This is a genomic window from Pseudovibrio sp. Ad26 (assembly GCF_001623285.1).
Taxonomy (GTDB): Bacteria; Pseudomonadota; Alphaproteobacteria; order Rhizobiales; family Stappiaceae; genus Pseudovibrio; species Pseudovibrio ascidiaceicola.
In genome coordinates this window covers 1-115,343 of sequence record NZ_LMCE01000008.1, presented here as the reverse complement: position 1 = coordinate 115,343, position 115,343 = coordinate 1, and the positions used below count along the sequence as shown (strand labels likewise).

The 115,343-nt window shown below is 50.2% G+C and carries 97 protein-coding genes, 1 tRNA gene and 1 pseudogene (1 of these 99 running past the window's edge); 37 read left to right on the top strand and 62 right to left on the bottom strand.

Annotation, left to right across the window (positions count from 1 at the left end):
* On the top strand, positions 1-226 hold the end of the coding sequence (locus PsAD26_RS02080; protein WP_063309163.1) for a DUF1513 domain-containing protein. Its footprint begins 938 nt before the window's first position; the window shows 226 of its 1,164 coding nt (coding positions 939-1,164); its start codon lies off the left edge, out of view; it ends in the stop codon at positions 224-226.
* A 117-nt stretch (positions 227-343) separates the two neighbouring features.
* Here the strand turns inward: PsAD26_RS02080 and PsAD26_RS02075 are convergent, their stop codons facing one another.
* Positions 344-700 (bottom strand): ankyrin repeat domain-containing protein, encoded by a 357-nt coding sequence (locus PsAD26_RS02075; protein ID WP_153041439.1) that lies wholly within the window; start codon positions 698-700, stop codon positions 344-346.
* Positions 701-1,064: 364 nt separating this feature from the next.
* Here PsAD26_RS02075 and PsAD26_RS02070 point away from each other — a divergent pair.
* Positions 1,065-1,141, top strand: a tRNA-Arg gene (locus PsAD26_RS02070).
* A gap of 61 nt (positions 1,142-1,202) precedes the next feature.
* Here PsAD26_RS02070 and PsAD26_RS02065 read toward each other — a convergent pair.
* The 7 genes from PsAD26_RS02065 to PsAD26_RS29605 form a co-directional block, all read right to left on the bottom strand.
* Complete coding sequence (locus PsAD26_RS02065; RefSeq protein ID WP_208985461.1) at positions 1,203-2,072, bottom strand: N-formylglutamate amidohydrolase; 870 nt, start codon at positions 2,070-2,072, stop codon at positions 1,203-1,205.
* A gap of 29 nt (positions 2,073-2,101) precedes the next feature.
* Positions 2,102-3,106 (bottom strand): oligopeptide/dipeptide ABC transporter ATP-binding protein, encoded by a 1,005-nt coding sequence (locus PsAD26_RS02060; RefSeq protein ID WP_063300343.1) that lies wholly within the window; start codon positions 3,104-3,106, stop codon positions 2,102-2,104.
* Positions 3,103-4,089, bottom strand: a complete 987-nt coding sequence (locus PsAD26_RS02055) for an ABC transporter ATP-binding protein (protein WP_063309076.1) — start codon at positions 4,087-4,089, stop codon at positions 3,103-3,105. The genes PsAD26_RS02060 and PsAD26_RS02055 overlap by 4 nt, the downstream gene beginning before the upstream one ends.
* Before the next feature lie 7 nt (positions 4,090-4,096).
* The gene (locus tag PsAD26_RS02050; protein WP_063300345.1) at positions 4,097-5,017 is read right to left on the bottom strand and encodes an ABC transporter permease; all 921 of its coding nucleotides are present in this window, start codon (positions 5,015-5,017) and stop codon (positions 4,097-4,099) included.
* 10 nt (positions 5,018-5,027) lie between these two features.
* Positions 5,028-6,005, bottom strand: a complete 978-nt coding sequence (locus tag PsAD26_RS02045) for an ABC transporter permease (RefSeq protein ID WP_063300346.1) — start codon at positions 6,003-6,005, stop codon at positions 5,028-5,030.
* 115 nt (positions 6,006-6,120) lie between these two features.
* Positions 6,121-7,704: an ABC transporter substrate-binding protein gene (locus PsAD26_RS02040; protein ID WP_063309075.1), complete on the bottom strand. Its 1,584-nt coding sequence runs from the start codon at positions 7,702-7,704 to the stop codon at positions 6,121-6,123.
* A 45-nt stretch (positions 7,705-7,749) separates the two neighbouring features.
* Positions 7,750-7,896 carry a hypothetical protein gene (locus PsAD26_RS29605; RefSeq protein ID WP_193758237.1) on the bottom strand — a complete coding sequence of 49 codons (147 nt, stop codon included), beginning with the start codon at positions 7,894-7,896 and terminating at the stop codon, positions 7,750-7,752.
* A gap of 6 nt (positions 7,897-7,902) precedes the next feature.
* Between PsAD26_RS29605 and PsAD26_RS02035 the strand changes: the two genes are divergently transcribed.
* Both PsAD26_RS02035 and PsAD26_RS02030 read left to right on the top strand, forming a co-directional pair.
* A complete protein-coding gene (locus tag PsAD26_RS02035; protein ID WP_063300348.1) occupies positions 7,903-8,829 on the top strand; it encodes a LysR family transcriptional regulator in 927 nt (308 codons plus the stop codon).
* Between the two features lie 47 nt (positions 8,830-8,876).
* Entirely contained in the window at positions 8,877-9,839 is a 963-nt protein-coding gene (locus PsAD26_RS02030) for a M14 family metallopeptidase (RefSeq protein WP_063309074.1), read from the top strand.
* Between the two features lie 43 nt (positions 9,840-9,882).
* On the opposite strand, the gene PsAD26_RS02025 is transcribed toward PsAD26_RS02030, so the two are convergent.
* The 5 genes from PsAD26_RS02025 to PsAD26_RS02005 all read right to left on the bottom strand — a co-directional run bounded on the left by PsAD26_RS02025 (position 9,883) and on the right by PsAD26_RS02005 (position 15,416).
* Positions 9,883-11,001: a M48 family metallopeptidase gene (locus tag PsAD26_RS02025; protein ID WP_063309073.1), complete on the bottom strand. Its 1,119-nt coding sequence runs from the start codon at positions 10,999-11,001 to the stop codon at positions 9,883-9,885.
* 2 nt (positions 11,002-11,003) lie between these two features.
* Positions 11,004-12,164 (bottom strand): DUF898 family protein, encoded by a 1,161-nt coding sequence (locus PsAD26_RS02020; protein WP_063309072.1) that lies wholly within the window; start codon positions 12,162-12,164, stop codon positions 11,004-11,006.
* Positions 12,165-12,364: 200 nt separating this feature from the next.
* Positions 12,365-13,408 (bottom strand): choline ABC transporter ATP-binding protein, encoded by a 1,044-nt coding sequence (choV, locus tag PsAD26_RS02015; RefSeq protein WP_063300352.1) that lies wholly within the window; start codon positions 13,406-13,408, stop codon positions 12,365-12,367.
* Positions 13,405-14,253: a choline ABC transporter permease subunit gene (gene choW, locus PsAD26_RS02010; RefSeq protein WP_063300353.1), complete on the bottom strand. Its 849-nt coding sequence runs from the start codon at positions 14,251-14,253 to the stop codon at positions 13,405-13,407. Before choW ends, choV begins: the two co-directional genes overlap by 4 nt.
* A gap of 206 nt (positions 14,254-14,459) precedes the next feature.
* On the bottom strand, positions 14,460-15,416 hold the full coding sequence (locus tag PsAD26_RS02005; RefSeq protein WP_057463117.1) for a choline ABC transporter substrate-binding protein: 957 nt from the start codon (positions 15,414-15,416) through the stop codon (positions 14,460-14,462).
* A 272-nt stretch (positions 15,417-15,688) separates the two neighbouring features.
* Between PsAD26_RS02005 and betI the strand changes: the two genes are divergently transcribed.
* The 3 genes from betI to betB are packed head-to-tail and all read left to right on the top strand — an operon-like array spanning position 15,689 to position 19,488.
* Positions 15,689-16,291: a transcriptional regulator BetI gene (betI, locus tag PsAD26_RS02000; RefSeq protein ID WP_063306035.1), complete on the top strand. Its 603-nt coding sequence runs from the start codon at positions 15,689-15,691 to the stop codon at positions 16,289-16,291.
* 35 nt (positions 16,292-16,326) lie between these two features.
* Positions 16,327-17,976: a choline dehydrogenase gene (gene betA / locus PsAD26_RS01995; protein WP_063309071.1), complete on the top strand. Its 1,650-nt coding sequence runs from the start codon at positions 16,327-16,329 to the stop codon at positions 17,974-17,976.
* A gap of 48 nt (positions 17,977-18,024) precedes the next feature.
* Entirely contained in the window at positions 18,025-19,488 is a 1,464-nt protein-coding gene (gene betB / locus PsAD26_RS01990; RefSeq protein WP_193758238.1) for a betaine-aldehyde dehydrogenase, read from the top strand.
* A gap of 99 nt (positions 19,489-19,587) precedes the next feature.
* On the opposite strand, the gene PsAD26_RS01985 is transcribed toward betB, so the two are convergent.
* The 3 genes from PsAD26_RS01985 to PsAD26_RS01975 all read right to left on the bottom strand — a co-directional run bounded on the left by PsAD26_RS01985 (position 19,588) and on the right by PsAD26_RS01975 (position 26,346).
* On the bottom strand, positions 19,588-20,901 hold the full coding sequence (locus PsAD26_RS01985) for an HlyD family type I secretion periplasmic adaptor subunit (protein ID WP_063309069.1): 1,314 nt from the start codon (positions 20,899-20,901) through the stop codon (positions 19,588-19,590).
* Complete coding sequence (locus PsAD26_RS01980) at positions 20,901-22,655, bottom strand: type I secretion system permease/ATPase (protein ID WP_063309068.1); 1,755 nt, start codon at positions 22,653-22,655, stop codon at positions 20,901-20,903. The genes PsAD26_RS01985 and PsAD26_RS01980 overlap by 1 nt, the downstream gene beginning before the upstream one ends.
* Before the next feature lie 91 nt (positions 22,656-22,746).
* Positions 22,747-26,346 carry a hypothetical protein gene (locus PsAD26_RS01975; RefSeq protein WP_063309067.1) on the bottom strand — a complete coding sequence of 1,200 codons (3,600 nt, stop codon included), beginning with the start codon at positions 26,344-26,346 and terminating at the stop codon, positions 22,747-22,749.
* A 626-nt stretch (positions 26,347-26,972) separates the two neighbouring features.
* Between PsAD26_RS01975 and PsAD26_RS01970 the strand changes: the two genes are divergently transcribed.
* Positions 26,973-27,188: a hypothetical protein gene (locus PsAD26_RS01970; protein ID WP_063309066.1), complete on the top strand. Its 216-nt coding sequence runs from the start codon at positions 26,973-26,975 to the stop codon at positions 27,186-27,188.
* A 91-nt stretch (positions 27,189-27,279) separates the two neighbouring features.
* Here PsAD26_RS01970 and PsAD26_RS01965 read toward each other — a convergent pair whose 3' ends face one another.
* Genes PsAD26_RS01965 through PsAD26_RS01955 form a run of 3 tightly spaced genes read right to left on the bottom strand, consistent with a single transcriptional unit; the run spans position 27,280 to position 30,132 of the window.
* Positions 27,280-28,092 (bottom strand): heme ABC transporter ATP-binding protein, encoded by an 813-nt coding sequence (locus PsAD26_RS01965; RefSeq protein ID WP_063309065.1) that lies wholly within the window; start codon positions 28,090-28,092, stop codon positions 27,280-27,282.
* Positions 28,093-28,101: 9 nt separating this feature from the next.
* Positions 28,102-29,205 (bottom strand): iron ABC transporter permease, encoded by a 1,104-nt coding sequence (locus tag PsAD26_RS01960; RefSeq protein WP_063309064.1) that lies wholly within the window; start codon positions 29,203-29,205, stop codon positions 28,102-28,104.
* A gap of 12 nt (positions 29,206-29,217) precedes the next feature.
* A complete protein-coding gene (locus PsAD26_RS01955; protein WP_244278127.1) occupies positions 29,218-30,132 on the bottom strand; it encodes an ABC transporter substrate-binding protein in 915 nt (304 codons plus the stop codon).
* A gap of 412 nt (positions 30,133-30,544) precedes the next feature.
* On the opposite strand from PsAD26_RS01955, the gene PsAD26_RS01950 reads away from it, so the two are divergent.
* From PsAD26_RS01950 to PsAD26_RS01935, 4 genes are all read left to right on the top strand, one after another.
* Complete coding sequence (locus PsAD26_RS01950; RefSeq protein ID WP_057463125.1) at positions 30,545-30,868, top strand: antibiotic biosynthesis monooxygenase; 324 nt, start codon at positions 30,545-30,547, stop codon at positions 30,866-30,868.
* Positions 30,869-30,990: 122 nt separating this feature from the next.
* Positions 30,991-31,395 carry a MarR family transcriptional regulator gene (locus tag PsAD26_RS01945; protein WP_057463126.1) on the top strand — a complete coding sequence of 135 codons (405 nt, stop codon included), beginning with the start codon at positions 30,991-30,993 and terminating at the stop codon, positions 31,393-31,395.
* A 117-nt stretch (positions 31,396-31,512) separates the two neighbouring features.
* Entirely contained in the window at positions 31,513-31,950 is a 438-nt protein-coding gene (locus tag PsAD26_RS01940) for a PaaI family thioesterase (protein WP_063309063.1), read from the top strand.
* Between the two features lie 366 nt (positions 31,951-32,316).
* On the top strand, positions 32,317-33,033 hold the full coding sequence (locus tag PsAD26_RS01935; RefSeq protein WP_063309062.1) for a GntR family transcriptional regulator: 717 nt from the start codon (positions 32,317-32,319) through the stop codon (positions 33,031-33,033).
* A gap of 91 nt (positions 33,034-33,124) precedes the next feature.
* Here PsAD26_RS01935 and gyrB read toward each other — a convergent pair whose 3' ends face one another.
* From gyrB to mtnA, 11 genes are all read right to left on the bottom strand, one after another.
* Positions 33,125-35,578 carry a DNA topoisomerase (ATP-hydrolyzing) subunit B gene (gene gyrB / locus PsAD26_RS01930; protein WP_063286294.1) on the bottom strand — a complete coding sequence of 818 codons (2,454 nt, stop codon included), beginning with the start codon at positions 35,576-35,578 and terminating at the stop codon, positions 33,125-33,127.
* A 244-nt stretch (positions 35,579-35,822) separates the two neighbouring features.
* A complete protein-coding gene (locus tag PsAD26_RS01925; protein WP_063309061.1) occupies positions 35,823-36,446 on the bottom strand; it encodes a LysE family translocator in 624 nt (207 codons plus the stop codon).
* A gap of 89 nt (positions 36,447-36,535) precedes the next feature.
* Entirely contained in the window at positions 36,536-37,156 is a 621-nt protein-coding gene (locus PsAD26_RS01920) for a LysE family translocator (protein ID WP_063309060.1), read from the bottom strand.
* Between the two features lie 13 nt (positions 37,157-37,169).
* The gene (locus PsAD26_RS01915; RefSeq protein WP_063309059.1) at positions 37,170-37,802 is read right to left on the bottom strand and encodes a LysE family translocator; all 633 of its coding nucleotides are present in this window, start codon (positions 37,800-37,802) and stop codon (positions 37,170-37,172) included.
* Between the two features lie 167 nt (positions 37,803-37,969).
* Positions 37,970-39,100: a DNA replication/repair protein RecF gene (gene recF, locus PsAD26_RS01910; protein WP_063309058.1), complete on the bottom strand. Its 1,131-nt coding sequence runs from the start codon at positions 39,098-39,100 to the stop codon at positions 37,970-37,972.
* Positions 39,101-39,218: 118 nt separating this feature from the next.
* Positions 39,219-40,337, bottom strand: a complete 1,119-nt coding sequence (dnaN, locus tag PsAD26_RS01905) for a DNA polymerase III subunit beta (protein ID WP_063309160.1) — start codon at positions 40,335-40,337, stop codon at positions 39,219-39,221.
* 347 nt (positions 40,338-40,684) lie between these two features.
* A complete protein-coding gene (dnaA, locus tag PsAD26_RS01900) occupies positions 40,685-42,151 on the bottom strand; it encodes a chromosomal replication initiator protein DnaA (RefSeq protein WP_057463134.1) in 1,467 nt (488 codons plus the stop codon).
* A gap of 176 nt (positions 42,152-42,327) precedes the next feature.
* Complete coding sequence (locus PsAD26_RS01895) at positions 42,328-42,762, bottom strand: rhodanese-like domain-containing protein (protein WP_063309057.1); 435 nt, start codon at positions 42,760-42,762, stop codon at positions 42,328-42,330.
* A 679-nt stretch (positions 42,763-43,441) separates the two neighbouring features.
* Positions 43,442-43,708 (bottom strand): 30S ribosomal protein S20, encoded by a 267-nt coding sequence (gene rpsT, locus PsAD26_RS01890; RefSeq protein WP_063294711.1) that lies wholly within the window; start codon positions 43,706-43,708, stop codon positions 43,442-43,444.
* Positions 43,709-43,886: 178 nt separating this feature from the next.
* Complete coding sequence (locus tag PsAD26_RS01885; RefSeq protein ID WP_063309056.1) at positions 43,887-44,660, bottom strand: enoyl-CoA hydratase; 774 nt, start codon at positions 44,658-44,660, stop codon at positions 43,887-43,889.
* Positions 44,661-44,749: 89 nt separating this feature from the next.
* Positions 44,750-45,856 (bottom strand): S-methyl-5-thioribose-1-phosphate isomerase, encoded by a 1,107-nt coding sequence (gene mtnA / locus PsAD26_RS01880; protein ID WP_063309055.1) that lies wholly within the window; start codon positions 45,854-45,856, stop codon positions 44,750-44,752.
* A 237-nt stretch (positions 45,857-46,093) separates the two neighbouring features.
* Here mtnA and PsAD26_RS01875 point away from each other — a divergent pair, with 237 nt between their 5' ends.
* Both PsAD26_RS01875 and PsAD26_RS01870 read left to right on the top strand, forming a co-directional pair.
* Positions 46,094-46,948: a GNAT family N-acetyltransferase gene (locus PsAD26_RS01875; protein ID WP_063309054.1), complete on the top strand. Its 855-nt coding sequence runs from the start codon at positions 46,094-46,096 to the stop codon at positions 46,946-46,948.
* A gap of 77 nt (positions 46,949-47,025) precedes the next feature.
* Positions 47,026-47,673 carry an NUDIX hydrolase gene (locus PsAD26_RS01870; protein ID WP_206599983.1) on the top strand — a complete coding sequence of 216 codons (648 nt, stop codon included), beginning with the start codon at positions 47,026-47,028 and terminating at the stop codon, positions 47,671-47,673.
* 24 nt (positions 47,674-47,697) lie between these two features.
* Here the strand turns inward: PsAD26_RS01870 and PsAD26_RS01865 are convergent, their stop codons facing one another.
* Positions 47,698-48,336: an HAD-IA family hydrolase gene (locus tag PsAD26_RS01865; protein ID WP_063309053.1), complete on the bottom strand. Its 639-nt coding sequence runs from the start codon at positions 48,334-48,336 to the stop codon at positions 47,698-47,700.
* A gap of 185 nt (positions 48,337-48,521) precedes the next feature.
* Here PsAD26_RS01865 and PsAD26_RS01860 point away from each other — a divergent pair, with 185 nt between their 5' ends.
* Positions 48,522-49,370: a GNAT family N-acetyltransferase gene (locus PsAD26_RS01860; protein ID WP_063309052.1), complete on the top strand. Its 849-nt coding sequence runs from the start codon at positions 48,522-48,524 to the stop codon at positions 49,368-49,370.
* Positions 49,371-49,379: 9 nt separating this feature from the next.
* On the opposite strand, the gene PsAD26_RS01855 is transcribed toward PsAD26_RS01860, so the two are convergent.
* The gene (locus PsAD26_RS01855) at positions 49,380-50,303 is read right to left on the bottom strand and encodes a LysR substrate-binding domain-containing protein (protein ID WP_063300370.1); all 924 of its coding nucleotides are present in this window, start codon (positions 50,301-50,303) and stop codon (positions 49,380-49,382) included.
* 310 nt (positions 50,304-50,613) lie between these two features.
* On the opposite strand from PsAD26_RS01855, the gene PsAD26_RS01850 reads away from it, so the two are divergent.
* From PsAD26_RS01850 to PsAD26_RS01840, 3 genes are all read left to right on the top strand, one after another.
* Positions 50,614-52,152, top strand: coding sequence for an aldehyde dehydrogenase family protein (locus PsAD26_RS01850; RefSeq protein WP_063294350.1), 1,539 nt, complete (start codon positions 50,614-50,616; stop codon positions 52,150-52,152).
* 12 nt (positions 52,153-52,164) lie between these two features.
* Positions 52,165-53,364, top strand: a complete 1,200-nt coding sequence (locus tag PsAD26_RS01845) for an acyl-CoA dehydrogenase (protein ID WP_057463143.1) — start codon at positions 52,165-52,167, stop codon at positions 53,362-53,364.
* A 174-nt stretch (positions 53,365-53,538) separates the two neighbouring features.
* Entirely contained in the window at positions 53,539-54,723 is a 1,185-nt protein-coding gene (locus PsAD26_RS01840) for an FAD-binding oxidoreductase (RefSeq protein ID WP_063309051.1), read from the top strand.
* A gap of 10 nt (positions 54,724-54,733) precedes the next feature.
* Here PsAD26_RS01840 and PsAD26_RS01835 read toward each other — a convergent pair whose 3' ends face one another.
* Positions 54,734-55,684, bottom strand: coding sequence for a LysR family transcriptional regulator (locus PsAD26_RS01835; RefSeq protein WP_063309158.1), 951 nt, complete (start codon positions 55,682-55,684; stop codon positions 54,734-54,736).
* Positions 55,685-55,730: 46 nt separating this feature from the next.
* On the opposite strand from PsAD26_RS01835, the gene PsAD26_RS01830 reads away from it, so the two are divergent.
* The gene (locus PsAD26_RS01830) at positions 55,731-56,714 is read left to right on the top strand and encodes an aldo/keto reductase (RefSeq protein ID WP_063309050.1); all 984 of its coding nucleotides are present in this window, start codon (positions 55,731-55,733) and stop codon (positions 56,712-56,714) included.
* A 706-nt stretch (positions 56,715-57,420) separates the two neighbouring features.
* On the opposite strand, the gene pap is transcribed toward PsAD26_RS01830, so the two are convergent.
* Positions 57,421-58,914, bottom strand: a complete 1,494-nt coding sequence (pap, locus tag PsAD26_RS01825; RefSeq protein ID WP_057463258.1) for a polyphosphate:AMP phosphotransferase — start codon at positions 58,912-58,914, stop codon at positions 57,421-57,423.
* 324 nt (positions 58,915-59,238) lie between these two features.
* Here pap and PsAD26_RS01820 point away from each other — a divergent pair, with 324 nt between their 5' ends.
* The gene (locus PsAD26_RS01820; protein ID WP_057463147.1) at positions 59,239-61,242 is read left to right on the top strand and encodes a bifunctional DedA family/phosphatase PAP2 family protein; all 2,004 of its coding nucleotides are present in this window, start codon (positions 59,239-59,241) and stop codon (positions 61,240-61,242) included.
* Positions 61,243-61,253: 11 nt separating this feature from the next.
* Here PsAD26_RS01820 and PsAD26_RS01815 read toward each other — a convergent pair whose 3' ends face one another.
* On the bottom strand, positions 61,254-61,571 hold the full coding sequence (locus PsAD26_RS01815; RefSeq protein ID WP_057463148.1) for a metalloregulator ArsR/SmtB family transcription factor: 318 nt from the start codon (positions 61,569-61,571) through the stop codon (positions 61,254-61,256).
* A 438-nt stretch (positions 61,572-62,009) separates the two neighbouring features.
* Here PsAD26_RS01815 and PsAD26_RS01810 point away from each other — a divergent pair, with 438 nt between their 5' ends.
* The 4 genes from PsAD26_RS01810 to PsAD26_RS01795 all read left to right on the top strand — a co-directional run bounded on the left by PsAD26_RS01810 (position 62,010) and on the right by PsAD26_RS01795 (position 67,437).
* Positions 62,010-63,380: a DEAD/DEAH box helicase gene (locus tag PsAD26_RS01810; protein ID WP_063309049.1), complete on the top strand. Its 1,371-nt coding sequence runs from the start codon at positions 62,010-62,012 to the stop codon at positions 63,378-63,380.
* An 11-nt stretch (positions 63,381-63,391) separates the two neighbouring features.
* Positions 63,392-64,462 (top strand): hypothetical protein, encoded by a 1,071-nt coding sequence (locus PsAD26_RS01805; RefSeq protein WP_063309048.1) that lies wholly within the window; start codon positions 63,392-63,394, stop codon positions 64,460-64,462.
* Between the two features lie 75 nt (positions 64,463-64,537).
* On the top strand, positions 64,538-65,065 hold the full coding sequence (locus PsAD26_RS01800) for an MmcB family DNA repair protein (RefSeq protein ID WP_063309047.1): 528 nt from the start codon (positions 64,538-64,540) through the stop codon (positions 65,063-65,065).
* Positions 65,066-66,228: 1,163 nt separating this feature from the next.
* A complete protein-coding gene (locus tag PsAD26_RS01795) occupies positions 66,229-67,437 on the top strand; it encodes a hypothetical protein (protein WP_153041438.1) in 1,209 nt (402 codons plus the stop codon).
* Here the strand turns inward: PsAD26_RS01795 and PsAD26_RS01790 are convergent.
* From PsAD26_RS01790 to PsAD26_RS01750, 9 genes are all read right to left on the bottom strand, one after another.
* The gene (locus tag PsAD26_RS01790; RefSeq protein WP_063309045.1) at positions 67,432-68,133 is read right to left on the bottom strand and encodes a cytidyltransferase; all 702 of its coding nucleotides are present in this window, start codon (positions 68,131-68,133) and stop codon (positions 67,432-67,434) included. The two genes, PsAD26_RS01795 and PsAD26_RS01790, sit on opposite strands and share 6 nt — an antisense overlap.
* Before the next feature lie 3 nt (positions 68,134-68,136).
* The gene (locus PsAD26_RS01785) at positions 68,137-68,937 is read right to left on the bottom strand and encodes an inositol monophosphatase (RefSeq protein WP_063309044.1); all 801 of its coding nucleotides are present in this window, start codon (positions 68,935-68,937) and stop codon (positions 68,137-68,139) included.
* The gene (locus tag PsAD26_RS01780) at positions 68,937-69,674 is read right to left on the bottom strand and encodes a hypothetical protein (RefSeq protein ID WP_063309043.1); all 738 of its coding nucleotides are present in this window, start codon (positions 69,672-69,674) and stop codon (positions 68,937-68,939) included. The genes PsAD26_RS01785 and PsAD26_RS01780 overlap by 1 nt, the downstream gene beginning before the upstream one ends.
* A 71-nt stretch (positions 69,675-69,745) precedes the next feature.
* Positions 69,746-70,330, bottom strand: coding sequence for an SIS domain-containing protein (locus tag PsAD26_RS01775; protein ID WP_063309042.1), 585 nt, complete (start codon positions 70,328-70,330; stop codon positions 69,746-69,748).
* Positions 70,330-71,358: a Gfo/Idh/MocA family oxidoreductase gene (locus tag PsAD26_RS01770; RefSeq protein ID WP_063309041.1), complete on the bottom strand. Its 1,029-nt coding sequence runs from the start codon at positions 71,356-71,358 to the stop codon at positions 70,330-70,332. The genes PsAD26_RS01775 and PsAD26_RS01770 overlap by 1 nt, the downstream gene beginning before the upstream one ends.
* A complete protein-coding gene (locus tag PsAD26_RS01765) occupies positions 71,355-72,293 on the bottom strand; it encodes a phosphoglycerate dehydrogenase (protein ID WP_193758236.1) in 939 nt (312 codons plus the stop codon). The genes PsAD26_RS01770 and PsAD26_RS01765 overlap by 4 nt, the downstream gene beginning before the upstream one ends.
* A gap of 123 nt (positions 72,294-72,416) precedes the next feature.
* Positions 72,417-73,280, bottom strand: coding sequence for an FkbM family methyltransferase (locus tag PsAD26_RS01760; protein WP_193758235.1), 864 nt, complete (start codon positions 73,278-73,280; stop codon positions 72,417-72,419).
* Positions 73,281-73,291: 11 nt separating this feature from the next.
* Positions 73,292-75,475, bottom strand: coding sequence for a hypothetical protein (locus PsAD26_RS01755; RefSeq protein WP_063309038.1), 2,184 nt, complete (start codon positions 75,473-75,475; stop codon positions 73,292-73,294).
* A gap of 17 nt (positions 75,476-75,492) precedes the next feature.
* Positions 75,493-76,869: a hypothetical protein gene (locus tag PsAD26_RS01750; RefSeq protein ID WP_063309037.1), complete on the bottom strand. Its 1,377-nt coding sequence runs from the start codon at positions 76,867-76,869 to the stop codon at positions 75,493-75,495.
* Between the two features lie 191 nt (positions 76,870-77,060).
* Here PsAD26_RS01750 and PsAD26_RS01745 point away from each other — a divergent pair, with 191 nt between their 5' ends.
* The 3 genes and pseudogenes from PsAD26_RS01745 (at position 77,061) to PsAD26_RS01735 (ending at position 81,048) form a co-directional block, all read left to right on the top strand.
* The gene (locus tag PsAD26_RS01745; protein WP_193758234.1) at positions 77,061-78,134 is read left to right on the top strand and encodes a hypothetical protein; all 1,074 of its coding nucleotides are present in this window, start codon (positions 77,061-77,063) and stop codon (positions 78,132-78,134) included.
* Positions 78,135-78,894: 760 nt separating this feature from the next.
* Positions 78,895-79,149: pseudogene (locus PsAD26_RS01740) on the top strand (MmcB family DNA repair protein); the annotation flags it as partial.
* Positions 79,150-79,401: 252 nt separating this feature from the next.
* On the top strand, positions 79,402-81,048 hold the full coding sequence (locus PsAD26_RS01735) for a GMC family oxidoreductase N-terminal domain-containing protein (RefSeq protein WP_063309035.1): 1,647 nt from the start codon (positions 79,402-79,404) through the stop codon (positions 81,046-81,048).
* Positions 81,049-81,106: 58 nt separating this feature from the next.
* Here the strand turns inward: PsAD26_RS01735 and coaBC are convergent, their stop codons facing one another.
* The 3 genes from coaBC to PsAD26_RS01720 all read right to left on the bottom strand — a co-directional run bounded on the left by coaBC (position 81,107) and on the right by PsAD26_RS01720 (position 84,216).
* Positions 81,107-82,309: a bifunctional phosphopantothenoylcysteine decarboxylase/phosphopantothenate--cysteine ligase CoaBC gene (gene coaBC, locus PsAD26_RS01730; protein WP_063309034.1), complete on the bottom strand. Its 1,203-nt coding sequence runs from the start codon at positions 82,307-82,309 to the stop codon at positions 81,107-81,109.
* Between the two features lie 149 nt (positions 82,310-82,458).
* A complete protein-coding gene (locus tag PsAD26_RS01725) occupies positions 82,459-82,824 on the bottom strand; it encodes a hypothetical protein (protein ID WP_063309033.1) in 366 nt (121 codons plus the stop codon).
* A gap of 159 nt (positions 82,825-82,983) precedes the next feature.
* Complete coding sequence (locus PsAD26_RS01720) at positions 82,984-84,216, bottom strand: penicillin-binding protein activator (protein WP_063309157.1); 1,233 nt, start codon at positions 84,214-84,216, stop codon at positions 82,984-82,986.
* 357 nt (positions 84,217-84,573) lie between these two features.
* Between PsAD26_RS01720 and rsmI the strand changes: the two genes are divergently transcribed.
* The 7 genes from rsmI (at position 84,574) to PsAD26_RS01685 (ending at position 94,869) form a co-directional block, all read left to right on the top strand.
* On the top strand, positions 84,574-85,494 hold the full coding sequence (rsmI, locus tag PsAD26_RS01715) for a 16S rRNA (cytidine(1402)-2'-O)-methyltransferase (RefSeq protein WP_063309032.1): 921 nt from the start codon (positions 84,574-84,576) through the stop codon (positions 85,492-85,494).
* The gene (locus tag PsAD26_RS01710) at positions 85,460-85,867 is read left to right on the top strand and encodes a YraN family protein (RefSeq protein WP_108818555.1); all 408 of its coding nucleotides are present in this window, start codon (positions 85,460-85,462) and stop codon (positions 85,865-85,867) included. The genes rsmI and PsAD26_RS01710 overlap by 35 nt, the downstream gene beginning before the upstream one ends.
* 118 nt (positions 85,868-85,985) lie before the next feature.
* Positions 85,986-86,960: a glutathione synthase gene (gshB, locus tag PsAD26_RS01705; protein WP_084403535.1), complete on the top strand. Its 975-nt coding sequence runs from the start codon at positions 85,986-85,988 to the stop codon at positions 86,958-86,960.
* Positions 86,961-87,139: 179 nt separating this feature from the next.
* Positions 87,140-88,666 (top strand): YifB family Mg chelatase-like AAA ATPase, encoded by a 1,527-nt coding sequence (locus PsAD26_RS01700; protein ID WP_063309031.1) that lies wholly within the window; start codon positions 87,140-87,142, stop codon positions 88,664-88,666.
* Between the two features lie 67 nt (positions 88,667-88,733).
* Positions 88,734-90,968 carry a PAS domain-containing hybrid sensor histidine kinase/response regulator gene (locus tag PsAD26_RS01695; protein ID WP_208985458.1) on the top strand — a complete coding sequence of 745 codons (2,235 nt, stop codon included), beginning with the start codon at positions 88,734-88,736 and terminating at the stop codon, positions 90,966-90,968.
* A gap of 360 nt (positions 90,969-91,328) precedes the next feature.
* On the top strand, positions 91,329-92,171 hold the full coding sequence (locus PsAD26_RS01690) for a GNAT family N-acyltransferase (protein WP_153041441.1): 843 nt from the start codon (positions 91,329-91,331) through the stop codon (positions 92,169-92,171).
* Between the two features lie 295 nt (positions 92,172-92,466).
* Positions 92,467-94,869, top strand: a complete 2,403-nt coding sequence (locus tag PsAD26_RS01685; protein ID WP_244278125.1) for a PBP1A family penicillin-binding protein — start codon at positions 92,467-92,469, stop codon at positions 94,867-94,869.
* On the opposite strand, the gene PsAD26_RS01680 is transcribed toward PsAD26_RS01685, so the two are convergent.
* The 6 genes from PsAD26_RS01680 to rph all read right to left on the bottom strand — a co-directional run bounded on the left by PsAD26_RS01680 (position 94,870) and on the right by rph (position 100,807).
* Positions 94,870-95,613, bottom strand: a complete 744-nt coding sequence (locus PsAD26_RS01680; RefSeq protein WP_063309029.1) for a SprT family zinc-dependent metalloprotease — start codon at positions 95,611-95,613, stop codon at positions 94,870-94,872.
* Between the two features lie 176 nt (positions 95,614-95,789).
* Complete coding sequence (locus tag PsAD26_RS01675; RefSeq protein WP_063294363.1) at positions 95,790-96,203, bottom strand: DUF2852 domain-containing protein; 414 nt, start codon at positions 96,201-96,203, stop codon at positions 95,790-95,792.
* Positions 96,204-96,311: 108 nt separating this feature from the next.
* On the bottom strand, positions 96,312-97,871 hold the full coding sequence (gene phaZ, locus PsAD26_RS01670) for a polyhydroxyalkanoate depolymerase (protein WP_084403534.1): 1,560 nt from the start codon (positions 97,869-97,871) through the stop codon (positions 96,312-96,314).
* 333 nt (positions 97,872-98,204) lie between these two features.
* Complete coding sequence (gene hemW / locus PsAD26_RS01665; RefSeq protein ID WP_063309028.1) at positions 98,205-99,368, bottom strand: radical SAM family heme chaperone HemW; 1,164 nt, start codon at positions 99,366-99,368, stop codon at positions 98,205-98,207.
* A gap of 78 nt (positions 99,369-99,446) precedes the next feature.
* Positions 99,447-100,088 (bottom strand): RdgB/HAM1 family non-canonical purine NTP pyrophosphatase, encoded by a 642-nt coding sequence (rdgB, locus tag PsAD26_RS01660; RefSeq protein WP_063294690.1) that lies wholly within the window; start codon positions 100,086-100,088, stop codon positions 99,447-99,449.
* Positions 100,088-100,807 (bottom strand): ribonuclease PH, encoded by a 720-nt coding sequence (gene rph / locus PsAD26_RS01655; RefSeq protein WP_082596820.1) that lies wholly within the window; start codon positions 100,805-100,807, stop codon positions 100,088-100,090. Before rph ends, rdgB begins: the two co-directional genes overlap by 1 nt.
* Before the next feature lie 191 nt (positions 100,808-100,998).
* Here rph and hrcA point away from each other — a divergent pair, with 191 nt between their 5' ends.
* The gene (gene hrcA, locus PsAD26_RS01650; protein ID WP_063309027.1) at positions 100,999-102,084 is read left to right on the top strand and encodes a heat-inducible transcriptional repressor HrcA; all 1,086 of its coding nucleotides are present in this window, start codon (positions 100,999-101,001) and stop codon (positions 102,082-102,084) included.
* 91 nt (positions 102,085-102,175) lie between these two features.
* Positions 102,176-102,994, top strand: a complete 819-nt coding sequence (locus PsAD26_RS01645; RefSeq protein ID WP_063309153.1) for a molybdopterin-synthase adenylyltransferase MoeB — start codon at positions 102,176-102,178, stop codon at positions 102,992-102,994.
* 154 nt (positions 102,995-103,148) lie between these two features.
* Here PsAD26_RS01645 and PsAD26_RS01640 read toward each other — a convergent pair whose 3' ends face one another.
* The 5 genes from PsAD26_RS01640 to PsAD26_RS01620 all read right to left on the bottom strand — a co-directional run bounded on the left by PsAD26_RS01640 (position 103,149) and on the right by PsAD26_RS01620 (position 110,056).
* Positions 103,149-105,227, bottom strand: a complete 2,079-nt coding sequence (locus PsAD26_RS01640; protein WP_063309026.1) for a TonB-dependent receptor — start codon at positions 105,225-105,227, stop codon at positions 103,149-103,151.
* Between the two features lie 235 nt (positions 105,228-105,462).
* Complete coding sequence (gene aqpZ, locus PsAD26_RS01635) at positions 105,463-106,182, bottom strand: aquaporin Z (RefSeq protein ID WP_343228966.1); 720 nt, start codon at positions 106,180-106,182, stop codon at positions 105,463-105,465.
* Between the two features lie 147 nt (positions 106,183-106,329).
* Entirely contained in the window at positions 106,330-107,778 is a 1,449-nt protein-coding gene (locus PsAD26_RS01630) for an MFS transporter (protein WP_063309024.1), read from the bottom strand.
* 213 nt (positions 107,779-107,991) lie between these two features.
* The gene (gene wrbA, locus PsAD26_RS01625; RefSeq protein ID WP_063309023.1) at positions 107,992-108,588 is read right to left on the bottom strand and encodes an NAD(P)H:quinone oxidoreductase; all 597 of its coding nucleotides are present in this window, start codon (positions 108,586-108,588) and stop codon (positions 107,992-107,994) included.
* A gap of 139 nt (positions 108,589-108,727) precedes the next feature.
* Complete coding sequence (locus tag PsAD26_RS01620) at positions 108,728-110,056, bottom strand: NAD(P)/FAD-dependent oxidoreductase (RefSeq protein ID WP_063309022.1); 1,329 nt, start codon at positions 110,054-110,056, stop codon at positions 108,728-108,730.
* Between the two features lie 331 nt (positions 110,057-110,387).
* On the opposite strand from PsAD26_RS01620, the gene PsAD26_RS01615 reads away from it, so the two are divergent.
* Positions 110,388-112,196, top strand: coding sequence for a M2 family metallopeptidase (locus PsAD26_RS01615; RefSeq protein WP_206599982.1), 1,809 nt, complete (start codon positions 110,388-110,390; stop codon positions 112,194-112,196).
* Positions 112,197-112,406: 210 nt separating this feature from the next.
* On the opposite strand, the gene PsAD26_RS01610 is transcribed toward PsAD26_RS01615, so the two are convergent.
* The 4 genes from PsAD26_RS01610 to PsAD26_RS01595 all read right to left on the bottom strand — a co-directional run bounded on the left by PsAD26_RS01610 (position 112,407) and on the right by PsAD26_RS01595 (position 114,601).
* A complete protein-coding gene (locus PsAD26_RS01610) occupies positions 112,407-112,679 on the bottom strand; it encodes a hypothetical protein (protein ID WP_063300385.1) in 273 nt (90 codons plus the stop codon).
* Positions 112,680-112,994: 315 nt separating this feature from the next.
* The gene (locus PsAD26_RS01605) at positions 112,995-113,843 is read right to left on the bottom strand and encodes a hypothetical protein (RefSeq protein WP_063309021.1); all 849 of its coding nucleotides are present in this window, start codon (positions 113,841-113,843) and stop codon (positions 112,995-112,997) included.
* A 1-nt stretch (position 113,844) separates the two neighbouring features.
* Positions 113,845-114,144: a hypothetical protein gene (locus PsAD26_RS01600; RefSeq protein ID WP_063309020.1), complete on the bottom strand. Its 300-nt coding sequence runs from the start codon at positions 114,142-114,144 to the stop codon at positions 113,845-113,847.
* Position 114,145: 1 nt separating this feature from the next.
* Positions 114,146-114,601 carry a hypothetical protein gene (locus PsAD26_RS01595; protein WP_063309019.1) on the bottom strand — a complete coding sequence of 152 codons (456 nt, stop codon included), beginning with the start codon at positions 114,599-114,601 and terminating at the stop codon, positions 114,146-114,148.
* Between the last annotated feature and the right edge of the window lie 742 nt (positions 114,602-115,343).

Sequence of the window (115,343 nt, the reverse complement as noted above, 5' to 3'; positions counted from 1 at the left end):
AATCCTGTACTGGGATGTGGCGCAGCGGTCCTTCATCGGGTTCCACCAGGTTGCAGATGGCTGCGGTGTGGCTCCGCTGGACGAGGAAAGCTTTGCGATTACTGACGGAAACGGTGCCATCAGCTTTGGTGGAACCGAGGATGGTGTGGCCCAGATTATCAGCCAGAGCGCTGGCGTCAGCTGGGATAACCACCTGACACCACTGGGTATCCTAAAAAGCAGCTAGAAAACGTTTCATCTGATTGAATAGGATCAACCTTTGAATAATCGCCTCCCAACAACCTATACTCCACACGGTTGAGTATAGGTTGTTTTTTATAAAAAGGTCCACGTCTCCAGTAACTTACTGAGTGGCGCCATGCTTTTTAAGCAGGTCAACAATTTTCTGGTTTTTGTTGGCAGACGCGCGATGCAAAGCTGTGAGATTGTCTGCGTCGACCGCATTCACTTCGGCACCGTTTTCAAGCAGGTATGTCGCAATTTTCAAGTTACCGTTCATTGCGCTCAGATGAAGCAGCGTAAAGCTGTTACCGCTGTTATGAGCGGTTACAAGCGTGCGATCAGCTTCAATTGCTGTTTTTACAGCTGCAATATCACCGGACCAAACTTGGTCTGCAACAACATCAATATCACCAGCAAATGCTGAAACTGACATACCTGCAACAACAATTGAGGCTGCTGCAAGTAATTTAATATTCAAGTTAATCACTCTTTTAATTCTTCTCTTTATGTATCATAATGCGCAAAACAATGAAATAAGCTAATCACCCTCTATTTATACAGCATTTCTTATATTTTACTTTCGTAATTCGAATTCATCACAAGTACAATCTACTATTTAGATTATTTTACGTCTTTCCAACTTAATATATTTTAAAAATTACTTAAATTCCTAGATAATCAAATGAGCGTGTATGATAGATCAATCTGATGATGACGCTATTTATGGAGTTCCCCAAAGGACTTTCCACATTTAAGAGTGCTCTAAGAATTTGGCGCATTGCAGCACGGTCAAGGATCAGGTAAAGACTAAAAATCTCAAGGGCATCCTTGTCTGGCAATATGCACCCGTAGCTCAGTTGGATAGAGCGCTGCCCTCCGAAGGCAGAGGCCATAGGTTCGAATCCTATCGGGTGCACCATATTTTTCCATTATGATTGCCGCGCTATATCTCTTAGTTCCGCTCTACAAAGTTTGTTAAGTTAAACGGGCTGCTGGATTTTTTGTTTTGTGAACTCGGAAAGTCGGTTCACGAAGACTCCCAGGTCTTGTTGGAGATTGTTGAAGTTTGGGTACTTTTCGAGTGTTACTTCGCTCATGTAGAGGCCACGACTGACTTCGATCTGGAAGGAGTGCCAACCTTGTTGGGGGCGGCCTGTGTGAATGACCAGTTCTGCGCCTTTGTAGGGATCATTGATCTTCACCTCATAGCCAAGGTTCGTGAGGATTTCCCAAGCTGTGTAGATGTATTCGCGGTCGCAGGTGGTACCATCCCGATCACTGAGGGTGATGTCTGGCCGCTTCTCGCCTGCTCCAGTTTCGTGCATGACGGTGGAGACCGCCTGCATGCTGTGGCAGTCCAGGTGATAGGCCACACCGAAACGCGCATGGGCTTGTTCCATCAGGCGCGTGAGTGCGTCGTAGTAGGGTGTGTAATAGGCATCTATGCGGTTCCCGATCTCCGCAACGCTCAGTTCACGGTCATAAAGCGGACCGCTGGTGGGTGGGGCTTCTGTCCAGATGAGGCCTTTGCCGAGGTTACTGCGGAAATCGGGCTTTGCTGCTCGTGTCCAGCCTTTGATAGTGGCCGGATCAATGTTGTCTGCGCGGCGGTTTGGGTCGATGTAGATGCGAGGAAAGAGCGCCTCGAGGTAGGTTCCGCCAGTTTCAGCCGCCTTTTCAAAGAGTTCGTGGACGTATCTGTCCTCTGCACATTTGTAGCGGCTGGCGGGTACGCAAGGGCGGAAGTCCGCCGGGTAGATCTCTCCTGAATGAGGAGAGTCCACCACCAGCGGGTTGGTCAGTTCTGCGGGTCGATGGATGTTCAGCACGTTTTCGATGGATTGGGGCAATGTGTTTCTCTCAAATATTTTTGGTTTAACTAGGCATCATTGAGGTGACAGGCAGAGACATGACCGGGAGCAATTTCCCTCAGGGTTGGCTGCTGCTCTGTGCACCGTTTGGTGGCAAATGGACATCGCGGATGGAAATGACATCCGCTTGGTGGGGCCAGTGGTGACGGGATTTCGCCTTTGATCGGCTCATACACCTGCTTGCGGGCATCAATACGCGGGACTTCGCGCAGTAAGGCCTGTGTGTAGGGGTGGTTTGGTCTGGCAAATAACTCATCAGTTTTCGCGATCTCAACTACGCGGCCCAGATACATGATCACCACACGGTCGGAGAGGTGCTCCACCACGCCAAGGTCATGACTGATGAACAGATAGGTGAGGCCGAGTTGTGCCCGCAAGTCCATGAAAAGATTGATGACCTGCGCCTGAATGGACACATCAAGCGCTGCAATGGACTCATCACAGACAAGAAATTCCGGGTTAACTGCTAAAGCGCGGGCGATGCCGATACGTTGGCGCTGTCCGCCGGAGAATTGATGCGGATAACGGGTTTTGAAATCCGGATCCAAGCCGACGCGGAGAAGCATCTGGTCCACGTAGTCTGAGAGGTCTGCCTTTGAAACTAGGCCATGGACACGGGGCGCTTCGCCGATGATATCACTCACCCGTTTGCGTGGATTGAGGGAGGACATGGGGTCCTGAAAGATCATCTGCACCTTGAGCTGGGCGTTTCTGGCATCTGTTCCGGAAAGCTGTTTCACGTTATCTCCGTGGAACTGAACAGTGCCGTCGCTGGCCTCGTGAATGCCAGCCACCACGCGGCCCAGCGTGGATTTTCCGCAACCGCTTTCGCCCACAAGGCCAACCACCTCTCCCGGTGCGATGCTGAGCGAGACATCATCGACCGCGTGAACCACCTGCTCCTTAAGACTGGAACCGAAGAAACGAAGTGTTTTCTCAGCAAGGTCCAGCTTTTTGGTGAAGCGCTTGGAGACGCCTTGCAGCTCGATGACCGGAGTTTCCAGAAGCGTCATGCCATTTCCTCCTGCTTTACAGGATGGAAGCAACGGACTTGCCTTTCCTCTCCTAACTGCGTGATCTCTGGCGTGGCGACCAGACAATCACTCTGTTTTGCCGAGCAACGACTGGAAAAGGCGCAACCAGCGGGCAAGTTGAGCAAAGAGGGTGTCATGCCGGGGATCTGGTAGAGTTTGGCGCCGCGTTTGTTTCGGCTTGGGACAGATTCAATGAGGCCCTTGGTGTAGGGGTGCAGTGGTGCGTCCAGCACTTCATCAATGCTGCCCTGCTCCACAATCCGCCCAGCGTACATAACGGCGATCCTGTCTGCCAAACCGCTGATGACAGCCAGATCATGCGTGATCCAGATGAGGGACATGCCGGTCTCGGAACACAGTTTGCGGACCTCGTAGAGGATCTGTGCCTGAATGGTGACGTCCAGAGCTGTTGTTGGTTCATCTGCGATGATCAGATCCGGCTCGTGCAGCAATGCGATGGCAATGGCAACGCGTTGGCGCATGCCGCCTGAGAACTGGTGCGGGTAGGACGTGAGGCGTTCATCCGGTGAAGCGATGCCGACGCGGACGAGCGCTTCACGGCAGCGTTCTCTGGCCGCTTGTTTGGATATGTCCTCGTGGGCCTGAATGGCCTCAATCATCTGCGTGTCGATGCGCAGGACAGGGTTGAGGGTCATCATGGGGTCCTGAAAAATCATAGCGATCTTCTTGCCCCGCAGCTCGCGCCACTGTTTTTCGTCTTTTCTGGCCAGATCATCTCCATTGAGGAGGATCGAGCCACCAACCACCCTGCCTGGTTCATCCACCAGACCGATGAGCGAAAAACCCGTAACGGTTTTGCCAGAGCCACTTTCACCCACTAGGCCCAGGATTTCGCCGGGTTTGACTGAAAAACTGACATCATCAACGGCTTTGACAACACCTGCCTTGGTGAAGAAGTGGGTTTTGAGGTTTTTGACTGTGAGTGTGTTTGGCGTGTTCATATTATCCTCACTTCCTCAGGCGCGGGTTGAGGACATCACGCAGCTGATCGCCCACCAGATTGATGGCAACCACGGTGACAAGCAGGGCTATGCCGGGGAAGATTGAAATCCAGTATTTGCCGCTGATTACGTACTCAAAGCCATTAGCAATGAGCAGGCCGAGAGATGGTTCTGTTTGCGGCAGGCCAACACCGAGGAACGACAGGGTTGCTTCCAGCGCAATGGCGTGGGCGGTCTGAACCGTTCCCACCACAATGAGTGGTGGCAGGCAATTTGGCATGATGTGCAGGAAGAGCACGCGGGCATGACTGAGGCCAAGGCAAGTGACGGCTTCCACGTACTCCTTCCCACGTTCAACAAGGGCTGTCCCCCTCACCGTACGGGCGTAGTAGGCCCATTGCGCTACGACGAGGGCGAGGATGATTTTGTCGACGCCTTTGCCCATCAATGCCAGCAACATCAAAGCAACCAGAGAGGCTGGGAAGGAAAGCTGCAGGTCTACGATACGCATGATGAAGGTTTCTGTACGGCCTCCAACATAAGCTGCGATCAAACCGACGGACATGCCGATGATGAGTGCGATGATGCCGCTGGTGACACCAACAGAGAGCGAGATGCGCAGGCCGTAGAGGATTGCAGAGAAGAGGTCACGCCCTGCCCCATCTGTGCCAAGCCAGAAGGTGTACCCGTCAAAGCTTTGCTCTCCTGGCTCCATGCGTGCATCCAGCACGCTGACTTGGGCAAGGTCATAAGGGTTTTGCGGGGTGATCCATGGGGCAAACAGTGCGGCCATGATGATTGTGAACAGCAGGAGCGCAGCGACGACGGCAACTTTGCTCTCAACAAACTCTGAGAGGAAGCGGCTCATGGGAGTATCGCCAGAAAAGAGCTGCTTTCGTGGTGGTTTGAGGCTTGTTTCTATGGTCATGAGATGCCCCTTAGTTCGTCGCATCCTGAAGCCGCACGCGCGGGTCCAAAATGGAATAGAGGATGTCAACAATGAGGTTGATGACGACGAAGAGCACCACGATGATCATCAGGTAGGCCACGATGATCGGGCGATCGAGCTGCTGAATGGCATCAATGAGCAGCTTGCCCATGCCGGGCCAAGCAAAGATGGTTTCTGTAACTACCGAAAAAGCAATGAGAGAGCCGAATTCCAAGCCGAGGACTGTAACCACGGGGATCATGATGTTCTTGAACAGGTGCACCATAACAATACGGTTGGCAGACAGACCTTTGGCGCGAGCGAATTTGATGAAATCCATATGCATGACCTCCCGCACCCCTGCCCGTGTCAGGCGGATCACCAGTGAGATTTTCAGGAGTGCAAGATTAAGTGCCGGGAGAACGATGTGAGAGAAGCCATCTGCGGTGAGGAACGAGACCTGCATGCCGAGCACCGAGATGGTATCTCCACGCCCTGTGGCGGGCACCCAGTCGAGCATCACGGCAAAAAGCATGATCATCATGATGCCTACCCAGAATGTGGGTAGCGAAAAGCCCAGAATTGAGCCACTCATGATGAGGCGTGAGGAAATGGCGTTGGGACGCAGCCCTGCATAGAGGCCGAGCGGAATTCCGATGATTATGGCCATGAGGAGCGCCATGAAGGCGAGCTCCAGCGTGGCAGGCATACGCTCAACAATGAGCTTGAGCGCAGACTCACCAAAGATAAAGGAGGTGCCCAGATCTCCTTTAAAAGCATTGCTGACGAAGACCGTGTATTGCTGCCACACAGGCTTATCGAGGCCGAAGTCGCGGATGACGCGCTCAATCTCGGCCTGATCCGCATCCGGTGCGACCAGCATATCGATGGGGTCCCCCACCACATTCACGCCAAAGAACACAATGACGGACATAGCAATCATGACTATGCCACTTTGCATCAGGCGCCTGAGAACGAAGACAGACATGTCTTTAAATCTTTCGCAGGTAAAGCCAACCCATTGAAATAATTGAGATGTGTGTTGGCCTTAGAAAAGAAAAAGACCGGCATAAGCGCTATGCCGGTCTTTTGTTTGCGTGCGATTAATCAGCGGATACGCCCCAGGACAGGGTGTATTCATCCGTGCGAGGCAGGTACTCGAGGCCCTTGCGGGTTGCCCAAGTATTCACCTGATAGTGCAGCGGAATGATCGCCTGATCGTTGATGGCGATCTCGGTTGCTTTTGCGAGCAAGTCCTGACGCTTTTCATCATCGACAGTTGCCAGAGCTTCTTCAATCATGGCGTCTACTTCAGCATTGGAGTAGCGGCCACGGTTGGAAGAGCCGAAGCCCTGGCTCTTGTCGTAGGTATGGATGAGAGAACGCAGTGGCGACGATGCTTCGCCAGAACCAGCGCCCCACCCCACGAGAACCATTGAGAACTCGGGCGTGTTGTTTGGTCCACCACGAGATGCACGCTTGAAGTAGACAGACCGCGGCATGGTCTCCACATCGGTTTTGATGCCAACGCGGTTAAGCATCTGTGCGATAGCTTCCACGATCTTGGCATCGTTGATGTAACGGTCATTCGGGCCGTGGATGCGCAGTTCGAAGCCATCACCAACGCCAGCAGCAGCCAGCAGCGCTTTCGCGCCCTTTGCATCGTATTCGACCGGCTTCAGGTTTTCGCTGACACCAAAGAAGCCATCCGGCAGAAGCTGGCCTGCTTTAACAGCGACACCTTCCATCACACGTTCAACGATCAGATCACGACTGATGGCCTTGGAGATCGCTTCACGAACACGCTGATCCTTCAGCGGGTTTTTGATGGCCCCACCGCCCATGGCTTTCACGAACGGGCTGTCGTCACGGTCATGATCCAGATGCAAGTAGATGACGCGGTTGGATGGCCCCTGCCACAAGGAGACTTTGTCGTTGCTGCTTAGCACTTCAATGTCGGTTGTTGGGACGCCGTTGATTAAGTCAACATCACCAGCCAGCAAAGCGGCCACGCGGGATGGGCCGGATTTGATTGGCTTGAAGGTTACCTTGTCCCACTTTGGCTTGTCGCCCCAGTAATCCGGGTTTGCTTCCAGAACGATGCGGTCACCCGGCACGTACTCAGCATACTTGTATGGGCCTGAGCCAACCGTTGCCTTGCCGGAGTTGTACATCTCGGTTGTTGCATCAGTGCCCGCTTCTACAGAGATGATGCTGACGGTTGAAATGTCATTAGGAACAAGCGGATAAGGCTTTTCAGTCACGATATGGACTGTGTAGTCATCAATCTTTTTGACCGTTTTGCCTTTGGTGTAGGTGGCAAAACTGGATGGTGAGTTTGGCACATTTGGTGCGCGCTCAAATGAGAACACCACATCATCTGCATTGAACGGATTGCCATCATGGAACACCACGCCTTCACGCAGTTTCAGTTCCCATGTGGTGGCATTAATTGGCTTCCAGCTGGTTGCGAGGCCAGGCTGCAGCTGCTGTTTTTCGTTTTGGTGAATAAGGCGATCGAACATATGATAGGCGATCATATTGTTCGGGCCCAGATTATGGTAGTGCGGGTCGATCGCGCTTGGCTCTGACGACAAGCCGATCGTCAGATCTTCAGCAGACGCTATTCCACCCATAAGCAACATGGCACTTGCTGTTCCAGCAAACCATTTGTGCAGCTTAATCATTGCTGCTCCCCCCTCAAAATTTTCGTTCCCTCTGGCGATTAAAATTCATTCGCCCAGTAACAAACCCGCTGCTTCTTTATATGAGTGTGCTTCTGCCAAAACGGGCAAATCACCGGTAGAGCTTTGCGGTTGACTTAAACCGTAGTATGTGTTTTCAACATTGTCATTCAAAATTTTATAATCAAAACGCATAGAACTATGTCAGATACCCCTACACGTCCCCGTCTCAGCCTGCGCGAGTTTGAAGTTTTACGCGCTGTCATCAGCGTTCGCAAAACAACTGCCGCCGCTGCTCGCCTTGGTATTTCGCAACCAGCAGTGAGCCGCGCGATCAAGCATCTGGAGGAACGTCTCGGCAAAACGCTGTTTAATCGGGAGAGCGGTCGGCTTGTGCCAACCTCTGATGCTTTGGCTCTGAATGAGAAGCTTGAACCTGTTTTTGAGATGCTGGCGGGGATTGAGAACGAGACCTTCGTTTCTCAGCACAGCAGCAAGCCGCTGCGCCTTGCTGCGCCGCCAACGATCTCACACCGTTTTCTGCTTGGCGTGATGGCGGCGTTTATCAAGGCTTATCCAGGGCAAAAGGTTGAACTGGAGATTGGTACATCCTCTGACGTTCGCAATCATGTGGCCGAAGGGCATGCCGATCTGGGGATCACTGACGGGCTTTCCAAGCACGCTGGATTAACGCTGGAACCGCTGCGTTCTGCCATTGCGCATGCAGTTTTGCATCGAGACCATCCCCTTGCCAGCAAAGCGTTTATTGAGCCCGAGGACTTTGACGGGCAGGACTTCGTCGCCCTCACCCGCCGGTTTCCCGTGCGGGCGATTTTGGAGCGCATGTTTGCGGAACGGGGAATTCGGCCTAATATTGTTGCCGAATCTTCTACCGCCGTCTCCGTGAGTGAGCTGGTGCATGCAGGTGTTGGTGTTAGCGTCCTCAACCCGTTTCCTGTGGCGCGAAACCATCCAGAAACGCTGGTTTTTCTACCCTTTAAGCCGCGTATTTCCTACCTCAACGCCTTCATATTGCCTGCAACGACACCGAGCACTCCGATCGCCAGAAAATTCATTGAATTTACGCGCGCCTTTGAGATTGAGGACCCATATTCAACACCAGCTTAGATGCGTTTTGAGGCTGGTGTGACCTTTGCTTTTCAAGGACCATTGCCATGATTATTGAAAGTACAGCTTACCCTATCGAAATCGATTTCCCTGATATCCTGCCCTATAAAGTCGGCAATACCGGAGTGGACTGGATCACCACGTTTGATTCCGGCACAGCTGGCCCTCATGTAATGATATCTGCGCTTGTGCATGGCAATGAGCCGTGTGGTGCGGTTGCTCTGGATTGGTTGTTCAAGCAGGAAGTTCGCCCTGTTCAAGGCAAGCTGAGCTTCGCTTTTATGAACGTGGCGGCTTACAACTCATTTGATCGGAATGACCCAACTGCGTCGCGGTATCTGGATCAGGATTTCAATCGTGTCTGGCAAAACTGTTCGCTGAATGGCCCTGAAGTCACGCGTGAACTGGAACGCGCACGCGAGGTTCGCCCTGTTGTTGAAACCGTTGATTACTTGCTCGATCTGCACAGTATACAGCACAAAAATGCGCCGCTGATGCTGGCTGGAGACCAAGAAAAAGGCCGAGCTTTAGCCAAACAAGTGGCTGATCCTGAATGGATTATTTGCGACTCTGGCCATGCGGAAGGTAAACGACTGCGTGATTATGATGGGTTTGGCGAGCCGGCCAGTCCAAAGGCCGCTCTTTTGCTGGAAGCCGGGCAACATTGGGAAGCTGCAGCTGGGCCGCGGGCGATTGCAGCGTCTATCCGGTTCCTACGCGCAACAGAATGCGTGTCAGCTAATTTTGGCGAGGTATTTCTTGCTGAGCAGCCACCGCTGGTTCCGCAAAAGACGATAGAAATCGTGGCACCTGTTACGGTTCAGAATGAGAGTTTCCGTTTCAGCGAAGATTACCTCGGGATGGAGGTGATTGCCGAGAAAGGAACAGTGATCGCGATGGATGGTGACACGCCAGTTACAACACCACACGACAACTGCGTGCTCATTATGCCAAGTCGTCGCCTGCTGGTTGGCAAGACTGCCGTGAGATTGGGCAGGCTGTTGGATTAATGTCGTTTTATGGCTGGGAGTTTGGTTCCCAGCCACTCAACTCCTATGCGCTCAGCTCTGCTGTTTCAGAGCAGATGTTTTTCAAACTTTCCCACTGCCACTTGTTGAGGACCGGATTTTTTGGAGCTTCCGGATCAGCAATCTCGTTCAGCGTATCCACGCGCTCTTTCGTCGGTGGGTGGCTGGAGAGGAAGCCCAAAGCCTGTGAGATGGCATTTTCGTCGTGGTGCTCTTTCGAGATTTTCTCGAGGAAGCTGGCCAATCCGGTTGGGTCTACGCCTGCATTTTCCAGCATCTGGACCGCAAACAAGTCAGCTTCGCGCTCCATGTCTCTGGAATAAGAACTGTCGAGCATAGCTTCACCCACACTGGCGATGATGCTGCCGCCGGTGAAGTCTCCGATAAACATGGAAAAGACGATACCTGTGCCTGCTACATTGATGAGCTGCTGCATGGAGTGACGGTGTTTGACATGGCCAAGCTCATGCGCCAGCACTGCTGCCAGTTCATCAGGACTATCAACTACTTCCAACGTGTTGGAGAGAATTGTGATCCTGCCACCAGGAAGGGCGAAGGCGTTAGGTATCTTGCTTTCAACCACCGTCAGCACCGGATCAAACGGCAAATCCATGCCTTGTGTGAGGCGTTTTGCCATTTGCTCCAAAGCGGCCTGACCCGTTGATGCCTTGCAGATCTTCTCTTCACTCAAAGCCGGGATCAGTGTTTCTTCAACGTTCTTGCCAAGCTCTGCTTCCCATGACTTTGGCACGTTGTGAACCGCGTATTTTGAGAAGGCAGGCAGGAAAAAGATCAGAGCGACCGCGATTAGGGCAATGGATGCCAAACTGCCGAACACAATTTTCTTTGTGTTTTCACGCTTAGGAAGCCCTGCTACCAAACGAATTTTACGTTCAACGGATTTTGCAGTCTCTACATCCGTGATTTTGACGTAGGCGGTGCTGGTGGGCTTATTCACCTCCACGACCATAGCGGATGGAGATGTCCAGTCGCAGAGCAATTTCGCTGCAGACCATCGCGTATACTCCTGATCGCCCGCCAGATCTGTCAGGATCATCTCATCGTAGTCAAACCAGATCTGACAGTTGCGTACAGCGGTAGAAGTGCCGTCAAAAAACTCAGCGTTTCCAAGCAGTAGCTTCATGGTCAGATCACTTCAAATCCTGCATCAAGTGTATCAGCGAGCCCCATGCCGACTGCATTTTCCAAATCACCAGCAGCAATTGCATCCTTTACGCTGTGCGCGTTGATGACCACCATGCTGCTCATCTTCCACTCAAACAGCATAACTTGCAAAACCATCATATTCGCGAATAGCAGAACGCCATAATAAAGGGCAAAAACTGGCAGGAAAGCCAGACTGAAAAAGCCATTCTGCGGCTCTAGTTGAACTCCAACGGTTAGCGCTAACACAGTACCAATCGCACCTACAATTGAAACACCCACGCCGACGAGCACGCCATGAATAATGTAGGCTCCGTAGAACTTGGAAGCACCAATATAGCTCTCAAAGCCGACATCGCCGATCTTGGTTGAGTTGGTTTGAAGGCGAAAGATTCTCGCCATGGCAAGAGGCCAGAGAAGCATAGATAACAAAATTACGAGCGGTAGGAAGGCGAGGGCTTTACCTTGAGTATATACCGCCGCAATCAAGATAAATGCAGCGGGTAGTAGTGTGATTGCATAAACAGGTATCAGAGCATCAAAATAGTCCTTTGCGGTTGCTGAATAACTGAACCGCTGGTTCCCAAAGTAACTGACTTCAGTCAACATTCTGTCCAGCTTGGCCATGCGCCATGGTAAAGCAATACCCAGGGTAATGACTGATAAGATAGTCCAGAAAAGCCATGCGCCTACATAACGCCATGCAGAGCCTTGCATGTGGAAGCGAATGCCGCGCCAACTTGTGCGGGTCAGCAGGTATCGGCGGCGGCGGAACAGTGCGTAGGGTGTCAGCAGAAAACCAACAACAAACATGATACCGAAACCAACGATTGTTGCAATCGGCCCCATGAACTGGAGGCCGAAACCAAGCGCGTAGAATGGTATTAGGATCGCCAGAGCAATCAGGAAACCAATGAAAAGCTCTTTGCCCGTGCCATGGTAGCGAAGATGATCACCTTCGAGGTGGGTCGCGGACCAAAGAGATCTGCGCAGGCCCGTCATCGCCCAGAAGCGGTAAATACCCAGCGTGGCAACCGTTAGAGTGACCCATGCCATAATACGTCCGAAGAACGAACCGCCAGAAAAGAGGATATAACTCCGCTTTGGTGAACCCGGATTTCCCTGAGCAACTTCAATAGTCATGGCACGATCCAAAATTTTTAAATAAAAACGTCTTTCTCTGTAATTCCACTCGTCAAAATATGCAAACACTCGAAAGCTGAGTGAGCACTATTCTTCTAAAGCAACTCTTAGGCCGCGAATGCCTGAAGATTTCTTAGGTTAACGAAAACAGGCGCATCTTTGCAGATGCGCCTGTCTAGAATCGATGAATGTTCTTCGTCCTAAACGAAACAGTCCATGATTTCCTGTTCGCGAATGATGCCGACCGGACGGTCTCCGCGATAAACCGCGATTGGACCTGCGCTGTGGCGTTTCATTTCAATCACTTCGCGGATCATCTGCTTTGCTGTGCACTTTGGCATCTCTTCAACGCTCACGATCACATCAGCACTCATCTGCGAGAGATCAGTCATGATGTCTTCAGCATGCAGCACATTGAGCGGGTTCATGTGGGCGACGAAGGACTCAACATACTCATCCGCTGGTTTCTTCACAATTTCCTGCGGAGTACCGATCTGCACCACATGACCACCTTCCATGATGGCGATGCGGTTGCCGATTTTGGCAGCTTCGTCGAGATCATGGCTCACGAACACAATGGTTCTGTGCAATCTTTCCTGCAGTTCCAGCAGCTCATCCTGCAGACGGCTGCGAATGAGAGGATCGAGTGCAGAGAACGGCTCATCCATCAGCAGGATTGGAGCATCTGTTGCAAAGGCACGCGCCAGACCAACACGCTGCTGCATGCCACCGGAAAGCTCATGCACGTATTTGTCGCCCCAGCCGCCAAGACCAACAAGCTCCAGTTGCTCTTCGACACGTTCAAGGCGCTGGGTCTTAGGAATGCCGGAGAGTTCCAGGCCGAAGCCAACATTGTCTCGCACAGTGCGCCAAGGCAATAGGCCGAACTGCTGGAATACCATGGCAACACGTTCGCGGCGCAGTTTACGCAGGCGCGAGGTAGAGCAGGTGGTTGGGTTTACTTGTTCACCGTCGTCAGCAACGAGCACTTCACCACGGCAGACCTTGTTAAGGCCATTGATAGCGCGGAGCAGGGTGGATTTGCCCGAGCCGGACAGGCCCATGAGAACGAGAAGCTCTCCTTGCTGGATGTCGAAGGTCGCATTGGCAACACCAACCAGCTGGCCGGTTTGTTCCTGAATCTCAGCGCGGTCTTTGCCTGCATCAATCAGGGGCAGGGCAGCATCGGGCTGATCACCAAAGACGATGGACAGGTTTTTGAAGGAAACAACAGGATTGGTCATTTTTTACTGCCCTTTTCTTCTGAGCTCTTGAAGAAACGGTCAAGCACAATAGCAATCAGCACGATTGCAATACCAACCTCAAATCCTTTTGCGATATTCACTGTGTTCAACGCACGAAGTGTTGGAACACCAAGGCCGTCCGCGCCGACAAGGGCAGCGATCACAACCATGGACAGTGACAACATGATGGTTTGCGTCAAGCCAGCCATGATGTTTGGCAGCGCATATGGCAGCTCAATTTTAAAGAGCTTCTGCCAGTAAGTGGCGCCAAAGGCTTCACCGGCTTCGAGCAGGTGCAGCGGCGTGGAGGCAACACCAATCTGTGTCAGGCGGATTGAAGCAGGCAGGGCGAAAACGACGGTTGAGATCAGGCCCGGAACTACGCCAAGACCAAAAAGGATCAGCGCAGGGATCAGATAAACAAACGTAGGAATTGTCTGCATCAAGTCCAGCACAGGGCGTACCCATGAGAAGAACTTAGGGTGATGCGCGGAGTAAACGCCGACAGGAATACCAATCAACATACAGATAAAGGTGGAGCTGAGGATCAGCGCCAGCGTTTCTGTGGTTTCATCCCAATAGCCCTGATTGATGATGAGCAGCAGGCTCACCGCAACAAACGCTGAAAAGACGAAGGACCTTCTGACCACAAAGGCCAAAGCTGTGGCAATGACCACAATGCCGAGCGGGTGAGGGGCTTGTAGAACCCATAGTACACTGTCGATGAGCCATTCGATTGCAACGGAAATCGCATCGAAAAAGCCACTTGCATTGTCGGTGAGCCAGTCAACTCCCCACTTGGCCCATTTGCCGATGGGTAGTTTGTGCTCTGTTAGCCACTCCACGGGAAACCTCAGATTTTGTTATTGTGTGTCAACGCGTTAACGTCATTTCATTTGTAGGGCAGGATACAAAATTATTGGTACCGACAAGCAGCTTGCCCCAGTGCGCAATGGTTATTCCAGGTGCCGGAGTGTTCTGGAATAATGCGCTAAGAGGCGGACTGCGAGTGTATCGCATCCGCCTCTCAATTCATGCTCGGTAATGCCCCTTAGAGGCCGAATGCAGTCTTTGCAGCAGCAAGACCATCTTTACCGTCAAAAGTAGTTACGCCAGCAAGCCATTTATCAAGAGCCTCAGGGTTCTTCTTGATCCATGCTTTTGCTGCGTCTGTTGGCTCTTCACCGTCGTTCAGAATGCCGTTCATGATCTCGTTCTCCATCTGCAGGGAGAAGGTGAGGTTCTGAAGGAATTTGCCCATGTTCGCGCACTCAGCAGAGTAACCTGCGCGGGTGTTGGTCAGAACGTCAGCGCCGCCGAAGTTTGGACCGAAGAACTCGTCACCGCCGGTGAGGTACTTCAGCTCAAAATTGGAGTTCATTGGGTGCGGTGCCCAACCGAGGAAGACGATGTCTTGGTTCTTGCGGGTTTTACGCGCGACCTGGGACAGCATGCCAGCTTCAGATGATTCGACGAGGTCGAATTTGTCGAGACCGAACGCATTTTTCTCGATCATATCGAGGATCAGACGGTTACCGTCGTTGCCCGCTTCAATGCCGTAGATCTCGCCATCAAGGTCTCCAGAGAATTTTGCGATGTCCGCAAAGTCCTTCAAACCCTTGTCATAGGTATACTTAGGAACAGCCAAAGTATACTTGGCGCCAGTCAGGTTGGTTTGAACAGTATCAACGGTGCCAGCTTCACGATATTTCGCGATATCAGCTTCCATTGTCGGCATCCAATTGCCGAGGAATACATCAATATCGTTGTTTGCGAGAGACGCATAAGTGACTGGAACGGAAAGTACTTTTACGTCTGTTTCGTAACCGATCGCGTCCAGCACAGACGTCGCTGTGGCGGTGGTTGCGGTGATGTCTGTCCAGCCCACGTCGGAGAAGCGTACAGTTTTACAGGCTTCCGCTTCTGCAGCGAGAGCTGACCCAGTGATTAGTAATAGTACTGAAGCAGAAGTAGAAAGTTTCTTTATCAGGCCACTAGCAACACTCATGTAAATCTCCCCAATTTCGATATTTATTTAATAGAGCCGTAGAATTGTGTAGAAAACATGTCCCAAACACTATCAAGGTGACAATTAAATTTTCAAATTCCTTCGTTCACTAAAGCTAATAAACACCCGATGGACTAAAGGCAACCTCTCCGTCAGATATTAATTACGATAAATCTGAGTGCAATACTTTTCAAAAGCTCAGAAATGTTCTAAGAACTATTTTTATTGATTGAACGTTCAATAAAAATAATCTTGGAGTGAGTTCGGCGCAAATGCCTAAGGTCGGAATGGAAGAGGAACGCAAAACCTCGATAATTATGGCAACGATCAAAGCGATCCATGAAAAGGGATACGCAGCGACGACAATGGCAGATATTGCCAAGAATGCCGGCGTTTCGACGGGTCTGCCACATCACTACTTTGGCTCGAAGGCAGCTGTCTTCAACGCGACCATGAGCTTTTTGCTGACGGACTTGAGCAAGCAATCCCGCAAGCGCTTGCTCAAGACGAAAACCCCTATGGAGCGGATCGATGCGATCATCCATACCAACTTCAGCGATGAGCAGTTTCAGCCCTCCGTTATCTCGGCGTGGTTTGCGTTTTATGTGGTTGCACGAACGGAACCGGGAACACGCCGGTTGCTTCAGATCTACCACCGACGGCTGATCTCGAACCTCACTGCGGAATACCACCGCGTCACAGATCGTGAGACGGCGATTACAGCGGCAGAAGGTACAGCTGCGATGATTGACGGGCTCTGGCTGCAATGCGTACTGACGACAAACCGACCTGACGGGTCACCGGCAACAATGCTGGTTCAGGACTACGTGAAGAAATGTTTCGACAGCTTTGAAACGACAGAAACTACACAATAATAACTGGAATACGGCTTCAAGCCCAAGAGAATACAATGACTGCAGATTTCATTATTGTAGGCGCCGGCTCTGCTGGATGCGCCCTGGCAAACCGTCTTTCTGAAGATCCCCAAAACAAGGTGGTTTTGCTGGAGTTTGGTGGTACGGATATCGGTCCGTTTATCCAGATGCCCGCTGCCTTGTCCTATCCCATGAACATGTCCCGTTACGATTGGGGCTATGAGAGTGCGCCCGAGCCGCATCTGGATGGGCGTAAGCTTGCTTTGCCACGTGGTAAGGTGATTGGCGGCTCTTCCTCCATCAACGGCATGGTCTATGTGCGCGGCAATGCCTGCGACTTTGACAGCTGGGAGGAAATGGGAGCGAAAGGCTGGGGTTACCAAGACGTTTTGCCTTACTTCCAGCGCCTTGAGAACACCGAGGTCGACGGAGATTGGCGCGGAAAGTCCGGCCCGCTCTACGTCTCTCGCGGTACACGCTGGAGCCCACTTTACGATGCCTTTGTGCAGGCCGGTGAAGAGGCTGGTTACGCCAAAACTGACGACTACAACGGTTATCGTCAGGAAGGCTTTGGCGATATGGAGATGACGGTGCACAATGGCCGTCGCTGGTCCGCCTCCAACGCTTATCTCTGGCCCATCAAAGGCCGCGAGAATCTGGAGATCATCTCCGGCGCGCACGTTAATCGCATTCTCATGGAAGGCAAACGTGCTGTTGGCGTTGAGTATGTACGTGGCGGGCAGGTACACCAAGTCAAATGCTCCCGCGAAGTTGTCGTTTCTGCATCTTCCATCAACTCTCCAAAGCTTCTGATGCATTCCGGCATTGGTGATGCAGCTGCTCTGTCCGCTCTGGGCATTGATGTGATTGCAGACCGCAAGGGTGTTGGTGCGAACCTTCAGGATCATCTGGAACTCTATATTCAGCAGGCATGTACTCAGCCGATTACGCTCTACAAGCACTGGAATCTGATCTCCAAAGGCGTGATCGGAGCTCAGTGGCAGTTGGCGAAATCTGGTCTGGGCACCACCAACCACTTTGAGACCTGCGGCTTCATTCGCTCCAAAGCGGGCGTGATGTACCCTGACATTCAGTTCCACTTCCTGCCATTTGCGGTACGCTATGACGGACAGGCGGCAGCTGAAGGCCATGGCTATCAGGTTCATGTGGGCCCGATGCGCTCCAAGTCTCGCGGTGCGGTGACGCTGCAATCTGCGGACCCAATGGACAAGCCGAACGTGCTGTTCAACTACATGAGCCATGAAGACGATTGGGAAGATTTCCGCCAGTGCATTCGCCTGACACGCGAGCTCTTTGCTCAGCAGGCATTTGATCCGTTCCGCGGCAAGGAAATCCAGCCAGGCAAAGACGTTGAAAGCGACGATCAACTGAATGCTTTCATCAAAGAACATGTCGAGAGCGCATTCCATCCGTGTGGCACCTGTAAGATGGGTGACGCGAATGACGAAAGTGCTGTGGTTGACAGCGAATGTCGTGTGATTGGTGTTGACGGTTTGCGCGTTGCGGATAGCTCCATCTTCCCGCAGATTACGAACGGAAACCTCAATGCACCTTCCATCATGGTTGGTGAGAAGGCTGCAGACCATATTCTCGGAAAAGGTATGCTTCCTGCCAGTGATAAGCAGGCGTGGGTTCACCCGAACTGGCAGAACGAACAACGGTAAGTGTTGGATTAAGAAATGACGAAAACAGATAACCTGACAAATGCATCCCTGCGTGCGCAGCCTGGTGGCTCTCACTTTATTGGCGGCACTTACGTTGAAGACACGATGGGTGAGGAGATCCTCAGCCTTTACCCTGCAACACAGGAAGTGATTGCGCGGGTTCACTCAGCAACACCGGCAATCATCACCAAAGCTGTTGCATCCGCACGGACGGGCTTTGCGATCTGGCGTTCCATGGCACCTGCTGAGCGCTCCCGCGTTCTGCGTAAGGCTGCTGACCTGATGCGTGAGCGCAACCGTGAGCTTTCCGAGCTGGAAACGCTTGATACGGGTAAGCCGCTGCAGGAAACTCTGGTGGCTGACGCTGCTTCTGGTGCTGAAGCGCTGGAATATTTTGCAAGCGTTGCGGCTACCTCTAACGGCGAACACATCGATCTGGGTGGCTCTTATGCCTTGACCAAGCGCGAGCCACTGGGCATTTGCCTTGGCATTGGCGCTTGGAACTACCCAATCCAGATTGCTGCATGGAAAGCTGCTCCGGCGCTGGCTGCTGGTAATGCGATGATCTTCAAGCCATCTGAAGTGACTTGCCTTTCTGCGCTCAAGCTGGCCGAGATCTTCCGTGAAGCTGGCTTGCCGGATGGTGTGTTCAACGTGGTGCAGGCAAACCGTGAAGCAGCTGCTTCTCTGGTTTCCCATCCTGAAATTGCCAAGGTTTCCCTGACGGGTTCCGTGCCAACCGGTATGAAGGTTGCTGAGAAGGCAGCTTCTCAGCTGAAGCACATGAGCCTTGAGCTGGGCGGCAAATCTCCGGTGGTGATATTTGAAGACAGTGACATCGACAATGCCGTTGCTGCAGCGATGAACGCGAACTTCTATTCCACCGGTCAGATCTGCTCCAACGGCACACGCGTGTTCGTGCACTCTTCCATCAAGGATGAGTTCCTGAAGCGTCTGAAAGAGCGGACCGAGAAGATCCTTATTGGTGATCCGCTGAATGAAGACACTCAGCTTGGACCGCTTGTTTCTAAAGCTCAGCTTGAAAAAGTGATGGACTACATCGCGATTGGCCAGAGCGAGGGTGCTGTTCTTTATGCTGGTGGCGGTCGTCCGCAGGTGGCTGGCCTTGGTCGTGGACTGTTTGTTCAGCCAACCATCTTCACTGAAGTCAAAGACGACATGCGCATTGCTTGCGAAGAGATCTTTGGCCCTGTGATGTGTGTGCTGGACTTTGATGATGAAGCTGACGTGATCCGCCGCGCCAATAACACCGAGTTTGGTTTGGCTGCTGCAGTGTTCACCAAAGACATTCAGCGCGCTTATCGTGTGATTGATCAGTTGGAAGCTGGCACTTGCTGGATCAACAACTACAACCTGACCCCGGTCGAGATGCCATTTGGTGGCTTCAAGAACTCCGGCATTGGCCGTGAGAATGGTCAGTGGGCGCTGGATCAGTACTCTCAGGTCAAGAGCATCTATGTAGAGATGGGGGATGTTGAGGCTGGCTGGTAAGCTGCCTCAAGCATCTTTTTGAATGAGCAGAGTAGGGGCTTTTATTCGCGTATCTCTATCCGAAAACCAATTTCCAGTTTTCGGCGATACAAGGCGCCCCTATTCTCGCATTGCGTGGGCGATTTGATCGACCATTGGCTTCATGATGTATGAGATCACCGTGCGGTTTTCTGTCTGAATGAACGCCTCGACCGGCATACCCGGCACCAGATTTTTACCACCCAGTTTGTCCAGCTGATCTTCTGAGATTGTCAGTTCTGCCATATAGAAGCTGAGACCGGTTTTGGGGTCTTCCAAAAGATCAGGTGAGATCGTCTTCACCTGAGCTGTCAGCTCGGGTGTTGTGCGTTGATCAAAGCTTGGCAGGCGGATCGTTGCTTCCTGATTGGGCGTCAACTGATCCACATCGATTGGCTGTACCTGCGCTTCAATCACCAGAACGTCTTCACGTGGCACAACTTGCATCAACACCTCTCCGGGAGCGATAACACCGCCGATGGTGTGAATGGTCAGGTCATGCACTGTGCCTGACTGAGGTGATTTGATTTCCATGCGCATCAGCTGATCCTGTGCAGCAATCTTCTTTTCTTCAAGCTGGGCAACCTCTGCCCGGACTTGCTGAAGCTGTTCCAGTGTCTTTGTCAGCACATCTTCTTCGATCTGCATGATCTGAATATTGCGTTCTGCGATGGCTTCTTCTGTCTTAGCGACCTGAGCTATGAAGTCCCCATACTCACCCTGAAGCTTGGTTTTCTCGCGTTTGAGGGCTGTGACACGGGACTCTGTGACCAGTCTTTTGGCCAGCAGCTTGTTGAGGTCTTCCAATTCACCATCGATCAGGCTGATTTCAATTTCTTTGGCATCTCTTTGCTGAGACAGTCCATCTATCTGCTTTTTATACTGCTGAATCTGAGCACGCATCTGATCCTGTCGGCCACGCAGGTTCTTGGTCTTCGCGACCATCATCCGGCGTTGCCCTTCCTGAATGGTGTTCAGGACCTGTGAATGTGCATCATCTGTGGCTCGTGTTGAGAAGAGTATTTCTTCTTCTCCATCACGCTCAGCTATCAAACGGGCTTCCTGCGAGTAAAGATTGTCGAGCTGTTTGGTCACGACAGCAAGGTTGGCGCGGGTCACCGTGTCATCAAGGCGGAGCAGGGTGTCTCCCGCATCAACGGTATCCCCATCAGTCACCATGATGGAGCGGACAATTCCGCCTTCCATGTGCTGCACATTCTTGGTGTTGGTTTCAACGACAATAGTACCGGGCGCGATGATCGCGCCGCGGATTTCCATCAGGCCGCCCCAGAGGCCTACGCCTCCAACAAGGATAACAACCAGAAGACCAGCGCAGATCAGATGGAATCTAATGCTACCCTTGATCTGCTTGTCACTTTCAGAATGATTATACATTATGCTGCTCCTCGTTTGGCAGGAGCTTTAATTGCTGCTTTTTGCGGGACTTGCTGAGTTTGAACCGGGGTTACAAGTTGCTTCATAACCTCATCTCGCGGACCAAAAGCGGCTTGTCGACCATCATTGAGCACAAGCACCTTATTAACCGCTGCTATCGCACTTGGACGGTGAGCAATCACGATGACGATCTTACCCCGGCCCCGCATCAACTTGATCGCATGGGTAAGGCAGGCTTCGCCTTCAGAATCCAAGTTGGAGTTGGGCTCATCCAGAACGATGAGGAAAGGCTCACCATACATGGCACGGGCGAGGGCGATACGCTGGCGCTGACCACCAGATAAGGCATAGCCACCACTGCCGATAATCGTGTTGTAACCATCCGGCAAGCCTGTGATGAACTCATGGATACTGGCAATTTTCGCGGCTTCGATGACATCATCTGGATTTACATCTTCCTTGAAGCGGGAAATGTTTTCCGCAACCGTGCCGTCAAACAACTGAATGTCCTGAGGCAAGAAGCCAACAAACTCACCGATGCGCTCCGACGTCCACTGATCAAGCTCAGACCCATCAAACCGGATCGATCCTGTCAGAGCATTGGTGATGCCGACAATCGAGCGAGACAATGTCGATTTTCCAGAACCTGACTTGCCAATCACGCCAAGGCCTTCGCCTGCAGCAAGAGTAAACGAAATACCTTGCACAATTGGCTGGCGGATACCAACCGGACCACAAGCCACACCGTCCAGATCTATTTTCTGATGCGGAAGAGGCAGTTCCATCACTTGACCGGTGTCATCTTTGTTCTCAATCACCTTGCGTAGACGAGCAAGGCCTTGTCGAGCTGCCAAGAAGCCCTTCCATTGGGATACTGCCTGCTCAACAGGGGCCAGAGCACGGGAGGACATGATTGAAGACGCAATCATCACACCTGAGGTTACTTCTTGCTGGATAACCAGCCATGCGCCCATGCCAAGCATAGCGGACTGCAGGATAAAACGGAAAGTTTTGACCGCTGTAGCAAAAAAGGCTGCTCTGTCACCCGCTTTGCGTTGCTTAACCAAATAGGCATCATTGCCCTTGTGCCATCTGTTTTTCATTGTCTCCATCATGCCCATTGCCTGAATGACTTCGGCATTGGACCGACTGGCTTCAACAATGGCAGAGCGACGGTTCGTTTCGGAGGCAGCCTCACTTGAGGGTTTGCGAGAGGTGAACTCATTCACTCCAACAAGTGCACAAATGACCAAAGCACCACCGATTGCCAACATGCCAAGATAAGGATGGAAGAGGTACACGATACCGAAATAGAGCGGCATCCACGGCAAGTCGAAGATAGCAGCTGGGCCAGGGCCTGAAAGGAAACTGCGCACCTGATCCAGATCCTGAACCGGGCGCATCTTGGCACCTTTAGGGCCGAGAATAAGCGGTAGGCTTGTTGAGATTTCGTAGGAAACACCAGAGAGCTGGGCATCTACACGTTGCCCAAGACGTGACAAAACGCGACTGCGGAGCGTTTCCAGAATTCCATAGAAAATAAAAAGAACGCCAACAAGGGTCGCCAAAACGACGAGCGTTGGAACCGACCCACTCGCCAGCACACGGTCATAGACCTGCAGCATAAAAAGTGGTCCTGTCAGCATCAAAATATTCAACAGCATGCTGACGCCACCAATTCCAAGCAGTGCGGACCTTAGAGATCTGAATGCATTGGTGATTACAGATTCTGTCTGTCGTTGGCTGCCGGGCATAAGCTTTCTCCCAATTGCTTCGGGGATTAAAGCAAGAAACCCCCTCCCGGCATTTACCGGGAGGGAGCAGTTCTTTTGATTAGCTTGCCAATCAGATCAGGCTATCGTCCTGATTGATCGAATGCATCTGATCTACAACACCGCCATCTTCAGTTACGATGGTGTTGAAGTCGTCAGCTTCGAAATTCTCCGCAGAAAGGTCTTCCACGCTAATGCCGTTCAAGGTGTAGGTGTGACCACCGTTGTCCAGAACCTCGATCACAACACTATTGTTCTCTTCCGTGATCTGAACCTGTGATGCATTCAGGTTACCAAAATCAATGGTGTCGGTAGCAGGGTCGAAGTTTGTGATGACTTCTTCTGATGCCCAATCCCAATTGATCTCGACGGTATCGCCTCCGATTGCTCCATTGCCACTGGCCGCGGCTGCAAGAGCTGGTTCAGGAGCATTCTGAGCCTCACGTGGGCCGGTTTCCTGTTCAGCTTCCTGAGCAGCAGGAGCGGCAACTGCATCATCATCTCTGTTATTGGAAGCAGCTGCTTCCTGTGCAGTGGTTGATGCTTCAGGAGCCTCTGGAATGTAGGTTGAATCTACACTTTCCGCTTCGGACTGTGTTCCCACATCTGCCAGATTTTCTGCATTTGACAGGAAGTCATCAATCTTAGCCTGAGCAGCTGCATCATTTGCGATGATGCTGTTTGCTGTCAGATCGGCTACGACAATGCCAACCAGCAGAAGTGACCGACCACCGTTACCCGGCAGAGTGAACAACACACCATTGTCAGTCTGTTCCACTTCGAACTGGCCGCCGCCAATCCAACCGATGTTCACGGTATCCTGTTCTGGATTGAAGTCTGCGACTTCTTCCTGCTTGCCCCACTGCCAATCCAGTGTGAATTCACGAGGTGAACCATCACCCGGATCAACTGGGTCAACCGGATCCACTGGATCTACAGGATCGACCGGGTCAGGATCTGGAGTTGGGTCTGGGTCCGGAGTTGGATCTGGATCCGGGGTTGGGTCGACAGGTGGCTGTGAACCTTCACCGCTGAGCAGGTCAAGGATTTCCTGCAATGTAGATGGATCTTTAATGTCGAAGTTATCGGCATTCAGATCTTCAAGGAACACACCTTCCAGCAGGAGGGTCTGACCACCGTTTGATGGCAGGGAGATCACGAGACCGTCTTCAGATTCTGTGAAGCTGATCTGGTCTGAACTGATCCAGCCAATGCTGATCTTATGTTCCGCTGGGTTGAAGTCGGTGATAACGCTGTTTTCACCCCAAGCCCATGTGAACACGACCACACCATCACCTGGAACCTGACCTGGAGTGCCTGTACCCGGATCAACTGGGTCAACCGGATCGACTGGATCAACTGGGTCCGGATCTGGATCAGTTGGGTCGACTGGATCAACCGGATCGGTTGGACCGAAGTCACCCGGTCTGGTCTGGTGGCCATCCGTTGTGTCGCCAGCTGGCGCTTCCGGAGTCAACAGGCCTTCACGGCTGACGAGGGTAACGTCATCCTGATCAAAGCCGAATGGGACTTCAAGGTTATCTTCCATGACCTGATCGAAGTGGAACTCCAGCTGACCTGGGACCAGATCATCAAGGGAGATGCCTTCGAACAGGAAGCTCTGACCACTTGGCAGAGTAGAGATCAGCAAACCGTCATCAGTGTCTTCAACGCTCAGACGCTCACGTGTACCGTAGTACAGGAAGCTGATCTTCATGGATGATGGGTCAAAGTCAGAGATAACTTCGTGTACGCCGTACTCGTGGGACCGGATGTAGACTGTGTCGTCTTCGCGAGGGCCCACGCCTTGTTCCCAAGAGACCACGCCACCAAGATCTTGACGGAGGTGTTCATTGCCGACCACTCCGAAGTCTGAGATATCGACATCCTGGTAGGTGACGCCCTGCACGATCTGTGCAGAAGAGCTCCATGGGCTGTCGAGAACAATTTCACCGGCAGGTGACTTTGTCACGATGAGACCGTGCACAGAAGTTCCGCCGAAGTCCAGCTCATCCCGATCAGGGTCAAAGCCAACGATATCGTCTGCGTTTACGTCAGCGCGGAACTTAGAACCACCTTCATCGGTCGTGCCGGTGACTGTTGGTGGGTTTGAACCGTCATTGTCGTAAACAAGCTCGTATCCGCCGCCCTGACTTGGGTCCGGCACTTCAACGGTCTCACCAATGGCAGAGACGACTTCGTTGAACGCAGACTGTTCTGCGACAGAGAAGTTTGCCAGAGACAGATCGGAGAGTGTCACACCCTGGAAGATGGTGGTGGACATGATGTTACCAAACTGATCAGTGATCACGATGCGGACTGTTTGTCCGAGTGCATCACCGCTTTCTTCGAAGATTTCGAACTGTTCGCCAGTCACACCTTCCAGAATATGGATCATGTCAGAGGATGGATCGAAGTCTGCGATGACCTGAGACTCACTGTCCAGACCGAGCATATACATGTCACCAGTATGACCGCCATGACCATCATCGCCGTCACCTGGATGACCATGACCGTCATCACCATCGCCTGGGTGACCGTGACCATCGTCACCATCACCCGGATCTACAGGGTCTACCGGGTCAACGGGATCCACAGGGTCTACCGGATCAACAGGATCGGTTGGTTCTTCTGGCTGAGTGTTTCCGCCAACAAGGTCTCTGATCAACTCAGCAGCTGACGCATCCTGAATGGAGAAGTTAGCCAATGTCAGGTCAGCAAGGGCAACTCCGGCCAGGAGTAGCGTCTGCCCACCATTGGATGGAATAGAGAAGAGCACGCCGTCTGGTGTCTCGGTCACTTCAAGCTGGTCAGCACTGATCCAGTCAACGAAGATCACACCGTCTTCAGTGTCAAAATCGCTAACGACTTCCTGTTCACCATAGGACCAGGTAACAACCACATCGGCATCTTCTTTTGGAACACCAACGCCTGGCAGAGGGCCGTTCAGGCCTTCTTCTCCAGTCAGACGATCCTGGAAGTAGTCGATTGCTTCGTCAACAGTTGGGCTTTCAAAGCCGCCAAACTGCTCAACATATTGCAGAATAGAAGTACCGTACTCATCCTGAGAAACGTTGCCGCCTTGCAGGAGAGCGAGTGTACCGTAAGCACCGCGCAAGTGGGCTGCAGCCAAGATACCCGTCAGTGTGAGGGTTACGCTGACATCCTGACCGTTCTGCTCGTAGGTAAATTCCTGTCCAATGAAGTCATCCAATGACTGACCACTGTTGGACAATCCATTTTCAATAATCTGGAGGTTGAAGCCAAACGCTTCCTGGATAGCGACTTCCTGAGCTTCAGGAGTCATGAATTCTTCTAGAGAATCGACGCCATTCTTACCGGTCCAGGTGCCATCCCAAGTGTTGGTGGCTGCGCCGTTGCCGTAGAAGACATCATCATCATAATAGCCCAGATCGATAAGCAGGGCTTCACCAAACTGGTAGCCGACGAACCCAAGTGAGTTGGTGGAGCGATAAGACATCGCACTCCATTGGTCGTCGTTCAGATCCCCCCAACTGTCATACTCTGGAAAGAAGTCTTGCACCGGACCGCCTGCCCATTCGTTGAGCTGCCAATCCTGAATTCTGCCGTCGTTGTATCTTTCGCGATCCCAACCGGATTCGAAAGCCCGCAATGCGTCACGGAATTCGTCATATGTGCCACGATAGTCCATTGTATTCCCTCAGTTTTTATTGAGAGGTTCCAGACAACTCCGAAATTAATGGAGCAAGCCGAATTGCTAAGGTCCGGAAGGCTCACCGAGCCGCTCTCGTTAAAAAACGAACGCTGATACGATCTGACTGCAATTTTGTTCTTTGCGTTTCCAACAGCGCATTGTTTGCAGTGCATCTGATCGCTTCCGCGTTCGACGGGGCTGATTTTTCTGGAAATTGGGGCCAAATTTCGAAAGAAAAATGGAGTATTTATTACAGACGAATTTAAAAAAATCTCTGCGAATCAATGTTTTACATCACAGAATACCGTTTTTGGAATCTGAAGATTCTGTTTTCTCTCAGTATTTCCGCAGCTTAACGATTCTATAGATTTAGAAAGACCTTTGGTATTTTATTGGCGTTTAAGCTGCCTTATTTGCCTTATTTGGCTCGTATTACTTTAGGATATGTACCTACACATTCTTGTGAATTATGCGGATATCACATGTACCGCACACACCATTAGGCTTCCGACTCAGACTGCCTAAACAATCCCTAAAATTCTACCCGCATACATTGCTGATTTTAGTGATCGGCATTTGCCCCCAGAATGAGAATGGTGACTAGCTTATTCTGGGAGGAAGCTATGGCCACAATCGCTATGAGCATGGCTTTGGCTCTGTGCTTTACATCCATTGCACTCTTGTTTCTTGCCGTGAAAAACAGGTGGGCGGCTCGCTCCAGAGTGCTCAAGCGCAAAGCACCGATCAAAGGCGAGTTTTCGCTTCATCCGCTTAATCTCATCAATGAGGAAGAAGAGAAGATCGAGAAAAAGCGCCTTAAGCGGCGGGACGATCTTTAGGGTACTTGCGTCGGGGCTGTTTAAACAGCGGAATAAACGGCCTGCGCCACGCATCCGGGAACACAGGCCGCAAAGCATGATTATGCTGTACTTAGGACGGACGTAGCTCTGACCAGGATTTGCCGAGGTTCTGGCCTTTTGCCAGATGACCCCACTTGGTTTCCAGCATGCGGTCATCAAGGTGGTAGACCGAGCGGAGCAGGTCGGTTGTTACAACATCCTGCGGCGTTCCGTGGGCAACCAGCTTGCCGTGGTTCAACACAAAGATCTTGTCGGCATAGACGCAGGCCAGATCGATATCATGAAGGACTGCGATAACACCGCCACCTTCATTGGCGTAGTTACGGCCTGTTTCGAGTACGTCGATCTGGTGCTTTAGATCCAAACTCGCGGTCGGTTCATCCAGAAACAGATAGTTGGCACGGCCATTTTGTCTTGGTTCCCAAACCTGACAAAGCACACGAGCCAAATGAACACGCTGTTTTTCGCCGCCAGACAGTTCCTGATAGTACCTGTTCAGGTAGGACGTGAGGCCGACACGATCCAGAGCTTCCAAAACGCGTGGACGTAATTGCTTTGCGCTTAGGCCATGACTGCCGGAGACCAGACCCAGCATAACAACCTCTTCAACCGAGAACGGAAAGGACAGCTGCGAGCTTTGAGGCAACACCGCACGGCGGCTTGCAAGCTCAACTGCCGGGACTGACCAGATAGACGTTCCATCCAGCATTACGTCGCCTTCAGATGGCGACAAATCACCCGTCAGGCACTTGAGAAGCGTCGATTTGCCGGCGCCATTGGGGCCGATGATTACTGTCAGTTCTCCCGGACAACTGCGGAAGTAGACGTCTCGGAGAAGTTTTTTTGTGCCAACGCTAACCGTGATGTTTATTGCCTCAAGCATCTGGAATCCTCACAATTGGACTTGGTTTTTGCGGCCAAGCAGGATGGAAAGGAACACAGGTGCGCCAATAATTGCCGTGATGATGCCGATTGGCAGTTCAGCAGGCGCGACCACCGTTCTGGCAACAACATCAGCGGCAACCAGTAAGGATGCACCGAGCAACGCGCAAGATGGCAGGAGGAAGCGGTGGTCTGGTCCAATGAGCAGTCTCAAGACGTGGGGCACAACAATCCCGACAAAGCCAATTGCACCAGCCGCCGCAACAGAGGCTCCGGTTGCACCCGCAACCAGAATAATAATCAAACGTTTGAGGTGCTGTGTGTTGAACCCCAGATGAAAGGCTTCAGCTTCACCCAACAGAAATGCATTCAAACCTTTTGCGATGAATGGGAGAGAAGCGAGCACAGCCAGAGCAAAAGGAAGTGTGGACCAGACTCTTGGCCATGTGGAACTTCCCAGTCCGCCCATGCCCCAGAATGTCAGGTCTCTGAGTTCTTCGTCTGTGCTACCGAAAACGAGAAACCCTGTGACAGCACCAGATAATGCGCCAAGCGCAATGCCTGCCAGCAGCATGGTCGCGATGGAGGTTTGACCTCGACAGGTTGCGACTTTGTAGAGCAGGGCGGTTGTTGCAGCTCCGCCGACAAAAGCCCCCCATGGGAGGAGGTAGACCGAATAGTCATCCAAAATCCATGCAGGCAGACCGGAAGACAGAGTGATCACGCAGACTGCGGCGAGGGCAGCACCTGATGAAACTCCCACCAAACCCGGATCAGCAAGGGGGTTTCGGAACAAGCCTTGCATCATCGCACCGGAGGCAGCAAGAGAGGCGCCGACAAGACATCCAAGTACCGTTCTTGGCATACGAATATCCATCAGAACGACTTTGTCTCGGAGAGTGAGTGCGGTTTCATCACCAAAGAGCCAGTAATCAATTGCACCGAATATGTGTGAGACTGAAACCTCTGTTGGCCCAACAGCCAACGAGACGAAGCAGACAACCAAAAGCAACAGGGTTAGTGCCTTAACGGCGTACTGCTGGCAGATTTCTCTGCTTGTTCTTGCATGGGTTACTGGTGACTTGAACGCCTCAGACAGTGTCATCTCACTCATTGCCGCCTGACCTCACGATTTTATGTCAGATTTAGCTGCGATTTTCACAAAGCGATCGCTCAGATCTCGAAGGGCTTGCGCTGTGCGAGGGCCGAAGCCGAGGAGATAGACGCCATCCATGACGATGAGATTGCCGTTTAGGCCTGCAGGGGTGAGGTTGAAACCTGGTTCTTTGAGAATTTCTGATTGGTCGCTTGAGCCCGGACGAGACATCATCATCACAACATCAGGAGCCGCTGCAATCAACGCTTCTTTAGAGACTGGTTTGTAGCCGCGCAGGTTTGCAAACACGTTGGTTGCGCCAGCTAGTCCAATCACGGCATGAGCCCCTGTTTCGCGGCCTGCAACCAGCGGTTTTCCACCTCCTTCAGAGATGACAAAGACAACTTTGAGCGGTTTTGCTTGCTGATGTGCGTAGGCTATTGCCTCATCAAGATCTGCTTTGACCTTCGCTTTCAGCGCTTTTGTTTCCTCTGGAAGCTGCAATGCGGTTCCGACCACATCAATCTTCTCAAGAATGCCTTCCGGGGAATAAACCTCTTTCACTTCCGTCAGCTTGATAGAAGCAGCTTTGAGGACATCAACCGCCGTTGGTGGGCCAGAACCTTCCATCATGAGGATATGATCTGGATTGGTTGCGAGCACGCCTTCTGCACTAAGAGCTCTCATGTAACCCACGTTGGGAAGCTTTGTTGCCTCCTCGGGATAGAGACTTGTGGTGTCGACAGCGGCCAACCGATCCTGAGCTTCCAGTGCGTAGACAATTTCTGTCAGAGATGAGCCAATCGAGATAATACGCTGATCATTTTGTGTGCCCTCAGCCTGGACCTGACCGATAAACACTCCAAAGAACAAGCTCAGGAGCGCTGCGGCCACATAAGGAAGCATGAGAGAAAATGAATCGAGGGCTCTGGTTAGAACACGCATGGTAGCACCCATTTGAGAGGAGGTATTTCATTCCTTCGGGCATGAGTGGCTTCTGGCTTCCCAAATTCGCCCAGTTTGTAAAACGCTATCTTTCAAAATAACATGAGTGAAATACTCATATTTATATATCGGGTCAATCTCTAAATTGAGCTGGGAAGGAAGACAGGCAAATATAAGAAATAATACTTGACTATTAAATTCATATTTTTCTACATACGCGGATCGAGAGCCTTTAAATGGCGTATCGTTAAGACCATTTTGCCAGCCAAGCGGTTTAAATCGCTAGCCAGCCTCCGCATACCCCTCCCATTCCTATTGTGGTATGTGTTTTGAGAGTGGCTCTGAAGACCTGAAACTTTGCTGAGCTTTTGACTGGAAAGGCTCATGTACTAATTGGCTAAGGAGTTCCGGCGTGTACATCGCAATGAACCGTTTCCGCGTGGTGCGGGGCAAAGAAGAAGAGTTTGAAACCGTTTGGAAAAATCGTGAGCGTCACCTGAGCTCCGTTCCCGGCTACATCGAATTTCGTATGCTCAAAGGCGAGACAGCTGAAGACCATACCCTTTATGCATCCCATACCACCTGGGATACCTATGAGAATTTTGTCGGTTGGACGAAGTCTGAAGCGTTTGCGTCTGCTCATAAAGGCGCTGGCACCCGCATGAACTTCTATCTAGGCGGCCCACACTTTGAAGGCTTTGAAGTCATCCTGACCGAGACCCGCGAAGTCGCTTAAAGCCTTCCGGACTGGAAGCTACAACTTGCTGTAGCTTCCTTTCTCCCCTGTCCAAAGTATCAATTGCGCCGTTATACTTTGTGTGCAAACTATTTGTATGCAAAATTTATGGAGTGTCTGTGATGCGCTTAGATAATTGCATTTTTTATCTGCTTTCCCGCAGCGCCAGAAGTGGTGCGCGGTTCTACAAGAAGCAACTGGAAGAACTGGGGCTCACACCGGTCCAATCTATTGTGTTGCAAGCCCTTGCTGTTCAAGACGGATGCACAACGTCTCAACTGGGCAAGGCTGCCGAACTGGACAATGCAACACTTACCGGTGTGCTGGACCGGCTTTGCCCCGCCGGGTATCTGGAGCGCAAAGCAAGCCCGGAAGACCGACGGACCCAGCATATTTTCCTCACCAAGCAAGGTCAGGAAGTTTCCGAAATTCTTGACAGTTTAACCGAAGACGCAAACGCCAGATTTCTTGCAGAGCTGAGTGATCGTGAGAGGGACGATCTCAAGGCGCTTCTCACCCGACTCTAGGCTAGCGCTCAAATTCATTTGAGCATTGTTTTCATTGCGTAATCTGATTGGACACCAGCAGTCACTTGCAGGATTACGCCTTTATCTCAAAGATTTTCAATAGGACGGATTGAAAAGATGGAAGTAAAAGTGATGTCAGGACTGGAGTTCCTGAAAGCCATGCAGAAAGCGGGCAATCGTCCGCCAATGGCGGAAACCATGAATGTAGACCTTGATTGCATTGAGGATGGTCTGGTTCGTTTTAAATGCATGCCAACGAATGATCATCTCAATCCGGGTGGTACAGTGCATGGCGGTTATGCTGCGACCGCGTTGGACTCCGTGCTTTCACTCGCTGTTCAAACCAAGCTCAAAGACGCCTTCAATTTCCGCGGCACCTCAGAACTCAACGTCAAGTACATACGTCCCATTAAGGTAGGGCAGGTTCTATACGCTGAAGGCCGCGTGGTCAGCATGACGCGTCAGACCGGGATCTCTGCCGGAGAAATCGTCGACGAAGAAGGCAAAATTTACGCCTACGCTTCTGGAACTGTGATGATCAAACCAGAATCCTGATCGCATAGTTTTGGATAGGAGCACATAATTGCCTCTATGTGCTCCTTCTTTTGTGGACAAATGAGCTGGCTAAATTAATTTATTTTTGTCTGCTATATTTCCTGTTCCGTTGGTTGAAACTCTTCAAAACTGCCAATTAATTAGAATTTATAGCCTTGAAATTATGTCTTTTCATTCGATTAAATAATACTTACAATGAAGAGCGCAACAATACGCCCTACCCCTAAGGAACTATATTTTACAATTGCACGTAACATAGTTTACACGCTATACGTGCTTATGGTGTTCCTGTGATGAGAAATCCGAAGCTATTTGGTGTAATGTGCTCTCGGATTCGTCTCTATCCAAAAAAAAGCGCTTTCTGTCATGCTGCACTCGATCTCGGACCGCTCCCTCGTTTCTCGCTTTGGAATTTCTCCCTGGTCATCCACCAGCAATCGTAAAAGTGACGCTGTCTATCTTTACCTGGAAGAACAAATCATAGTTGGTGCTCTTAAGCCTGGTGAAGCAATTGCCGAACAGACGGTAGCTGATGCGTGTGATTGCGCGCAAGGAACTGTACGTGAGGCCTTGCTTAAACTTCAGCAATCCGGCTTGGTGGTACGGCACGATTACAAAGGCACTCGCGTTGCGGGTATCAGCCGCGCTGAAGCTGTCGAGATTGTCAAAATTCGCATGCAGCTGGAAGAGCAAGCCGGACGAATGATTGCCTCTAATATTTCAAGTGAGACGCGTGACCGGCTCTTCGAAATTCTGGATGCTATGTGTCAGGCAGCCGATGACAACGAGGTGTTTCTTTGCAGCGCTTATGACCGCCTCTTCCATGCAACTCTGTTCCGTCAGGCAAACTTGCGCGGACTAGAGCCAATTCTGGAACGTTGTGCGCTCCATATGCATCGTGTGACGCTGTCTCACCGAGACATTCCACTCAATGGTGCTGACATTCATGAAAAGCATATTGCGATCATCGAAACGCACTGCAATGGCACGCCTGAAGAAGCTGCAAACGCTGCGCGTGGACATGTGAGCTTCCTGTTTGATCGTTGGATGTCAGAGCATACGTTCCTCAGTCTTTCCATTTAGACCGTCGCCAGTTTTCTGCTGGAGCAGCGCATGAAAAAAGCCGGAGTGCAGAAGCATCCGGCTTTTGTTGTTTCTTACGCTTGTGCGTTGCTTAAACGTCGAGGTTCGCAACGGATAGTGCGTTAGTTTGAATGAAGTCACGTCGTGGCTCAACTTCATCGCCCATCAGCTTGGTAAAGATGTCATCCGCGGCATCCGCTTCTTTGATCTTCACCTGCAGCAGAGAGCGTACATTCGGGTCCAGCGTGGTTTCCCAAAGCTGTTCTGGGTTCATCTCGCCCAGACCCTTATAGCGCTGCATGGAGATGCCACGGCGCCCTTGCGCATAAACAGCCTCCAGAAGGGCTTGTGGGCCGCGAATTTCGACAGACTTGTCTTTGCGCACCAAGGATGCAGCCTTGTGATAGACCTCATCCAAATGCTTGAAGTAGCTGTCGAGGCGACGCGCATCTGCAGAAGCCAGTAGGGCAGCATCAATCGTGGTGACTTCTTTCACGCCGCGAACAACACGGCTGAAGATGAGATCACCCTCTTCAGTTGCTTCACCTTCCCAACCACGCTCAAACTCGTCAGCCAGAATGTCCAGGCGACGCGCGATGTAAGCAGCAGCTTCCTGCGCTTTTTCGTGGTTGTGCAGGTTGTCGGAGTTCAGCGCACCGGCAATTGCAGCCTGTTCGACGACAGCTTTGTTGTAGCGGGAATGCAGGCCGTTGAGAACGTCGGAGATTTCACGAGCCTCATTAACGACGCTACGCAGGTCTTCACCCATGCGCACTTCGCCACTTGCAAGGCTGAGTGACGTCTCATCCAGACCACTGCCGATCAGGTATTCTTCAAAGGCCGCTTCATCTTTCAGGTACTGCTCGGACTTGCCGCGCGTAACCTTATAAAGCGGAGGCTGAGCGATATAGACGTAGCCGTTCTCAATCAGATCAGGCATCTGACGGAAGAGGAAGGTCAACAGCAGCGTACGAATGTGCGCACCGTCGACGTCCGCATCGGTCATGATGATGATCTTATGGTAGCGGAGCTTTTCGAGGTTGAATTCCTCGTTGCCGATACCTGTTCCCAATGCAGTGATCAGCGTGCCGATTTCCTGCGAGGAGATCATTTTATCAAAACGTGCGCGTTCGACGTTCAGGATCTTACCCTTCAGCGGCAGCACAGCCTGATTTGATCTGTCACGGCCCTGTTTGGCAGAGCCACCCGCGGAATCACCCTCCACTATGAAGAGTTCAGCTTTAGAAGCATCGCGCTCCTGACAATCGGCCAGCTTACCGGGTAGGGACGCGATATCCAGCGCGCCTTTGCGGCGTGTGAGCTCGCGAGCTTTACGAGCAGCTTCGCGAGCGCTCGCAGCTTCCACCACTTTGGAAACAATGGACTTTGCTGGGGCCGGGTTTTCTTCCAGCCATGTAGACAGCGCTTCACCAACGAGGTTCTCAACCACCGGACGGACTTCTGAGGAAACCAGCTTGTCTTTGGTCTGGGAGGAGAACTTTGGATCAGGCACTTTTACAGAAAGCACGCAGGACAGGCCTTCGCGGCAATCTTCGCCAGTTGGGTTTACTTTCTCACGCTTCAGGATCCCTGATGAATCTGCGTAGCCGGTCAACTGACGTGTCAGAGCGGCGCGGAAACCAGCAAGGTGCGTACCACCGTCACGCTGTGGGATGTTGTTTGTGAAGCACAGAACGTTTTCGTGATAACTGGAGTTCCACCACATGGCCACTTCTACAGTGATGCCGTCTTTTTCGGCAATCATTGTAACAGGCTCTTCGATGAGCGGATGCTTGGCTCGGTCCAGATAACGAACGAAAGCTTCCAGACCACCTTCGTAGTAGAGCTCTTCAACACGAGGCTCAACACCACGATTGTCTGTCAGGATGATACGGGCACCGGAGTTGAGGAAGGCCAGCTCGCGCAGGCGGTGCTCAAGGGTGTCGTAATCAAACTCAATTTTGGTGAAGGTTTGAGGAGATGGAGTGAAGGTCACCTCAGTACCGGATTTACCCGGAGCGTCGCCGACAACTTTCAAAGGCGCTTCAGCCTCACCGTGATGGAAGCGAAGGAAGTGCTCTTTGTCATTGCGGAATACACGCAGCTCCAATGTAGTGGACAGTGCGTTCACCACAGAAACACCCACACCGTGCAGACCGCCGGATACCTTGTAGGAGTTGCTGTCAAACTTACCACCAGCATGGAGCTGGGTCATGATAACTTCAGCCGCAGAAATTCCCTCTTCAGAGTGAATATCTACCGGAATACCGCGTCCGTTATCGGTTACCGAGACAGAACCATCAGCGTTCAACGTAACGGTCACATAATCGGCATGACCGGCCAGCGCTTCATCGATGGAGTTGTCGACAACCTCATAGACCATATGGTGCAGGCCCGAGCCATCATCGGTATCACCGATATACATGCCGGGGCGTTTACGTACAGCATCTAGGCCTTTCAGCACTTTGATGGAATCTGCACCGTATTCACCTGCGCCATTTTCCTGCTCAGGTCCGCCATTCTCAGGGGTCGACGTTTCGCTCATTCGAATCACTTCACACAACGGTTTTCATTAGGGTTCATGTTATAATTGGTTGGGCAAATGGTTCAAGCAATCTGGGAGTTTAAGCGCTCGTAAACCAAGGGAAATATTGCATAAACACTATTTTTAAGGGGGGATAATTTCCTTAGCGTGCATCCCATGGATTTGCTTGCACGATTAGCACCCCAAGTTTTCATTTTTGTGCCTGGCATTTTCTGAAAATTGAAACGACTTATCGGTGATATTGCTACCGTGTAATCATCAGGACTGCGATACCGAGAAGTCCCAGAGAAGCCATTCTATTAATCAGGTACATCGTCTTTTCTGACCTCAAGAACTGGCAAAATTTGACTGCCAGAAATGAATAGGCACCGTTGATGATCAGTAAGATGGCTGACAGCACAGCGGCGAGCTCAACAAAGCCCAGCAGGCTCATTTCCTCAACGCTGACCAAATTGGGCATCAGCGCGAGGTAGAACATGATTGCCTTGGGGTTTGACAGGTTGAACAATAGCCCAGCAAACAAGGATGTCTTCGCAGAAGATTGTGGTGGGATTGAGTTGCTGTACTCCTCAGAAGGAGCCGCATTTGCGCTCTTCCAGATGCCCCAGGCTAAATAGGTGAGATACGCAGCACCTAACCACTGCAACACCACGAATGCCTCGGAGAAACTGCTGGCAATTGCTGCTAGCCCCAGTGCAGCCATCGAAAACCAGAGCAGATCACCGCTCAATAAGCCCAAACAGAACAGCACTGCACCGCTGCTGCCAAAGCTCATAGCGCGGGCGATGATTGCAAAAACAGCAGGGCCGGGAATGATCGCTAATGTGAAAAGCGTGCCACCGAACAGGGCAAGGCTGGTTACATCCATAAAACTGCAGCGGTTCTTTCTTGGTGACGAGCACTTTCAGTTTACGGCGCCGCAGTCTTCCGCAAGCGCCGTATTAAAAGGCTAATTGCTCAGCGGGTCACCATGGTTGCAGCCACACCGACCATTACCACACTGGAACCTCTGTTCAGACGCTGGAATGCTTTTTGCGACGAAATCAGCTTCTTTGCAGAGACTGCCAGATAGGCATAGATGCCGAAAACGATGAACAACACACTGGCCATGGTTGCTGCCAGTTCCCAATAAGCCAGCAAGTTGATCTTATCCATGGGCACGATGTTCGGCATCAGCGCCATATAAAAGATCACGACCTTTGGGTTGGACAGGTTCATTGAGAGACCAGCAAGCAAAGCTGTGAAACGTGAGGATGCCTCCACAGCTGCATCACCATCTTGCGTTGGGGTTACGCCTTTTGAGTTCCACATACCCCATGCGACGTAAAGCAGATAGGCAGCTCCAACCCATTTAAGCGCCATGAAAATGATCGCGTAGTTGGTCGCAATGGCTGCCAGCCCCATGATTGCAAGCGTGAACCAGAACAGATCACCACAGATCATACCGACAACGAACATAGGTGTGCCACGCATGCCTTGTCCGAAAATACGGGCGAGCAAAGCGGCGATGCCGGGGCCCGGTGTGATGGCTGCAGCGAACAAGGTTCCTGCAAAAAACAAAAGAACTGCCAGTTCCATTTTATTGCTCTTTTTATCGCGCCACGATTGTAGCAGCGGTGCCAAACATTGCGACACTCGCGCTCTTATTCAATCGTTTTACGGCTTTTTCTGAGGTCAGGAGGCTTCGTGCCCGTACGGTCACACCAATATAGATTGCAAAGACCAGTGACAACACAGCAAGCGTAACAAACATCAATTCAACCAAACCAATGGCCGTGATGGTTTCCATAGGCACCACGCTTGGCATCAAAGCCGCGTAGAACAGCAGACCTTTGGGGTTGGAAAGCGTGATCAACATGCCAGAGACCAGCGTTTTGGCACTGCCTTTGCTGCTTTGCGGCATAGCGGTGGTGTTTTCATTTGTCTGAGCTGTCTGGAGGCTGCTGGCTCGCCAGAGCTTCCAGGCTAGAAACAGCAGGTAAGCAGCGCCCGCGTATTTGACGATGGTGAACGCCAGCACGTAGGTGCTTGCTAGTTTCGCCAGACCCAGGATTGCCAGAATAAACAAACACATGCTGCCAATCAGCATGCCAGAGACAAAAGTGAGCGTGCCTTGCAGCCCAAAACCAAGTGTACGCGAAACCAGAGCCGTAATTGCAGGGCCCGGTGTAATGGCGACAACAAACAGAGTTGCCCCGAAAACGAGGAGAATTTGCAAGTCCATAGGGATCACTTAGGTCAGAGATAGGGCGTTGAACGCAGTTTGCGTATTCGCATCGGAAAGCTTGTCTCTGCTTTTCATGAATACCTTCTAAGAATAATCACAAGGATTTTTCTCTGACAAGCGAGATAAAAACGGTTTGTCTTCAAGCCAGCTCAATCATGAAGCCTTTAGCTTAACGCAATGCCGCCATTCGTAACCTCGAAAATCTGTGCTGCAGTTGGCAGGTCTTTGAAGAGGTTTTCGTCAGTCCCAGTCATGAAGACCTGACCACCCAAAGCTTCCAGCCGTGTAAAGAGCGCTTCACGGCGACCCGGATCCAGATGGGCGGCGACTTCATCCAACAGCAGGATTGGCGTCATACCGGAGATCGATGAGGTGAGGTCGGCATGTGCCAGAACCAAACCGATCAGCAAGGCTTTTTGCTCTCCGGTTGAAGCTTGAGCCGCAGGCATTTGCTTTTCACTATGGACCACGTAGAGATCAGAGCGGTGCGGACCATCCAGAGTGCGCCCTGCGGCGCGGTCTCGGAAACGTCCTTCCACCAGCAAATCCCGATAGCAGTCTTCCCGATCTGACGCGCTCATGCCGATGGTTGCAGTTTCAAACGCGCCTTGCAGGTGGATTTCTGCGGACGGGAAGGGGAGGCCAAGCTGCTTTTGCACTTCCAGCGTTTTGGCCAGAAGGCTGACAGTTTCACTGCGAGCCAGAGCAACAGCGGTTCCCAGCTCAGCAACCTGCGCTTCGATGGCATCAAGGTACTCGGGCGTTCCGCCTTCAGACAACAGGCGGTTTCGCTGGCGCAGTGCTTTTTCAAAGCTTGCGACCATTCTGCCATGAGACGGATTGAGGGAGAGGACCAGACGATCAAGAAATTTACGTCGATCAGAAGCTGAACCCGTGAACAAACCGTCCATGGAGGGGACCAGCCACAACACACGCAGGTATTCCAATAGAGCTTCTGAAGAGCGGGCTTCTTCGCCATCTATGCGGACGCGGCGTCCGGGTTCTCCGGCAGTTAAACCTGTGCCGATGCGGGTCTCGCCAAATTCGCCATCCAAAATAGCACTAACGGCCCAACCACCTGTTCCATCAGCACGGGCGATATCACCCAGTGTTGCGCGGCGGAGACCACGGCCAGCAGAAAGAAAGGAGATTGCTTCCAGAATATTGGTTTTGCCTGCGCCGTTGTCGCCGACAAAAGCGACCATTCGGCTGTTCAACTCAACGCTTGTTGCGCTGTAGTTTCGAAAATCCGTTAGCGCGAGGCGAGTGAGCGCCACAGGCACTGGATCCGACATTCAGGCTCTTTCTGGTTACATGAAGTTTGAGCATATTCCTATCGAAAATTAGCTGCCATTTTTCGGGAATATGCATCAGAAGAAAAATGCCCCCGGCTTAGGACCGAGGGCAAAACATTTAAACGCGCATTGGCATCAGAACGTAGAGCGCTTCATCACTGCCTTCATCGCGAACGAGGGTCGGAGAACCGGAATCCGCAAGTGTGAAGAGCGCAGAATCTGCTTCCAGCTGAGCTGCAATATCCAACAAGTACTTAGAGTTAAAGCCAATCTCGAATTCTTCGTTGTCGTACTCAACTGCAACTTCTTCAGTCGCAGAACCAGAATCCGGATTGGTGACTGTCAGAACGATCTTACCTTCGCTCAGGGACATTTTGACTGCACGGCCACGATCAGATGCGATGGTGGAAACGCGATCGACAGCTTCCTTGAAAGCATCACGGTCAACGCGCAGTTCCTTGTCGTTTCCTTTTGGAATGACGCGCTCGTAATCCGGGAAAGTGCCGTCAATGAGCTTCGATGTCAGGATGATATCGCCAATGGTGAAGCGGATCTTGGTTTCAGAGATTTCAACCTTGATCTCAACTTCCGGATCATCCAGCAGCTTCTGAATTTCACCAACGGTTTTGCGCGGTACAATGATACCCGGCATGCCATCTGAACCTTCCGGCGCCTCAAGCTCAGCCTGAGCGAGGCGGTGTCCGTCCGTTGCAACAGCGCGCAAACGCAGGCCTTCGCCGGCGTCCAGAGAGTGCATGTAGATACCATTGAGGTAGTAGCGGGTTTCTTCTGTAGAGATCGCAAACTGAGTGCTGTTGATCAACTTACGGATGCCACCTGCGGTCATGGTGAAGCTGTGGGTGAACTCACCCGCAGTCAGATCAGGGAAGTCAGTGACTGGCAGGATTTGCAGCGCAAAGCGGGACCGCCCGGCGCGAATTTCCATGGTGCTGCCATCACTAGAAGTTTCCAAAACAACCTGAGAACCATCTGGCAGCTTGCGCACGATCTCGTAGATCATGTGAGCTGGCACTGTGGTTCCACCTGGTGTTTCGACCATTGCCGCGATGCTTTCCACGACCTCAAGATCCAAGTCAGTTGCCTTAAGCTTGAGGTTGCCACCTTCAGCCTGCAGCAAAACGTTGGAGAGGATCGGAATGGTGTTCCGCCGTTCCACCACACGGTGTACGTGGGTCAGAGACTTCAAAAGCTCGGTCCGCTCAAGTGTCACTTTCATGCGAAACGTCCATTCTTCTGGGCGGAGCATCGCGCTGGTGCAGCGAACTCCGCGAATTACTAATACAAATTGCCCAGTTTCAGTGCAGAGGCCCACCTGGTCTGCACTCGCCCATTACGCCGAGTTTAATCTGCTGTAGGGCCGTTCAAACTGCACGTTTAGCGCTCAAAATGCAAGAGGGGCGCTGCAAGCAGCGCCCCAATAATCACCAAATTCCTGCAAGGAATTCATATAGCCCCGTGTAGAGGACGCTTATTAGAGCACGCTGTATTCACACATCGTGCTCTAAGTTCTTTGCTAGAGCTCATTCAGATCATTTGATTGAAACCAATCAAATGGAATGCGCTCTAGGCGTCCAGCATACGCTTCAGCAGTTCCAGCTCCTGCGCAAGGCCGTTATCTGCCTTGGAGAGCTCTTCAATTTTGCGAACTGCATGGAGCACTGTTGTGTGGTCACGATTGCCGAAGCGACGACCGATCTCTGGCAGAGAACGTGGGGTCATCATCTTAGCGAGATACATAGCGATTTGACGAGGACGCACGATAGTTCGTGTGCGGCGTGCAGAAAGCAGATCTGCTTTTGTGACGTTATAATGCTTGGACACAACGCGCTGAATATCTTCGATTTTAACGCGACGTGGTTCAGCTGCACGAATGAGATCACGCAGAGTGATCTCAGCCATTTCCAGAGTTACCGGAGAGTTTGTCAGCTGATTATGTGCAACGAGACGGTTCAAAGCACCTTCCAGATCACGACCTGAAGAGGTTACGTTGCGTGCAACGTAGTCCAGAACGGCCTCCGGCACAGTGAAGTTCGGATATGAGCGCTGCTGAGCACGCATACGGTCTTCAATGATAGCGCGACGAAGCTGGAAATCTGGTTCGGAGATATTTACGACCAGACCACCTGCCAGGCGGGAGCGAACGCGGTCATCCAGGCTTTCTAACTCAGCCGGAGCGCGGTCAGCTGCAACAACAACCTGACGAGCACCATCAATCAATGCATTAAGAGTGTGGCAGAACTCCTGCTGCACCTGCTTGCCATGAAGGAACTGCATGTCATCGATCAGAAGAAGATCGATAGAACGCAGAGTTTCCTTGAAGGACATTGCAGACTGCGCCTGAAGCGCAGCAACGAAGCGGTACATGAAATGCTCTGCGGTGAGGTACAGAACACGGCGACCAGCCATACGGGCTTGATTTGCAATCGCCTGCATCAAGTGGGTCTTACCAAGACCTACAGAAGCATGGAGGTAAAGCGGGTTAAAGGTTACGACACCGCCGCCTGCAACTTGCTTTGCTGCTGCAAGAGCCAGAACGTTGGATTCACCTTCAACAAAACTTTCGAAGACGTATTTCGGATCGAGGGATGCCCCTTCGAGTACGTCTTTAGAAGAAAGGTCGGAACGACCACCTCGACCGCCCATCATCGATGGCATTGGGGACGTTGCGCGCAGACCAACAGGATCATTTACCTGAATTGGGCGCATATCAGTCTTGCCACCCAGTGCTGGGCGTGCAGCAGGCTTTGCCGCTGCAGGACGGGGACGAACGGCACCGCGAACGGTGAGCTCGATCTTATGAATGTCATCACATTCATTTTTCCAAAGTCCCATCAGACGCTCTGAATAATGAGACTGAATCCATTGCTTCAAAAACCGCGTAGGAACAGACAAACGAACGGTGCCGTTGGTATGCCCTTCCATGTCTACGCGTGCAAACCAGCTGGAGAATACATCTTCACCCAGCTCAACACGTAGACGTTTCTTAACGCGATCCCATTGCTCCGGCCCTGGAGCTTCCTGAACGTGCATGCTCGCCTCCTTGCAGCCGTTGAGTATTCCGCCACAGATACTCAACCATCAAATCTATTGCGCTCATTACGAGCTTTGTTGAACCAGACGCTTTTTTATTTCGTTGTCATTAGACAAAAACATCACATCGGTGTGGCGCCCACACACCGTTGCTAAATTCTAATATTTCTTGGGAGCTATCCTTGGCTCCACGGAAGACCTTGAGCCTTCCACCCAGAAACCGAGCCTCGATGACCTTCAGCATCATGACCACCTTCAAAGCCACCTGCTACGTTGTAGCAGTTTTTGTAGCCAAGGGCTGTCATCGCTATCGCTGCGGCCTTACTCCGAACTCCAGAGCGGCACAAAAAGAAGATTGCAGCGTTTTGGTCAAGTCCTTTTTGCGTCAATGCGTCAGAAAGTTGACTCGCAAAGCCCTCATGAGGGCCATTGGATGGGAAACCCTGCCATTCAGCAAGGATGACTTCCTTCTCCAATTTGGAAAGATCCGGAATGCCTACGAAGGTCCATTCAGCGTTGGTTCTTACATCTACAAGAATTGCAGAACCATCAGCTTTAAGGCTCTCGAAAATTTCCGTTACGCTTCGATCACCTGCATAGGACTCATGCATAGATACTTCCATTTACTAACCTAGACGCATTACGTTTGCTCACCCAAATGAGTAAGCCACTATAAAAAGACTCAAAATCGAAATTCAAGAAAGATCAGAAGGAAAAGCAACAATAGCAGCAAAATGACGCAACAACTCTAGTAGTCTAAATTGCAATTACTATAAAATGCAACGCCTAGACTTTACGCCATCTGACCAGCTTTGCCCGATCCTGGTTCGATTCTTCTAACTTGTATGCTGGGATCGGGTAGCAACCCGACTTCTTCTTGACCATACACAGCCGATTTTGGTCCCGCAATAGCGGAAAGTTTACAAAACGCAAATGCCCTTTCTATGACGCAAGGTCAAGCTCATATGTCGTCAACGGCTAAGTTCGGCAAAAAGCAGTGAACTCAACAACTTTCTCGATATGCGCTTGGTTAATGGTGGGCGCGGGAAGCGAATAAAAAAAAATTATCCGGCCATCTCTTGACTCACCAAGAATCTGCTTATTTCAACTGTGACAATTTTAACCTAGAGCCAAGTCATTGTTTTTTAGGTATTTTCCTTGACAGGCTCCGAGACTAGTCCACAGGCTATCCGCCGTGAAAATGCCCCAGTTTTATCCTAGGGTAAGCTTATCCAGCTAACAAAAAAGCCCGGCCATACGACCGGGCTCTTTTAGTCCAAATAAATTGGATTAGGCGCCGAGTGCCTTAATGCGGGCATTCATGCGGGATACTTTGCGAGACGCAGTGTTCGCATGCATAACGCCTTTAGCAGATGCACGCATGATCTCAGGCTGTGCAACTTTGAATGCTTCGTTAGCAGCTGTCTGGTCACCCGCGACAATTGCTTCTTCCACTTTACGAACGTAAGTACGTACGCGGCTACGGCGAGCCTTATTAGTGGCCGTCTGGCGAGCAATTTTACGTGCCGCCTTCTTGGCCGAAGGAGTGTTGGCCATGGGCTCTGTCCTGATCTGTCAGTAAGAACTGTTTTCAAATCGCGAACGAGACCGCCCAAAGCCGCCCCGATCAAACGAATTCAGTGGCGAACAAAATCCGCCTCTGGTTGTGGAGCGCTTATAGTTGGGAGTCTTAGCCTCGTCAACGAAAAAAGGTGTAGACCTGCCTAAAAACGGCTTATCCGTCTTCGAATTCAGGTTTTCTCTTTTCAATGAACGCCTTCATACCTTCTTTTTGATCGCTGGTTGCAAACATAGAATGGAACAAGCGACGCTCAAAACGAATGCCTTCAGCAAGTGTTACTTCGTAAGAACGGTTTACACTTTCCTTCGTCATCATAACAATTGGAGTCGAGAAACTTGCAATCTTTTCAGCAGCTTTGATTGCTTCAGCAACCAGGTCTTCATTTGCAATAACGCGGGAAACCAGACCGGCACGTTCAGCCTCTGCAGCATCCATCATACGGCCTGTCAAGCACATTTCCATTGCTTTTGACTTGCCAACAAGCCTTGTTAATCTCTGTGTACCACCTGCACCTGGCATAACGCCAAGTTTGATCTCTGGCTGACCGAATTGCGCAGATTCTGCCGCCAGAATGAAATCACACATCATGGCAAGCTCACATCCACCGCCCAGCGCGAAGCCTGCGACGGCTGCGATGATCGGCTTACGCTTTTGTGCGATCTGATCCCAGCTGGTGATGAAGTCCATCAGATAGGTCTGCGGATAGTCGTATTCTGCCATCACTTTAATGTCAGCGCCCGCCGCGAAGGCTTTCTCGGAGCCGGTGATGACTGTCGCGCCAATTTCAGGGTCACGATCAAATACGTTCAGTGCTTCATCAAGCTCAGCGATCAGATCGCTGTTCAGTGCATTCAATACTTTCGGGCGATTTAGCGTAATCAGGCCAATCTTGCCGCGTGTCTCAACCAGAATATTCTCGTAGGACATATGTCCCTCCCAATAAATTAACTTGGATTTCTGCCCTAACATTGAAGAGTGATGGCTTAGCGGCAAGGTATCCGTTTGTCTTAGTTCTATCAGGCGTCGGTGTTTGCCCGCTCTGGAAACAGTGCTGCGAGCCCTTCTTTACTTGCTGCGCAGACGCCGCGCTCTGTGATCAGGGCGGTGACGTATTTTGATGGCGTCACATCAAACGCGAAGTTGGACAAGGAGGTCTCTGGTGGGCAAATGCGCACCTTCTCGACCTTACCATCCGCGTTTTCGCCTGAGATCCACGCGACCTCTTCACCGCCACGCTCTTCGATCGGAATTTCCTTCAGGCCATCCGCGACAGTCCAGTCGATGGTTGACGAAGGCAAAGCCACAAAGAATGGGACACTGTTGTCATGCGCAGCCAGCGCTTTAAGGTAGGTGCCGATTTTGTTGCAGACATCGCCGTGTGCGGTGGTTCTGTCTGTTCCCACGATGCAAAGGTCCACCATGCCGTGCTGCATGAGGTGCCCGCCTGCATTATCGACCAGCAACGTGTGAGGAACGCCGTGCTCGCCCAGCTCCCATGCGGTCAGGCCTGCGCCCTGATTGCGCGGGCGGGTTTCGTCGACCCAGATATGGACCTTGATGCCTTTGTTGTGGGCCTGATAGATCGGAGAGGTGGCTGTTCCCCAGTCCACGGTCGCCAGCCAGCCCGCATTGCAGTGGGTCAGGATATTGATGGTCTCGCCCGGGCTCTTTTGCGCGGCGATCTCTTCAATCAGCTTAAGGCCGTGCTTGCCGATGGATTCGTTGCAGGCCACATCTTCATCAGAAATCTCGACGGCCCGCTTCCATGCAGCTGCCGCTCTTTGCTCCAATGGCAGCTCTGAGAGCAGGCTTTGCATGTCATTCAACGCCCAGCGCAGGTTGATTGCGGTGGGGCGGGTTGCATGGAGCACCTGCCACGCATTGCTTAGTGCTGCGTCGCTTGGGTCCCGCGCCATTTCCAGTGCAACACCAAAGGCAGCTGTTGCGCCAATCAGTGGGGCGCCTCGAACCCACATATCCTTGATGGAAACTGCTGCATCTTCCAGATTGCGCAGTTCAACCTCGACAAAACGATGGGGGAGGCAGGTCTGGTCGATGATCCCGACAGACTTTCCAGCTTCCAGCGGCCAAATGGAACGGTATGCTTTACCATGAACCTTCATCGCGACGTCTCCTACCCATGTATGCGGTTTGTGCGTCAGATTATCGGATTTTTCCGTGGCTCCATCTGCATTTTATCGCGTCCGGTTTCTTTTCCTCATAAAGTTCTGCAGTCCTCAGTTTCCGCATGGTCCAATTAGATGAAAGCCTTTCATCTCCTCTTTAACCATACTGCGCTACCCTGACTCTCTTACGTCAGTTTACACATAACTTTGCCGGGTTGATGAAAGAGGCTTCCGATGGCTCCGCTGGACACTGAAATTCGCGTTATGGATGAAGATGGCATTCTGACCATGCTGGATTGGGCCGCCCAAGAGGGGTGGAATCCAGGTGAAGATGATGCACCATCCTATTATGCAGCGGATCCCGGTGGTTTTCTTGGCTGCTATCTAAACAATCAGCTGGTCTCAATGGTGTCTGCCGTTCAATACGGTGAGGCTTATGGCTTCCTTGGCTTTTACATCTGTCATCCGGAGTTTCGCAGGCAAGGCCTTGGGGCCGTTATATGGAATGCCGCCATGAAACGGCTGGAAGGGCGGACGATTGGCCTTGATGGTGTAGTGGAAGAACAAGACAATTACGCGAAGTCCGGCTTCAAGCTCGTTCATCAGAATATGCGTTACAGCGGCCTGTCTGATGTCACCATGCCTATGGATCAGCGTATTTCCATCATTGGCAAGGGCATTTTGCCGAGCATCATAAAATATGACCGCAACTACTTTCCTGCAGAGCGCTCAGCTTTTCTGGAACGATGGATGGAGCCAATGAACCCAATGCGCCGGGGCCTTTATCTGGTTGAAGAGGGGATTGTGCGCGGCTACGGCGTTATTCGCGCGGCCCGTGATGGATACCGCATTGGCCCAATGGTCGCTGAAACGCCTGAGGGCGCCGATCTTCTGTTCCGCGCTCTTGCTGGTAGTGCAAAGGGGCAGATGATCAACATTGACCTGCCTTTGCCTAACGAGCAAGCCGTGGAGCTGGCAGAGCGCTATGACCTATCACCCGTGTTCGCTACCGCCAGAATGTATAAGGGCCAAGATCCCAACCTCCCCCTCGACAAGATCTACAGCTTTGCGAGTTATGAGCTGGGGTAGCCCTAGCCACCAGTTTGAAGGCATAATGCCACTCATGGTTTTCCCTTTTCACTTTGCAGTTTTTAAAGGATTACTTCGTGGCTGATCCTAAAGAGCAATCAGACAGTATCATCCATTTTCTGCGATATGCAGAAGAAGTTGGCGCCATTGCCAACAATGGTCTCCTCTTTTCAAAAGACAAGTTTGATATTGAACGCTATGAGCGGCTCAAAAGTATCTCCGGTGAGATGATGAGCCTTGCCTCTGGCCTGCCAAACAATGAGATAGCAGAGTGGCTCGCTGTTGATACCTACTATGCAACACCGAAGATGGATGTTCGCGGCCTCATTATGCAGGAGAGTGAAATACTCTTCGTACAGGAACGGAGCGATGCGCGATGGACGCTTCCCGGAGGGTGGTGCGAAGTCAATGAATCCCCCAAAGAAGCTATTGAGAAAGAGGTATTTGAGGAGACAGGGCTAGAGGTTCAAGCCACCCGGTTGCTTGCCTTATTTGATAAGCACAAGCACGATCATCCGCCTCAGGTACCGCATTCATATAAATGCTTTTTTCTCTGTGAGGTTGTTGGTGGTTCACTGGAACAGAGCACCACTGAAACCAGCGCAGTCGAATTTATTTCAATGACGGAACTCCCTCCACTTTCCACGCATCGCGTCACAAAAGAACAGGTTCGCCGCATTTACTCACTTGCTATGGACCCCGATCATCCGACTATCTTTGATTAGGCTAAAGGTGACACCTTCGATCTTTCAGATGCACTCAAGCAAATCTGGTAGGTGTTCAATTTCATGGTCTGCGTTCATCGACCGCAAATAGTCGAAGTTATGGAAGAGGTTGTTCGATATTGGTGCAAACAGGCACGTACGACAGCCTAGAGCTTTACCTGCCCAAATATCTACATGAGAGTCGCCAATGACCAATGTCCTACTGGCATCTGCTCCCATCCGATCCAACGCTTCTTCAAAGGGGCGGGTATCTGGCTTGTGTCCGTAACCGTCATCTCCCGCAACCGTCGTCTGGAAAAAGTCCGAGAGGCCATGCACTTCAGTTCCACTTGTGAGAAGACGGCGTGAGCTTGAGCTGACAAGGCTTGTTGGAACTTTTTCATCCTTCAGCGTTGAAAGGGTCTTGATTGCTCCCTCATAAAGCTCAACTTCTTGCAATGCCTGCAGAACGTACTTCCGCGTTTCCTCGGCGATCTCGTGAAACCCTATATGAGGATGCTTGTCTGGCACTTTATGGTGATCATGAAAGAATTCTGCGACGATTTCTTTAGGTTGGAAGGTGAAGTTACGCAGCTCTAAAGCGCGTTGATATCCGTCGAGCCACACATCCAAAGTTCTGGCTAAGGTGCCATCCCAATCAAAAATAACGTTTTGAATATTCAATATTGCAGCTTTCTAAAAATAGGCACGATCAAATTATGCCTCATGCTTTGATCTTTCAATGATGGGCGGAGTGACTCACGAATAAGTCAAAGCTCGGTCAATCCACCAAGGGGGCATAGATTTAAACCATCACTTAATACGCCGACCCTAGGGTATAATTTGTGTTCCGAAAAGTGAGGTTGGTTTTGCAGAATCTCAGAATAAAACAACTTGATAAACGCGATCTTGGCACCATCCTGAATTGGGCAGCCAATGAAGGCTGGAACCCTGGCTTTGATGATGCTGACGCTTTTTACTCAGCAGATACTTCCGGCTTCTTCGGGTGCTTTGATGAAGATCGTCCAATCTCATTCATTTCCGGGGTCAAGTATGGCAAGGATTTCGGTTTTGTAGGACTTTACATTTGCGATCCGGAACTGCGGGGCAAGGGATACGGGAAGTTGGTGTGGGACCACTGCATCAAGTCCTTACATGGGCGTACGATGGGGCTGGACGGGGTTATTGAGCAGCAGGACAATTATGCGCGCTCCGGCTTTGAAACTGCCTACAGGTATATCCGATATGCTGGGATTTCTGCTGTGACATCAACCGATGACAAACGCATCAAGCGCATCGATGAAAGCACGTTACCCAGTCTCATCGAGTATGATCATAAGTTTTTCCCGCCTCAGCGTACCCCTTTCCTTACTAAGTGGCTGGATCCTGCCTCTCAGCATCGCTCTACCTTCTGTTACACAGAGGATGGTGCGGTCAAAGGATATGGCACAATTCGGACTGGGCATGATGCTTACAGAGTTGGGCCTCTGTTTGCAGATGATGAGCGTATCGCGGATTCCTTATTTCAAGCACTTATCGGAACGGTGCATGGTAAGGAAGTTCACTTGGATCTACCTGAGCCCAATGCTCATGCGCTTTCCCTCGCAGAGCAAGATCAGATGGAACCTGTATTTGAGACTGCGCGAATGTACAAAGGGACTGCGCCCACTTTTCCACTCGGCAACATCTATGGAGTGACAACACTGGAACTCGGCTAAATCGAGCGCTTACTGCGGCAACAACGTCTCGCGGTCTAACTGCTGTTCGTGGGCTTCTTCCTGGAGCCATGCTTTGAAGGATTTTACGACTGGGCGCAGGGTTCGGTTTTCCGGATAGACGAAGTGGTAGGCGGAGGAGAGTTTCAGGCTGATGTCGAACAGGCGGACTAGTGTTCCTGCGGCGAGTTCTTCTTCGATAAAGAACTTCGGTACCAGTGCCACGCCCAAGCCGGAGGCGGCAGCCTGTGAGATCATGGTGAACTGATCGAAGCGCGGGCCCTGAAAGGCGCCATCTGTTTCTACACCTGCCAGAGAGAACCATTTTTGCCATGCATCTGGCCGTGTTGACTGGTGCAGGCGCATAACGTCGATCAGATCTTCCGGCGTGCGCAGACTGTGTCTGTCGCGGAATGCTCTGGAGGCGACTGGAATGACTTCTTCCTGAAACAGTGGCTCTGCGATGGCTCCTGCCCAGACAGGTTCTCCGTAATGGATCGCTCCATCAAACGGTTCTACCGAGAAATCGAAGGGGCGCAGTCTGACGGAGAGGTTGAAGCTGGCTTCCGGGTAACGCTCATGGAAACGGGGGAGGCGACGGGCGAGCCAACGGGTGCCAAAGGTTGGGAGGACGGCGACATTGAGCACATCCTCACTGCCGGCAAAGGACATCACCTGACGGGTCGCGCTGGTCATCTTTTCCAGTGTGCCGCGGATGTCATGCAGGTAGATACGCCCGGCATCCGTCAGAACAATGCGCTGGCGAATCCGTTTGAACAATTCAACACCCAAGCGACCTTCCAAAAGGCGCACCTGTTTGCTGACTGCGCCTTGCGTCAGGAACAATTCTTCAGCTGCACGCGTGAAACTGCCGTGCCGCGCTGCGCTTTCGAATGCGATCAAACAGTCTATCGGGGGGATAAAACCACGCTTCATCCTGACCTCTCATGATGCCGTGAACAGCTCGAAACTCCTGAAATCGCGAGGTTAAGCACACCCAACACGATTAAATTTCGTTCTATCTGGCATCATCTCCTTCTTAAAACAGAATCTCAAATAGGCCGATACCCATTATTATCCTACTGATTTTAAGCAGTTTTCTCACTAGCGCAAGATCCAAGCGAAATTATCAGTCATTCCATATGCGAATGAATAATGGAAAAGACGTAGCTTTTACCCGTGAACAGGACAAGAGAAACTCTGCTCAAATTTCGAACTGACTGTTTCTCACTCTTTGGGGGCTTCAATGACCGTAGGTCTGGATACCGCGCAATTCGCAAAAGAAACAATTGAACTCATGGAGCGTATGGGTGTTGCCCGCGCTGCTTTGGAAGGTGGCACACTTGCTGCGACTTCTCCAAACTCCGGTGAAACACTGGCGATGATCAAAGAAGACAGCGCCGCGGAAACCACCGCTGCGATTGGTCGTGCTCACGATGCTTTCAAAGAGTGGCGCAAGCTGCCTGCACCTCGTCGTGGAGAGCTGGTTCGCCTGCTGGGTGAAGAGCTTCGCACTTATAAAGATGACCTTGGCAAGCTGGTGAGCCTAGAAGCAGGCAAGATCACCTCTGAAGGTCTGGGTGAAGTTCAGGAAATGATCGACATCTGCGATTTTGCAGTTGGGCTTTCGCGTCAGCTGTACGGTCTGACCATCGCGACCGAGCGTCCGGGTCACCGTATGATGGAAACCTGGCACTCATCCGGTGTTATTGGTGTGATCTCCGCGTTCAACTTCCCAGTCGCGGTCTGGTCCTGGAACGCAGCACTGGCATTTGTTTGTGGTGACTCCGTTGTTTGGAAGCCATCTGAGAAATCTCCTCTGACAGCAATGGCGTGTGCTGCGCTGTTTGAGCGTGCGGTTGCCAAGTTTGGTGATGATGCGCCGAAGGGCTTGCTGGAAGTTATTGTAGGTGGTCGTGAAATCGGTGAGACGCTGGTCGACGACAAGCGCGTGCCTGTTATCTCCGCAACCGGTTCCACTCGCATGGGTCGTCAGGTTGGTCCACGTGTTGCACAGCGCTTCGGCAAGTCCATCCTTGAGCTGGGCGGCAACAACGCAGCGATCGTGACCCCATCTGCTGATCTGGACCTGACCCTGCGCGGCGTGGCCTTCTCTGCAATGGGTACTTGCGGTCAGCGTTGTACTACTCTTCGCCGTCTGATCACACATGACAGCGTTTATGATGCGCTGATCCCACGTCTTATCAAGGCGTATGCCTCTGTGAAGATCGGCATTCCGACCGAAGAAGGCACGCTGATCGGTCCGCTCATCGACAAAGACGCTTATGACAACATGCAGAAGTCTCTGGAAGCTGCGAGGGCAGCTGGCGGCACCGTGCATGGTGGCCAGCGCGTGATGGCGGACGAGTATCCGGATGCCTATTACGTTCAGCCTGCTGTTGTTGAAATGCCTGGTCAGGTTGGCCCTGTGCTGGAAGAGACTTTTGCTCCGATCCTCTACGTCGTTCGCTACAGCGACTTTGATGAAGCGATTGAAATTCAGAACGGTGTTGGTGCTGGCCTGTCTTCGTCCGTCTTCACCAAAGACATGGGTGAAGCTGAAACCTTCGTTTCTGTTGTTGGCTCTGATTGCGGCATTGCAAACGTCAATATTGGCCCATCCGGTGCTGAAATTGGCGGCGCATTCGGTGGTGAAAAAGAAACTGGTGGTGGCCGTGAAGCTGGCTCTGATGCCTGGAAGGCATACATGCGCCGCGCGACCAATACCATCAACTACTCTGGCGCTCTTCCATTGGCGCAGGGTGTGAAGTTTGACGTTGAATAAGGAATTTTGAGCATGAGTAGTGATCCAACCGGCGGAGGCGTCTTCAATTGGGAAGACCCGTTCCTCATGCGCGACCAGTTGAATGAAGACGAAGTCCTCATCATGGAAAGCGCGCGTGCCTACGCTCAGGAAAAGCTTCTGCCACGTGTGATGGAAGCCTACCGCGAAGAGAAGACTGACCGCTCCATCTTTAACGAGATGGGCGAGCAGGGCCTGCTTGGTGTGACACTTCCAGAGCAATACGGTGGTTCAGGTGCGTCTTACGTGGCTTACGGCCTCGTTGCCCGCGAAGTTGAGCGTGTGGACAGTGGCTACCGCTCCATGATGAGTGTGCAGTCCTCGTTGGTGATGTACCCAATCTACGCCTACGGCTCTGAAGAGCAGCGCATGAAATATCTGCCGAAGCTTGCTTCTGGTGAATACGTTGGCTGTTTTGGTCTGACCGAGCCGGATGCAGGATCTGACCCGGCTGGCATGCGCACCCGCGCTGTGAAGACCGAGAGCGGATACCGCATCACGGGTTCCAAGATGTGGATTTCCAACTCTCCAATCGCAGACGTGTTTGTGGTTTGGGCGAAGTCTGAAGCGCATGACAACCAGATCCGCGGTTTCGTTCTTGAAAAGGGTATGGAAGGTCTTTCTGCCCCTAAGATCGAGGGCAAACTGTCTCTGCGTGCTTCCATCACCGGTGAAATCGTGATGGACAACGTTGAAGTGGGTGAAGATGCGCTGTTGCCTAACGTTTCTGGCCTGAAAGGTCCGTTTGGCTGTCTGAACCGCGCTCGCTACGGCATCTCCTGGGGTGCGCTGGGCGCTGCGGAAGATTGCTGGATGCGTGCTCGTCAGTACGGCATGGACCGCAAGCAGTTCAACCGTCCTCTGGCACAGACACAGCTGTTCCAGAAGAAGCTGGCAGACATGCAGACCGAGATTACTCTCGGCCTTCAGGCTTCCCTACGTGTTGGTCGTCTGTTTGACGAAGGTCGCGTTGCTCCTGAGATGATTTCCATTGTGAAGCGCAACAACTGCGGCAAGGCGCTGGATATTGCGCGTCAGGCACGTGACATGCACGGCGGTAACGGTATCTCTGAGGAATTCATGGTGATGCGCCATGCTCAGAACCTTGAGACCGTCAACACTTATGAAGGTACGCATGACGTTCACGCCCTTATTCTGGGTCGTGCGCAGACTGGCCTTCAGGCTTTCTTTTAAGCCCTGATCAGCATCGTAGTCTCATGAAAGTGCTGGGAGGCCTTTTTTGAGATTACGCTTGATGCTCTTGGGAGGCGTTTCGCCTCCCTTTTAGACCGGCGCTCGCAAATACCCGCCTAATTGTTTCGGGCGTCGGTTCTTACCTTTTCCATTTCTCAGTATTCAGGTGTGACTATGGCGATAGCTTCAGTGGATGTTGCTATTATTGGGGGGGCTGTCATCGGGTCATCGGTGGCGTACCATCTTGCACAACGCGACGACTTCAAGGGTAGCATTGCGGTCTTTGAGAAAGACCCGTCTTACCAACATTGCGCTTCGGCGCTTTCTGCCGCTTCTATTCGCCAACAGTTCTCCTCTGCCGTGAACATCGACATTTCGCTCTATGGCATCGATTTCTTGCGCGATATTGGCAGTCTTCTGGAAGTTGACGGCGAGCAGCCACGCATTGACTTGGTTGAGGGCGGTTATCTTTTTCTCGCAACGCCAGACAAGCGCAGCATTTTGGAAGAGAACCACGCGCTTCAACAAAAGATGGGTGCGGACATTGGGTTTTTGGATACTGATGCGCTGAAAGCCAAATTTCCGTGGCTCAACGTCTCTGATCTTTCTGCTGGCTGTCATGGTCTTTCTGGTGAAGGCTGGTTTGACGGCTATGGCCTGATGCAGGCTTTCCGCCGCAAAGCGCGCTCCCTGAACGTGCCTTATGAGCCGTATCAAGTGGTTCATCTTGAAAAGATCATGGGAGGCAGCTGGATTTTGACGCTCTCCAACGGAGAGCAGGTGGAAGCTGGTGTTGTGGTGAATGCTGCAGGCGCGTCAGGTGGTACTCAGATTTGCATGGAAGCAGGTTTTGAAGCGCCTGTGCACTCCAAAAAGCGCATGATTTTCACCTTTGAATGCCGCGATGAGGTTTCAGGTCTGCCGTTGCTGGTTGATCCGAATGGCACCTATGTGCGCCCTGAAGGGACAGGCTTTATCTGCGGCAGCTCACCGGATGAAGAGCAAGATCCGGATTCCTTCGACTATGATGTCGATTATTCCTTCTTTGAGGAACACCTTTGGCCAACACTCGCCAACCGTATTCCTGCATTTGAAGCCATCAAACCCGGCGCCGCATGGGCAGGCCATTATGATGTGAACCTGTTCGATCACAACGCATTTACCGGTCCAGTGCCCGGCATTGAAGACTTTTACATCGCGCTGGGCTTCTCCGGTCACGGCCTTCAGCAAAGCCCGGCGGTGGGACGCGGCCTTGCCGAACATATCGTAACAGGCCGCTATGAAACGCTGGACCTTTCCGAGCTTGGTGTTGAGCGCCTGACCGCAAACAATCCGCTGATTGAGCGGAATGTGGTTTAAGAAGAGCGGCCTACTGAGGTGGGCCGCTTAATCTGGCTCGGTTTTTGATGATCAGGTCGGCGAGGAAGTCTGCCATGACGCGCATTCGGGGGGAATGGGCGAGATCAGAGTGCATGACCAGATAGATTTGTTGATCAACGCCGATGTTGGCTTCCATGCAGACAAGCCCGGCTTCTGCTGCAAGAAAATGCGGAAGAACCGCCAGACCGAGCCCGGCTTTGGCAGCGACCACTTGCGTCGCGAGTGATGAGGTTAAAACTGCGGGTTCACGGCCTTTTAAAGCGCGTCGAATCCATTGTGCTGCGGCAAGGTGAGCCTGCGCTTCACTCCAGGATATACAGTCGTCGTTCTCATAGCTCTCAGGCTTTTCAAGTTCTGTCCGCTTGAGCAGATATTCTTTGCTTGCATAAAGGCCGAAGCCAAGTGTTCCCAAGCGGCGAAGTGTTACGTGGCCGCTTTCCGGTTTCACCATCCGTATGGCGAGGTCTGCATCACGGCGGTGCAGGTTCACTGAGCTTACGTCGGTTAGAATTTCGATATGCAGATCTGGATAGCTGGTGCGCAGCTCGGGCAGTGCAGGCAAAATCAAATGAGTGGCGAGATTTTCTGCTGTGGCGAGGCGCAATTTTCCGGAAATGCCTGCCTGAGCCTTTGCGCCGGAGGAAAATGCGGCGGCTGCGGCTTCCAGCGCCTCTGCTTTTGCCAGCAGCTCACGGCCATCCTCCGTGAGCTGGTAGCCGGACTGGTGCCTGACGAACAAAGGGATTTTCAGCGTTTCTTCGAGACGATCAATCTTTCTCGACAGCGTCGCCACGCCGATATGCAGGTGTTGAGCAGCCGCGCTGAGTGTTCCTGTTCTGGCGACAGCCAGAAAGGCTTTGGTGTCATCCCATACAAGGTCGCGCAGAACTTCATTTCCAAATTCGGAAATCAGCTTTCCATTTCTACTCGTATTTTCCATTTTTGAAACATGGCAAGTATTCAGCAGCAACACAAGGAAGCTTCTGATGAAAACGCGCCAACTTGGATCTAAACTTAACGTCTCAGCACTTGGTCTGGGCTGCATGGGGATGAGTGAGTTTTATGGCTCACACGATGACAGCGTGTCCTTGGGTGTGATGGCACGAGCCGTTGAACTGGGCATAGATTTCTTTGATACGGCAGACATGTATGGCCCTCATCACAATGAGGAGTTGATTGGTCGTTTTTTGAAGGAAACAAAAGCACCTCTCAAAATCGCAACGAAATTCGGCATCAATCGGAAACCCGGCGAATACAAGCGGACAATCGATAACAGCAGGCAATACGCACGGCAGGCCTGTGAATCTTCTCTGAAGCGCTTGGGCGTTGATTACATTGACCTTTACTACGTTCATCGCGTTAACCCGGAGCAACCCGTTGAGGATGTCATGGGCGAGCTTTCGCGGTTGGTTGATGAAGGAAAGATCGGCAATATCGGGCTTTGTGAGATCAACGAGACAACACTGCGCCGGGCGCATGCGGTTCATCCAATTGCAGCTGTACAGACAGAATACTCGCTGTGGTCCCGTGATGTCGAAAGCGCAATCCTGCCTGCATGCCGTGAGCTTGGTATTGGATTTGTCCCTTATTCCCCGCTGGGACGAGGGTTTTTGACGGGCAGTTTCAACTCGAAAACGGAGTTTGAAGAGGGCGATTTTCGCGCCAATCTGCCTAGATTTTCCAAAGAGGCCTTGCTCATCAATGAGGGCATCGCGAAAGTGATAACAAAGGCCGCACACCAGAAGAAATGCACACCTGCGCAGCTCTCCCTTGCCTGGTTGCTGGCAAAGGGAAACGATATCGTGCCAATTCCGGGTACGAAGAGACTGAAGTATCTGGAAGAAAACGCTGCAGCACCTGAGATTGAGTTGACCGCTGAAGAGGGACTTGCACTGGACGCTGAGATTGCTCGCATACCTGTTGTGGGTGAACGGTATACGCCTGAGGGTATGAAAGGCCTCAATGCGTAAGCAGCTGCGTGACCTATAAAAACTTATCCCCCTCACAGTTTTCTCCCATATTCTGAGAGACATGCCCACGCAACGGGCTGCTGGCGGACCGTCCGTCAGTGAGGCGTGGGTTGGGTGGGGCTATCAGAAGAGGTAACGCATCTTTCTGGTGGTCCGGTGAACCGAACTTCAAACGTGACCGCATGGTTTGAGGGGAAGGGCCCAAGTTTGTAGGGTATCACGCGGCGACAAGTGCAAATGTACCGGCAGTAAAACCTGCTTTTACAGATGCGTTTGTCAAAGACGGAGGAACTGTTTGGGCATGGAAACGTGTCTGGATAAGCCATTGTCTTTCCGGGAAACCGGCTATCGTGCCTTACAGGCAAAGAGGCGACGTTGTTCATTACAAGAAAGCCCGGGCGAGGCGAGCAGCCACTGCCGAAGACTCATATTTAAACAAGTAGCGCAGGCACTGCCTGCTCGCCTTGCTCATCCCAAGTTTGGGAACCTTAGCTTCAACACTGCATGGGCTGCCATGCGGTGCCTTTGGTGCATTTTTTGTTGTTCCAGTGCCATTCAGAACAGCATCCGACAGAGACCGTATTGGCAACTCGCTCACCCAGTTCTGGGGCAAGATTGTCGACTGGTTTCCGCTAAGGTCCTGTTACAAAACAAAGTGTAACAGGACCTGATGCAAGGTACAGAAGAAGAGAAGTGCTGACTTAGCTTAGCTCTCCTTGTCCTTCTTCTTCATCGCCTTTTCGAGGGCATTGACGGTGGTTCTAAGCACCTGAATACGAGCGTAGCGCTTGTCTTCGGAAGAGATCAACGTCCATGGCGCATAGCGGGTGGAGGTGCGGTCCACCATGTCACCAGCTGCGATGGCGTATTCGTTCCATTTGAGGCGATTGCGCCAGTCTTCCTCGGTGATTTTGTAGTTCTTGTAGGCGGTTTCTTCGCGGGCTTTGAAGCGGCGCAGTTGTTCTTCTTCCGAGATCGCGAGCCAGAACTTGCAGAGGACGAAGCCGGAATCTGTCAGCTCTTTTTCGAAGGCGTTGATTTCGTTGTAAGCGCGCATCCAGTCGGCCTCAGAACAGAAGCCTTCGACGCGCTCAACAAGAACCCGCTCGTACCAGGAGCGATCAAAGATGGCGCTGTGGCCCTTTTTCGGCAGGCGGCGCCAGAAACGCCAGAGGTACGGGTGCAGCTTTTCTTCGACGGAAGGGGCTGCGATTGGGTGCACCTTGTAGTTTCGCGGGTCCATGGAGCGGGTGAGGCGGCGGATTGAACCACCCTTGCCAGCAGCATCGTTGCCCTGGAAGACGGAGATTAAACCGAACTTTTTGAAACGCTTGCGGTCTGTCAGGTACGCCATTTTGTCCTGAAGCTCTTCAAGCTCTGCCTTGTAGTCTTCTTTGGAGATGGTTGCTGTCAGGTCTATCGCATCCACGGCGTTGGCCTGCGACAGGGTCGTGACCACAGCCGGAGCTGAAACCGGATTGCCGTTGCCGCTTTCCAGCTTCTTCTTCATGGATTGTGCGATGGTTTCGGCCAGCGCGAGATCGCGAACATCCGGATCCTGAGAGGGGATTACAAACCAAGGGGCATAGCCGGTGCTGGTTTGCAGGGATGCCTTTTCGCCAGCCGTCTGAGCGGCGCGATAGTGCTCCGAGCCAGACCATTCCTCAATGAAGTTGCGGCCTTTTTTGCCTTTGGCTTCGATGTCATGCAGGCGTTCCTGCTGCTCTGCCTTTGGAAGAGTGAACCAGAACTTGAGAAGGAGAATGTTCTCGTAGGCCAACATTTTTTCAAAGCGGTTGATGGCTGACAGCTGGCGCTCCAGCTCTGCGTCATCAATCTTGCCCATAACGGCATCACGCAAAGGTTCCTGATACCAGGAGCCAAACACAATGGAGGTTTCGCCCCGTGCAGGTAGATCACGCCAGTAGCGCCAGTAGTTTGGCCGGGCGCTTTCAGACTCGCTACGCTCTTCATGGTAGGCGTTGCAGAACAGATAACGGGTATCCATCCACTCATACAAACGGGAGATCGCCGCGCCTTTACCCGAGCCGTCTACGCCAGCGAGCAAAATGATCGTTGCAAAAGCTTTGTTCTCTCTCAGCTTGTGCTGAACTTCCAACAATTCCTCACGGAGTTCAGGCAGTCTTTTTTGAAGCAGTTCTTTGCTAACTGTCTGAGGAATGTTTGCAGACTGAAACATGCAAGTGACCTTCGCATCTGGGGCATGGCGTAAAATGTTATTTTTGCTCATTCGGCTTTGGTGCCAAGAATAGCCATTCTGTATTATTGCTTAAAGAGCTAAACGATGTTTTTCGTCACCAGAATTAACGTATGGGTCTGATTAGTGGGACTATTATGCTTTTTGAAGGGATTAGGGCTTGTTATTTCCCTTTCAAAGCGCCAGATGCCTGCATATAAATGTAACAGAATGCAGACCTTATTTTGGTCACCTTGGCACTATGTATACATTTCAAGCAGTCACCCAGCGATCTAAGTCATTTATGAAAGAGCTAGAGACTTTTCAGTGAACGTCGATTTCGTCACCACATTCCTCAACCACATTGTTGATTTCATTGCAGCAAACCCAGCGTTCGCTGGCCTTATCTGTTTTATCGTCGCAATGGGCGAAGCGCTCTTTCTGATTGGACTGGTGTTTCCAAGCACGGTTGTTCTTGTGGGCGCCGGAACGCTAATTGGCCTTGGCGAGCTGCCCTTTCTGAGCATCTTTTTATGGACAACCGCAGGCGCCGTAACCGGCGACGCGTTTTCCTATTGGTTTGGCTACTTTTACAAAGACAAAGTGCGCACCATCTGGCCATTAAGCCGGTATCCGGATTGGCTGCAGCGCGGTGAAGACTATTTTGCCAAACATGGCGGTAAGAGCATCTTCATTGGCCGTTTTGTGCCAGGTGTGAAGTCTGTGGTACCCGGAATTGCTGGTATGGCGGACATGAGTTTTGGCCGCTTTACGTTCTTCAACGTAACATCAGCCTTCGCATGGGCCGCAATCCATTTGATACCGGGTGTGATGGCAGGATCAGCTCTGTTTGCTATTGGTGAGTTCAATACGCGTCTGGCGATTATTCTTGGTGGCTTGCTGCTGGTTCTTTTGATTGCCGTGGCCCTGATCCGCTGGCTGATCATGTTTATTCTGCCAATCGTTGGCGGTTCTCATCAGGCAACAGTCAATTGGTTTGCCCGCCGTCCTGATCGTTTCAGCCAATGGGTTGCACGGACGTATGACCCTGAAAACCCACGTAGTGTGGGGATGCTGGTTTCTGCGTTCTTCCTGCTTGTCACGCTGCCCGGTTTCATCTGGTTTACAGGTGCCGTGGCGCCGGGAATGCCGATGGCGCGGGCTGATCTTGCGATCAGCAACTTCTTCCAGATCGCCCGGACACCGATCATCGATAAGGTCATGGTTATGATCACGATGATGGGCGATGGTCATGTCACTGCAACCGTGACGCTGGCTGTTGGGCTTTATCTGTTTGGGCGGAAGGCATGGCGCAGAGCGACAGGCTTTGTCATCGCGATTGTCAGCTCCTCTATCTTTGTGGTGATCACCAAGGCGCTGATTGGCCGCGATCGTCCGATTGAGCTGTACTCTGGAGCGGACGCATTTTCATTTCCATCCGGACACGCGACGATCAATACGGTTCTGATCGGGGTGATTGCGGTTTTGGTGGCTCATGATCGTTCCCGTCTGAGCAAGACGATCATCTATTCTGTGGCGGCAACCTTTGCGATCCTGATCGGGTTTTCACGAGTTTATCTCGGCGCGCACTGGCTTTCAGACGTGCTGGCTGGCCTCTTGTTTGGCTCCGGTACGGTCTTCTTCTTCTCATTTGTATTTGGGCATATTCACAACGAGAAAGTTGGCAGAACTGCACTGACGATCATTTCGCTGAGTGCACTGGCGATTGCTTCCGTCTGGCACATCAGCACAAATTACAAGACAACTGCTGAGGCTTATGAGCCGCGCAGTGAATCCGTTGTGATCCAAAAATCCAGCTGGCGCTTGCAGGACTGGCGTTTACTGCCTGCCAAGCGTGTATCCATTACGGGTGAACTGGAAGAGCCGATAACGCTGCAATGGTCCGGTACGCCGGAGCAGTTGGAAAAACAACTGACAGACCTGGGCTGGCGCAAGGCTCCGGAATGGTCTGTTCCAACGGCGACTGGATACTTGAAAGGCGAGACACCTGCTGGCGAACTGCCTCCGGTACCACACACCAATGCAGGCTTTCTGCCTGCGCTGACGATGGTTTATGAAAGCGATCAGGACCACAGACAGGTGTTTTGGCTCTGGGAAACCCGGTTCAAGCTCTCCGATGTGAGCGGAGAAATTTCCAATCTGTATATCGGCGGTGCGCTGGACGAAGAAACCGTCCGTCTGTTTGGTGAGTTTTCAGGTCTGAAGTCTGAAGATGAAATTCCAGTGGATCTTCACATGTTCAACCAGCTACCAAATGCAGAAGAGAAGCGCAGGTGGGATGGTAGCTCTGTGGTCATTGCGGGGCCTTAAAGCAGGCCCTGCTAGGCTTTTTCCTGAGGAGCGCAATACAGGCCGTAGAGAGTTTGCAGAACGGATTCCACTTCGGCACTTGCCAGAGAATAATAGATTGTCTGGGCGCTACGACGGGTGGAAACCAGATTGCTGGCACGCATCTTGGCAAGGTGTTGTGACAGCGCGGACTGACTAAGATTAACAGCTTCTGCAAGTTCACCTACAGTACATTCGCTCTGTACCAGTCGACACAACACCATCAAGCGCTTGGGATGCGCCATGTTAGCAAGAAGCCGCGAAGCTTCCTCAGCGTTTTCTTCTAAGTCTTCAAAATTTGCATCAATCAAAGCTCGAACCCTAATCTTTAATGTTATTAGCAGCAGGCCATTTATAGGATGTGGGCCATAAAAGCAGCGTCATTATTCTTGGTCCCCATACATAAAGAAGAACATGAAACATGCAAGTAGCTGGACTGCTCTAACCAAATTTGTCGTCCTTTTCTTGTCGGGACAACCAGAATATTATGCTCTCCTGCAATAATTCTAGCATAATGTGGCGGGTCTATGTTAATAGCCCGATCAAACCGAGCCTCAGAGGCTATTCCAGTAGAATTAATTGAAGCTGCCTGCTTTTGTGCTGGATTTCTCGAAGGCAAACTTCTTCAAGCTTGTTTTGTGCACATCCTAAATCGAAAAATGGTTTCTAGTTTTCCGGGCTGCGCAAAAAACACATGATGAAATCAGCAGAACCGGCTTCGGACACTCTGCCCATTCGAAAGATCACTTTTGACCGACTTCGACAAACTTGGCGTTGCAAAACCATTTCAGATCGCCCTGAAATCTAAAGGTTATGACGAGCCAACACCTATTCAGGAAAACGCTATTCCATACATTCTGGATGGCAAGGACCTGCTTGGTCTTGCTCAGACCGGAACGGGTAAAACCGCAGCTTTCGCAGTGCCGCTTCTTCAGCGCTTGCTTGAGAGCCGGTATCGCGCAGCGCCGAAGAGCGTGCGCAGCCTTATTCTGACGCCAACCCGCGAGCTGGCGGATCAGATTTCAAAGAACATCAAGGCCTATTCAGGCCGCACCAAAATGTACTCCAGCTGCGTTGTTGGCGGTGTGCCGTTTCCTCCGCAGTTCCGTGCTTTGCAGCGTGGTCTGGATGTGCTTGTGGCGACACCTGGCCGACTGCTCGACTTGCACCGCAAGAACGGCGTCAGCTTTGATGAGCTGGAGATTTTCGTTCTCGATGAAGCGGACCAGATGCTTGATCTCGGCTTTATCGCAGAGCTGGAAGAGATTGCTTATCTGCTGCCGGAAAAACGGCAGACACTGCTGTTCTCAGCAACTATGCCTGCAGAAATTCGTGAGTTTGCTGGTCGCTTCCTAAGCGATCCTGTTGAGGTGAGCACTGCGCCACCAGCAACAACAGTAGAAGCTGTTATCCAGAAGATCGCGCATCTGGAAGATAACGCCAAGTATCCTTTGCTGAAGACGCTGCTTGAAACGGAAGAGTGCGAGCGCGCTCTTGTGTTTACGCTCACCAAAAAAGGCAGTGCGCGGCTTGCTGCCCGGCTGAATGCAGACGGTGTACCAGCAGAAGCTATTCATGGCGACATGTCTCAGGCAGAACGCCAGAAGACGCTGGACAAGTTCAAAGGCGGTAAGCTGAAAACCCTTGTTGCGACTGATGTTGCAGCCCGCGGGATTGACGTTTCAGATATTTCGCATGTGATCAACTTTGACATGCCGAATGCGACCGAGAACTACGTGCACCGTATTGGCCGTACGGCGCGTGCGGGTAAGAGCGGAAACGCGATTACGTTCTGTTTGCCAGAAGATCGCGGTATGCTGCGTGCTGTTCAAAAGCTGATCGGCAAGAAGATTCCCGAGATGGATGGATACACCTTCTTCCCATCAGATCGCGAGCCGAAAAGCGCGCGTAGCAGTGCGCAATTGGCGGGCAAAAAACAGAAGCTTGGTGGGCAGCGTAAAGGCCCGGGCGGCAGCAAGTTCGCTCAAAAGCCAAAGGGCAAATCTTCTGCCAAGCCGGGTAAAAAAGCACCTCCACGTCGGTCGCCAAGCAAGTCATCTGACACGTCTTCAGCGCCTGCTTCCGGTGGTGGCGTTTATCTCAAGCGCAAGAAGCCTTAAGCCTCCGCTCAATGCAGAGTCTTACGACAGCGCCGAGTGTGTTTCACGGATTGGAAGTAAAGTTCCAATCCGGTGGTCGCAGCGGTGTGTTGCTGGTTGTTTTCTCTCAGGTCCGGATACCCTCTGGTAAATTCGGGCTGGAGCGCTTGTTTGCAAAGACGCAGCATTCCTGTGTTTTTCTGAATGATATCCAATCGCAGTGGTACCTTAGTGCTCAACAGGGCATTGACTGTGCGATTGACGAAGCGATTGCGCAAGAGAACCCGGAGCGCATCATCTATTACGGCGCATCCATGGGGGCTTATGGGGCGTTGGTGACTGGCCTGCGGCGTCAGGACGGTGAGATTTATGCGTTTTCACCGGAGCTGGAGCTGGGTGTGGTTGGCTCACAGAGCGCTGCATACCTGGCACCTTTTGCTCCTGATAAGGCAGATCTGCTGGGGCTTCTATCAGAGAGTATGAAGTATCCCGTTCACCTCTTCTTCGGGCTATTCGATTGGGTTGACACGAACGGATACCTTGCCGCGCAGCGATTGCCGCATTGTGCAAACCGGTTTTGTTATGGGGTTGCAGGGCCGCATGCGTTGCATGATCAGCTCTACTCTCTCAACATTATTCGCCAGCTGATCAAGACGTTTCAGCGTAATGTCTCTGAGCTGCTTTCGGCACGAGGGCTCCTTATTACGCCAAGCCTTGCTGACTGCGCGGAGTTTGTTGGTTTGGGGCAGGCGCTTGCAGAGAACGCTCCGATGTATCTGCCAGATGTATCGAGATCGCTCTCTGATAATCCGGGCTACGGGCTGCTAAGGGCAGAGCATTTTGCGTTGCAAGGAAAGCCCCAAAGGGGTGCTGAACTACTTCAGGAATGGGGCATTGCCTTGAAAGATGATGCCGTACTCAAGACGACACCAAAGCGTTGGCGCAAGAGCTTCTTGATCCGTGCAGCAGAGTTGTATTTGAGCTGCGCTGAGCGCCCGAAAGCTCAGGAAGCGCTTACTGACTGCGTAGCACAGTTTCCGATTGATGAGCGGATGCTGCATTTGGCAGCCGAGCTGGAATTCGTATTACCTGAAACCCTGTGAGGTTCTGATCTAATCTTGGATTGAAATTGTCTGGCAGCTTGATAGTATCACTAAGAACAAAGTGGGAACGACTTCATGGAATTTGTGAAAGGCTCAAATCGCGTTCAACTGGATGATCCACTGGTCGATGGTCGTCAGTCCGAGCGTGCTTTGAAAATCCAGCGTGGGGTACAGCGCTATTTGCGCGTGTTGGGTTACACGAGCTTGCCAGAAATCACATTGGCCTCGGGCCGAAGGGCGGATCTGGTGGTTATTGGCAAGAAGTCCGAGATTTGGATTATCGAGATCAAGTCATCCATTGAGGACTTCAAAGCAGACAACAAATGGCATGAATATCGCGATTATTGCGACCGACTGTTTTTCGCCACCAGCCCAGATGTTCCGCAAGAGATCTTTCCGGAAGAAACCGGCTTTATTCTGGCTGATGACTACATGGCAGAAATCATTCGCGAAGCACCGGAACACAAGCTCTCTGCTGCCACCCGTAAAGCGGTAATTTTACGATTTGCGCAGGCTGCAGCGAACAGACTGCACGATCTGACTGACCCGAACCAGAGAAACCTGCGCATTCCACCAAGAGGTGCTTTAAACCTCACATACTGACAACTGACCTTGAGGCTTTATTGCGCTGCTATCAAGCCTCAAGGTTGGCAGAGAGCAAAGACTATTTACTCATCTGCTTGGACAGTTCACAGGCCTACCTACCAACACTCAAATTGTGAGTTGAAGGCATCGGGTCTACGGAAGAATCTAACCCATTGTAACAGCTTATCTTTTAGAGCCGAAAACAGTTCTTGTTCAAACGTTGAACGATGTTTTGACACAGCGCGGTGCTAGCAAGCCAAGTAAACTTTGATGAAGTTCAGGTAAATTTTACTGCCAGATAAGCATGATGTGTTTTTAATTTTCGTTTATTCTCAATAAATCTCAATTTCATAAAATACCTTTATTCCAATTAAAGCTAAGAATAGTATTATGTTGCCATACTTCTACCTTTGCAACTTTCGACAGAGCAACACCCGAGAGGTTGCTTAATTGCATGATTACATTCAACTTACTGTCGCCCAGTCAGCATTGGATGTTAACAACCAGTCCAATCCTATAATGTAAGCCAAGTCTTACAGGAAGCCTGATGAAAAAGTAAACCAGCAACTTAAGAGTGCGTAGTCTGAGCCAATTGGAGCATATTGAACTTCAAAATGCCGATAGCCTCAGATAACTTCCCGACTGCAGAAAACTCAATAAACGAAGGCCGTCGTACTGGTGCTGCCCTAACTACACCCCGTCCGAAACCGATTAAGAACTTAACCAGATTAGAGTTTATAATTCGTGCTAAACTGCTTCATTTTGTGTGACCATTCAGAGCAGAGTAAAGTCATCAAGCAGGAACTGCATTATTGTATCGTTCCCGCTGACCCTCAAACCCGTCAATGCACGCCATGAGAAGAACCGCATAGCCTTGCGCCTAAAGCCTAGTTTCGCAGAAACAAGAAAGATCAAATAGCCAACATGCTTCAAGGTCAAGCACCTGTACGGCGCAATTGTGGGCCATTTTTTCGTTCCTTAAAAGGCGAAAGCCCAGCAGAATAGGTGAAGCCAAACCACAAATCTTACTAAGACATATTTAGCAATTTTCTTAATTAGCTTGAATTAGAAAAACAGTATAGCAAGTCGCTAGAAAATATAGTAATTAGGCGCTTCAGTTAACCAAGCATTTTATTTATTTTTTGTGTTAACGTTGTTATCAGTGCGTCTTTAAGCCGAGTTTGAAGTTATTGAAAGATAGAGAAAAAGCCAAACAGTTAAGAAATATTGGATACAACTATTTTGGACCAATATTGGTAGACTTTTGTCGATGGTTACATTCCGAGCGAAAAATAATAGAATATAACAACATTTTATTATTTGTTGCACGCGACGGACATCTACTAAAGAGAATCTACAACACTCTGTATCCGGAGGAGAGTTGTGAATACTTTCTTGCATCTCGGATATCTCGGCATTTCTCTGAATTGACATCAATAGAGAAAGTTGCTGCGGAATTACGCCGCAGTGCTTCTGATTATTCTTATCGTAATGCATTAAAGCTTTGGTACGACTTAAAACTGCCATTATTCTTCAATTTACAGCATCCAAAAGAAAAAGAAGGGCATGCAAGACACCATTTGAGCTTTTATGATTTTGCAATACAACATTCCGATTTAATTTTTGAAAAAGCACTTATTCATCGCAAAAAATATTTAGAATATACTCAGAGGATCATCGGTAGCAAGCACCCGATTATCGTTGACATTGGATACAAGGCAAGTACACAAGCTTTTTTGAGCGATTTACTCGAGCATGATGTTTCTGGATTGTACATGGTTACGCATAAAGAAGCGATGCGCGTCTGCAAAGATTCTGGACTGATCCGTTCGTACGATGGTTTATTTGTAAGTGCGAAGGACCAAAAGAGTGTAGTTAACAATTACCGATTTGTTTTTGAAGCAATTTTAACAGCACCATCAGGAGCTTTTGTCGCTTTTGACCAGCTAGGGCAACCTTTATTTGAAAGAGACGTCAGGAGCCAAATTACCAGACAGATAATTTCAAATATTCATAGCGGAATTCTCGACTTTGCAAACGATGCAACTTGCTCAAAGAGAAAAATCGAGCAAATCGAAAACAGCAAATGCAAAGTTAAGTGCTTACTATCATCGCCAACTAAAACCCAAGCACAACTTTTCGAAGGTCTCGAATTCTGTGATAGCTTCAAGACAACTGAGCGGCTTTACATTGTTAGCCCACAAAGCAAACGATTTGATTCATTTTCTTTGTGGGCTGAAGGTCAACTACGCGCTGATGATATTAACCTTTGGGATCCTTGGCGAGCATTTGGGTCAGTATGTGTACCAATTGCAAAGCCCTTTTTACCAAAAGGCCAGTATCTCAGGCTAAAAACAAACTGTCGAAAATTTATATTTGATAAATTATAATACCGTTTCCACGCAATGAGTTTTCTTATTTTGAATTGCGAGTAGCGCTTCTGCAATTTCAAGGTCTTGCTGTGTCTTTATAACATGGCCGGATGTTTGACCAACATCAAAGAAACCAACACGGCCAAAATATGTAGCAGTTCTACCTTCCTTGCGTGCATCTAAAAACGTTTTGCGTCGCCAAGCAGATACTGACCAAGTAATTCTCTGCACGGCTATTAGATCTTGACTATTTGATTTTTCTGCAAACGTAAAATTCACAGGTTGATCTTGAAATGCAATTTCGATCTGATCTCTTATGCAGGAGAGTAAGACATCGTATTTTTTAATTTTGTATTCCTGAGTAAAGCCCCTTAACTCTTCAAAAGTGAGCAACGGAGCGATAGAGTGCACCTGAAACAACGCCTCACATGGATGTTTAAGGAGGAACTCCTCAACGAATTCTTCCGAAGTGGCAACGTTATCTGCTAAAGTCGCTGGCCGCCTGTGAAATTTGGCGCCTTCTTTAATGGCAACTTCTGCAATTTCATCACTTTCAGAGTTCACCCAGACTTCATCAAAACACTGTGCAGCGAAGCACTTACGGATCGCATGCGCAATAAGAGGTTGACCATTCAGAAGGGCAAGGTTTTTCCTCTTTAATCTTTGCGACCCGAGTCGGGCAGGGATCATAGCGATCATCTTATCTTGCGACATGTTTTATTCTCCATTGAGTTCCTCTTCGGCCCAGGAGAGTCTCATTGAAATTTGCTGAGAAGCTTTCAAGGTACTCGGGTGCGCACAGATACTCCTGAGACAATTCGTCGAAAGTTTAGAATCGAGGATTAACCTTCGTGTAATGCCGGAGAAGCTTTGATAGGAGGCTCCAGCTTCCTCTGCAATCAGGCTGGCGGCAGCATCATCCCAAAACTTAGCTTCTAATGAAATCGCAGTTGAGAACACTCCGGATGCGACATAGCAGATGTGCAAGGCTTGACTGCCTAAGTTCCTAAGTTTTCCAATCGAACGAAGAGCTTTGTAGGCTTCTTTAGATTCGATCAAGCAATCCATAGCACCGGTTGAAACAGCTACAAGTGAAGAGGGTTCGTTAGGAACACGCAAACGATGGCCATTGAGGAAAGCGCCTGCTTCTTTTTGGGCTGAAAAAACATGCGCACGATGTATGTCTGCGACAGCACTTGCTCTCAAAACATGCCCCTCAAACAATGCCGCAGAAATTCCGACAATTGGAATGCCTGAAAGTAGATTATGCGTTCCATCAATGGGATCAATGATCCAAAATGTCTCTTCGGCACCCTCAATTACTCGTTCTTCACTTAAGACCTTGATGTTTGGGGTTAGTTTCTGCAACTCCTGTGTAAGAAACTTATCAACTGTAAAGTCAACATTTGTTACATAGTCACGAAAGGATTTTTCTTGAATGCTAGCTATTGATTGCGAATTGGCGAGAGTAATGCTATTTTGCAAAATTCTTGACAATTGAGTAAGAAACGGCGGCACTATATTTTTCCTTTTACTTGAAACTCAAGTTCTAGAATCCCATCCCGCTGGATGGAAATGCGCGCGCCTTCCTCAATAGATACACAGGGAGTAATCCCACCTGTCGAAATCCACTGTCCAGGTCTGGGTTGGAAATCTTTTTCTAAAGCGCTGAGCAGAAAGCGTCTTGCGCATTCTTCAGCAGGCCAAACGAGTTGATCGCTGGTTCCTTCCGCAAGTTTTTGATCATCTTGAAATAGACAGAGAGAGGCTTCATGCCATGGCTGGATTTGGCTTGATCTTAATGAATAAGGCTTACCAAGGACTAAGAAACCAGCCGCACACCTATCTGCAATTAAAGTTTCGACACCAAACTCAGCAATATTCTCAATCGGAGACGAGGGCATTTCAACTGCAACACACCATTGATCAAACAAGTTTTCAATCGGCACTTCTTGAATAGGTGTCGGGTTCACTGTGCTTGAGATGCGAAATGCAATCTCAACTTCGGCTCTAGATTGAAGAAGTTTCCTTGTTGGCGCTAGAGTGGGAACATGCGCTATTTCAGTGGAATCGAGCGCCCCAAAATAAAGTTCGTCAACTTTGAAAATAGATTGTGTTGATCTAGTAGTCCCGCCCAACTTCCAACCACCAATCTCCAAGTGGTCTTGTATCCCTTGATGACGGATGAGACTATAAGCCTCATCCAAGGATTGAGGGACATTCAGTCCTGACATCTGTACAAATTTTTGGGGCATATTAGCCCTGCGCACATATCTCATTTCAGATGGCCTCAATTATTTGTATGCTTTCAAAGTCAAATTGGCGTTTATGCATCAACGAGTGCGCGGGTTGTATACTCTGCTTTGCCAATTACGGCATCAATTGTAGAAGTCAACCAAATACTGTGAATATTTTCGACGATATTATATGCCATAGATGGGACAAAAAATTTAATGTCACTCAACTGCCTTAGAGGGTTATCGATGGTTTGTGCCGAAAAGGAAATTACTGGCAAGCCTCGGGCCTTAGCATACTTAGCAGCGTTGACAACTGACGGCGACTTTCCACTGACGCTGATCAAAACAACAGCATCTCCGTCATCAGCATAATGTTCAAGCGCTTTTGCTATCCAGTGGTCATAACCAAAATCATTTGCAAAGCAAGTCATTAGATTTGCATCATGAAATGTCACTCCACGGACTTTGCCTTGCTTTGTAAAATCAACTGCACCATGTGCAGCAATCGATGCACTAGCACCATTGCCTGCAAACATTAGCTTATTGTTTGTGGCTTGAACTCGTGACGCTAAACTCGCAAATTTATCTATATTTTCGTAAGCATCTTGTGTAAAAGTAAGTTTCTTATATTCTTCGAAGTATTCATCAAGAAAGCTTTTTGTATTTATTTGCATCAGTTAGTTCCGTTCAGTTTGTTAAAGAGATTTTTTCCTTCATGGCGCTCGAGATCATAAATACGATCAATCAAACACATAACTCGCAACGCTTCGTGAGAGTCACGCCGTTCTGTAAAGCTCTCCTCATTGATAGCGGAAATAAAATTTTTCATTTCATGCTCCCATGAATGATCCACGTCATAGAGGTGCGTCTCTTCATCCTCCCAGTTGGCCGCTGGTGCTTTAGTACGATTTTGAGCAATGGTTAATTGTTCTGCGCCATATGTTCCTGAAGGCGTCTTTAAGCCATTGAGAACCATGTATCCTTTCTCTAAAAACACTTCAAAGGAAAAAAGGTGTCGCCACTGTGTCATGGTAGAGTGCAGTGAAGCACATATACCAGTTTCAGAGCTCCTGAATATAGCAAAGACATTGTCTTCGATATCAGGAATGTTCCAGTACAGACTTGAAACGAAAGCATGCATCTCATCAAAATCCCCACCAACTTGTAAAAACAAGTCCAGCATATGGATACCTTGATCGATAAGAATACCGCCACCCGCTAGCTTCGGATCTGCACGCCAATTCGTAAAATAGTCTTCATCAACTGACTTTCCATAGCGTCCGCGCATCCACAACACACGACCAAACTTCCCACTTTGTATTTCTTCGATCATCCGAAGTGAGCCACCATGGTGACGATGGTTAAAGCCATACATTAAGACTTTTCGCGATTTTTCTTCTGTCGTAATAATCTCTCGAACTTCATCGCCTGAGAAAGCGGGTGGCTTTTCACAAAAAACATGCTTCCCGGCACTTAGAGCAGCAATTGTAAGTTGCTTGTTTAAGTAGTTCGGAGTGCAAATAACTACCGCATCTAAATTAGTGTCATTGATGATTTCATCATAAGTATCGACAAGAAGATGCTTATACTCTTGATTTCCATTAATTTCATATATTTTTGCAGCCTCACCGGCCCCAGACGCAATCAGCGCCTTGTGCCGAATCATGCCCATCTTACCGTAACCGATAATACCGTATTTCATAGTGTTAATACTTCTTCTTTAACTTGCTTTCGACTTAACACGCTATCAAGATTGCGGAGAGTATTCTGATGAACGTTTTCAACTGCTGCCAGAGCATTGTTGGCGTTGTGACTTCCAAGGATCACGTTGTCAAAATTTCGCAAAATGCTATCAACCGGCAACGGCTCAGTTTCAAACACATCTAAACCAGCACCAGCAATCTGACCACTTGCTATTGCTTTCTCAAGGGCCCTCTCATCCACTAATTGCCCCCTAGCAACATTAATCAGATAAGCGTTTGATTTCATTTCATTAAGAAATTTTGCATTGATAAGATGATGATTTTCGCTCGTGTAATTGCATGCGAGGCAAATAAAATCACACTCGTTTGCGATTTCTTCTAAGCTCTTCGGCAGTGCTACTGTGCTTGTGAGGGCAACTTCTTCATTTTTTTGCGGGTCAAAGAAATATACACTGGCCCCAAAACTACCAGACAAATCACCGATTCGTTGCCCAATTGCTCCAAAGCCAACGATACCAACTTTAGATTGACTAAGCTCTATTCCCAATGGCTTTGGCCAATGCCCGCGTCGGATATCTCGATCTACTTGTACAAGATGTCTAGATAAAGATAGCATGTAATGAAGAGCGACTTCAGCGACTGCATGAGAGAACGCCCCAGGACTATTAAACACTGGTATTTCAAGGTCTTCTGCAGCAGTTCGATCTATGCTATCAACGCCCGTTCCCCATTTTGAGATAACTTTCAAGCGAGGCGATGCAGCTTCTAACACAGTCCGTGTGATTTGGTCATCACCAGCAAGCCAACCATCTACATCCCCAACCAATTTTAGGCAGTCATTCTCTGTAAGAAATTGCTTAACTTTTGGCCAAACCGGTTGATATCCTGAATCCCTTAGTTGTTTATCAAACCTCTCCCGCTCCTTAAGCATCATTATATTGCTCACTAGTACTCTCTTCATACATGCTCCTTAATTGGATTTGGGATTCTAAATAACATGCGTCTTTTACCGTCCTTTAGCAGGTGTTTGTTAGTATAGTGAATAATCTGAACTCGATCACACAAGAGTATTTGCTTTAGGTTTTATAACTTCTATCTTCACAAAAATGAGATTAGCTGGAGTCTTGGAGATTAAGATGTATCCAACTCTCTGCAACAACTCCCGAATACGAATGCTGTTAGGGATCTCGCCTTCTGGACTAAGCTCGTCACTCGGCTCGATACAGATTATGGCAGGGCTATAAGTTGTAAAGTCTATTTGTCTTAAGATCCTCAAATCGAAGCCTTCCAGGTCGATAGAAATAAAGTCTGGTGGCTGGTGTGGAAAATGCTTCGCTAATACATCACCTATGTGCTCCGTTGGCACGACCACTTCGCGCAAAGGCTGTGGATCCAACCCACGAAGAGAATGGAACTTAGTAGAAAACTCAAAATCTAAACTAGACAATTCATGTTTTTTATGAAGATAAAGCTTCTGTTCCGTTGTGTAAGTATCTGATAGTGCACACTGAAGAACAACATCCTCTGATCGCACTCTACTAAGTTCGTCACACAGCTCAAGGTTTGGCTCCACAAGTACACCACGATGCCCATCTTTATAAAGGAGCCAAGTATTACTCATATTGATTGGGTGGTTCGCACCTGCATCTAGATAAGTGATTTCTCCGTTTTCGTACCTGTCTGGGAACGCTGCTTGTAAGATGCTTTTTACAATTATGTCTTCCCCAAATTGCGCGAATACACGCACATCAGGCGCGAAGATTGTTGGCAGCTCTGAACGATGTCCTAATATATCATGTAGACTTGCAATATTGGGCATTGCGTTACCGTGCACACTGAGCAGGCTTCGTAATCCATGACGAGCTCGATGGAGTATTGCATACAAATCAGAGATAACTTTAAAATCGTTAGAATTGAGCATCTTTGTCTCTCTCATTCCTTCCAAGAATGGATGGGGATTCTGGGACCTATAGCATTGAGAATGTTTCTGATGGTAACATTCGCAGGATGCTGAGCTCGAGCAAAGAATTTGACAGTATCATAGCGCATTCGCGTTACATCGGCTTCTTTCATGTGACGTTTAGCAAAGAGCGCATACACTCTAACTATAGATGTCTGGCCATAATTCAGACGAATCTCTTCTATTATTTTTGGAGATTGAGGTTTGTTGTTTTGCTTGTCTTCGACTTCAATAGCTGGCTTCTGTTTTTGCGAGGTTCGTTCGACGCTCAAATAGCCTTCTTTCCAGTAACTTTTCTTTGCAGTAGGGCCAATAAGGCACATATGATCATCACCTGTCGCATGACTACTGAAAGCAATATCTTTAAATATTAGAGCATCCTCATATGAGGGATGCATCGTAAACTCGGAAAATACATGGCAAGCACTGGCTGCAGATATTTCCAAGTACTTCGTGTCTTTCCCAAACATCGCACATATTTCACGGCAAAAATCTAGAGCGCCTGCTTGTATGATCTCTATTGTTCTAGCGTCTTTCGTATTAAACTCGCTAGATAAGACTATCGGCTTAATTTCACTCTTATCTTCAAAGCCCGCAGTTGTACCAGATTTGGTCTCGGATAGCAGCATCTCTATCATGGCAGTTGAAAAACCTAGCGACGAGATCCAGCGATTTCGTGCAGGTGCAAAGAAGTTTCGATACTGCAGGCCTAATCGTTCCAATCCCAAAATCTCATGGAACGAAGCAAAGTACATTCCAAAAATATTCTTGCCTGTGGCTTTGGCAAGAGCTTTTTGTGCACGCCCACTATATCCTACGTCAAAAATCCCAATTTTTTCGGTCGGCTTAAATAAATCATTGTAGTATTGAGAACTCAACTCACGTTGCTTCTCAAATCCACTCAGAATTGGATCTCCCAAGTCAATTATTGCTTTTATCAACTTATCTCTGTCACCAACTGGCTTGGTAATATCGATATCGTGTTGCTCAAAATGTGCTTTGAGCGCATCATCAACATCTAGAAAATATCGACGACGAAGGACTTCAACAATTGTCTGTTCTTTGTTGAAATGTAATTTCGAGATAGCAGCGAACGCATCCGCGCGCGTTTGAAATTGAAATGGGATACAAGCAGCCCGTGATATCCGTATATAGTTTGTACGGGGAACTTTATCTTCGAATTTTGATAGGATTTCCAGCGCTTTTAGTGGCAAATAACCATCACGAGCGGCAAAACCAATCACGTCCAATTGCTGACTCTCAGCTTCTCTTAATATCCACTTTACTAATGTAAAGACCAACGGTCCGCCTGCATAAAACCCTAAAATATAAGGATTGCCATTGGAAATCGAATTATTATTCCACCCCGTCCTAGGTTCAGTTGCGAAATGTTTATTCAGAATAAATCCGAGCACAATTCGCATTGATGGCTCTAAGCGCTCAATCTTTCCAGCCCAAATTCGATGGTTGACCCGTTTGCCAGCAAAGAATAAATCTATAGTTTTAGGGATATGAAATGATTTAATCCCAAACTGTGCAGGCTTTTTTACGTCAGCATGCAGGTTATCGCCGATATGTAGCATCTGATTGGGTTTGATGTTTAGATCAGCGAGTACGTGACTAAATAGCGAACCACTGCCTTTAGATAATCTAATCTCTGACGATACGTAATATCTGTCGATATCCGCATATCCATTCAAATGCAAAGCACTTACCAACAGTTCAGATGGCAAGTAAACATCCGAAATTATAATTACACGCTTACCATACGCAATAGCCAAATCAAAAAGAGGCTTGAGATTTTGTCTTGCTCTTAGATATTTCAATTCTGTAGCTAGTTCAATTTTCTTTATTGCGATGATTTCTTCTACACTAACCCCTGCCGCTTCTCTAAATACTGAGTAAATTTCGTCAATATTCACGTCTTCGTAATGTACGAAGTCTGTCTTCAGCCGAACTCTCGCTTGTTGCTCCGCCCAGATACGTATTTCGCAGAATGGAAAGTTGATATCACCCAAATGTTCTTGTACTTTTTTTTCTACTATGTAGAAAAGATCAGTCGGTTTAAGTACTGGCCGATCTAAAAGGGTATCAAAAACATCAAAGCTGACAGTATCAATACTCGGATCCTTGATTAGTTTAATCACATTGTCCATGAAACAAAGCTCAATCTCTATTTTGTTTTGAATTCTTCAAAATGATTATTTTGGATGGCGTTGACTACTATTGATGCTAGTTGCTTGAGTGAGCGAGCAGGGATATCTTCAGGCGAATAAACATCGTGCTGGTAGAGGTAATACTTCAACAACCGCGCAACATGATCTAACCACATTTTCCTTTTGATTGTTAACTCGAAGCCCGAGAAAGCTTTTTGGAACTGTACTTCGATTTCATCAGTTGCTGATGCTTGATATACTGCCCCAGAATATCGAAGATGGTTAAAACCTAGCATCACAACAGGCTTGTTTCTTATCAAGGCGATATAAGAAGTTTGCGATAACACAGTAGCGACCACATCCGCTACATCGATACATTCATTTATGTTGTAATCTGAAACAACCAAGCAATTTTCGTCCGCAGCCAGCTCGACAGTTTTATTGTAAAGTGGATGCGGTTTGTAAAGAACAAGCCAGTTATTTTTTTTTGCAAGGCCTAGAATGTGTCGTCCAGCCTCGTCAGCGCTTTTGAAGATTGGAGAATGATGCACGCAAGACTCTTGCGTATAGGGAAATGTGCCGGAAGCAGCATCATTGTGCCCAGCATAAAGAATAACTTTACGCCCTTTTGATTTTTCTGCGACTAACTTCGAGAGGTTTCTATAAGGCGGCAGTTCCTTCCTATTAATGCCTGTTGTCTTAAAATATTCTAACGTGCGCTCTGCAAGGGCAAGATCAGATTCATGAATGGGTAGTTTGTTGAAAGTATTTGATTTTTGAACAACAGCGCTCTCACCCATTTGCCCACAAAAGTCAAAACTTAACGTACCGGGTAGGGCTCCGTATTCTAAATACCCTATTGGAATGTCATATTGCTTGCATAGTGCAATTACTATTTGAGAAAGTGGATGGAAGCTGTTCCAGACTAATACTAAACTTGGTTTAGTGATCCTGATTGCCATCGCAGAAAAGTAATATGCGGTGTCTAGAGCACATCGGACAATATTCGTATCAGCTAAGCCGGTACCATAAGAAACGGCCGTTTTTAGATTCTCAACTAAGATATCTATATTGCCAATGTTTGTGTTGCTTTCTCCACCACGAGCAGCTGGCAATTGCATTTTTGAATTGTACCAAATCTCTGGTGGTGATTTAATTAGATTGCCATACAGAAGTTCGAGGTGCGACCATTCTTTGCGATTAATTAACGTTGAAACAAAATGTAATTCATGCGGCACCAATCGTTGAGCTAACTTATCGATTGAGGCGTAAATATCTCTTGCTCCGCAATAATCAAATACTAGTATTGAATTATTTTGCTTACTGGGCTTGTCTAAAATTTTTTTTAAGTTTGAATCGTAAAAAAAATCTGAGAATTTGCTGACATTGTGCATATTTTACGTTCGCGTGAGTAGTGACTAGTTAACGATGATGTATGAGCAATTTATATATGATAATTCAATAAGAATGTGAGATATCCCCCATTTTCTTTATTCATTACTTGCTTGATTTGTTCAGAGTTGTGTAACCGGGATGGCAGCTAAAGCCTTAAAAAGTTTCTATTTAACAATCCATGGGGGAGCAGTTGCAAATTGCGATTTTTAGTAGCGGTCTCTGGCAAAACAAACATGAGATTGCGCAATTAACTGGCCTCGATCCTGTTTTCTGCAGAGCCCAGGGTCCCATCCCTGCAAACCTGACTGCTATCTGTGGCTGGGGCTACAAGGAATCAGCAATTACTGCAAGAAAAATTGCTGCTGATTTACAGCTACCATACTGGGCAATTGAAGATGGCTTCATACGAGCCATAATGCCTGGGATCGCAGAGCCTTCAATATCAATGCTCGTAGATCGGAGTAGAATTTTCTACGACTCGACACTTCCAAGCGATTTACACAAAAAAATTGCTTTATGTAGTGGCGAGTCAACCGACAAAAAAAATCAAGCTCAACACGTGATCGACTTGCTAACGACAAGCCATATTACAAAATATAACAATTTTGATCCTGATGTTATCCCTGAATGCCTCAATAAAAAAAGGTATAATAAGAAGATTTTAGTCATCGACCAGACGTTTGGTGATGCTGCTATTTCTGGAGCTGGTGCGTCTCTCAATACTTTCGTATCAATGGTAAATTATGCCCTCGAAAACGAAGCAAATGCAGAGATAATAATTAAGACGCATCCCGATGTCGCAGCAGGTTTGAAACGAGGGCTAATTGACATTTCACTTCAAGATGATCGTGTTACTTTATTGACACAAAAAATATCTCCATGGCGACTTTTTGAATACGTTTCAGAAGTTCATACTGTTTCGAGTCAGCTTGGACTAGAGGCTGTTTTATTTGGTCATAAAGTTCATTGCTGGGGCCAAGCCTTTTATTCTGGATGGGGATTAACAACTGATCATTTTAATGGCAACTCTACTCCGAGAGTAAAGCAAGATAGGCATCAATTGGCAAAGGTAATTTACCTCGATTACTTAAAGTACTTCGATCATTGGAATCGTGAACTTATCGATTTTGATACTGCGATTGATCAAATCGTATATCTAAGAGAAAAATATCTGCTGCATCCTTACAAGGTTTATGGCTTCTTGCCGCGCCTTGCTCAAAAAGCACTTTATACCAATCTATTTCGCCCAAAAAAACGAATATAAATCAGATGTTTATAAAATATTTCTCTTAAGATCCTAGATATAATAAACGCGCACAGCCCTGTGTAGTATTCATAACAAGGATTTAATGAGTTAAGTGCTACTCTTATGTTGAATATTTTAGATTTACTAAAATTTATTGTAAATTTTCAATTAGATTGAGCAAGTATAGCAACCAAATCATCAATCAAAACAAATAAAATTTATTGATTGAACGAAAGCCTAACATCATGGGCCCTATTAACTTAAACATGAAAGTCACAAAGACTGACTTTTTTAATATGGTTGATAAATACACTGCTCGGGATGTTGCGGCGCTTTATAATTATAGCAAACCTCCCAACTATCAAGAATGATAGTAGTATAGACCAAAGTACCGATATGATTAGTCAGGACCGTGTGCCGTCTACCTTTTCGAGTACACGGATCTTTCAGGCTCCATAGTCATGATGAGAAACGGTATACCATCAGCAAAGCAAAGGCGCTAACACAATCAATATTAGCAAAAGCTCTTCAAATTATAAACTGACTTCATGGACATACAGTCCATCAAGCACATAGATGTGCGTCGTTTTTTGTCCTGCTTACGGGCAACATGCCGAAATATCTATACTCATCGGATAAGTGGCCATAGAATTGAGCAGCACAATACATTTCCGATTGAGCACAAGTCAGCAGCCATCCAGCCAATCTAGTGAGCGTTGTTTTCTTTTATGGCCCCTGCCTTCCTTTTCAGGCAAAGTTTTGTCGCATCCGCCCAAAAAAATGGCATGAATATCGCGATTATTGCGATCGTTTGTTTTTCGCCACTAGCCCGGATGTTCCGCAAGAAATCTTTCCGGAAGAAACCGGCTTTATTCTGGCTGATGACTACATGGCAGAAATCATTCGCGAAGCACCGGAACACAAGCTCTCTGCTGCCACCCGTAAAGCGGTAATTTTGCGATTTGCGCAGGCTGCAGCGAACAGACTGCACGATCTGACTGACCCGAACCAGAGAAACCTGCGCAGGGGATAAACTGGGGAAGAACCTCAGCAAGCCTCTGCGTTTCAATGTTATTTTCTGAGAATGTCTTTGGGGGAGTTAAGCGTCCAACATACTCACCAGAATGTTCAGGTTTCCGTTTTGGGAAAGGCTGACTAACATCGAAACATAATTCAGCTCATCTGCATTAGGGTGAGTGGAAAATGCGTTAAGCATTTTTGCTGTGTCATTTGCGGGAGAGTTGAGGGCTTTCGGGCATGTGATGTGTTTCTGGGGAGGGGCGCAATGGAATTTGATTATGTGATTGTTGGAGGCGGCTCAGCAGGGTGTGTGCTTGCAGCCCGACTTACAGAAGACCCTTCAGTAACCGTCTGCCTGCTTGAGGCTGGTGGTGAAGGAAAGTCCGTTTTGGTAAGAGCACCCCTTGGTATTGCAGCGATGGTTTCGGCAAAGCCCTTTGCCATCAACAATTGGGCTTTTAACTCAGTTCCACAAACAGAGCTGAACGACAGAACCACGTTCCATCCACGCGGCAAGGCTTTGGGCGGTTCCAGCGCAATCAATGCGCAACTTTATATCCGCGGCCAAAAACAGGATTATGATGGCTGGGTGGAGCAGGGTGCTGAAGGGTGGTCCTTTGATGATGTGCTGCCCTACTTCAAAAAAGCCGAATGCAATCAGCGCGGTGAAAGCGGAATGCATGGGGCCGATGGACCTTTACACGTTTCAGAGCAGCGTTCGCCTCTTCCAATCTCGCACGCCTTTTTAGCAGCAGCTGAAGGCAGGCAGATTAAACGCAACAATGACTTTAACAGCGGTGATCAGGAGGGTGTTGGGCTTTATCAGGTCACGCAGTTCCATGAGGATGATAAAAAAGGCGAGCGCTGTTCTGCTGCTGCTGCCTACCTTCATCCTGTTATGGATCGCTCCAATCTGACTGTGATTACTCATGCACGCAGTACTCGGGTATTGTTTGAAGGTAAGAAAGCCGTTGGTATTGAATACAGCCGGAAGGGCAAACTTGCGACGGTGAAAGCAGGTCGTGAGGTTATTGTCTCGGCAGGTGCTTTTCAGTCTCCGCAACTGCTCATGCTTTCTGGTGTTGGACCCGCCGATGAGCTGGCGAAACATAACATTCCGGTGCTGCATGATCTGCCTGGTGTGGGCAAGAACCTGCAGGATCATCTGGATTACACCATCAGCTATCGCTCCAATAAGACGGATATGCTGGGGTTAGGGCTTAAGCCGGGCATTCAGCTGATCAAGGAAATTATGCGTTGGCGAAAGGACGGGTCTGGCATAATTGCTTCTCCCGCGGCTGAGGGCGGAGCTTTTTTGAAGACCAGCCCGGAGCTGGACAGGCCTGACGTTCAACTACACTTCGTCATCTCTATTATTGATGACCATGGTCGGAAGCTCTATGGCGGATACGGATTTGGCTGCCACGTGTGTTTTTTGCGGCCAAAATCAACCGGGGAAGTCGGGCTCAACTCAGCAAATCCGATGGATGCACCCCGAATTGACCCGAAATATCTGACAGATCCAGAAGACATGGACGTGTTGGTGAAGGGTATCCGCATGACACGGGATATTCTGGAAGGGCCAGAGCTTTCTGACTACCGGGAGGACATGATCTACGAGTTTGGCCGTGATGAGCGCAGCATCAAGCAAGCGGTGCGGGAGAGAGCGGAGACGATCTATCACCCTGTCGGGACTTGCAAGATGGGCACAGATGAGATGTCGGTGGTCGGGCCAGACCTGAAAGTGCACGGGCTGGAAGGATTGCGTGTGATTGATGCTTCTGTGATGCCTTCGCTGATCTCAGGCAATACGAATGCGCCGACAATCATGATCGCCGAGAAAGCTTCAGACATGATCCTCGGAAAGCCGCTTTTGAGCGCTGAACACGAGAGCGAGCAGGTTTCAGCCTAAACAGCAAAAGGCCGGTACGAGCATACCGGCCTTCTAACGAGACAGTTTGGCAAACGGGTTAAGCCAGCTCTGCTATCTTTTTAACAAGCTGGCGAGCGACTTCGTCCTTACCCATTTTCGGCCAATCTTCCACGCCGGTATGGGTCACAAGACGGACGGTGTTGTTGTCGCCGCCCATAACGTTATTCTCGGGGCTGACATCGTTTGCTACAATCAGATCTGCACCTTTACGCTCCAGCTTTCCGCGAGCGTTGTTGATCAAATCATTTGTTTCGGCAGCAAAACCAACCACCAACTTCGGTCGTTTGCCCTGTAAATGTCCTACTGTTTTCAGAATATCCGGGTTTTCGACAAGGCTCAGCGCTGGTGGCAAGCCTGTTCCGTCTTTCTTGATTTTCTGGTTGCTGTCGTGAGCAACCCGCCAGTCTGCAACGGCTGCAGCCATGATCGCGATATCGGCTGGTAGCGCGCACTCAACGGCAGCCAACATAGCGCTTGCAGATTCAACGCGAATTGTCTCAACACCTTTCGGGTCTGACAGAACTGTTGGGCCTGAGACAAGCGTAACTTGCGCACCAGCATTCGCGGCGGCTTCTGCAATGGCGTAGCCTTGTTTGCCGGAGGAGCGGTTGGCGATGTAACGCACTGGATCAATCGGCTCATGGGTTGGACCAGCTGTGATAACAATGCGCTTGCCCTTCAGGGGCTGTTCTTTTGGAGAGAGGAGATCTTCAATAGCACCAACAACTTCCAGCGGCTCGGACATGCGGCCATAGCCTGCTTCGCCTTTTTCCGCCATTTCTCCAGCATTGGGGCCAACAAAATTAAGACCATCTGCTTTCAACTGAGCAACATTGCGCTGGGTTGCCGGGTGGCTCCACATTTTGGAATTCATAGCAGGTGCAACGAGCACTGGCTTGTCGTTGGCCAGTAACACACAGGAGGCCAGGTCGTCGGCCAATCCGTGCGCCATCTTTGCCATGATGTTTGCTGTGGCTGGCGCCACGACAACAAGGTCCGCCTCACGCGACAAGCGAATGTGGCCGACATCGTGCTCGGCTTCTCTATCAAACAGCTCGGTGAAGACTGTGTCGCCCGTCAATGCACCAACAGCAAGCGGTGTGATGAACTGAGAACCACCGTTGGTCAGAACTGCCCGAACTTGCGCGCCTCGCTCTTGCAGGCGGCGGATCAGATCCAGCGATTTGTAGGCTGCAATACCGCCTGTGATGATAAGGAGAATGCGCTTATCTGAAAGCATTTTGAAACCACCTTTTGCGCAGGCTTGATCACCATCAGGCCCGCCAACTCATTTCCTGAGGTATTTCTATCCGTTTTCACTCCGGATTTCATTAGTTTCCTAAAGGCCTTTCGTCCCATTGGGTAAATCGCGGTAACACTGCAGCCCCATCAGATCCTGAACTTTCCGGGGTGGGGCCATATTTCCTCTTCAGGTTTGTCAAATTGCATCAGTTCGATGAGGTTTCGACCTTCCAGAATGAAGGCAACCCAGACGCCTTTGGCCGGACTTTCAGGAGATAAAATAACGTTCTTGCCCTCAAGAGCCTTGGCAAGATCATCAACCACATAGGCAACATGAGGAGTTGTCTTGATTATCTCGGGGAGAGGATTGTCATCATCAAAGTTCATCCACTCAATTGCATAGGGGCCTTCAAAATAGCCTGTTGCAGTGAGTTTGAGGGTTTTGTTGTGGTGCGTTGCCGGCAGCTTTTCACTGGTGGGAATGCCGACATGATGAAAGCGTAGTTCCTGCATGGCTCTTTGCCTCTAATGGCGATTTTGCCAATGCAGATTAGGCTTCTCCGATCACCATGATCCCAAGATAACAGGTGCAATTGAAGAGATCCTTCAGAGCCACACACAAAAAAGCCCCGCTCTTGCGAGCGAGGCTTTCAACATCAGAAGTTCCAGAGCCTAGAATTGGCCGGAGAAGCTGCGAGGTGCTGGAGCAATTGGTTCGGCAGTCCTCTTGCCAGAAACAGCATAAACCGCAAGTCCACGGTCATTCAGGCCATCTTGCTGGAAGCGGAAGATACCATCAATGCCGAGGAAACCATCACGGTTGGTCAACACACGATCAGAGAAACGATCAGGCCCAGCGGAGCGGACCAGCCCAGCGGCCAGAATTGTTGCATCATAAGCCAAGGAAGCGTTGCGCGGTGGCTGGGAGCCATAGGTTTCGCGGTAACGGGTCGCAAGACGTTCAAAGCTCTGGTTATCCGGACCCGGGAACCAGCTGCCAACCATGACAGGAGACTGGAGGATATCCGGCGTGTTCCACTGACCACTGCCGATCATCTTCACTTCACCAAGGCTTGCACCCATTTCGGTCATCACTTGCATAACAAACGGAGGAACACCGCCACCTTCAGGAACAAACAGAGTGTCCACCTGCGAAATAGAGCGGCTCAGGCTGGCAACGCGGGCGCGGATGTCTTCAGCATTGCCCGGGATATAGCGCTCAATGGTGATGATACGGCCATTTGTTTGCCCAACAGCCTGACGGAATGCAGCTTCAGCAACCGCACCATAGGCATTGTTTGGCAACAGCGCGGAATAGGAGCGGCGCTCTTGTTCTGCTGCGTAGGACACGATCCGGTTTACATCAGATACTGGCAGGTAGCTGAGCAGATATGTGCCCGGCTTTGCTGCATTGGTATCAGAGGAGAATGCAACGATTGGAACACCAGACCGGCGTGCAACAGCAGATGCACCCTGAACAGCTGGGGCAAAAACCGGGCCGATAAGGAGTTCTGCGCCTTCACTGATCGCCTGCTGGGCAGCAATGCTTGCGCCCTCAGAGGTTCCACCAGTGTCTTTTACGAGCAGCTGGATGTCAGCACCCTGAAAATCCTCAAGCGCGAGCTTGGCGGAATTTTCGAAAAGAGTGGCAACAGAAGCGGCGGATTGACCTTCGCCAGAATATGGCAGCAGCAGGCCAACACGAACGGAGCCATTGCCAATGGCACGGCCCGAGACCAGCTGCGGCTGGCCATTTGGGTTTAAATCAGGCTGAAAAGGAGTGTTCACCGATGAGAAATTAGGTGAATTAACACAGCCAGCCAACAGGACGGAGACGCCGAGTGCAGCCCCTGTCACAAGTTTGCGGAAGCTCATTCCACGCAGTGTGGCTGATCCTAAGCTCATGGATGCCCCATCTATTCCGAAGGCCATTCGATCAATCCCTCGTTTTGCAAGGGATGAAATCCGGCAATTTACATTTAGAACTCGTCGCGATTGCTCACGCGCCATGCTCTAATCGATTATTATGCGCACACTCTTATCCGAAAACCGGACCCCACTTCTCGGAGATATGCCTTAGTTTGGTTTATTTCTACAGATCCAACGCAGTTAATACAGCCTCAACCCAAGGAAATCCGCGATTTTTTTAAGGATTCTGTCAAAAACTCCCCGTTGTAATTAGTCATTTTGCGGTTTGTTGGTTAGATGTGCACTCTCTACTGTGCAAAACTTGCTCCATTCTGGAGCTCTCACGAGGCGACCATGGATCATTCCGAAGCTGCATCCGAGCGGAAATACTATATTGGCGAGCATTCGCTAACGGCTAAACGGATTGAACCGGGATTGCACATCGTTTCGACCCCAATCGGCAATTTGCAAGACATAACAATCCGTGCGCTGGAAACTTTGGCTGCTTGTGATCTTATTGCCTGCGAGGATACTCGTGTGACGGGTGTCTTGTTGCAGCGTTATGGCATCCGCACCCAGATGATGACCTATCACGAGCACAATGCCCACAGACAACTGCCTAAGATTTTGGAGGCATTGGGTGCTGGGCGAACCGTTGCATTGGTCTCCGATGCAGGTACGCCGCTCATCTCTGATCCAGGTTTTCGGCTTGTAGGTGATGTGGTGGAGCACGGACACAAGGTGGTGCCAATTCCAGGTGCCTCAGCTATGTTGAGCGGTCTGGTTGGTGCCGGTTTACCCTCTGACACTATTTTGTTTGCTGGCTTTCTGCCCAATAAGACCCACGGCAGAAAGAAACGTCTTGAAGAACTGAGAGATATTCCGGCGACACTGGTGTTTTATGAGAGTCCTCACAGAGTTGGGGCTTCTCTTATCGATATGACTGAAATTCTTGGGAAGCGTAAAGCAGCTGTTGCACGCGAGCTGACCAAGCGGTTTGAGACCTTCCAGCGTGGTACCCTTGCAGAACTGAGTGATTTCTATTCGGGGGATCGCCCTAAGGGAGAAATTGTTATTCTTGTCTCACCACCTGAAGAGCAGGAACTGACCGAGGTTGATGCAGACGAACTGTTGCTAGAGGCATTGAAAGAAATGCCAGTGAGCGCAGCAGCGAAGAAAGTCTCCAAAGCAACCGGGGTGGATCGAAAGGCGATTTATACCCGTGCGATGGAGCTTAAAAATGCAGGAACCGCAGAAGAGCCCGAGAGCGACTAAAAGCAACCTTCTTAAGAAGCAGGCTGCTTATCGAAAAGGACTACAGGCGGAGCTGAAAGCAGAGATGCTGCTTCGCCAAGCGGGCTGGCAGATTCTTGAAAGACGCTACAAAACCAAGCAGGGCGAGATCGATTTGATCGCCGAACAAGACCAGACGATCGTGTTTGTGGAGGTGAAAGCCAGGCGGGGTGTGGATGATGGCTTATATGCAATCACGCAACGCTCTCAACGAAGGATTGCAAATGCCGCCCGAGAATGGGTTTCCCATCACAACGATGTGGTTGGAAAAACCTTGCGATTTGATGCGGTTATTCTTCCCAAACATGGAGAAGCCCAGCACTTCCCTAATCTTTTTGAAGCTGAAATTTTTTAGGAAACAAATATTTTATCGCAAAAATGTAGACAAATTGCTTTCTGACCCACATATCTGCAGCTAACATCCATTTTTATTTACATGGATTTCTATCCCAGCGTTATTTCAGGAGTGCCTCATGTCCCAAGCAGCTTCTTCTGGTGCCAAGCGGCCGCTTAAAGTCGCCGTTCAGATGGACCATATCTCAACCATCAAAATTGCGGGCGACAGTGCTTTTGCTCTGATGCTAGAAGCGCAGGATCGTGGTTATGAGCTGTATCATTACACACCAGAGCGTCTGGCCCTGTGGGGTGAAAAGGTTATGTGCCGCGTTGAGCCGGTAACCGTGCGCGACGAAGCTGGCAATCACTTCAGTTTTGGTGAGCCTCAGCGCGTTGACATGTCTGAGATGGATGTCGTTCTGATGCGTCAGGATCCTCCGTTTGATCTGGCTTACATCGCAGCAACCCACATTCTCGAAAAGCTTTCCGAGACAACGCTGGTCCTGAACAATCCAGTCTCTGTGCGTAATGCGCCAGAGAAACTGTTTGTGACCCAGTTTGCCGACCTGATGCCGCCAACGCTGATTACTCATGATCGCGAAGAGATCGACGAGTTCCGCAATATCCATAGCGACATTGTGATGAAGCCGCTGTTTGGACATGGCGGAGCTGCTGTTTTCCGCGTGACCAAGGATGACCTGAACTACGGTTCTCTTTATGACTTCTTCTCCGTCACGTTCCGCGAGCCTTGGGTTATTCAGAAGTTCCTGCCAAATGTGAAACACGGCGATAAGCGCATTCTGTTGGTCGATGGCGAGTTTGCTGGTGCAGTAAACCGTGTCCCTGCAGAAGGTGACCTGCGCTCCAACATGGTACGCGGTGGGTCTCCAAAAGACAGTGACCTGACTGAACGTGAAAGAGAGATTTGCGCGCGCCTTGGGCCGACACTGAAGGAGCAAGGACTCATTCTCGTTGGTATCGATGTGATTGACGGAAACCTCACTGAAATCAACGTGACTGCCCCAACTGGCATTCGAGCGATCCAGAAGCTGGGCGGGCCAGATGTGGCCGGCATGGTCTGGGATGTGCTTGAGAAAAAGCTGGAAGCCTAAAAAGTAACAAAAGCCCTGTTCTTCAACAGGGCTTTTCTTTTTCATCATGAACTCCGAGAATTCAGGTAGAGCTTCTTAGGGGAGCTTTCGTATTTCTGAGTATTCAAGGCTTGTGTGTTTCTCATTCGTTCCTGCTTAATTACTACAATGATGATTAATTGTGGCCGCAGGAGTGTCAGATGTTTGCTCGCATCTCTACCGTTTCCTTTCAGGGTGTCGACGCTGCAAATGTTGACGTGCAGGTCCAGATTAGCCCCGGATCCGTCTATTTCACTCTTGTTGGTCTGCCCGACAAGGCAATTGCAGAGAGCAAAGAGCGAGTTCGTTCAGCACTCATAGCCTCCGGCCTGGCGCTAGCAGCCAAACGTGTGACGGTTAATCTTGCGCCGGCTGACCTGCCTAAGGAAGGATCTCATTACGACCTTCCAATTGCGCTGGGGCTCTTGGTGGCGATGGGGGCATTGCCTGCGGAAGCTGTCGAAGGCTTCCTCGTTCTAGGTGAGCTCTCACTGGATGGCAGCATTTCGCACGTCAACGGAGCCCTTCCAGCTGCAATCGCTGCTGTTGCAAACGGGAAAGGTTTGATCTGTCCGGCAAGTTGCGGCTCTGAAGCGGCATGGGCGGATGAGAACCTGAAGATTATGGCCGCGGGATCACTGGTTCAGCTCTATCGCGCATTGAAAGGTGACATTACTCTTTCTGCGCCAAAACCACGTAGCTCTCCACAAGCTGCCAATTCACTGGATCTTGCCGACATTAGAGGTCAGGAAACAGCGAAGCGGGCACTGGAGATTGCTGCGGCTGGCTCTCATAACCTGATGATGATTGGCCCTCCAGGCTCTGGGAAGACCTTACTCGCGAGCAGGTTACCTGCTCTTTTGCCACCACTCTCAGCTCGCGAACTGCTGGAAGTTTCCATGATCGCTTCCATATCAGGAGAGTTGGAGGATGGCGCTTTGAGCAATCAACGCCCCTTCCGGGCACCACATCACTCTGCCTCCATGGCCTCACTGGTTGGCGGAGGCATAAAAGCCAGACCCGGCGAAGTATCCATGGCTCACAATGGTGTGCTTTTTTTGGATGAGCTGCCAGAGTTCGATAGTTCCGTTCTGGACAGCTTGAGGCAGCCTATTGAGAACGGTGTGGCGACGATTGTTCGCGCCAATTATCGGGTGAGCTATCCATCCATGGTGCAAGTGGTTGCCGCGATGAACCCTTGCCGTTGCGGATATGCCGGAGAGCCGGGACATACTTGCAGGCGAGGCGATAAATGCGCCAGTTCTTATCAATCACGAGTTTCCGGGCCATTCCTTGACCGGATGGATCTGCAACTTCATGTTCCTGCGGTTTCTGCAAGAGACCTGATCTGCCCACGCACTTCTGAGAGTTCGCAGGTGGTTGCTCAACGTGTGGCAGGTGCTCGTGCAATACAGCAAGCTCGCTATGCCTCTCTTGGACTAGACATCACCGTCAATGCACATGCCAGTGCGCGGACCATTGAGCAAATTGTTGCGCTGGATCAGGGCAGTAAGGAGTTGATTGAGCAGGCATCCATACAGTTTGGTCTTTCTGCACGTGGCTACCATCGGGTTCTGAAATTATCGCGGACAATTGCAGATATGGACGGGTCAGATTCCGTTCAGCGTATTCACTTGGCCGAGGCCCTGAGTTTCAAGCGCTCTTCCGCCTATTTGGCCGCAGCATAATCTGTTATATCCTACCAATTGAATTTTACTGATTTACCGAAATAGTTCGGGTGGAGCAAAAGCAGTGTTGAAACGGAGACTAAAAACTGAGGAGAGCACCCATGTTGTTACTCAGGCCCGTGTGTCTCTGATTAAGCAAAGCGAAATCACCGAAAAATCCTCCTTTGTTCTAAAGAGTCTCTCTATTTTTGTCGGCGTTATATGCTTGCTGATTGCGCTGCTGCTGACTGATTGGCGATCTGCACAAAGCCTCTATGTTGTGTTGCTTGCCTTTGGGGCTGGTGCCGTTTTGTTTCGGCGATTTCCGGCAAGTGATGTTATTGCACAAAGTTGGAAAACAGCTCAGATCCGCAGTGAAGTTGAACAACTTGAAGATCCATCCGAATTAGCTAGTGATGCTGACTGGCAACTGCGCGAAGCGGATGATCGGCACCGCTCTATTCTGGATGCGCTGGGCGCCATCGTGATCCGTTGTGACAGCGAAGGCCTGGTGCTTTCCGTGAATGATGCAGGCAAACGCAATTTTCCCACTGGATTTGGTGTTGAAATCGGACGGGCTATTCATCTGCCCTATGCTGAAGACTTCACACCCGACCTTGAGGAAGGGGCGGCTGGAGCAACCGAAGACGTTGCTTTGCGCACAAAACACGGCACCCGCTGGTATTCACTCCTGCGCCTGAGCATTCGCGATGGCGGCGGTGGAGCTCCGATCATTCAGTGGATCCTCACGGATGTCACTGACAGGCGACAAGCTGAGCAAAAGTTGCGCGAAGATCGTGACCATGCAGCAAATGCCAGTGAGGCAAAATCTCGTTTTCTTGCGATGGTCAGTCACGAAATTCGAACGCCCTTAAACGGCGTCTTGGGCATGGCAGATTTGTTGGATGACACGACAACCACTGCAGAGCAGCAAAACTACATTAATGCGATCAGAACCTCAGGCTCTACGCTTTTGATGCTTATTGATGAGGTTCTTGATTACTCCAAGATCGAAGCGGGTAAGCTGGAATTGGAAACTGGCAGTGTTGAGCTTACTCCGCTAGTGGAGCGCGTTGTGGAGTTGCTCTCTCCCAAAGCTCATGCAAAGGGGTTGCAGATTGGTTCATTTATCAATCCATCCGTTCCAGATACCATCCAGAGCGACCCTGCACGGTTGCAGCAAGTCCTATACAATCTGGTTGGAAACGCGATCAAATTTACAGAAGAGGGCGGTGTTTCATTAGTCCTGCAAGTCGCTACTGATACCACAGGCCATCATTTGCTGGAGTTCTGTGTTCAAGATACTGGCCCTGGCATGGATGAAATCACCGCAGCTCGCATCTTCCGGGAATTTGAACAGGGTGAGTATGGCCGCGATCGCAAGTTCGATGGAGCAGGCCTGGGTCTGGCAATTTCCAAACGGCTGGCTGAGCTAATGGGAAGTTCACTCACCGTTCAGAGTCAGTTGGGTTGCGGCTCCACCTTCCTTCTTGAGATGCCTGTTGATGAGATTTCTGCTGACCCTGCCGAAAGTCATGAAGATCGCATCGCGATCGTAACCAGCAATCAGATTGAAGCCAGCCTTGTCCATAAAACGCTCAGCACCAGCGGGTTCATTCACACCAAGGTTCTGCAAGTAGACGAACTCGAAGAATTGCCTCTAACGCCACATTTTGACCGTTTGCTTGTTGGTGAAGAATATGTGGAACGCATTCGCAATTTCTATGGGCAGCAATCTGAGAGTGCGCCAGAGATCTTTGTCCTCATTAAACCTCAGGAGCGGGCACGGATTGCCGACATCAAGACCGGGGAGTTTTCTGGCTACTTGACCCGTCCTGTTCGTCGCAGCTCACTGCTTCGGGTGCTTTCACCAGGCTCGCTGCTGACAGATGAGGTTGATAGCGATGTAACAGAAGAAGAGGTGGCGCCTATACAGCAAGGCCAAAACACAAATCTCAATGTGTTAGTGGCCGAAGATAATCCAATTAACTGGATGCTGGTTCAAGCACTACTGGACAAACTGGGCCACAGATCAGAGCTTGCGGAGGATGGGCATAAGGCTGTTTCGCTCTGTGCCAGCGGCACATTTGATATTGTGCTTATGGATCTGCACATGCCCGGTCTGGATGGACTTGAAGCCATCTCCAAAATTAGAGGCAGGGAAGACAAATCTGCGTCGCAAGTGCCAATTTATGTTGTTTCAGCAGATGTTATGCCGGAGGCAAAAGAAGAGGCTCTTAAGGCCGGAGCAGACGGTTTTTTAAGCAAACCCCTAAAAAAGCAGGATCTCGAGGCTGTTTTAAAACGCTATGCTAAGAGATAGCTCGGTATATTTAGCCTGTTCAATATCACGAGGCGGTTGTTATACTCAGATTAACCGCGACCGCAGCATTGTTTAGCAAATGTGAGCGTCGTTACGCGGGTAAATGTTGGTGTTGTGTCACTCAACTGTCCTAAAATGGGCTTATATCACAGATTGACTACCCAAAATTGACATGGGTGACTCAATTGGTGCAAATTCAGAAAGGCGTTCTCATTATTGCAATGTTTCTTAAACACCTAAGCAATATGAGATAATAATAGTATGGCTGGATCTGGACATATTTCCCCGATGAAAGTCCTAAAAAAGTTCACACCGAGTAAGCTGTCAGGGCGACCTGCGCCGCGGTGGATCCCTCAGGCAATGCTTGGAAAAATGCCGGAGGCAGGACAAAGCCTTGGCAAAGTCGGACCACTCGAGGTTCGTCTTTCCAACGGAGCCAAAGAACTCAAGCAATCTCAACGTTTACGCTACGAAGTGTTTTACGAAGAAATGTCTGCAATTGCAGATGCACAAACGCAGTTGTCGCGGCTTGACCGTGACAGTTATGATGAGATTTGTGATCATCTGCTGGTCGTTGATCACAACAGCCAGGTTCGAAACAAGCCGTTTTCCAAGCTCAAGCCACAGATTGTAGGCACATACCGGTTGCTTCGTCAGGAACTTGCACAGCTCAATGGCGGTTTCTACACAGCAGGCGAGTTTGATATTCAAGGGATTCTGGATCGTCACAGTGATCTGAATTTCATGGAACTCGGTCGTTCTTGTGTTTTGAAACCTTATCGCACCAAGAAGACCGTAGAATTGCTATGGCATGGCATCTGGTCTTATGTGCTGACGCACAATGTAGATGTTATGATTGGCTGTGCCTCTATCGAAGGTACTGATCCTGATCTTCTTGCTGAGCAGCTTTCCTTCCTGCATCATTTTGCTGGTGCGCCGGAGGAATGGCATGTTTCAGCACTGCCGGACCAGTACGTGGAGATGAACCGCATTGCAAAGGACCAAGTGGATCAACGCGCTGCGCTGCGCTCTCTGCCCCCATTGATCAAAGGATATCTACGCCTTGGCGCCTATATCGGTAACGGAGCAGTTGTTGATCACCAGTTCGGTACCACTGATGTTTTGATCATCATGCCAGTGTCCAAGCTGAACTCACGCTATGTGAACTACTATGGTCAAGATGCCAGCCGGTATTCCAGCTGATCACAGAGCTACTAGTATCTCAAAATGGAGAGGGCGGGTTTCCGCCCTTTTTTATTTGCGTAGAAGCGCTAGCATCTCTACATATTTTTGGCATTTCTCAGCCAACTGCGCGCAATTCACCCCAATAGCTTAACGCTCAATTAAGCGTGTTTCCCTAAAATCGTTCGTGTTTTGTATCCAGGTTGCGATCTCCCTCCCAAGCGGTCAGCAGCCTGAGTTTGTTCAGGCTTGCTCAATCTTTCATGGCAATATTTGCCCAAAATTTGAGTAATTGGTACTGGGGTGTTTTAAAGTTATGGCGACAGGCCAAAATGGAAATGGCAGAAAACGGAGGCCAGTGCGCCCCGGGCAACGCCCTTCCGGCAAGCCGCCTCAACACCCTGAGGGACAGCGTCCCAAACGCCCAGCACAACCTCAACGACCACGCTTACAGGGCGTCGCATTGCGCCCTGATGAAGTCGAAGATTATATTCGCCGTCCGAGCAAAGCCAACGCTCCAAGCAAGCAATCATCATCAGGGCAACGCTCTTCACCGCAAAACCCAACGGCACAGGCCAGAAAACCTGCACCTCAACGTCCCAGACCTGCGCAAGGAGCGCCAGCCAAGAAGCCTACCAAAAAACCTAGCCGCAAGGCACGTCAACAGACACTGGCAGCTCTTGATGCAGCAACCTCCTCTGGCAAGCCAAAGAGCCAAAGCAAGTTTCGACGGTTTTTGTGGAAGTCCTTTCGCTTTTCCATGTATTGGAGCGTCGTACTTGGCATTTGGGGGATCGTCGTTGTTGGCGGAATTCTCACCTATTACGCTGCGCATTTGCCACCAGCTTCGGAGTGGGCTGTTCCGCAACGCCCACCTAACGTGCGCATCGTTTCAGCAAACGGCACTTTGATCGCCAATCGTGGGGATACCGGCGGAGAGGCCGTCCGTTTGGAGCAGTTACCTACGTATCTGCCTGAAGCTGTGATGGCTATCGAAGACAGGCGGTTCAGATATCATTTCGGCATCGATCCAATTGGTCTCGCCCGCGCTGCATTTGTCAACTACACTAGCGGGCGAACTGTGCAGGGTGGATCGACCCTAACACAGCAGTTGGCGAAGAACCTGTTCCTAAAGCCTGAGCGCACCATGCAACGTAAGATGCAGGAAGTGGTGATGGCGCTGTGGCTAGAGTGGAATTACAGCAAGGACGAAATTCTGGAGATGTACCTTAACCGGGTATATCTCGGCGCTGGGGCATATGGTGTTGATGCCGCATCGCGGGTTTATTTTGGCAAGTCTGCTCATCTCATCAACCTTGCTGAAGCGGCGACCATTGCCGGTCTGCTGAAGGCGCCTAGCAAATATGCACCTACACGCAATGCTGCACTTGCAGAAGGTCGTGCGCAGGTGGTGATTGCATCAATGCACAAGGCTGGCTTCATCACTGCTGATGACGCTAAGAATGCTCTGTTTAATCCAGCTCATGTGGTCACAAGCCACAACAGCAGCAGTGGCAATTATGTTGCTGATTATGTAATGGAGTTGCTACCCGGCTTCGTGGGTTCCATTGGTGAGGACATTATTGTCGATACCACCATCGATTGGGACATGCAGCAAGCAGCAGAAACGGCACTGACCACTCGGATTGCAGAGTCCCGCCAAGAATTTAATGTCACACAAGGCGCGGTTGTTACGCTCAATCGCAGTGGTGCCATTCGCGCACTTGTCGGCGGTGTTGATTATCGGAAAAGCCAGTTCAACCGCGCTGTTTATGCGCGTAGACAACCGGGATCAGCCTTCAAACCATTTGTTTATCTCGCGGCGTTGGAGCGGGGGATGACCCCAAATACTGTCCGCAGGGATGCGCGTGTCACCTACAGGGGCTGGACACCGAAGAACTATACCAAACGATACTATGGCGATGTGACACTGACGCAAGCGCTTGCATTCTCAATCAACACCGTTGCAGCAAAGCTGGCGCATGAGGTTGGCCCGGCCAATGTGGCGCGTACTGCACGTCGCCTAGGCATTACATCTGCACTCAAATCCAATCCGTCCATTGCTCTTGGAACTTCAGAGGTTACCCCACTTGAGATTGCCTCCGCGTATGTGCCTTTCTCGAATGGTGGATATGGTGTTGTTCCTCATGTGGTCCGGCAAATTCGAAATGAACATGGCAAAGTCCTTTATCGCCGCTCCGGTGACGGTACAGGACGCGTTGTTCGTGGAGATAAGCTGAGTGAAATCAATACTATGATGGCGCAAACCGTCTATGGTGGCACAGGCAAACGTGCTTTGTTGGCGGGACGTCCGGCAGGTGGCAAAACCGGTACCACACAGGGCTATAAAGATGCGTGGTTTATTGGTTATACGAACTCACTCACCACTGCGGTCTGGCTTGGGAATGATAATAACAAGCCGATGAAGAAGGTGAGTGGGGGCACACTGCCAGCAGAAATCTGGGCTTGGGTGATGGAGACAGAGCATCAGGGCATCCCGATTGCCAAACTGCCAGGTGTGCCGATCAATCTTGCCGAAACATCACCATTGTTGAAGCCTGGAACTGCGCCTACGCGTCGTCAACCAACATTTGTGGCTGCCCCTCAGCAACCACAGCCGCCAAGGCCTGCTGTTCAAGCAACAACAGCTCCGCGCCCACAAAACAACACCAGCACAAGTCCGCTGGACCTGCTTGGACGGTTGTTTGGCGGCGGTTAGCTATTCCTGTCCGTAAAGGTGAAGTTGAGAGCCGTGCTCTTTGAGCCAGCGTTGGGCTTGCTTTGTGTGGGGTGCCAACTGCTCGCAGACGCGCCAGAACTCAGGTGAGTGATCTAGTTTCACCAAGTGAGCAACTTCGTGGGCTGCTACGTACTCCAGAATGTCTGGTGGTGCCATCACAAGGCGCCAGGAGAACGATAGTTTCCCATCATGCGAACAGGAGCCCCAACGGCTCTTGGTGTCTCGCAGTGTGATGCTGTGATAGTTGCGTCCAAGCTTGTTCGTGAAGTGTTGCACGTGTGCTTCAAGATCTTCTTTCGCTAACTTGCGCAGGAAGTCTTTGGTTTTGCGGTGAAAGCTTTGTGTTTCCCCGGGCAGTAACAGCAGCGGTTCATCCGTCTGGTCTTCAAGATCGAGCTTCGCGAGCCCACGTAACTTGCCGGAAGAGCACAGGGTGTGCGGCACACCTTTGATTGGGATGCGAGCACCCTCTTCAAATTTGATAGTATCCGGGCGAGCACCCAGTCTTTGCTTCAACCAGTCGATTTGCCGGTTGGCGAAATCTTGAGCTGTCTTCAGGTTGCCCCGGGCAGGAACAGTGATGACAGGTGTTGGGTCACCGGGAGGAATTCTAAGGATATAGCGCTTTGCTCTGGAATTGCGTTTCAGGCGGATTTGCAGTGGCCTATGACCCAGATCCACCTCAATAAACTCCGGCAAAACCTTTGTCGCAAAGAACCCCATATCACCTCAAAAATTGCACTGACCGCTCTCGTTATTGCAGAGAAAGGGGCGATTTGAAAGTCGACCAGTGCGAATTACTTTAGCGCGTGTGTTGCTTTGCGAATAATCCTCAACGCACAAAAGGGTGCCCTGCGAAAGCAGAGCACCAGATGCTTGTTATGAACCTTAGAGAACCACTAGATTGCTTCACCAGCAGATGGCTCACCTGGACGGTTGTGGCGGTTTCTCATGAAGCGGTCGAATTCTTCCTGATCTTTAGCCCGACGCAGGTCGTTCATGTAATCATCGAATTCCTGACGCATGCTATCAAGCTTTCTGCGCTCTTCTTCCAAGCGGGTCAGCTCTTTTTCACGGTAGTCGTCAAATGCAGCATTACCGCTGCGGGTCGCATTTTGCATATTGTCCATCGTATTTTTCAAGTTGCTACGATTCCACTGGCATTTAGCTTCACGCTTCCAGCCATTAAAGTTGTCGCCCCATAAGATGTAGGCAAGCATAGCAAGGCCAAGAGGCCAGAAAACTACGAATCCAAGAACCATAAGTGCAATACTTAGAGGATTCCAGGAGGGTTTTATTGCATTTACATTCATTAAAATCACCCCTTTCTCAAATCAACAAGCTTGAGATGGGATGATTTTATTTTACTTTCAAGAGATAGAATGAAATTTTATTAGACGATGGGTTATCTTCACTTACGTTCAGTTGGAATGCACTGCTTCATTGAGACGGCGTGCCTGCTCAACCCAATTATCCCGGACCATGCGTCCGCGAATATCCAAACGATCGTCCAGCGCCGCGGCCTGATGTTCTGTCAGATTTGCAATTTGCCAGTAGTGGAAGATACCTGCGCCGTTCAAAGCCCGCTCTAGTTTAGGTCCAACACCGCTGATCAACTGCAGGTCATCTGCAGCGCCTTTTGGCTCAGCAAGCAGGATTTCACGTAGTGGGTCGCCTGCAATTTTCTCAGAGGTATTTTCGCGCAGGGTCTTTTTCGCTGCCCGCTTAGAAACCTGTTCCGCACGCACGTTTCTTGGATTATCCTGAATGAACTTGACGATACGTGGCGCGATTTCAGAACGATACTTTGAACCGTTAAACACACCGTAGTGGCCTACACCCGGCTGGATGTAGTGCAACCGGCGGCTGGATGGGATGTTTTCAGCCAGTTTTTGAGCCGCTTGGGTTTGGCCAACACCAGAAATGTCGTCGTTTTCGCCTTCAACAGTAAACAGCGCCGTGCCGGTGATCTTTTTCGGATCAACCATCTTGCCACGATGCATCATTTCGCCTTTTGGCAACGAATGCTCGATGAACACGGTCTCCACGGTTTGGAGATAGAATTCGGAGGTCAGATCCATAACAGCGAGATATTCATCATAGAAGTCACGATGCTTCTCAGCGCTGTCACCATCACCCTCAATCAGATGCTGGAAGAAATCGCGATGGGCAACCATGTGCCGGTCCAGATTCATGCTCATGAAGCCAGAGAGCTGGAGGAAGCCCGGATAAACCTGTCGTGTGAAGCCTTTGTGGGGGAAGGGAACTTCCATGACAACATTGCGCTTGAACCAATCGATACCTTTTTCGACGGCCAGATCATTCACGGCGGTTGGCGCCTCGCGGGTGTCAATTGGGCCACCCATCAGCGTCATAGTCGCCGGAGCGCATTTGTCTCCGTTCTCTTCCATCAAGGCAACGGCGGCATAAACTGGAACGGATGGCTGGCAAACCGCCAGAACGTGCGTATTTGGCCCCAGATAATGCAGCATCTGCATGATGTATTCGATGTAATCGTCCAGGTCGAAACGGCCATCAGCTACAGGCACCTGTCGCGCGTCTTCCCAGTCCGTGATGTAAACATCCAGATTTGGCAGTAAGGCTTCAACAGTGCCGCGCAGAAGAGTTGCATAGTGGCCAGACATGGGTGAGACGATCAGAATTTTAGGATCGTCTTTTCTGCTTTGAGGTAAATCACGCTTGAAGTGCAACAGGCCGCAAAATGGTTTCGCCCAGATGATTTCTTCCGTGATGTCTACTTCTTTGCCATCCACGACAGTGGTGTCGAGCTCAAACTCCGGTTTACCATAACGACGGGTTACGCGCTCAAGCATCTCACAGGATGCAGCAACCGTGCGACCAACCTGCGTGTGTGACATGGGATTGAGCGGGTTTTGAAAGCACAATCTTGTCATGTCCGCTGCAGCCCGGACAGGGGACATCGCTGCATGGTTCATTTCATACAAGTGGTAGAACAGCACAGAATGTTTCCTCCCAAGACGTTCGCTTCAGCCAACTCATGTTCATGTAATTCTTGATTTCCGCAACACGAATACACTTTAGCCCGAAGTGCTGCACCGCAAAAGTATAGACAGCTCTATACCTTTTCAGCAACATAGACTCATGGAGAAATTCAAACCAACCTTAACTTGCATTGAAGATCAATAGGTTCTTCACCATCGCTGAGGTACATGTCAGTGTAATCAATTATGTTGCATTGCACAATATGTAAATTAATACCCCAATCGAATCGAGTAATTCGACTGCAATTATTTCACTAAGTTGAAATCGCTAATGAATTTTATTTGGGAATGCTAATCGGAAGCCAGCTCAGCAATTACGGCATCCAGTAGGGGAAAGCCAGCTTGCGTTGCACGCAGGCGAGTGTTGCTTACCCATTCTACCATGCCGTTTTCCTGCAGATTTAACAATCTCTGCGGATTGAACTGACGGCCAGAGAGCTGTTCATAACGTGGCACGTCAATGCCTTCATGCAATCGCATGCCCATCAACAACAACTCGTCACCTTGCTCGCCATGACCAAGTATGTCTTCAGAGATAGAGCCGTGGCCTTGACTTTCAACCAAACCTAGCCATGTTTCCGGATGTTTTTCAGTCGAGGTTGCCAGCTTGGTGCCATCTTCCAGCGTCAATCGGCCGTGTGCACCCGGTCCAACACCGACGTAATCACCATAACGCCAGTAAATGAGGTTGTGCTGGCACTGAGCGTCAGGCGCCGCATGGTTTGAGACCTCATAGGCTGGCAAACCGCGTGCTGCTGTAACCTCCTGCGTCAGATCAAACATGTCTGCGGCTAGATCAGGGTCCAGCATCTCCAGCTTTCCAGCTGCATACAAGCGCTGGAACATGGTGCCGCTTTCGATGGTGAGCTGATACATGGAGAGGTGATCAGCGGCCAGATCAATAGCGCGATTGAGCTCTTGCTCCCATGCCTTCAAGGTCTGATCGGGGCGCGCGTAGATCAGATCAAACGAGATGCGTGGGAAAGTTTTGCGCGCAATTTCAACAGCTTGAATCGCCTCCGAAACAGAATGCTGGCGACCAAGGATCTTCAGTTCCTTGTCATCCAACGCCTGAATACCAACGGAGAGGCGGTTTACGCCTGCAGATCTATAGCCTGCAAAGCGGGTTGCTTCCACGCTGGTTGGGTTGGCTTCCATGGAGATTTCAGCGGTGGACGGCAGATGCCAGAGGCGCGCAACTTCATTGAGGATTGTCTCAACGGTTTTCGGCTCCATCAAAGATGGTGTACCGCCGCCGAAGAAGACGGAGTCAACCGTGCGACCCGGCACCATCTGCGCATAGCGTGCCAGCTCTGTTGCCAAAGCTTTGGCATAATGTTCCTGCGAAACCGGCTGGTGGCGCACGTGGGAGTTAAAGTCACAATATGGGCATTTTGCCAGACAAAAAGGCCAATGCACGTAAATCCCAAAGCCGCCAACCGGTGACACAGTCATTCTTTTTCCTTTGCGTTTGCCAGCTCATTTGCACGAGTTCTTATCCGAAAACTGGAAGCCACTTTTCGGGAACGCGTATTACGCCGGCAAGCACTCTTTTTGAAACTTAACAAAGGCACGGGCGCGATGAGACAGCGCTTCGCCTTCTTTTGTTTTGTGTTTTTCTTGTTTGTCCATCTCACCGAAGGTTCTATCAAAACCTTCCGGAACGAACATTGGATCGTAGCCGAAGCCTTCCAGACCGCGCGGAGGCCATGCCAGTTCTCCATGGATCTCACCACGATAGAACTGAGTGTGCCCATCCGGCCATGCCATACACAACACAGCAACGAAGTAAGCGGTCCGGTCTGTTGCGTTCGTTTCGGTCAGCTTGTCCTGCACGGCCTGCATGGCAACGCCAAAGTCTTTGCCTGGCCCAGCCCAACGTGCGGAGTAGATGCCCGGATCGCCGTTCAGGCCGTTTACACAAAAACCACTGTCATCCGCAAGGGCTGGCAAGCCAGTGGCCGTTGCCGCAGCAAGTGCTTTGATCGCAGCGTTTGCTTCAAACGTGTCGCCATCTTCCACCGGTTCTGGCAAATCCAGATCACCAGCAGAGAGAACTTCGAAGCCATGCGGTGCAAGCATGTCCTGAATTTCGCGCAGCTTGCCCTTGTTGTGACTGGCAAGCACAAGCTTGCCAGGTTCCAGACGACGATTTTCCGTTGTGTCTGCCTGCATCACAGCACCGTCAGCTTCTGAAGCTCAACCAGTTTGGAAATGGACTGTTTTGCAAGACCCATGAGCTGGCCGAGCTCTTCTTCGGAGAATGGCTCGCCTTCAGCAGTACCCTGAATTTCAACAATGCCGCCTTTGCCAGTCATGACGAAGTTTGCGTCAGTGTCAGCGGAAGAGTCTTCGATGTAGTCCAGATCAGCAACCGGAGTGCCTTCATAGATACCGCATGAGATCGCTGCGATGTGGTCTTTGAGAACCTTATCGGTTTTGACCATGTCCCGCGCTTCCATCCATTTAAGACAGTCGTGCAGAGCAACCCATGCGCCGGTGATGGATGCTGTACGGGTGCCGCCATCTGCCTGAATAACATCACAGTCAACGGAGATCTGACGCTCGCCCAGCGCGCCCAGATCAACAACAGCACGCAGAGAACGGCCAATGAGGCGCTGGATTTCCTGAGTACGGCCAGACTGCTTGCCTGCGGAGGATTCACGGCGCATACGGTCGTGGGTTGCGCGTGGCAGCATGCCGTATTCTGCAGTTACCCAACCACGGTTCTGGCCACGGAGCCACGGCGGAACACGCTCTTCCAAGCTAGCCGTACACAGAACATGGGTATCGCCGAATTTGATCAGGCAGGAGCCTTCGGCATGTTTGGCAACACCGCGCTCCAGGCTGACTGGACGCATTTCTTCAGGTGTACGTTTGGATGGACGGTTCAATGTAAGCTCCCTCGGGTTGCTTAATAGCTACAAATTCACAAATGGTATTGCCGATCTTTTAGCTGCGGATTGCCGTTAGCGCAAAGGCTGGTTTTGGTTTGAGAGGCGATTTTCTGCTAAAAATGAGTTTTGGCTGTTCAATTGTCCTGTGCTAGGGATTGAACACAGGCTTTGGCCCAAACTTGCTGTTGATGTGGAGTACCGATACCGTGACGAGCGTTCCTCCTTCTGTCCCTCTTGAGGATCTTGATGAGCGTTCCCGTGAGGTCTTCCGGCGCATTGTTGAGAATTACCTTGATACCGGCGAGCCGCTCGGGTCTCGCAATCTGGCACGCGGGCTCTCGCAGCCTCTGTCTCCGGCCTCTATTCGCAGCGTGATGGCGGATTTGGAGCACCATGGGCTGCTCTATTCTCCGCACACCAGTGCTGGACGATTGCCGACACAGTCCGGTCTTCGTCTGTTCGTGGACGGGTTTTTGGAAGTTGGCGACCTGACCAAAGAAGAGCGTGAGCAGATTGCTGTTCAGGTGAAGGCTAAAGGTAGCGAGAAAACACCGGAGCAGGTGCTGACAGAAGCCAGTCAGATGCTATCTGGCTTGAGCCGCGGGGCGGGGGTAGTTCTTTCCAATAAGACAGACACCACTCTTCGCCATATTGAGTTTGTGCAGATTGAGCCGCTTAAAGCGCTTGTTGTACTGGTGAGTGAGGACGGTTCGGTTGAAAATCGCGTTGTCGATCTACCTGCAGGCTTGCCGCCCTCTGCGCTGACAGAGGCCTCAAACTACCTCAACTCCATCATCAGAAACCGCACACTAGCTGATGCGCAATCTGAACTTGTTCGGCAGCGAAACGAATTTCAGGCCGAGTTAGATACGCTGACATCCAAAGTGGTGGATGCAGGTGTTGCCGTTTGGGGGGGAGATAAAAACGATCCGGGTACGCTTATCGTGCGTGGTCGTTCCAATCTGCTTGAAAATGTGGGTGCGAAGGAAGATCTGGAGCGCATTCGCCTGCTGTTTGATGATTTGGAGAACAAGAGTGAGCTGATCCGCCTGCTTGATCTTGCCAAGGGCGGTGAGGGCGTACGTATTTTTATCGGCTCAGAAAACAAGCTGTTCTCGCTTTCCGGTTCTTCCTTGATCGTGTCTCCATACCGCGATAGTGAACAGCGCGTTGTGGGCGTTCTTGGTGTTATCGGGCCGACTCGCCTCAATTATGCGCGTGTCATTCCCATGGTGGATTACACAGCCCGACTGGTGAGCCGCATGCTCGGTTAGGGCGTATCGCCGATAAGTGGCATCCGGTTTTCGGATAAAGATACGCAAAAAAATGAATTAGAGCGATGAGCTCTGAATTTTGGAGTCCGTCTTGCTTTCCCTTACAGCTTCTGAACTGGAACGTTATGCCCGCCACATCGTCCTGCGAGATGTCGGTGGCCCTGGGCAGCAGAAACTCAAAGCCGCACGCGTGCTTGTGATCGGCGCTGGGGGACTTGGCGCACCAGTTCTGCAATACCTGGCGGCAGCTGGCGTTGGCACCATCGGTATTGTTGATGATGACGTTGTTTCGCTGTCTAACCTTCAGCGCCAGATCATTCATGACACGGAAAAACTTGGTGAGCCTAAGGTTGCCAGTGCGGCAGAGGCGATTGCTCGGCTGAACCCGAATGTGCGCGTTGTTCCGCATCCGACACGCATTAGCGGACAGAATGCGATGGCGCTGATCAACGATTACCATATCGTGGTTGATGGCTCTGATAACTTTGCCACCCGTTACCTCGTTTCGGATGCATGTTTTTATGCAGGACGTCCGCTGGTTACCGCCGCTGTGGGGCAGTTTGACGGCTCCGTTACGCTGCTGAAACCATTTGAGCGCGATGATGAGGGCAACTACATTAACCCAACTTATCGCTGCCTGTTCCCTACACGCCCGGAGGCTGGCTCCATCCCAACCTGCACAGAAGCAGGCGTTCTGGGTGCTTTGACGGGCTTGGTTGGCACACTGCAGGCACTTGAAGTGATCAAGGAAATCGTTGGCTTTGGTGAAGGCCTCGTTGGGCGCTTGTTGCTGGCAGATACGCTGAGCATGCACTTTGAGACCATCAAGTACAAACGCTCCAAGAAGAACCCACTTAATGGCGACAATCCAAAAACATGGGCTGAAATGCTGGAAACCGAACACGGCTGATCTTGCATTATTGCGCAACACAAAAGAAAACGGCGGAGAATTACTTCCCCGCCGATCCCGACCTTTCCGCCACAGAAGGCCTAGCCTCACTCAGGCAAACCTGTCTCACCAGCATTGCCAGATGCGCTGCACTCACAGCACACCACCGAGAGGCTTAGAACGTTTTCGCCAAGCTAAGCTTAAAGGACCGACCTTTGCCTTCGGAAGAGCTCAGATGTGATTGATATTTCTGGTCGAAAATGTTGGTCACGCTTGCGCGGACTTCAGCTCCTGAAAAAGCACCTTCTTGAGGCTTCCAGCTTAAATTAGCCTGATGCAAAGCATATCCTGGAGTTTTGTTATTTGGATCTTCCGTGCGATTTTGTGGAGCATAGACATCCATACGCCATGACACATCAACATCCCATGGCTGATATTTGTAGCCAACGCGCAGGAAGCCATTATCTGCAGCAACGCTCTCAAGATACTTATCCTTATCGCCTGAAGTATCGTTACCCCGAGTGATCGTTGAACCGAAGCTTCCGTACCAATTTGGAGAGTCGTAGGCTGCTTCCAGTTCCAAGCCACGGAGAAGAGCCTCTTCTGTGATAACTGTCCGGGCAAATGTTCCATCGAAAATAGTCGAAATATGATTTTCGATTATGTTGTAAAAGCCCGTTGCCTTGAAGCGGATTGCGTCATCCTGCTGCAGTGTATCATCAAACGAGAGTGAGAAACCTGCTTCGAAGTTATTGGATTTTTCGAGGTCCAGATGCTGCAGATTCCCACCAACAATATTGCCATTGCTGAAGGTTTCATCCACGGTTGGCAGGCGTTCAGTATGCGCGATGGAACCAAATACACCGAACCAGTGATTCACTTTGTAAAGCGCTGCAATCTTTGGAGAATATGCAAACTTCTTCAGCTCTTCATCACTAGCAACACCATCACCAGGCTGAAGGCGTGTGTAGTCGATGCGCATGCCGGGTGTGAGTGTTAGCTTTTCTCCAATGACAATCTCCGCTTGTCCAAACACACCAACAAGCTCTGTTTTTCCCTCTGGGTGGGAACCAGAACCCGGCTGCACGACACCACCTGACCTATAACGCGGATTCAATCTCTCTCTGTTCAGATACTCACCACCATAGGTGAAGTAGGTTTCAACATTTTCTGAAAGATCAAAACGTGACGTGTTTTGCAGGTTTGCTTGCCAAGTTGTGTAGCTGTATTTGGCGCGGTCACCGAAATAGATGTTTCCTGGATGCTTCTGATCAACTTCAGTATCTGAGTAGGAAACCTGCGCTTCAATATCTAACAGATCATTGCCATAGAAAGTGTTTTCATAGGAAAGCGCTACTGTTTGGTCATCAACAATACGATCTGTCAGGCCAAAAGCATCACTATAGGTGAGCTGGTCATATGGCAGGTCTTTGCCATCTGCGTAGAGGTGCTGATAGCTGGCCTCAATCTTCTGATCGCGGTTTTCGCCGAAAGTGTAGCCCAACTTTGCCAAGCCTGAGAGCGAAGTGATGTCACCGTTCTCAAGTTCCTTACCTTTTGCGGCATCATAATTGCCAGATTTTCTGTATTGGAAGTTGGCTAGGAACTCAAGGTCTTCTGTTGGTCTCACCGCCGTTATGATGGAAGCTAACGGTGAGTTGCCATTGGATTCCCAAGAGGTTTTAGCACGAACCGCATACTTGTCATCACCAGTTAGAAAGTCACTCGCATCCTTTGTTTCAAGAGCGATCACACCAGCAATTGCACCTGCACCATACAAGGTGGAGGAGGCTGGCCCACGCAGTACTTCAACGCGCTTCATTAGTTCGGGATCGGTGAAGAGAGAGCCCATGCGGTACTGCTCAAAGTACTTTTTGACACCATCTACCTGAATAATAATTCTGCTCTCATCTGCAGCAAATGCGCCACCGATACCGCGAATGTTGAAGCCTTGCCCAAATGTTGCATCTGGATTGGTGACCGATACACCGGGTAGAGCATCAATAATTTCACCCAGCGTTGAAGCCTGAGCAGCATCAATTTCTTCCTGTCCAACAGCAGAAACGGACTGCGGTGTATCGATTGCCACCTTTTCCTTGCCTGCATTCACGATGATCTCATCAAGCATCGTGGTTGGATTTTCATTAGCTTGTTGCTGAGCAGCCTCTTGGGCCGAGACACTCGCAGAAATCAGGGCGAGCGAGAGGGTTGTGCTGGCCAGGAGGGCCGCACGGGAATAGCGCGAAATGGACATGATCGCCTCAGTCTGAATTTTTATGGGAGTGGCTGGCTGAGACGCTGCTTTAGCTAGCTTGTGTTTGCGTTTTGCAAACGTTGTTTCTAGCAGTGTTTTATAAATATGAGTATAATAGTCAAGTTTTAAATCGAGGGATTTTCCCTAGTTGGGGATTGAGCGAGTTCATAAGAAAAGCCTCCTTCACTGGTCTCTGGACAGGAAGGAGGCTCAATAACGCTGGTATTTCTGTCAGTTAATCCGTTTCTTCGCGGCCACAGGTGCCAATGATCCAGCAAACTGCCGCCCCGATGAGCGCTCCAACTATTGGCGCCAACCAGAACAACCAAAGCTGATCTAATGCCCAACCACCGTTGACGACAGCTGTTGCCGTGGAGCGGGCCGGGTTTAAAGACGCGCCGGAGATAGGGATTGCGATGATGTGCATGCATGACAGCATGAGGCCGATGGCGAGCGGGGCAAGCGCTGCAGGAGCCTTTTTGGAGGTTGCCCCGATTATCACGATCAAGAAGAGGGCTGTTACAGTGATTTCGGTGATCGCGACTGCGATTTCAGAAAAGCCTCCGTTGGAATGCTCTCCGTAACCGTTGGAGGCAAAGCCTGAAGGGTCACCCGGGCCATGGGCAAGAATAGTCCAAAAAACCAAGGCAGCGGCTGTACCGCCAATCACCTGTACGATGATGTAGGGAATTACATCTGAGGTTGGAAACCGCTTTGCAGCCCAAAGGCCGATGGTCACCGATGGATTGAAATGAGCACCTGACACATTGCCGAACGCATAAGCCATACAGACAACTGAAAGACCAACGGCAAAAGCAACACCCAACAGGCCAGATCCGCCATACCACTCAACCGGTGCGTAGGATACCAATGCCCCGCCGCACACAGCGGAGACCAGAGCAAAGGTACCTACAAATTCTGCTCCTAGCTTCCTCAACATGGCACTTCTCCTCATATTGATCTGAGGGACGTATCATAGTGAGATTTCCAACTTACGTTTAGGGCAACCTGAACTCTAACTATTACCTTAAGCAAGCATTGCTAGATCTTTAGGAGAAGGTCAGCACGACTTAAGGCAATAAATCCGTTTGACTTCATGTGGTTAAAAGTGTGCTTCAGCTTCTTTCAGATCCGCATTAGCGTGCCAATTAGTGACTTTACGTGCACTGAATATGCCGAGACCAGCAAAGACTGCGAAGCTGGAGAAGAGCCAGAACGCTGAGTTGGCAATGCCCGCTGTGCCATCAGTGCTGTTGAAGCCAGTTGAATTGGCGATAAGTCCCGCCAGCGCAGTTCCGAACGCCACTGCGAATGTCTGGACCGTTGCCAGAGCAGAGGCTGCGTTTTCTTTGTCGTCATCTGGCGTCAAATGAAGGGCGAATACACCCAGATGCGGCCAACCAATACCAATGCCTGCGCCAATACAAATGAGCGCCAGTGTCGCCACCGTGAGCACCATTATGTTGCCCTCCGTCCCAGTTGGAAGGACAATGGCCAGCGTGATGAGGCCAAGGGCCATGAGGAACGGGCCGATGTTCACCGCTCTGCGCATGGCCTGATCTGTGAAGCGAGCGCTATAGACCTCCATTGAAGCCCACCCAATTGAAACCGTTGCTGCAATGTACCCAGCCCATAACGGAGAAACAGCGAACAGTTTCTGGAGATAGAACGGCATGAAGAATTCCGTATTCACGCAGAGGATCAGCAGGGCCATGCTGGCAAATACAAAGAAAAGCGGCGAGCCCCAATCCAAGGCTCCTTTGGGAAAAAGGCGTGTAGAGGCCTTTTGCTCGCGCTTCATCAAAAGCAGGATCATTGCAACAGAAAGAATGAACCCCAAGATGCTCCAGCTCACCTCTTCAAAAACACTGGTGACAGAGAGTACGAGCACAGACCCTGCAAGCAGGCCCAGTTGACCAACCGGGGTGGGGTGCACAGAGCTGCTCTGTTCCTGATGTTTTGGCAAAAGGGAAAGCGTGACGATGATGTAGAGGATTGTGATGGGAACCAGAACTCCAAACCCGGCACGCCACACACCCAGCTCAGCGAAAATACCGCCTATGGCTGGGCCAAACAATGTGGTGATGCCCCATGTGCCTGAAAGCAGCGCAAATGCGCGAGACCAGAGCCGTTCCGGATACATGAATGCAATCATGGAATAGCAGAAGGTGAAGATCAGCCCACCGCCAGCACCTTGGACGGAGCGCCCCAACAGCATGATTGCCATGTTGGGTGCGATCGCTGCCAAGCCACTGCCTGTCATAAACACGAGACCTGCAAAGAAGAACGACTTCCGCGCTCCGATGCGTTGCAAGACTTTGCCTGCAACCGCTGCGCTTAAAATTGCTGCGAGGATGAAGAGACTGGTGTTCCATGCGTAATAGTCCAGCCCACCAATGTCTGCGGTGATGGAGGGGAGCATGGTTGCTGAGATGTAGGTGTTCACTGCATGTAATGCGATCCCGCCTGACAGGATCAATGAAGCGATGGCCTGTTTGCCCGTGAATAGTTCACCCCAACTGCTGTTGGAGCTTGCGCCCGGTTCTTGCATTTAAATTCCTTTCAAGAACTTTCCGACCAGCCTTTTTCTTATGCTTTTTTGCTGGTGTTTTGGGGCGTTCTAGCTCCTCAAGTTAAGTTGAGGTCAAGGGCATTTTCTAAGAAACTTTACGGGATATTGAACTGCAATCGCGGAGTTTGCAATATTTGTCGACGCTCTTGTCGCTGAGGACGCTCCGCAATTGCTGGGCATTCTTCAAGCGCCTTAGGCGCTGAGCTTTTTCGCAATTTCGGCCACATGTTTTCCTTGGAAGCGGGCCATTTTCAGTTCTTTTTCTTTTGGCTTGAGAGATCCGTCACCTCCCGCAACAGTGCCAGCTCCATAGGGTGACCCACCTAACACTTCAGATATGTCTGAAACTTCCGGACAGGTGTATGGAAGTCCAACAATGACCATTCCCTGATGGGCGAGCGTGCTCCAGAAGGATGTGATTGTGGTCTCATTACCAGACCCTGATCCTGTGGATGTGAAGACGCTTCCCACTTTGCCTGCCAGTTTGCCCTGAACCCACAATCCGCCGGTCTGATCCATAAAGCTGCGCATTTGCGAGGCCATGTTTCCAAATCGGGTAGGGGTGCCAAAGATGATGGCATCATAGTCTGCCAACTCATTAGGTTCAGCAATTGGGGCGGGTTGGTCCATCTTGAAATGGTGCGCGCGCGCAACCTCATCCGGCGTCAGCTCTGGTACGCGTTTGATTGTGGGAGTGACGCCAGCTTCCTCAACACCTTCCGCGATTGCGTTGGCGAGAGTTTCTATGTGCCCGTAGGTTGAGTAGTAGAGGATGAGGATTTTGGTCATGTTTGCTCCTGCAGGGATAAACGATGACCAGCTGATCCCGTCATCGGCACTGCAACCCTACAGAAACTACACCTCTATCATATCCAGAAATTCCGGGGCTGCGAGAACACCAAGTTCAAACACCACCGCGCGTCTAAATCTATATAACTTCCGCAATTTCGTGCGCAGCACTGATGCCGGATTTGTGGGCACCTGCGATTGTTGACCAGTCATCCGGGCTCATGGCTTCACCTGCAAACCAGATGCGATCTGCTATGCTCTCGCGCATTTCATCCCTGGCCCAGAAACCGCCCGGCCTTGCCGCTGCGTAGGAGCCATAAGTGTATGGGTTATGGAGCCAGTCGTAGCTGTTTGACTCTATGATGTATTTTTCAACCTGATTGCCGAACATATGTTTCAGTTCAGAAACAACAAAGTCATAAGCAGCGTTGTTGCCAGCTTCGAGCAGGTGTTTGGCAAAATCTCCGCCCATGTCGAAATAACAAAGGCCTGTTCCACCTGCATTGGTCAACGCTCCAAAGGCTTTCGGTGAGCCGTTGAACTCTTCCTCCACCTTGTAGTTGAAGTAGGCATCAGGACCGGTGCCGAAGATGTTTTCACTCAATTGCAGGCCAACATGGAAGTAGTGACCCATTGGAAGCTCTTCAATTGCCTCTTGCTTTCGTACCGGCAACGGTGGGTCAAACTGGATATCGCCAGACGCCAGCACGCCTGTTGAGACTGTTACAACAACAGCCTTTGCGCTGATGGTACCTTCGCTGGTTTCTATCTGTACGCCCGGCCCTCCCCAACGGATTTTCTCCGCGGTGACATCGGTTTGTACCGCTACATCCTGCGCAGAGTGCTGGAACAGCGCGCCAATGCCCTGCCGACAATAGAAATCACTGCCCCCTTCTGCTGAGAACCAGTCGACACACGAGAAGCTGTCGAGATCCTTTGCGATTTCGTAGGCACCAATCAGAAAATCAACGGTCAGGCCCCAATTGCCCAGATCTGGAATGACGCTGGCGGGGGAGACATCCAGCCCATTGCGACCAGCACGCCACATTGCTTGCAAAGCCTTCCGCTGTGCCAACAGCAATTCTGCCTGCTCGTTTTGGTTTATGGGGCGATCACCCACATACATGAGGGTTTCATCAGGTGCGCGATAGATATCAAACCCGTTGGCGATACCATAATCGGCAAACGGGTTGTTTGCTCTGTTGTGAAGGCGAGACGCCCCCATGTCGAACGGAACACCAAAGCTCTCGGTGTCTGTAAGAATTCTACCACCGATGCGGCCTGATGCTTCGATTGTGATGACAGAGTAGCCGCGGCTTTTCAATGAGCGTGCCGCGGAGATGCCCGCCGCTCCAGCGCCAACAACCACAACATCCGTATCTGCTGCCTGTGCTCGGCCAACAAAGAAAGGGGCGGCAGAGAAGGCGGCACCGGAGAGCAGCAATTGTCTTCTGGATATGTCTGTCATGTTCAACTTAGATGATGAGGGGTGATGTCCCTCACGGTATTTGCTGCGACTCGCGCAGGGAGCTGCCACCCATCCAAAACGTGGTTTCAAGCGCAATCATTATACGTTTTCAGGCATTGCGGCTTTGTGCGTGAAACGGGTTCAGCGTTGAAGATTTTTCTAAATTGCTAATGCAATAATTTTGCTAGTTGGAACCAAAAATAGGAGAAATATCGCGGTAAAACGGCTAGACTTACAGGATAAAACCCTTACCGTAACGGCATAACAGAGAGATTATGCATTAGAAATGCATCTGAAATCTCTAAAATATGCCATGGTTGGGGAGGCTGCCTTGAAGCGGTTGTTATCTGTATTACCCGCACTTTCATTTGCGCTCATTCCGCTGAGTTCAGCGCTGGCTGATGCCGAGAAGAAAGTTAGCGCTGAGGATGCGAGAGCGTTTATTGAAACCTCCGAAAAAGCCATTCAGGAGATCGGCGAGGAAGCTGGCCGCGTTGCCTGGGTGAATGCCAATTTCATCACCTATGACACCAACTGGCTGAATGCGCTGATGTCAGAGCGCACCACGAAGCTCTACGTTTCTCTCGCCAACCAAACCAAACAATATGACGGCCTTGACCTTCCGCCAGACCTTGCCCGCAAGATGAAGCTTTTGAAGCTGAATCTGACGTTGCCTGCGCCTGAGAATGACCCTGCCAAGATCAAGAAGCTTGCGCAAATCAACACCCAGATGGAAACCATTTACGGTACGGGCAAGTATGAGATTGATGGTGAGGCGCTGTCTCTTTCCAAGCTTAGCCGCATCATGGCGACAAGTCGTGATTACGACAAGCTGCTTGAAGTTTGGAAGGGCTGGCGCACTGTCTCTCCGCCTATGAAGGACATGTATACGGAGATGGTCGCCATCGCCAACCAAGGGTCCAGCGAGCTTGGCTTTAAAGACACTGGCTCCATGTGGCGCTCCAAATACGACATGGACCCGGATGATTTTCGTCAGGATGTTGATCGCCTCTGGGGTGAAGTGAAGCCGCTTTATGACAGTTTGCATTGTTATGTGCGAGATAAGCTGGTGGATCATTACGGAGCCGATAAAGTGCCTGCAGATGGGTCAATCCCCGCACATTTGCTGGGTAATATGTGGGCTCAGTCCTGGGGCAACATCTATCCGCTTGTTGCTGCAGACGGAAACGAGCAGGGCTATGACCTGACCAAATTGCTGGAAGAACAGAACTATACGCCGTTGAAGATGGTGAAGACGGCGGAAGGGTTCTTCACTTCGCTTGGCTTTGACCCGCTGCCTGAAACGTTTTACGAGCGCTCGTTGATTACCGAGCCGCGCGACCGGGATGTGCAGTGTCATGCATCTGCCTGGAATGTGGATGGTAAGGATGATCTGCGCATTAAGATGTGCACTGAGGTGACGGGGTCGGACTTCAACACCGTTCACCATGAGCTGGGTCACAACTTCTACCAGCGCGCCTATAACCACCAGTCCCCCATGTATCAGGATGACCCGAACGACGGGTTCCACGAGGCGATTGGGGACATGGTGAGCCTGTCCATTACGCCTAAGTACCTGAAGCAAATTGGCCTTTTACCGTTGGATGCTTCTGAAGACGTAAACACGAACATCTTGTTGGCGCAGGCGCTGGATAAGATTGCGTTTTTGCCATTTGGCCTGCTGGTGGACCAGTGGCGCTGGAAGGTGTTTAACGGCGAGCTGACTCCAGAGACCTACAATGATGGTTGGTGGGACCTTCGCGAGAAGTATCAAGGTGTTGCAGCACCAGTTGACCGTGCTGCGGACGCGTTTGATCCGGGTGCCAAGTACCACATTCCAAACAACGTGCCGTACACGCGCTATTTCCTGGCGCACATCTTCCAGTTTCAGTTTTACCGCGAGGCTTGTCGCCTTGCCGGGTGGGAAGGCCCGCTGGCGGCGTGCTCCATCTATGGCAACAAGGAAGTCGGCGAGAAGTTCAACGCGATGTTGGAAACAGGCGCTGCGCTGCCATGGCAAGACAGCCTTGAAGCCTTCACCGGCAGCCGTGAGGCCGACGCGACAGCTATTTTGGAATATTTTGCTCCGCTCCAAGCTTATCTGGACGAGCAAAACAAAGGAAAATCCTGCGGCTGGTAGACCAGCAAGGTAATCCTGCCGGCCTTAATGGCCTGCAAGTCCGCCGGATATTATCAAACCCCGTCTTTCATGGCGGGGTTTGTTTTGTTTGGAGGCCTGTTGGAGCAAAGTGCTGGCCTGCGGAGGGTGGGCCGCAGACCAGCAGGGCGCCCGTAAGAGGTGATCGTGCGGGGTGTAATGGCAGACACCTCAGGCACCGATCACAGTGACTTATTCAAGAAGCGATAGTTTGGATTTTTTTGGCTGCGGATGGGCGACCCGCTCCAGTATTCCGCAGGTTTTTCTTAATGCTTCCAGTCGGTCGCGTAAGGCTTGTTGCAGAGTGAACAAAGCATCGCGTTCTCGGCATTCCTTCATCCGCTCATTCAGCACTAATTGCTGCATATAAGCCAGATTTTCCAAATCCGAGACGGCTATGATGACTTCGTCAATTTCGTTTTGAAGCGTGTTTGTGGCGCTACATGCGCATGCGGTGTCGTCCATTCTCAATCCCTCTGTTTGTAGGGTGTTGAAAGACCGCGACGACAGCAAGCTTGTGACGGCCCGCTGGCGAGCGGGAGGTTCACAACCTGCAAACAGACAGGCGAGTTTATTCCCCCCCGAAGGAGGTATTGTATTCACCGCCCTCCCGCTCATAGCAAAGGGTTTGCGCGCTACCTATAAAGCAGGCACAAAAAATCCGCTAGTCGATCGGGAGCGGTAACCGCTGTTTGGAGAGGTTGTGAAGCCTCGAAAAACAGGATGGCCGCAGATGCATGCGGTGTCAATGGGGAGTTGTTGCAGGTGGGGGAGTGTTGGTTAATTCGATGAAGCGATAACAAACATAATAAGCAAACCAATCCCAATAACCCATCCCCATGGAAAATCCTGAGCTGTGTTTTGGTGCCTGTAAGGGCAAGTTAAACTTGATACTTGATCTTCTCTAATTTGGTCATCAAGTTCATCGACAACACTTATTGAAATATTGTGCTTATGGATTGATATAATCGATTTCACCTGACCGGTAACATTAGAATGTTCTCTTACTTGTTTCTGTAACACTGGTAATTCTAAATTGATCTTATCAACACAGACTTCTTTTTCTTTTTGACGGAAGTAGTTCAGTAGATTTTCTTTAACTCCAACATCGCCATGTGAAAGCCAAGAAAATCTATTTTTTACATTTTCAGGAATATCGTATTCTGTTACCTGCGCATTTAGCTTGCTTGCAATAAGTATAGCGACTTCATTTACAGATGCGTTCGGCCCAACAGAAAAAGAATGGCTAGAATCTGGCCCAAAATGCCTCCATACATTTTCAGCAAGTCTATATTTGTCCTGCAATGGCATTTTCGGTGGCAGAAACTCAAACAAACGCTTTGCCACTAACCCTGACATTCGACGGCGCTCTTGCTTCCAATCTAAATAGGTTTTTCGAGCATATTCTTCAGCACTAGACCCGTATTTCATCCCATATTCAGAGAGGATTAAACCAATTTGACTTTCCGGCAGTGAAAAGAAGTATTCCTTTACATCCTTATCTGATCCGCCAATTTCTTTTGAGAACTGCTCAGCTTCCCTAACATGTTGTTCTGCTCGCTCTCTTCCATACGAGTAACTATATCCTCGGTTTTTATAACTTCTTTTACTATAACGCCGCCTTGCCATCTCAGGAAACACCCAATAATTTCAACACATTAGAAAGCCATCCCTTTGAGGATTTATTATTCGCAATTATTGTTATGCAATACCCCTTTCCTTCTAATCTCTGCTCCATTGAAAAGTGACGAACTGAAGCTGTCGCCTTAGAAAGGCCTTGTTCAATATGCTCGCTAGCCACAACCAATTGCTGCCTGAGAAGCCCGCTAACATCTGCAGGTAGATCAGCCTCATCTATATCCAGCTGTAGCTCCCTTGCAGCTTTTCTCATTTGCGCTGCATCCGTTACTTTCAAGCTCTTTTTGAACATCCTAACCCCAAGCAAGAAAAGCCACGACAATAACGGCTACAGCAATGATACCGACGATTAGCACTGTACGATCTTCTTCACCTTTAGCCGACCGCGATAATTTCCCCGAAGCTGCCTTATCGGTATTGCCAATCACAATCTCTGTGCGTCCAATGCTACTAGTTTGGCTATGCGTAATTGTTGCACTCGAGCCAGTATCTGTTGCTTTAGCAGTTTGCTCCGTAAATGAAGCCAAGGTTGCGTCAAGCGCGCCCACGTCAGCTTTCATCTCGGTCGCTTTATCCATCAAACTTAGGCGCCCAGATGCGTGTTGCATTTTCAATTCAGCAATTTGAGCTTCAGAAAGACCGCTAAGATCAAGTTCCTGATTATTTCCTAGGTTTATTGATTGTGCTGAAGGAATTTTACTTTCATTAGCCATGTCAACATTAGAAATTTCTCGACCTGTATCGCTCATCACTTCCTCAAATGTGTGTATTCTATTATTATCTTAAGCCGTTATATCCGAACGTGTTTTCAATCTGAATACAACATGTTCGGGATACTATGTCGCCCCTTTGAAACAAAGAGGCGTTTTCCTTGTAAGCTACTTCATACATACATAAAACAGTAATAAAAACACACACATTCTCGTTGTCATAACTGCCTGCTTGCGTCGAAGCGCCGCTTCTACTCAACGCATTTCAACCAGCCTTCTTCAAATATCGGGTGAGCAATGAAATCGAGATGTTCCATTGCAAGAGTCCATGAACCAACACCTCATCTCACCGTGTCAAATCATCAGAACACTTCTGGATCCCTGTGTGTTTGTTTTGTGCTTGAATGGTAGCGAGGCAGAGGCCTTTGGGATGCTGAACCCCGCTGTCATCATCCTAAATGCAATTTTGATATGAGTATCCGTCGAGAATGCAGGCTCGAGTACGATAAATCTGGCTGAAAGTGTAGTTGCTGTCCCATGGATCCCGGCTCAGTGGCCAGGATGATAATCAGAGGGTGTGGTGCGGAGCCGTCGAGAGGCTTTTGTTTACGGGTGTGTTTTCTTGAACGTTTAGAACACGTGAGGTTTGCTGGGTCCCTGTGTGTTTGTTTTGTGCTTGAATGGTAGCGAGGCGGAGGTCGTTGGGTCCCAGATCAGAGCCCAGCACGGCTTTAGATCGTGACGCGGCCAGACCCCGCCTCGCATGTATTACCAAACCTGA

Excerpts from the sequence above, each read along its gene's own strand:
- PsAD26_RS01895 (WP_063309057.1), bottom strand. The coding sequence starts at position 42,762 with ATGCATGAGTCCTATGCAGGTGATCGAAGCGTAACGGAAATTTTCGAG.
- mtnA (WP_063309055.1), bottom strand. The coding sequence starts at position 45,856 with ATGAAGGTTCATGGTAAAGCATACCGTTCCATTTGGCCGCTGGAAGCT.
- PsAD26_RS02040 (WP_063309075.1), bottom strand. The coding sequence starts at position 7,704 with ATGATTAAGCTGCACAAATGGTTTGCTGGAACAGCAAGTGCCATGTTG.
- PsAD26_RS01790 (WP_063309045.1), bottom strand. The coding sequence starts at position 68,133 with ATGTCGCAAGATAAGATGATCGCTATGATCCCTGCCCGACTCGGGTCG.
- betA (WP_063309071.1), top strand. The coding sequence starts at position 16,327 with ATGACTGCAGATTTCATTATTGTAGGCGCCGGCTCTGCTGGATGCGCC.
- PsAD26_RS01845 (WP_057463143.1), top strand. The coding sequence starts at position 52,165 with ATGAGTAGTGATCCAACCGGCGGAGGCGTCTTCAATTGGGAAGACCCG.
- PsAD26_RS01925 (WP_063309061.1), bottom strand. The coding sequence starts at position 36,446 with ATGGATGTAACCAGCCTTGCCCTGTTCGGTGGCACGCTTTTCACATTA.
- PsAD26_RS01965 (WP_063309065.1), bottom strand. The coding sequence starts at position 28,092 with ATGCTTGAGGCAATAAACATCACGGTTAGCGTTGGCACAAAAAAACTT.
- PsAD26_RS01885 (WP_063309056.1), bottom strand. The coding sequence starts at position 44,660 with ATGTCCTACGAGAATATTCTGGTTGAGACACGCGGCAAGATTGGCCTG.
- PsAD26_RS01960 (WP_063309064.1), bottom strand. The coding sequence starts at position 29,205 with ATGAGTGAGATGACACTGTCTGAGGCGTTCAAGTCACCAGTAACCCAT.
- PsAD26_RS01755 (WP_063309038.1), bottom strand. The coding sequence starts at position 75,475 with ATGGACAATGTGATTAAACTAATCAAGGATCCGAGTATTGATACTGTC.
- PsAD26_RS01610 (WP_063300385.1), bottom strand. The coding sequence starts at position 112,679 with ATGGACGACACCGCATGCGCATGTAGCGCCACAAACACGCTTCAAAAC.
- aqpZ (WP_343228966.1), bottom strand. The coding sequence starts at position 106,182 with ATGAGGAGAAGTGCCATGTTGAGGAAGCTAGGAGCAGAATTTGTAGGT.
- PsAD26_RS29605 (WP_193758237.1), bottom strand. The coding sequence starts at position 7,896 with ATGCGTTTTGATTATAAAATTTTGAATGACAATGTTGAAAACACATAC.
- wrbA (WP_063309023.1), bottom strand. The coding sequence starts at position 108,588 with ATGACCAAAATCCTCATCCTCTACTACTCAACCTACGGGCACATAGAA.
- PsAD26_RS01735 (WP_063309035.1), top strand. The coding sequence starts at position 79,402 with ATGGAATTTGATTATGTGATTGTTGGAGGCGGCTCAGCAGGGTGTGTG.
- gshB (WP_084403535.1), top strand. The coding sequence starts at position 85,986 with ATGTCCCAAGCAGCTTCTTCTGGTGCCAAGCGGCCGCTTAAAGTCGCC.
- PsAD26_RS01830 (WP_063309050.1), top strand. The coding sequence starts at position 55,731 with ATGAAAACGCGCCAACTTGGATCTAAACTTAACGTCTCAGCACTTGGT.
- PsAD26_RS01985 (WP_063309069.1), bottom strand. The coding sequence starts at position 20,901 with ATGTATAATCATTCTGAAAGTGACAAGCAGATCAAGGGTAGCATTAGA.
- PsAD26_RS01835 (WP_063309158.1), bottom strand. The coding sequence starts at position 55,684 with ATGGAAAATACGAGTAGAAATGGAAAGCTGATTTCCGAATTTGGAAAT.
- PsAD26_RS01760 (WP_193758235.1), bottom strand. The coding sequence starts at position 73,280 with ATGCTCAATTCTAACGATTTTAAAGTTATCTCTGATTTGTATGCAATA.
- PsAD26_RS01700 (WP_063309031.1), top strand. The coding sequence starts at position 87,140 with ATGTTTGCTCGCATCTCTACCGTTTCCTTTCAGGGTGTCGACGCTGCA.
- PsAD26_RS02035 (WP_063300348.1), top strand. The coding sequence starts at position 7,903 with ATGTCAGATACCCCTACACGTCCCCGTCTCAGCCTGCGCGAGTTTGAA.
- dnaN (WP_063309160.1), bottom strand. The coding sequence starts at position 40,337 with ATGAAAGTGACACTTGAGCGGACCGAGCTTTTGAAGTCTCTGACCCAC.
- PsAD26_RS01725 (WP_063309033.1), bottom strand. The coding sequence starts at position 82,824 with ATGCAGGAACTACGCTTTCATCATGTCGGCATTCCCACCAGTGAAAAG.
- PsAD26_RS02025 (WP_063309073.1), bottom strand. The coding sequence starts at position 11,001 with ATGAAGCTACTGCTTGGAAACGCTGAGTTTTTTGACGGCACTTCTACC.
- PsAD26_RS01850 (WP_063294350.1), top strand. The coding sequence starts at position 50,614 with ATGACCGTAGGTCTGGATACCGCGCAATTCGCAAAAGAAACAATTGAA.
- PsAD26_RS01605 (WP_063309021.1), bottom strand. The coding sequence starts at position 113,843 with ATGGCAAGGCGGCGTTATAGTAAAAGAAGTTATAAAAACCGAGGATAT.
- rdgB (WP_063294690.1), bottom strand. The coding sequence starts at position 100,088 with ATGCAGGCAGACACAACGGAAAATCGTCGTCTGGAACCTGGCAAGCTT.
- PsAD26_RS02055 (WP_063309076.1), bottom strand. The coding sequence starts at position 4,089 with ATGAACACGCCAAACACACTCACAGTCAAAAACCTCAAAACCCACTTC.
- rpsT (WP_063294711.1), bottom strand. The coding sequence starts at position 43,708 with ATGGCCAACACTCCTTCGGCCAAGAAGGCGGCACGTAAAATTGCTCGC.
- PsAD26_RS01600 (WP_063309020.1), bottom strand. The coding sequence starts at position 114,144 with ATGTTCAAAAAGAGCTTGAAAGTAACGGATGCAGCGCAAATGAGAAAA.
- PsAD26_RS01750 (WP_063309037.1), bottom strand. The coding sequence starts at position 76,869 with ATGCACAATGTCAGCAAATTCTCAGATTTTTTTTACGATTCAAACTTA.
- PsAD26_RS01970 (WP_063309066.1), top strand. The coding sequence starts at position 26,973 with ATGGCCACAATCGCTATGAGCATGGCTTTGGCTCTGTGCTTTACATCC.
- PsAD26_RS01595 (WP_063309019.1), bottom strand. The coding sequence starts at position 114,601 with ATGAGCGATACAGGTCGAGAAATTTCTAATGTTGACATGGCTAATGAA.
- PsAD26_RS01630 (WP_063309024.1), bottom strand. The coding sequence starts at position 107,778 with ATGCAAGAACCGGGCGCAAGCTCCAACAGCAGTTGGGGTGAACTATTC.
- PsAD26_RS01920 (WP_063309060.1), bottom strand. The coding sequence starts at position 37,156 with ATGGAACTGGCAGTTCTTTTGTTTTTTGCAGGAACCTTGTTCGCTGCA.
- PsAD26_RS01800 (WP_063309047.1), top strand. The coding sequence starts at position 64,538 with ATGGAATTTGTGAAAGGCTCAAATCGCGTTCAACTGGATGATCCACTG.
- PsAD26_RS01620 (WP_063309022.1), bottom strand. The coding sequence starts at position 110,056 with ATGACAGACATATCCAGAAGACAATTGCTGCTCTCCGGTGCCGCCTTC.
- gyrB (WP_063286294.1), bottom strand. The coding sequence starts at position 35,578 with ATGAGCGAAACGTCGACCCCTGAGAATGGCGGACCTGAGCAGGAAAAT.
- PsAD26_RS01685 (WP_244278125.1), top strand. The coding sequence starts at position 92,467 with ATGGCGACAGGCCAAAATGGAAATGGCAGAAAACGGAGGCCAGTGCGC.
- PsAD26_RS01690 (WP_153041441.1), top strand. The coding sequence starts at position 91,329 with ATGCTTGGAAAAATGCCGGAGGCAGGACAAAGCCTTGGCAAAGTCGGA.
- PsAD26_RS01875 (WP_063309054.1), top strand. The coding sequence starts at position 46,094 with ATGGCTCCGCTGGACACTGAAATTCGCGTTATGGATGAAGATGGCATT.
- PsAD26_RS01680 (WP_063309029.1), bottom strand. The coding sequence starts at position 95,613 with ATGGGGTTCTTTGCGACAAAGGTTTTGCCGGAGTTTATTGAGGTGGAT.
- PsAD26_RS01675 (WP_063294363.1), bottom strand. The coding sequence starts at position 96,203 with ATGAATGTAAATGCAATAAAACCCTCCTGGAATCCTCTAAGTATTGCA.
- PsAD26_RS01720 (WP_063309157.1), bottom strand. The coding sequence starts at position 84,216 with ATGAGCTTAGGATCAGCCACACTGCGTGGAATGAGCTTCCGCAAACTT.
- PsAD26_RS02005 (WP_057463117.1), bottom strand. The coding sequence starts at position 15,416 with ATGAGTGTTGCTAGTGGCCTGATAAAGAAACTTTCTACTTCTGCTTCA.
- rsmI (WP_063309032.1), top strand. The coding sequence starts at position 84,574 with ATGGATCATTCCGAAGCTGCATCCGAGCGGAAATACTATATTGGCGAG.
- PsAD26_RS01710 (WP_108818555.1), top strand. The coding sequence starts at position 85,460 with ATGCAGGAACCGCAGAAGAGCCCGAGAGCGACTAAAAGCAACCTTCTT.
- PsAD26_RS01935 (WP_063309062.1), top strand. The coding sequence starts at position 32,317 with ATGCTGCACTCGATCTCGGACCGCTCCCTCGTTTCTCGCTTTGGAATT.
- PsAD26_RS02030 (WP_063309074.1), top strand. The coding sequence starts at position 8,877 with ATGATTATTGAAAGTACAGCTTACCCTATCGAAATCGATTTCCCTGAT.
- PsAD26_RS01945 (WP_057463126.1), top strand. The coding sequence starts at position 30,991 with ATGCGCTTAGATAATTGCATTTTTTATCTGCTTTCCCGCAGCGCCAGA.
- PsAD26_RS01940 (WP_063309063.1), top strand. The coding sequence starts at position 31,513 with ATGGAAGTAAAAGTGATGTCAGGACTGGAGTTCCTGAAAGCCATGCAG.
- PsAD26_RS01855 (WP_063300370.1), bottom strand. The coding sequence starts at position 50,303 with ATGAAGCGTGGTTTTATCCCCCCGATAGACTGTTTGATCGCATTCGAA.
- PsAD26_RS01765 (WP_193758236.1), bottom strand. The coding sequence starts at position 72,293 with ATGATGCTTAAGGAGCGGGAGAGGTTTGATAAACAACTAAGGGATTCA.
- PsAD26_RS01640 (WP_063309026.1), bottom strand. The coding sequence starts at position 105,227 with ATGTCCATTTCGCGCTATTCCCGTGCGGCCCTCCTGGCCAGCACAACC.
- PsAD26_RS01770 (WP_063309041.1), bottom strand. The coding sequence starts at position 71,358 with ATGAAATACGGTATTATCGGTTACGGTAAGATGGGCATGATTCGGCAC.
- coaBC (WP_063309034.1), bottom strand. The coding sequence starts at position 82,309 with ATGCTTTCAGATAAGCGCATTCTCCTTATCATCACAGGCGGTATTGCA.
- PsAD26_RS01840 (WP_063309051.1), top strand. The coding sequence starts at position 53,539 with ATGGCGATAGCTTCAGTGGATGTTGCTATTATTGGGGGGGCTGTCATC.
- choV (WP_063300352.1), bottom strand. The coding sequence starts at position 13,408 with ATGACCAATCCTGTTGTTTCCTTCAAAAACCTGTCCATCGTCTTTGGT.
- hrcA (WP_063309027.1), top strand. The coding sequence starts at position 100,999 with ATGTGGAGTACCGATACCGTGACGAGCGTTCCTCCTTCTGTCCCTCTT.
- PsAD26_RS01915 (WP_063309059.1), bottom strand. The coding sequence starts at position 37,802 with ATGGACTTGCAAATTCTCCTCGTTTTCGGGGCAACTCTGTTTGTTGTC.
- hemW (WP_063309028.1), bottom strand. The coding sequence starts at position 99,368 with ATGACTGTGTCACCGGTTGGCGGCTTTGGGATTTACGTGCATTGGCCT.
- PsAD26_RS01805 (WP_063309048.1), top strand. The coding sequence starts at position 63,392 with ATGCAGAGTCTTACGACAGCGCCGAGTGTGTTTCACGGATTGGAAGTA.
- PsAD26_RS01775 (WP_063309042.1), bottom strand. The coding sequence starts at position 70,330 with ATGCAAATAAATACAAAAAGCTTTCTTGATGAATACTTCGAAGAATAT.
- PsAD26_RS02045 (WP_063300346.1), bottom strand. The coding sequence starts at position 6,005 with ATGTCTGTCTTCGTTCTCAGGCGCCTGATGCAAAGTGGCATAGTCATG.
- PsAD26_RS02050 (WP_063300345.1), bottom strand. The coding sequence starts at position 5,017 with ATGACCATAGAAACAAGCCTCAAACCACCACGAAAGCAGCTCTTTTCT.
- PsAD26_RS01980 (WP_063309068.1), bottom strand. The coding sequence starts at position 22,655 with ATGCCCGGCAGCCAACGACAGACAGAATCTGTAATCACCAATGCATTC.
- PsAD26_RS01780 (WP_063309043.1), bottom strand. The coding sequence starts at position 69,674 with ATGCCCCAAAAATTTGTACAGATGTCAGGACTGAATGTCCCTCAATCC.
- PsAD26_RS02060 (WP_063300343.1), bottom strand. The coding sequence starts at position 3,106 with ATGACGCTTCTGGAAACTCCGGTCATCGAGCTGCAAGGCGTCTCCAAG.
- betI (WP_063306035.1), top strand. The coding sequence starts at position 15,689 with ATGCCTAAGGTCGGAATGGAAGAGGAACGCAAAACCTCGATAATTATG.
- PsAD26_RS02020 (WP_063309072.1), bottom strand. The coding sequence starts at position 12,164 with ATGACTATTGAAGTTGCTCAGGGAAATCCGGGTTCACCAAAGCGGAGT.
- PsAD26_RS01975 (WP_063309067.1), bottom strand. The coding sequence starts at position 26,346 with ATGGACTATCGTGGCACATATGACGAATTCCGTGACGCATTGCGGGCT.
- PsAD26_RS01955 (WP_244278127.1), bottom strand. The coding sequence starts at position 30,132 with ATGCGTGTTCTAACCAGAGCCCTCGATTCATTTTCTCTCATGCTTCCT.
- recF (WP_063309058.1), bottom strand. The coding sequence starts at position 39,100 with ATGTCGGATCCAGTGCCTGTGGCGCTCACTCGCCTCGCGCTAACGGAT.
- dnaA (WP_057463134.1), bottom strand. The coding sequence starts at position 42,151 with ATGCACGTTCAGGAAGCTCCAGGGCCGGAGCAATGGGATCGCGTTAAG.
- pap (WP_057463258.1), bottom strand. The coding sequence starts at position 58,914 with ATGTTTCAGTCTGCAAACATTCCTCAGACAGTTAGCAAAGAACTGCTT.